At 63.9% G+C, this 113,545-nt stretch carries 107 protein-coding genes, 1 tRNA gene and 6 pseudogenes (2 of these 114 cut by a window edge); 67 read left to right on the top strand and 47 right to left on the bottom strand.

All coding sequences use genetic code 11. The features are described from left to right. Positions 1–683 carry the 3' portion of an IS5 family transposase gene (locus M5C96_RS20310; RefSeq protein WP_272563729.1) on the top strand. It extends 130 nt beyond the left edge of the window, so only the last 683 of its 813 coding nucleotides appear in the window; its start codon lies off the left edge, out of view; it ends in the stop codon at positions 681–683. A gap of 6 nt (positions 684–689) precedes the next feature. Here M5C96_RS20310 and M5C96_RS20305 read toward each other — a convergent pair whose 3' ends face one another. The 4 genes from M5C96_RS20305 to M5C96_RS20290 all read right to left on the bottom strand — a co-directional run bounded on the left by M5C96_RS20305 (position 690) and on the right by M5C96_RS20290 (position 4,118). Then, positions 690–1,778, bottom strand: a complete 1,089-nt coding sequence (locus M5C96_RS20305) for an IS630 family transposase (protein WP_272564207.1) — start codon at positions 1,776–1,778, stop codon at positions 690–692. A 105-nt stretch (positions 1,779–1,883) separates the two neighbouring features. Further along, a complete protein-coding gene (locus tag M5C96_RS20300) occupies positions 1,884–2,366 on the bottom strand; it encodes a hypothetical protein (RefSeq protein ID WP_272564952.1) in 483 nt (160 codons plus the stop codon). 225 nt (positions 2,367–2,591) lie between these two features. Beyond that, positions 2,592–2,885 (bottom strand): hypothetical protein, encoded by a 294-nt coding sequence (locus M5C96_RS20295; RefSeq protein ID WP_272564950.1) that lies wholly within the window; start codon positions 2,883–2,885, stop codon positions 2,592–2,594. A 147-nt stretch (positions 2,886–3,032) separates the two neighbouring features. Next, complete coding sequence (locus M5C96_RS20290; RefSeq protein ID WP_272569564.1) at positions 3,033–4,118, bottom strand: IS5 family transposase; 1,086 nt, start codon at positions 4,116–4,118, stop codon at positions 3,033–3,035. A gap of 79 nt (positions 4,119–4,197) precedes the next feature. On the opposite strand from M5C96_RS20290, the gene M5C96_RS20285 reads away from it, so the two are divergent. Then, positions 4,198–4,338 carry a hypothetical protein gene (locus tag M5C96_RS20285; protein ID WP_272564949.1) on the top strand — a complete coding sequence of 47 codons (141 nt, stop codon included), beginning with the start codon at positions 4,198–4,200 and terminating at the stop codon, positions 4,336–4,338. Positions 4,339–4,441: 103 nt separating this feature from the next. Continuing rightward, on the top strand, positions 4,442–4,879 hold the full coding sequence (locus M5C96_RS20280; RefSeq protein ID WP_272564947.1) for a TIR domain-containing protein: 438 nt from the start codon (positions 4,442–4,444) through the stop codon (positions 4,877–4,879). A 669-nt stretch (positions 4,880–5,548) separates the two neighbouring features. On the opposite strand, the pseudogene M5C96_RS20275 reads toward M5C96_RS20280, so the two are convergent. Further along, positions 5,549–5,659, bottom strand: a pseudogene (locus M5C96_RS20275) (IS5/IS1182 family transposase); the annotation flags it as partial. Between M5C96_RS20275 and M5C96_RS20270 the strand changes: the two are divergent. Further along, on the top strand, positions 5,615–6,328 hold the full coding sequence (locus M5C96_RS20270) for an IS3 family transposase (RefSeq protein WP_272569790.1): 714 nt from the start codon (positions 5,615–5,617) through the stop codon (positions 6,326–6,328). The pseudogene M5C96_RS20275 and the gene M5C96_RS20270 sit on opposite strands and share 45 nt — an antisense overlap. Positions 6,329–6,527: 199 nt before the next feature. On the opposite strand, the gene M5C96_RS20265 is transcribed toward M5C96_RS20270, so the two are convergent. Then, complete coding sequence (locus M5C96_RS20265; RefSeq protein ID WP_272564946.1) at positions 6,528–6,800, bottom strand: helix-turn-helix domain-containing protein; 273 nt, start codon at positions 6,798–6,800, stop codon at positions 6,528–6,530. A gap of 459 nt (positions 6,801–7,259) precedes the next feature. Here M5C96_RS20265 and M5C96_RS20260 point away from each other — a divergent pair, with 459 nt between their 5' ends. Further along, positions 7,260–7,742: a hypothetical protein gene (locus M5C96_RS20260; RefSeq protein ID WP_272564945.1), complete on the top strand. Its 483-nt coding sequence runs from the start codon at positions 7,260–7,262 to the stop codon at positions 7,740–7,742. Positions 7,743–8,259: 517 nt separating this feature from the next. Here M5C96_RS20260 and M5C96_RS20255 read toward each other — a convergent pair. Then, a complete protein-coding gene (locus M5C96_RS20255; protein ID WP_272564944.1) occupies positions 8,260–8,997 on the bottom strand; it encodes a hypothetical protein in 738 nt (245 codons plus the stop codon). Positions 8,998–9,187: 190 nt separating this feature from the next. Here M5C96_RS20255 and M5C96_RS20250 point away from each other — a divergent pair, with 190 nt between their 5' ends. The 7 genes from M5C96_RS20250 to M5C96_RS20220 all read left to right on the top strand — a co-directional run bounded on the left by M5C96_RS20250 (position 9,188) and on the right by M5C96_RS20220 (position 14,319). Beyond that, positions 9,188–9,523, top strand: a complete 336-nt coding sequence (locus tag M5C96_RS20250) for a PepSY domain-containing protein (protein ID WP_272564943.1) — start codon at positions 9,188–9,190, stop codon at positions 9,521–9,523. A gap of 56 nt (positions 9,524–9,579) precedes the next feature. Beyond that, entirely contained in the window at positions 9,580–10,176 is a 597-nt protein-coding gene (locus tag M5C96_RS20245; protein WP_272564942.1) for an undecaprenyl-diphosphatase, read from the top strand. Positions 10,177–10,245: 69 nt separating this feature from the next. Then, positions 10,246–11,028 (top strand): COG4705 family protein, encoded by a 783-nt coding sequence (locus M5C96_RS20240; protein ID WP_272564941.1) that lies wholly within the window; start codon positions 10,246–10,248, stop codon positions 11,026–11,028. Positions 11,029–11,057: 29 nt separating this feature from the next. Continuing rightward, the gene (locus M5C96_RS20235; protein ID WP_272564940.1) at positions 11,058–11,507 is read left to right on the top strand and encodes a hypothetical protein; all 450 of its coding nucleotides are present in this window, start codon (positions 11,058–11,060) and stop codon (positions 11,505–11,507) included. A 7-nt stretch (positions 11,508–11,514) separates the two neighbouring features. Next, positions 11,515–12,273 carry a COG4705 family protein gene (locus M5C96_RS20230; protein WP_272564939.1) on the top strand — a complete coding sequence of 253 codons (759 nt, stop codon included), beginning with the start codon at positions 11,515–11,517 and terminating at the stop codon, positions 12,271–12,273. Positions 12,274–12,295: 22 nt separating this feature from the next. Next, positions 12,296–12,961 carry a response regulator transcription factor gene (locus tag M5C96_RS20225; RefSeq protein WP_272564938.1) on the top strand — a complete coding sequence of 222 codons (666 nt, stop codon included), beginning with the start codon at positions 12,296–12,298 and terminating at the stop codon, positions 12,959–12,961. Beyond that, positions 12,937–14,319, top strand: a complete 1,383-nt coding sequence (locus tag M5C96_RS20220) for a sensor histidine kinase (RefSeq protein ID WP_272564937.1) — start codon at positions 12,937–12,939, stop codon at positions 14,317–14,319. Before M5C96_RS20225 ends, M5C96_RS20220 begins: the two co-directional genes overlap by 25 nt. 18 nt (positions 14,320–14,337) lie before the next feature. On the opposite strand, the gene M5C96_RS20215 is transcribed toward M5C96_RS20220, so the two are convergent. Next, positions 14,338–15,288, bottom strand: a complete 951-nt coding sequence (locus tag M5C96_RS20215; protein ID WP_272563652.1) for an IS5 family transposase — start codon at positions 15,286–15,288, stop codon at positions 14,338–14,340. Between the two features lie 95 nt (positions 15,289–15,383). Here M5C96_RS20215 and M5C96_RS20210 point away from each other — a divergent pair, with 95 nt between their 5' ends. Both M5C96_RS20210 and M5C96_RS20205 read left to right on the top strand, forming a co-directional pair. Further along, positions 15,384–15,989 carry a hypothetical protein gene (locus tag M5C96_RS20210; RefSeq protein ID WP_272564936.1) on the top strand — a complete coding sequence of 202 codons (606 nt, stop codon included), beginning with the start codon at positions 15,384–15,386 and terminating at the stop codon, positions 15,987–15,989. 81 nt (positions 15,990–16,070) lie between these two features. Beyond that, positions 16,071–17,471 (top strand): Tn3 family transposase, encoded by a 1,401-nt coding sequence (locus M5C96_RS20205; RefSeq protein ID WP_272564935.1) that lies wholly within the window; start codon positions 16,071–16,073, stop codon positions 17,469–17,471. 20 nt (positions 17,472–17,491) lie between these two features. Here the strand turns inward: M5C96_RS20205 and M5C96_RS20200 are convergent, their stop codons facing one another. The 4 genes from M5C96_RS20200 to tnpA (M5C96_RS20185) all read right to left on the bottom strand — a co-directional run bounded on the left by M5C96_RS20200 (position 17,492) and on the right by tnpA (M5C96_RS20185) (position 20,464). Beyond that, the gene (locus M5C96_RS20200) at positions 17,492–18,073 is read right to left on the bottom strand and encodes a plasmid pRiA4b ORF-3 family protein (RefSeq protein ID WP_272563684.1); all 582 of its coding nucleotides are present in this window, start codon (positions 18,071–18,073) and stop codon (positions 17,492–17,494) included. 2 nt (positions 18,074–18,075) lie between these two features. After that, positions 18,076–19,641: an IS66 family transposase gene (tnpC, locus tag M5C96_RS20195; protein ID WP_272564826.1), complete on the bottom strand. Its 1,566-nt coding sequence runs from the start codon at positions 19,639–19,641 to the stop codon at positions 18,076–18,078. Between the two features lie 77 nt (positions 19,642–19,718). Beyond that, the gene (gene tnpB / locus M5C96_RS20190) at positions 19,719–20,066 is read right to left on the bottom strand and encodes an IS66 family insertion sequence element accessory protein TnpB (protein ID WP_272563683.1); all 348 of its coding nucleotides are present in this window, start codon (positions 20,064–20,066) and stop codon (positions 19,719–19,721) included. Beyond that, positions 20,063–20,464 (bottom strand): IS66-like element accessory protein TnpA, encoded by a 402-nt coding sequence (gene tnpA / locus M5C96_RS20185; RefSeq protein WP_272563682.1) that lies wholly within the window; start codon positions 20,462–20,464, stop codon positions 20,063–20,065. The genes tnpB (M5C96_RS20190) and tnpA (M5C96_RS20185) overlap by 4 nt, the downstream gene beginning before the upstream one ends. Positions 20,465–20,619: 155 nt before the next feature. On the opposite strand from tnpA (M5C96_RS20185), the gene M5C96_RS20180 reads away from it, so the two are divergent. Next, positions 20,620–21,159 carry a tyrosine-type recombinase/integrase gene (locus tag M5C96_RS20180; RefSeq protein ID WP_272564934.1) on the top strand — a complete coding sequence of 180 codons (540 nt, stop codon included), beginning with the start codon at positions 20,620–20,622 and terminating at the stop codon, positions 21,157–21,159. A 374-nt stretch (positions 21,160–21,533) separates the two neighbouring features. Here M5C96_RS20180 and M5C96_RS20175 read toward each other — a convergent pair whose 3' ends face one another. The 8 genes from M5C96_RS20175 to M5C96_RS20140 form a co-directional block, all read right to left on the bottom strand. After that, a complete protein-coding gene (locus M5C96_RS20175) occupies positions 21,534–22,412 on the bottom strand; it encodes a formylglycine-generating enzyme family protein (protein WP_272564933.1) in 879 nt (292 codons plus the stop codon). Beyond that, on the bottom strand, positions 22,409–23,707 hold the full coding sequence (locus M5C96_RS20170) for an efflux transporter outer membrane subunit (protein ID WP_272569789.1): 1,299 nt from the start codon (positions 23,705–23,707) through the stop codon (positions 22,409–22,411). Before M5C96_RS20170 ends, M5C96_RS20175 begins: the two co-directional genes overlap by 4 nt. 56 nt (positions 23,708–23,763) lie before the next feature. Beyond that, positions 23,764–24,852 (bottom strand): IS630 family transposase, encoded by a 1,089-nt coding sequence (locus M5C96_RS20165; RefSeq protein WP_272564207.1) that lies wholly within the window; start codon positions 24,850–24,852, stop codon positions 23,764–23,766. Positions 24,853–25,012: 160 nt separating this feature from the next. Continuing rightward, positions 25,013–26,164 (bottom strand): efflux RND transporter periplasmic adaptor subunit, encoded by a 1,152-nt coding sequence (locus tag M5C96_RS20160; protein ID WP_272564932.1) that lies wholly within the window; start codon positions 26,162–26,164, stop codon positions 25,013–25,015. Further along, on the bottom strand, positions 26,157–29,348 hold the full coding sequence (locus M5C96_RS20155; RefSeq protein ID WP_272564931.1) for an efflux RND transporter permease subunit: 3,192 nt from the start codon (positions 29,346–29,348) through the stop codon (positions 26,157–26,159). Before M5C96_RS20155 ends, M5C96_RS20160 begins: the two co-directional genes overlap by 8 nt. 46 nt (positions 29,349–29,394) lie before the next feature. Further along, positions 29,395–30,201 carry a (R)-mandelonitrile lyase gene (locus M5C96_RS20150; RefSeq protein WP_272564930.1) on the bottom strand — a complete coding sequence of 269 codons (807 nt, stop codon included), beginning with the start codon at positions 30,199–30,201 and terminating at the stop codon, positions 29,395–29,397. A 68-nt stretch (positions 30,202–30,269) separates the two neighbouring features. Beyond that, entirely contained in the window at positions 30,270–31,058 is a 789-nt protein-coding gene (locus M5C96_RS20145) for an SDR family oxidoreductase (protein WP_272564929.1), read from the bottom strand. After that, the gene (locus M5C96_RS20140) at positions 31,055–32,122 is read right to left on the bottom strand and encodes an NAD(P)-dependent alcohol dehydrogenase (protein WP_272564928.1); all 1,068 of its coding nucleotides are present in this window, start codon (positions 32,120–32,122) and stop codon (positions 31,055–31,057) included. Before M5C96_RS20140 ends, M5C96_RS20145 begins: the two co-directional genes overlap by 4 nt. A gap of 189 nt (positions 32,123–32,311) precedes the next feature. On the opposite strand from M5C96_RS20140, the gene M5C96_RS20135 reads away from it, so the two are divergent. The 7 genes and pseudogenes from M5C96_RS20135 to M5C96_RS20105 all read left to right on the top strand — a co-directional run bounded on the left by M5C96_RS20135 (position 32,312) and on the right by M5C96_RS20105 (position 38,801). Then, a complete protein-coding gene (locus tag M5C96_RS20135) occupies positions 32,312–33,286 on the top strand; it encodes a LysR family transcriptional regulator (RefSeq protein ID WP_272564927.1) in 975 nt (324 codons plus the stop codon). A 266-nt stretch (positions 33,287–33,552) separates the two neighbouring features. Beyond that, the gene (locus M5C96_RS20130) at positions 33,553–34,380 is read left to right on the top strand and encodes an SDR family oxidoreductase (protein ID WP_272564926.1); all 828 of its coding nucleotides are present in this window, start codon (positions 33,553–33,555) and stop codon (positions 34,378–34,380) included. A 367-nt stretch (positions 34,381–34,747) separates the two neighbouring features. Then, positions 34,748–35,149, top strand: coding sequence for an IS66-like element accessory protein TnpA (gene tnpA / locus M5C96_RS20125; RefSeq protein WP_272563682.1), 402 nt, complete (start codon positions 34,748–34,750; stop codon positions 35,147–35,149). Next, positions 35,146–35,493, top strand: coding sequence for an IS66 family insertion sequence element accessory protein TnpB (gene tnpB, locus M5C96_RS20120; protein ID WP_272563683.1), 348 nt, complete (start codon positions 35,146–35,148; stop codon positions 35,491–35,493). Before tnpA (M5C96_RS20125) ends, tnpB (M5C96_RS20120) begins: the two co-directional genes overlap by 4 nt. A 148-nt stretch (positions 35,494–35,641) precedes the next feature. Next, positions 35,642–37,027: pseudogene (tnpC, locus tag M5C96_RS20115) on the top strand (IS66 family transposase); the annotation flags it as partial. A gap of 2 nt (positions 37,028–37,029) precedes the next feature. Further along, a complete protein-coding gene (locus M5C96_RS20110; RefSeq protein ID WP_272564925.1) occupies positions 37,030–37,689 on the top strand; it encodes a plasmid pRiA4b ORF-3 family protein in 660 nt (219 codons plus the stop codon). Continuing rightward, positions 37,686–38,801: a molybdopterin cofactor-binding domain-containing protein gene (locus M5C96_RS20105; RefSeq protein WP_272564924.1), complete on the top strand. Its 1,116-nt coding sequence runs from the start codon at positions 37,686–37,688 to the stop codon at positions 38,799–38,801. The genes M5C96_RS20110 and M5C96_RS20105 overlap by 4 nt, the downstream gene beginning before the upstream one ends. A gap of 104 nt (positions 38,802–38,905) precedes the next feature. Here M5C96_RS20105 and M5C96_RS20100 read toward each other — a convergent pair whose 3' ends face one another. Further along, the gene (locus M5C96_RS20100) at positions 38,906–39,991 is read right to left on the bottom strand and encodes an IS5 family transposase (RefSeq protein ID WP_272569564.1); all 1,086 of its coding nucleotides are present in this window, start codon (positions 39,989–39,991) and stop codon (positions 38,906–38,908) included. Positions 39,992–40,086: 95 nt separating this feature from the next. Between M5C96_RS20100 and M5C96_RS20095 the strand changes: the two genes are divergently transcribed. Together M5C96_RS20095 and M5C96_RS20090 are read left to right on the top strand one after the other, a co-directional pair. Next, a complete protein-coding gene (locus M5C96_RS20095; protein ID WP_272564923.1) occupies positions 40,087–40,329 on the top strand; it encodes a hypothetical protein in 243 nt (80 codons plus the stop codon). Between the two features lie 265 nt (positions 40,330–40,594). Next, positions 40,595–41,689 carry a BMP family ABC transporter substrate-binding protein gene (locus M5C96_RS20090; protein WP_272564922.1) on the top strand — a complete coding sequence of 365 codons (1,095 nt, stop codon included), beginning with the start codon at positions 40,595–40,597 and terminating at the stop codon, positions 41,687–41,689. Between the two features lie 47 nt (positions 41,690–41,736). On the opposite strand, the gene M5C96_RS20085 is transcribed toward M5C96_RS20090, so the two are convergent. After that, positions 41,737–42,492 carry a sulfite exporter TauE/SafE family protein gene (locus M5C96_RS20085; protein WP_272564920.1) on the bottom strand — a complete coding sequence of 252 codons (756 nt, stop codon included), beginning with the start codon at positions 42,490–42,492 and terminating at the stop codon, positions 41,737–41,739. A 153-nt stretch (positions 42,493–42,645) separates the two neighbouring features. Here M5C96_RS20085 and M5C96_RS20080 point away from each other — a divergent pair, with 153 nt between their 5' ends. The 10 genes from M5C96_RS20080 to M5C96_RS20035 all read left to right on the top strand — a co-directional run bounded on the left by M5C96_RS20080 (position 42,646) and on the right by M5C96_RS20035 (position 53,816). Next, a complete protein-coding gene (locus tag M5C96_RS20080) occupies positions 42,646–43,329 on the top strand; it encodes a LysR family transcriptional regulator (RefSeq protein WP_272564919.1) in 684 nt (227 codons plus the stop codon). Between the two features lie 202 nt (positions 43,330–43,531). Then, positions 43,532–44,488 (top strand): 3-keto-5-aminohexanoate cleavage protein, encoded by a 957-nt coding sequence (locus tag M5C96_RS20075; protein WP_272564918.1) that lies wholly within the window; start codon positions 43,532–43,534, stop codon positions 44,486–44,488. A gap of 3 nt (positions 44,489–44,491) precedes the next feature. Next, a complete protein-coding gene (locus M5C96_RS20070; protein ID WP_272564916.1) occupies positions 44,492–46,819 on the top strand; it encodes a 3-keto-5-aminohexanoate cleavage protein in 2,328 nt (775 codons plus the stop codon). A gap of 37 nt (positions 46,820–46,856) precedes the next feature. Further along, positions 46,857–48,317, top strand: coding sequence for an FAD/NAD(P)-binding protein (locus M5C96_RS20065; RefSeq protein ID WP_272564915.1), 1,461 nt, complete (start codon positions 46,857–46,859; stop codon positions 48,315–48,317). Positions 48,318–48,385: 68 nt separating this feature from the next. Then, positions 48,386–49,669, top strand: coding sequence for a guanine deaminase (guaD, locus tag M5C96_RS20060; RefSeq protein WP_272564913.1), 1,284 nt, complete (start codon positions 48,386–48,388; stop codon positions 49,667–49,669). 96 nt (positions 49,670–49,765) lie between these two features. After that, positions 49,766–50,332, top strand: a complete 567-nt coding sequence (gene dcd, locus M5C96_RS20055) for a dCTP deaminase (protein ID WP_272564912.1) — start codon at positions 49,766–49,768, stop codon at positions 50,330–50,332. Positions 50,333–50,489: 157 nt separating this feature from the next. Continuing rightward, positions 50,490–50,813: a hypothetical protein gene (locus M5C96_RS20050; protein ID WP_272564911.1), complete on the top strand. Its 324-nt coding sequence runs from the start codon at positions 50,490–50,492 to the stop codon at positions 50,811–50,813. 156 nt (positions 50,814–50,969) lie between these two features. Beyond that, positions 50,970–51,203: a hypothetical protein gene (locus tag M5C96_RS20045; RefSeq protein ID WP_272564910.1), complete on the top strand. Its 234-nt coding sequence runs from the start codon at positions 50,970–50,972 to the stop codon at positions 51,201–51,203. A 97-nt stretch (positions 51,204–51,300) separates the two neighbouring features. Further along, complete coding sequence (gene ypfJ, locus M5C96_RS20040) at positions 51,301–52,179, top strand: KPN_02809 family neutral zinc metallopeptidase (RefSeq protein ID WP_272564909.1); 879 nt, start codon at positions 51,301–51,303, stop codon at positions 52,177–52,179. Between the two features lie 167 nt (positions 52,180–52,346). Then, on the top strand, positions 52,347–53,816 hold the full coding sequence (locus M5C96_RS20035; RefSeq protein WP_272564908.1) for a DEAD/DEAH box helicase: 1,470 nt from the start codon (positions 52,347–52,349) through the stop codon (positions 53,814–53,816). Between the two features lie 92 nt (positions 53,817–53,908). Here M5C96_RS20035 and M5C96_RS20030 read toward each other — a convergent pair whose 3' ends face one another. Continuing rightward, positions 53,909–54,754, bottom strand: coding sequence for a symmetrical bis(5'-nucleosyl)-tetraphosphatase (locus tag M5C96_RS20030; RefSeq protein WP_272564907.1), 846 nt, complete (start codon positions 54,752–54,754; stop codon positions 53,909–53,911). On the opposite strand from M5C96_RS20030, the gene M5C96_RS20025 reads away from it, so the two are divergent. The 10 genes and pseudogenes from M5C96_RS20025 (at position 54,725) to M5C96_RS19980 (ending at position 68,289) form a co-directional block, all read left to right on the top strand. Next, positions 54,725–55,006, top strand: a complete 282-nt coding sequence (locus M5C96_RS20025; protein ID WP_272564906.1) for a hypothetical protein — start codon at positions 54,725–54,727, stop codon at positions 55,004–55,006. The genes M5C96_RS20030 and M5C96_RS20025 overlap by 30 nt on opposite strands. After that, positions 55,003–55,293: an H-NS histone family protein gene (locus tag M5C96_RS20020; RefSeq protein WP_272548868.1), complete on the top strand. Its 291-nt coding sequence runs from the start codon at positions 55,003–55,005 to the stop codon at positions 55,291–55,293. The genes M5C96_RS20025 and M5C96_RS20020 overlap by 4 nt, the downstream gene beginning before the upstream one ends. Continuing rightward, positions 55,290–55,682: a hypothetical protein gene (locus tag M5C96_RS20015; protein ID WP_272564905.1), complete on the top strand. Its 393-nt coding sequence runs from the start codon at positions 55,290–55,292 to the stop codon at positions 55,680–55,682. Before M5C96_RS20020 ends, M5C96_RS20015 begins: the two co-directional genes overlap by 4 nt. Positions 55,683–55,812: 130 nt before the next feature. Next, positions 55,813–55,914 (top strand): annotated as a pseudogene (locus tag M5C96_RS20010) (IS5/IS1182 family transposase); the annotation flags it as partial. Between the two features lie 67 nt (positions 55,915–55,981). After that, positions 55,982–57,076: an IS630 family transposase gene (locus M5C96_RS20005; protein ID WP_272563777.1), complete on the top strand. Its 1,095-nt coding sequence runs from the start codon at positions 55,982–55,984 to the stop codon at positions 57,074–57,076. Next, positions 57,073–57,924 (top strand): annotated as a pseudogene (locus M5C96_RS20000) (IS5 family transposase); the annotation flags it as partial. The gene M5C96_RS20005 and the pseudogene M5C96_RS20000, both read left to right, overlap by 4 nt. A 122-nt stretch (positions 57,925–58,046) precedes the next feature. After that, a complete protein-coding gene (locus M5C96_RS19995) occupies positions 58,047–60,962 on the top strand; it encodes an aconitate hydratase (RefSeq protein ID WP_272564904.1) in 2,916 nt (971 codons plus the stop codon). 74 nt (positions 60,963–61,036) lie between these two features. Further along, positions 61,037–64,375: an EAL domain-containing protein gene (locus M5C96_RS19990; RefSeq protein WP_272564902.1), complete on the top strand. Its 3,339-nt coding sequence runs from the start codon at positions 61,037–61,039 to the stop codon at positions 64,373–64,375. Positions 64,376–64,452: 77 nt separating this feature from the next. Continuing rightward, the gene (locus M5C96_RS19985; protein WP_442867401.1) at positions 64,453–66,975 is read left to right on the top strand and encodes a putative bifunctional diguanylate cyclase/phosphodiesterase; all 2,523 of its coding nucleotides are present in this window, start codon (positions 64,453–64,455) and stop codon (positions 66,973–66,975) included. 102 nt (positions 66,976–67,077) lie between these two features. After that, positions 67,078–68,289, top strand: coding sequence for an FAD-dependent monooxygenase (locus M5C96_RS19980; RefSeq protein ID WP_272564901.1), 1,212 nt, complete (start codon positions 67,078–67,080; stop codon positions 68,287–68,289). Positions 68,290–68,317: 28 nt separating this feature from the next. On the opposite strand, the gene M5C96_RS19975 is transcribed toward M5C96_RS19980, so the two are convergent. Further along, entirely contained in the window at positions 68,318–69,406 is a 1,089-nt protein-coding gene (locus M5C96_RS19975) for an IS630 family transposase (protein WP_272564207.1), read from the bottom strand. Positions 69,407–69,928: 522 nt separating this feature from the next. Between M5C96_RS19975 and M5C96_RS19970 the strand changes: the two genes are divergently transcribed. Beyond that, positions 69,929–71,581, top strand: a complete 1,653-nt coding sequence (locus tag M5C96_RS19970) for a leucine-rich repeat domain-containing protein (RefSeq protein ID WP_272564900.1) — start codon at positions 69,929–69,931, stop codon at positions 71,579–71,581. 152 nt (positions 71,582–71,733) lie between these two features. Here the strand turns inward: M5C96_RS19970 and M5C96_RS19965 are convergent, their stop codons facing one another. From M5C96_RS19965 to M5C96_RS19930, 8 genes are all read right to left on the bottom strand, one after another. Next, the gene (locus M5C96_RS19965) at positions 71,734–72,975 is read right to left on the bottom strand and encodes an MFS transporter (protein WP_272564898.1); all 1,242 of its coding nucleotides are present in this window, start codon (positions 72,973–72,975) and stop codon (positions 71,734–71,736) included. A 32-nt stretch (positions 72,976–73,007) separates the two neighbouring features. Further along, the gene (locus tag M5C96_RS19960) at positions 73,008–73,613 is read right to left on the bottom strand and encodes a hypothetical protein (protein WP_272564897.1); all 606 of its coding nucleotides are present in this window, start codon (positions 73,611–73,613) and stop codon (positions 73,008–73,010) included. Between the two features lie 99 nt (positions 73,614–73,712). Then, a complete protein-coding gene (locus M5C96_RS19955; protein ID WP_272564896.1) occupies positions 73,713–75,155 on the bottom strand; it encodes an amidase in 1,443 nt (480 codons plus the stop codon). 17 nt (positions 75,156–75,172) lie between these two features. After that, positions 75,173–76,663: an ABC transporter substrate-binding protein gene (locus M5C96_RS19950; protein WP_272564895.1), complete on the bottom strand. Its 1,491-nt coding sequence runs from the start codon at positions 76,661–76,663 to the stop codon at positions 75,173–75,175. A 125-nt stretch (positions 76,664–76,788) separates the two neighbouring features. Then, a complete protein-coding gene (locus tag M5C96_RS19945; RefSeq protein WP_272564894.1) occupies positions 76,789–77,727 on the bottom strand; it encodes an ATP-binding cassette domain-containing protein in 939 nt (312 codons plus the stop codon). Then, the gene (locus M5C96_RS19940) at positions 77,724–78,743 is read right to left on the bottom strand and encodes an ABC transporter ATP-binding protein (RefSeq protein WP_272564893.1); all 1,020 of its coding nucleotides are present in this window, start codon (positions 78,741–78,743) and stop codon (positions 77,724–77,726) included. Before M5C96_RS19940 ends, M5C96_RS19945 begins: the two co-directional genes overlap by 4 nt. 28 nt (positions 78,744–78,771) lie before the next feature. Further along, positions 78,772–79,659, bottom strand: a complete 888-nt coding sequence (locus M5C96_RS19935; RefSeq protein ID WP_272564892.1) for an ABC transporter permease — start codon at positions 79,657–79,659, stop codon at positions 78,772–78,774. Then, on the bottom strand, positions 79,659–80,621 hold the full coding sequence (locus M5C96_RS19930) for an ABC transporter permease (RefSeq protein WP_272564891.1): 963 nt from the start codon (positions 80,619–80,621) through the stop codon (positions 79,659–79,661). The genes M5C96_RS19935 and M5C96_RS19930 overlap by 1 nt, the downstream gene beginning before the upstream one ends. A 312-nt stretch (positions 80,622–80,933) precedes the next feature. Between M5C96_RS19930 and M5C96_RS19925 the strand changes: the two genes are divergently transcribed. Continuing rightward, positions 80,934–81,203, top strand: coding sequence for a YfhL family 4Fe-4S dicluster ferredoxin (locus M5C96_RS19925; protein WP_272564890.1), 270 nt, complete (start codon positions 80,934–80,936; stop codon positions 81,201–81,203). A 60-nt stretch (positions 81,204–81,263) separates the two neighbouring features. On the opposite strand, the gene pth is transcribed toward M5C96_RS19925, so the two are convergent. The 7 genes from pth to M5C96_RS19890 form a co-directional block, all read right to left on the bottom strand. Further along, positions 81,264–81,872, bottom strand: a complete 609-nt coding sequence (pth, locus tag M5C96_RS19920) for an aminoacyl-tRNA hydrolase (RefSeq protein ID WP_272564889.1) — start codon at positions 81,870–81,872, stop codon at positions 81,264–81,266. Between the two features lie 135 nt (positions 81,873–82,007). After that, a complete protein-coding gene (locus M5C96_RS19915; RefSeq protein ID WP_272564888.1) occupies positions 82,008–82,643 on the bottom strand; it encodes a 50S ribosomal protein L25/general stress protein Ctc in 636 nt (211 codons plus the stop codon). A 147-nt stretch (positions 82,644–82,790) separates the two neighbouring features. Beyond that, entirely contained in the window at positions 82,791–83,765 is a 975-nt protein-coding gene (locus M5C96_RS19910; protein ID WP_272548852.1) for a ribose-phosphate pyrophosphokinase, read from the bottom strand. A gap of 44 nt (positions 83,766–83,809) precedes the next feature. Then, a tRNA-Gln gene (locus M5C96_RS19905) sits at positions 83,810–83,886 on the bottom strand. A 24-nt stretch (positions 83,887–83,910) separates the two neighbouring features. Beyond that, positions 83,911–84,774: a 4-(cytidine 5'-diphospho)-2-C-methyl-D-erythritol kinase gene (gene ispE, locus M5C96_RS19900; RefSeq protein ID WP_272564887.1), complete on the bottom strand. Its 864-nt coding sequence runs from the start codon at positions 84,772–84,774 to the stop codon at positions 83,911–83,913. A gap of 5 nt (positions 84,775–84,779) precedes the next feature. Beyond that, entirely contained in the window at positions 84,780–85,319 is a 540-nt protein-coding gene (locus M5C96_RS19895; protein ID WP_272564886.1) for a lipoprotein insertase outer membrane protein LolB, read from the bottom strand. After that, complete coding sequence (locus M5C96_RS19890) at positions 85,319–87,109, bottom strand: tetratricopeptide repeat protein (protein ID WP_272564885.1); 1,791 nt, start codon at positions 87,107–87,109, stop codon at positions 85,319–85,321. Before M5C96_RS19890 ends, M5C96_RS19895 begins: the two co-directional genes overlap by 1 nt. A 29-nt stretch (positions 87,110–87,138) precedes the next feature. Between M5C96_RS19890 and mutM the strand changes: the two genes are divergently transcribed. The 3 genes from mutM to mutY all read left to right on the top strand — a co-directional run bounded on the left by mutM (position 87,139) and on the right by mutY (position 91,061). Continuing rightward, positions 87,139–87,954 carry a bifunctional DNA-formamidopyrimidine glycosylase/DNA-(apurinic or apyrimidinic site) lyase gene (gene mutM / locus M5C96_RS19885; protein ID WP_272564883.1) on the top strand — a complete coding sequence of 272 codons (816 nt, stop codon included), beginning with the start codon at positions 87,139–87,141 and terminating at the stop codon, positions 87,952–87,954. A gap of 108 nt (positions 87,955–88,062) precedes the next feature. Then, positions 88,063–90,024 (top strand): dynamin family protein, encoded by a 1,962-nt coding sequence (locus M5C96_RS19880; protein WP_272564882.1) that lies wholly within the window; start codon positions 88,063–88,065, stop codon positions 90,022–90,024. Beyond that, entirely contained in the window at positions 90,021–91,061 is a 1,041-nt protein-coding gene (mutY, locus tag M5C96_RS19875) for an A/G-specific adenine glycosylase (RefSeq protein WP_272564881.1), read from the top strand. Before M5C96_RS19880 ends, mutY begins: the two co-directional genes overlap by 4 nt. Before the next feature lie 39 nt (positions 91,062–91,100). Here the strand turns inward: mutY and rapZ are convergent, their stop codons facing one another. From rapZ to M5C96_RS19855, 4 genes are read right to left on the bottom strand one after another with little or no spacing between them, the layout of a single operon-like run. After that, entirely contained in the window at positions 91,101–91,964 is an 864-nt protein-coding gene (gene rapZ / locus M5C96_RS19870; RefSeq protein ID WP_272564880.1) for an RNase adapter RapZ, read from the bottom strand. Between the two features lie 4 nt (positions 91,965–91,968). After that, positions 91,969–93,636, bottom strand: coding sequence for a DNA repair protein RecN (gene recN, locus M5C96_RS19865; RefSeq protein ID WP_272564879.1), 1,668 nt, complete (start codon positions 93,634–93,636; stop codon positions 91,969–91,971). Continuing rightward, positions 93,637–94,533, bottom strand: a complete 897-nt coding sequence (locus M5C96_RS19860; protein ID WP_272564878.1) for an NAD kinase — start codon at positions 94,531–94,533, stop codon at positions 93,637–93,639. 15 nt (positions 94,534–94,548) lie between these two features. Next, the gene (locus tag M5C96_RS19855) at positions 94,549–94,938 is read right to left on the bottom strand and encodes a hypothetical protein (RefSeq protein ID WP_272564877.1); all 390 of its coding nucleotides are present in this window, start codon (positions 94,936–94,938) and stop codon (positions 94,549–94,551) included. Between M5C96_RS19855 and M5C96_RS19850 the strand changes: the two genes are divergently transcribed. From M5C96_RS19850 to M5C96_RS19805, 10 genes are all read left to right on the top strand, one after another. Beyond that, positions 94,937–95,329, top strand: coding sequence for a hypothetical protein (locus tag M5C96_RS19850; protein WP_272564876.1), 393 nt, complete (start codon positions 94,937–94,939; stop codon positions 95,327–95,329). The two genes, M5C96_RS19855 and M5C96_RS19850, sit on opposite strands and share 2 nt — an antisense overlap. Positions 95,330–95,537: 208 nt before the next feature. Then, positions 95,538–95,753 carry a hypothetical protein gene (locus M5C96_RS19845; RefSeq protein ID WP_272564875.1) on the top strand — a complete coding sequence of 72 codons (216 nt, stop codon included), beginning with the start codon at positions 95,538–95,540 and terminating at the stop codon, positions 95,751–95,753. Between the two features lie 607 nt (positions 95,754–96,360). Next, positions 96,361–97,470: a replication initiation factor domain-containing protein gene (locus M5C96_RS19840; RefSeq protein ID WP_272564874.1), complete on the top strand. Its 1,110-nt coding sequence runs from the start codon at positions 96,361–96,363 to the stop codon at positions 97,468–97,470. Between the two features lie 30 nt (positions 97,471–97,500). Continuing rightward, a complete protein-coding gene (locus M5C96_RS19835) occupies positions 97,501–97,809 on the top strand; it encodes a hypothetical protein (protein ID WP_272564872.1) in 309 nt (102 codons plus the stop codon). A 419-nt stretch (positions 97,810–98,228) separates the two neighbouring features. Then, entirely contained in the window at positions 98,229–98,522 is a 294-nt protein-coding gene (locus M5C96_RS19830; protein ID WP_272564871.1) for a major capsid protein, read from the top strand. Between the two features lie 121 nt (positions 98,523–98,643). After that, on the top strand, positions 98,644–98,985 hold the full coding sequence (locus M5C96_RS19825; RefSeq protein WP_272564870.1) for a hypothetical protein: 342 nt from the start codon (positions 98,644–98,646) through the stop codon (positions 98,983–98,985). A 243-nt stretch (positions 98,986–99,228) separates the two neighbouring features. Then, positions 99,229–100,407 carry a virulence factor TspB C-terminal domain-related protein gene (locus M5C96_RS19820; protein WP_272564869.1) on the top strand — a complete coding sequence of 393 codons (1,179 nt, stop codon included), beginning with the start codon at positions 99,229–99,231 and terminating at the stop codon, positions 100,405–100,407. A gap of 2 nt (positions 100,408–100,409) precedes the next feature. Beyond that, entirely contained in the window at positions 100,410–100,709 is a 300-nt protein-coding gene (locus tag M5C96_RS19815; protein WP_272564868.1) for a DUF2523 domain-containing protein, read from the top strand. A gap of 56 nt (positions 100,710–100,765) precedes the next feature. Further along, positions 100,766–101,716 (top strand): zonular occludens toxin domain-containing protein, encoded by a 951-nt coding sequence (locus tag M5C96_RS19810; protein ID WP_272564867.1) that lies wholly within the window; start codon positions 100,766–100,768, stop codon positions 101,714–101,716. 325 nt (positions 101,717–102,041) lie between these two features. Then, positions 102,042–102,362, top strand: a complete 321-nt coding sequence (locus M5C96_RS19805; RefSeq protein ID WP_336297905.1) for a recombinase family protein — start codon at positions 102,042–102,044, stop codon at positions 102,360–102,362. Here M5C96_RS19805 and M5C96_RS19800 read toward each other — a convergent pair. The 3 genes and pseudogenes from M5C96_RS19800 to M5C96_RS19790 all read right to left on the bottom strand — a co-directional run. Further along, a pseudogene (locus M5C96_RS19800) lies at positions 102,313–103,164 on the bottom strand (IS5 family transposase); the annotation flags it as partial. The gene M5C96_RS19805 and the pseudogene M5C96_RS19800 sit on opposite strands and share 50 nt — an antisense overlap. Next, positions 103,161–104,255, bottom strand: coding sequence for an IS630 family transposase (locus tag M5C96_RS19795; protein ID WP_272563777.1), 1,095 nt, complete (start codon positions 104,253–104,255; stop codon positions 103,161–103,163). The pseudogene M5C96_RS19800 and the gene M5C96_RS19795, both read right to left, overlap by 4 nt. A 67-nt stretch (positions 104,256–104,322) precedes the next feature. Continuing rightward, positions 104,323–104,424 (bottom strand): annotated as a pseudogene (locus M5C96_RS19790) (IS5/IS1182 family transposase); the annotation flags it as partial. Positions 104,425–104,457: 33 nt separating this feature from the next. On the opposite strand from M5C96_RS19790, the gene M5C96_RS19785 reads away from it, so the two are divergent. From M5C96_RS19785 to M5C96_RS19775, 3 genes are all read left to right on the top strand, one after another. Next, positions 104,458–104,868: a recombinase family protein gene (locus tag M5C96_RS19785; protein ID WP_272564866.1), complete on the top strand. Its 411-nt coding sequence runs from the start codon at positions 104,458–104,460 to the stop codon at positions 104,866–104,868. A gap of 9 nt (positions 104,869–104,877) precedes the next feature. Further along, positions 104,878–105,882, top strand: coding sequence for a heat-inducible transcriptional repressor HrcA (hrcA, locus tag M5C96_RS19780; RefSeq protein ID WP_272564865.1), 1,005 nt, complete (start codon positions 104,878–104,880; stop codon positions 105,880–105,882). A gap of 516 nt (positions 105,883–106,398) precedes the next feature. After that, a complete protein-coding gene (locus tag M5C96_RS19775) occupies positions 106,399–107,187 on the top strand; it encodes a hypothetical protein (RefSeq protein WP_272564864.1) in 789 nt (262 codons plus the stop codon). Positions 107,188–107,205: 18 nt separating this feature from the next. Here the strand turns inward: M5C96_RS19775 and M5C96_RS19770 are convergent, their stop codons facing one another. Next, positions 107,206–107,913 carry an IS5 family transposase gene (locus M5C96_RS19770; RefSeq protein WP_272563731.1) on the bottom strand — a complete coding sequence of 236 codons (708 nt, stop codon included), beginning with the start codon at positions 107,911–107,913 and terminating at the stop codon, positions 107,206–107,208. Between the two features lie 172 nt (positions 107,914–108,085). Here M5C96_RS19770 and M5C96_RS19765 point away from each other — a divergent pair, with 172 nt between their 5' ends. The 5 genes from M5C96_RS19765 to M5C96_RS19745 form a co-directional block, all read left to right on the top strand. Beyond that, positions 108,086–109,174 (top strand): IS630 family transposase, encoded by a 1,089-nt coding sequence (locus tag M5C96_RS19765; protein WP_272564207.1) that lies wholly within the window; start codon positions 108,086–108,088, stop codon positions 109,172–109,174. Between the two features lie 143 nt (positions 109,175–109,317). Then, positions 109,318–109,833 carry a sigma-70 family RNA polymerase sigma factor gene (locus M5C96_RS19760; protein WP_272564863.1) on the top strand — a complete coding sequence of 172 codons (516 nt, stop codon included), beginning with the start codon at positions 109,318–109,320 and terminating at the stop codon, positions 109,831–109,833. 16 nt (positions 109,834–109,849) lie between these two features. Beyond that, positions 109,850–110,905: a FecR domain-containing protein gene (locus M5C96_RS19755; RefSeq protein WP_442867328.1), complete on the top strand. Its 1,056-nt coding sequence runs from the start codon at positions 109,850–109,852 to the stop codon at positions 110,903–110,905. A 91-nt stretch (positions 110,906–110,996) separates the two neighbouring features. Further along, positions 110,997–113,432, top strand: a complete 2,436-nt coding sequence (locus M5C96_RS19750; RefSeq protein ID WP_272564862.1) for a TonB-dependent siderophore receptor — start codon at positions 110,997–110,999, stop codon at positions 113,430–113,432. Positions 113,433–113,443: 11 nt separating this feature from the next. Further along, on the top strand, positions 113,444–113,545 hold the 5' portion of the coding sequence (locus M5C96_RS19745; RefSeq protein WP_272564861.1) for a DUF4198 domain-containing protein. The gene runs 648 nt beyond the window's last position; only the first 102 of its 750 coding nucleotides appear in the window; its start codon is at positions 113,444–113,446; its stop codon lies off the right edge, out of view.

Below are 113,545 nucleotides of genomic sequence, written 5' to 3'. Positions count from 1 at the left end.
GCTGGCTGGTGCGCGCGGGAGCGCCCTGGCGGATGCTGCCCAACGATCTGCCGCCCTGGGAAGCGGTTTACCAGCAGAGCCGGCGGTGGCTGGATGCGGGCTGCTTCGAGGCCATGGTCTCTGATCTGCGCTCCATCATCCGCGTGGCCCAAGGGCGCCAGGGCCAGCCCAGCGCCGTGGTGATGGACGGGCGAACGCTGCAATCGAGTTGCGAGAGTGGCCCACGTGCAGGCTATGACGGCTACAAACGCAAGCGAGGCAGCAAGGTGCACATGGCCGTGGACACGCTGGGCCATCTCCTGGCGGTACATGTCACGCCGGCCGACGAGCAAGAGCGCGCTCAGGTGCACCAGTTGTGCGAGGACGTGCAGCAGGCCACTGGCCATACGGTGCAACGGGCCTGGGCAGACCAAGGCTACACGGGTAAGGCGGCATCCAAGGCGGCGCAGGACAACGGCATCGATCTGCAGATCGTGAAGCTGCCCGAGGCGAAGAAAGGCTTTGTACTGCTGCCGCGGCGCTGGGTGGTGGAGCGAAGCTTTGGTTGGCTGGCGAGGTTCCGCAGGCTCTCCCGGGACTATGAGCGGTTGCCGCAAGTGCTCGGCGGGCTGCATTTTCTGGTGTTTGCAGTGCTCATGTTGCCCGCCGCTGCACGGGGGCTAGCTGCGGCGGGAAGTTCATAACACGCTCTAGTGGTGTGAACCGGAAGTTCGTATGCAGAACTCTGCAACGGACTGAAGGATTTGATCGGCCGTCTTGGTCCAGACGAAGGGCTTGGGATTGACGTTGTTGGTAGCCACGTAGGCGCGGATGGCGTTCTCCAGGGCGCGGGTCGAGGGGAATCTCCCGCGCTTGAGCCGACGCGCCGTGAGGATCGAGAACCAGCATTCCACCAGGTTGATCCAAGAGGCCGAGGTGGGCGTAAAGTGCAGGTGCACACGCGTATGCCTGAGCAGCCAGCGCTGGATGATCGGGCTCTTGTGGGTGCTGGCATTGTCGAGCACGAGATGCAGTTCGAACTCCGCGGGCGTGGCACGTTCGACGGTCTGCAGGAAGTGACGGAACTCCACGCTGCGATGACGTCGGTGGACCTCGGCGATGACCGTGCCGGCCTTGACATCGAGGGCGGCAAAGAGGTCTGTCGTGCCGTGTCTCAGGTAGTCATGCGTGTGGCGCTCCGGCTGGCCCGGTTGCATGGGTATGGCCGGAGCGGTATCACTGTGGGCCTGGATGGAGGGCTTCTCGTCCACGCACAGCACCAGAGCGCGCTCGGGTGGATGCAAGTACAACCCCACGATGTCACGCACCTTGTCGACGAAGTACGGGTCGGTGGAGAGCTTGAAGCCTTCGGTGCGATGCGGCGCCAATGCAAAGGCACGCCAGATGCGCGAGATGGTGGTCTGGCTCAGTCCCAGATGAGCGGCGAGCGTACGGGTGGACCAATGGGTGGCATTCTCTGGCACGGTCTCCAGCGTCGTGGTGATCACGGCCTCGACCTGCTCGTCCAGGATCGTGCGCGGAGCGCCTGAGCGGGGTGCATCGTCGAGGCCGGCAATGCCATGCTGGGCAAAGCGCCGACGCCACTTCGACACCGTCATCAGGCTCAAACCCATGGCTTCGGCAATCGCCGTGTTGGTCGCTGCTGAATCGGCACAGGCCAGCACGATGCGTGCTCGCAGCGCCAAGGCCTGGGCGGTCTTGCGACGGCGTGACCAACCGAGCAACACAGCTCGGTCGGCTTCGCTCAACTCGATAGCAACGGCATGCGGTCGGGCCATGATGTGCTCCCGGGCTGCAAAAAACAGCCGCCAGAAACACATCATAGAAGTTCATGCGAATCTCTGGTGCACACCACTAGGCGGCACCGGGGCGCAAGAGCGTCGTCAACGGGCCGAGCAGGCCTGCTCCTTGACCCATTCGATGGTCTGGCCTTTGACGCACCACTGCGTGTCGAGTACCCAGTCGTTGGACCACTTGTTGGGGTTGCCCCGCAGGATGTTGCAGGGGTGGTAGCCCAGGCTGGGCATGAAGAAATGCTGGGCGATGCCCATGATGGGAACCAGCCACAAGCCAACGAATGCGCCCAGCATCACGATGATCATGGCTTGTTCGACCGGTTTGACGATGCGTTCATTCAAGGGAATGGCGCGCATGCCGCCTAAGACCATCCCCAGAATCAGTAACGCTGCTAAAAACGGGCTCACTATCATGCCCGGTGCGACTTGCACTGCAGGCGCACGGTGTGTGATGTCTACGATGGTCGGCACCATGATTTCTGTCGTCATCCAGAAGCAGCCTGCAATTGCTGCCGAAAAAAGAGGAATGATCCCAAGCAACCCCTTGCGGAGTTTTTGAATGGCGAACATGGTTGGATCGATGGTGCGCGCGTCGCGCGCACGCTTTCGGCGTGGTCGTGTACCGGACATGAATCGTTCTCCAGCGCAATCAGTATGCTGGCATGACGCTATTTAATTAATAGCAAAAAGGCGGGATGTTGCAGCGATCGCCTCTATGGCGTGCCGGGATGACGGGCTATGCGCGCTTGCTCGTTCACCCAGTCCAGGCTCTTGCCTTTGACGCACCAAGCAGGGTCACGCACCCCACATGGTGGGGTGGCCCTCTAATTCCGAACACATCGAGTAACCGATGCCGGGCATGTAAAAGCGTTGGATGACCGAGGTGGCCGGGATTAGGAACATGGCCACGAATCCACCTAAAACTGCTGCCTGGAATGCGCGTTCGAAAGGCTTGATCGCGTGGTCACTCACGGGAACCGCTCGCAGGCATCCCACGATGATTCCCAACAGAGAGAACGCCGCGCAAAACGGCGCAACCCAAACCCCGGGCGTGATTCGAACAGTGGGAGCGCGATTCTCGATATTCACGATGGCAGTCACTAGGGGGAGCCTCTCACAACCCCATGTTTGACGAATCCGAATAGGGAGGAGTGGGCGCCAGTAGCCGTTTGAGCGTGATGAGGCCCAGCAACGGTCTGCGCCTGGGTGCATGAGGGGCCTTGCAGGCCCGGTGGCTCAGGCTTTCACCGTTTGCAGGCGCACTTGTGCCTTGCCAGTGGCGGGCTTGAAGAAAGCATCCACGCCCCGATGCAGGAACCAGGCCAGTCGCTTCATGTTGTAGCAGGCGGCCATCATCGTCATCCCCACCGTGGCGCGCGCCTGTCCGATGGTGCGCACGAACTTGCCCCCCAGGTGGCGGATACCGGCGAACACGTGCTCCACCTTGGCTCGTTTCTTTGCGATGCGCTGGTTGCGCCCCTTCTGGCATTCGCTCTGTGGTCGGCCCGCCTGCGCACGGCGCTGCATCGCATCCACGAATCCCAGCACTTTCAGCATCTGGCACCTTTGGCGGCTCGGGTAGGCTTTGTCCGCATGCACTGCCCGCCCGGTGTTGTGCATGTCCAGCACCTCATCGAAGTGGTGCCCGTCGTGCTCGCTGGCCGTGCCCGTGGCGAGGCGGCGGATGAAGCCGTGCTTGAGGTCCACGCTCACGCTGAGCTTGTAGCCGAAGTGGCTTTTGCCGTGCTTCTTCGTGTGCGTGGCCTCCACATCCTTTTGCCTGCGTCGCGCTTGGCTCCAGTCCGGCTGCCCGCCTTGTGCCAGCGTTCGCCGCTCCTGCTGGCCGATGTGCTGTCGGGGCGCGGGCACCAGCGTGGCATCAATGGCCTGCCCGCCCCGGGCGATGTAGCCGTGGCGCTGCAGTTGGGCATCCACCCCCTGGAACAAGGCCGTTGCCCCGCCCACGCCAAGGCGCTCGCCAAAGCGCCAGATCGTGTTGCGGTCCGGCACGTTCATCGCATCCTGCAACAGGCAAAACCGCTGGTAGCTCCCCCGGTCCAGCAACTGATACTCCATCTGCTCATCGGACAGGTTGTACAGCCGCTTCAACACCAGGATGCGCACCATCACCTCGGTGGGGTAGGCGGGCCGACCGCCCCGGCGGCCACCCCCGCGTTCGATCAAGGCATCCACCAGCCGGGCCAGTTCTGCGAAGTCGATGTGCCGCGCGATCACCTGCAGCGGATCGCCCACCTCATCTCTCTTGTGTTGGCGCGAGGCCTCAGCGAACAGGTCGAACTTCAGGGCGCTACGGGGAGTGATCATGGCAAAGGATGGAGCACGCATTCTCGATCAACAAGGGACCGGATGGGTTTTGAGAGGTTCCCCTACGACTGGGTCAATGACGATGGCCGAAACAACATCGGGTCATGGATCGAAGCCGCAGCAAAGGCCGCAGGCCGATGATCTGATCGCTGATGGCGCGTTGCAAGGGCAAAAACCAGAGAGATCAGCGCTGCTTGCGGCCAGCATCAACTGGTAGCAGCTACTGCGCGTCTCACGCTTCTCAAGGCGTCACAAAGGACGCCTGGACCTACGGCATAGGCGCTGCCTTGGGCCACTTGGCGGTGCCTGGAGTCGGTGGTGTGGTCGCCGGCGCCGCCGCCAGCAAGTTCTTCTCTTGGCTTGCCGAATCGGACGGAACGCGGCCACCACGCGTTTTTGTCAGTTTCGACTTTGACAACGATCAGCAACTCAAGCATCTGTTGATCGGACAGACTAAGCGAAAGAACCTGCAGTTCTCTGTGGTCGATGGTTCCTTGAAAGAGGCTTCTCCTGAGCCGCGCTGGAAAGAAGCGGCGCTAATGGAGATCCGTCGATGCGACGTTGTCGTCGTACTGCTGGGGCGCTACACGCACAGGGCGCCCGGTGTGCTGGCCGAGGTGGCTATGGCTCGGGCGGAAGGGAAGCCTATCGTGCAATTGGTCGGAAGCCGAGTAGGCCGCTACGCTCGCGTGCAGGGGGGCGGTAGGGTCATGGCCTGGACACAGGCCAACCTTACGAGGTTATTCGGCGGCATTTGAACGTGTCGATTGACGTAGCGCTGCCGTTATGAGCTGCAGCTTCTGGCCTGCCACATCATTCCGGCCGACTATCGCTTCATAGCCGATAGCTGCCAATAGACGAATCCGCCTTTTACTGCTGCAACTAGCCTCAAGCGGTAGGCCCATCACTTTTACACTTTTGAATTCCGTAGAACTGGACACAGACGGTTGACGCAAATCTCGGGATGCAGCAGGGTCTCAAGGCGAATGGCGAATGGCGAATGGCGAATGGCGAATGGCGAATGGCGAAGGCTGGCCCATCTAGCTCAGAGCGGCCTCGAGCCTGAAGGCGCGGAATTTCCGCATTGACTATCAACACCATCTCGTCAAGCATCCCAGCCCATGGCAGACGCAATTTTCTTCAGCCATGGGGCGACAGCCTTCTGGCATGGACGAGTGCGCAGGAGTATTTTGCTCGGGAAGAAGAGCGATATGGCTGGACCTCAATGACAGAACTGGCTGAAGTAGACCAGGTATTTCAGGGTGGTCTAGGGATGTTCTGCACGAATCGTTTAGGCCGGTGTTTCAGTCGATCTGAAGTCGCTAGAGGCGCGGCCATCAATCTGTGGTACCCAGCGCATTCTTATCGTGCGGGTTTTGGGCACTGCGGTGTGCCATTTGCAGGCCTCACGCTTGTCACACATGCACCTATCCCATTGCCAGCAGCTTGTGCCTGGCCATCCACAGGTTGCCCAGCGCGAACAGCGTGACGATCTGCAGCGTATTCTTCCTCAGTCCCCGGTAGCGCACCTTCTCATACCGGCGGATCACGCCACGCTGTGCAATTCAATGGCACAACAGGTCAACCACAAGTGCGTGCAGCGTCTGATGCAAAAGATGGGGCTACGTGCGTTGATCCGGGCGAAGAAGCGCTCCTGGCATGTCCCGGAAACGAACGATGCGCACGTACCCAACGTTCTGCATCGCGACTTCTGCGCGACCGCGCCGAACCAGAAATGGGCGACCGATGTCACCGAGTTCAATGTAAGCGACCAAAAGCTCTACCTGTCGGCCTGCATGGACCTGTACAACGGCGAGATCGTCGCGTACCGCATGGCAAGGCGGCCGGTCGTCGAGATGGTTTCCAGCATGCTTGAGGCCGCGCTATCGCGGACCAATTGCGTCGCAGGCCTGATCGTGCATTCCGACCAAGGTTGGCACTACAAGATGCAGCCCTACCGAGCGATGCTCGTGCGACGCGGAGTCGAGCAAAGCATGAGCCGCAAGGGCAACTGCTTCGACAACGCGGCGATTGAAAGCTTCTTGGGCACCCTGAAAGCCGAGTATTTCCATCTCGAAAGGCCCGATAGCATTGATGCGCTCGAAGCGGGCGTGCATGATTACGTCCACTACTACAACCACGAGCGCATCAAGCTCCGGCTGCAGGGGCTCAGTCCGGTGGAATACCGACTGAGAAACACCGCCTGATTGGCGGCAAGGCAAACGTCCAACTTCTGGGGGGCAGTTCAACCCGGGGCGATTCAGCGGGCATGTTTGCATGCTCTCTGATGCATGTTGCTAGTCTTCATTTCTGATACTGCAAGTTATCAGAAGTGAGAATTCTGAGATGTCAGATACATTCGCACAGCCCCTGGGGCAGGGCTCTTAGCCACTGGGGATGCTCGCGTCAAGCCTTCCTCTTTCCATGTCGGGGACGGTCAAGTGCTTTGAAGAGTTCCGAGAAATCTAGTTCTAGTGACTCCACGATTCGGGCGACATTGAGAAGCGCGACATTGCGCTCGCCCCGTTCGACCCCGCCCATATAGCTCCGATCAATTCCGCATTGATCGGCGAATGCCTCCTGAGAGAGCCCTTTTGCTTTTCGCTGCTGCCTAACCGCTTCTCCAAAGGCGACAAGTACGTCGGCCTTCTGCTTCTTCTCATGAGGTGGAGTTGTCATGGCTCAATGCTCCCCTTATGAGGACAAAAGTGCCACGGTCTATGAGAACGCGGTTGAAAAGTACGCGGACTATGGGTATCATTTGTGCCTGGATAGTCGCTTGTAAATTGGCGAGGCTCAAAGGATTTCATAGCATTTCGTGGAGGACAAATATGAATCTCAAAGTCGGAGGACCGCGCATCGCGCTGTTGGCGCTCATGCTTCTAAATTGGGGAAGTTCGAGGGCTGAAGGTGTCACTCAGCCAAGTTCCATGGCCTCCTTACTCCGCGATGCGTCAACTTCGCCAAAGACGGAGAACCCAGAAGTGGTCCTGCATTTGGCCGCTGAAGCTGCTCAACGTGACCTTGATCCGAAGGTAAACGGTTCTGTTCATGACATTCGAGCAACTACTGTGACGACAGAGGGAGGAGGGCCACCTGTGCCCAAATCCGTTTCAGTACGTCGAGATTTCTGACCTCATGAAGCTCAAGAAACGTCGCTCCTTGGCTTGTTCCGTCGCAGCCGCAGCCTTGACCTGGGTCGGTGCCTCACACACGCAACTCCCTCAACAACCCCAGGACAGGACCAACGCCATCGCAACCTACGAGGTGCTCGGCGTGCGTCTGGGCATGCCCGAAGCCGAGGCCATTGCGGCCGTCAGATCACGCTTCCCAGCCGGCACCAAGAATGCCAACGGCCAAGTGGTTACCCTCCGGATCACTGGCTACCAACTGACGAACCCCCGCACGAATGCGAAGGTGCGCGCTGGGGTGCGCATCGACCTGCATCCCGACGTAGCGAGCAATTTCGACTTCGTCAAAATCTTCGTCTACGCCGGAAAAATCTGGGCCGTCTGGCGCGACGACAGCGCCGGGCGCTACAGCATCGTTGTTGGTTGCGAGCAGGCGCGATGCGCCGATATTTTCTACGTAGAAACTTGCCGGACCTTTTGCGTCGGCTGACCATCACATGACCCTCTGGTGCTTGAATTTTGAGCAACATTTCCGCCACCTTTGTCACCCGATTCGGCCCTCGAACCTCTTTCTGCTCGATAGCATTGGACGCATGCGTTGACCCTGGCGTCGTTGTTGGTCCAAGGGGCGGTGGCGGAACCGCAGGGTGTTGTTCAGCACATCTCTGCTGCGGCCCTGACAGCCGCGGCTCCTGGTCAAACCGGAGGGTCGCCGCATGTCTCGATGCCTCCTGTTTGACCGCTCTTGAGCGTTCACAGGGGGGCCATAGCCTCTTGCAATCCAGCAAAAACTTGCCTTCATGCATTGACGTCGTAACACCGCCTATGTCGGATCCGTTATCAGGCCCGCCGTTTTCCCCAGACAACCGAGTTGGATCTCGATCTCTCAGACTGCGCGCTGCCCTCAGCCATCGCCCCAGCGCCGGCGACAGCTGCCGCATCGATTTCGCCAGCACTTCCGCCGCGATCACCATCTCTGTGACCACCGGCGCCCACCCTCGACCTCGTCAACTCCTCGATCGTCTTCCTTGATTCATGGCTGCTGCGTTTCGGTTAGCCACGGCAGTGCCGCTGGAGGCGGTGGCACTTACTAGCGTCACCCCGGCGGGCAATACGTTTGTGAACTCATTGCCAGGGTTGTTAGCCAGCGCGGCAGGCCCGCTGTTTGTGAGCACCAGTGTGTAGGTGGCTGTACTGCCTGGGATGAACGCGCCTGCGACGGTCTGGGTTGCTGTGACATAGGGCGCTGGTGCGAGCGACACCCGCAGAGTGAACGAGTCAGCGTTCAGGCCTGTGCCCCAGGTCCACACATACGTGCCAGGCGTCGCGCCAAGACCTGCCAGGGTGGTCGCGTTCCAAACAGCACCACCGGAAAGGGGAGAGCCCGAAACGTAGCCCTGCGGAACAAACAAGAAGCCTGAAGTGCCGCTGAGAGCCACACGCTGGCCAGACGAGCTGGAGGCAAAAACAAGAGTCCTTGATCCATACGAGGCGGGCCCAGTAAAGCCTGTAAATCTGTCAGCATTGACCGTTGTACCGTAGGCAACAGAACCCACTGCAGGCCGCATCTGCGACGAGAAACCGAAGACAGGCCCAGCAACAGTTAGCGCTGTTGTGTTCACCGGGCCGCTGCCGGTCACCTCCACGTTCGGTCCGTTCTCGTACATGAAGGCAACGTGTGCCGCGTGTGATGCCACCGCACAGGTCACCAGGGCGGCCGCCGCCGCAAGTCGCGTGATTTTCATGGAGCTTTGTCTGCCCTTTTAAGAGGATCGAGAAGGACGCCCTTATTGGGGTCGCCTCAGAATTCGGAAAATAAAGCACGCTAAGCCGTTGCCCGTCATCCAAGGGGCGATGGCCCGGCTCAGTACGAGCTAAGTCTGCCTGCGTACCTTCTCCACTGTGCAAATCCCTGCACTCGTCTGGAGAAGCATCATGTACCGCTACACCAAACTTTCCCTTCTGGCCGTTGCCATCGCTGCAAGCGGCGCGGTCGCCTACGCCGCCAATGGCGGTATGGAAAACGACGCCCTGGCAATCAGCAAGGCAAAGATTCCCCTCACACAGGCGGTCACCGTCGCCGAGCAGCACGCCAATGGCAAGGCGTCACGTGCCGAGTACGAGAACTCGAAGCAAGGCTGGGTCTATGACGTGGAGGTCGTCAGTGGGGCCAAGGTCTTTGATGTCCGGGTCGATGCCGACAAGGGCACGGTCATGTCGTCTGCCGAGGACAAGGCGGATCACGATGACGACCACGACAAGCGGGATTGACTCCCGACAGTATGGCCGGATCGTTTCCATCGGAGGCAATCCGGCCAGGAGACTTCATGGAACATCTCAACCAAACATTCTTCCTATGGCTCAACGCGCCTGAACACCCGAATGCTCTGATGGTGACGCTGGTCACCTTCTTTGCGGAATGGCTCATCTGGGCCATCCCGATCCTGATCGGCATCGGCTGGCTGCGTGGCAGCGGAGGCACCCGCAAGGCCATGCTCATCGCAACCGCATCGGCATTGCTGGGCTTGTTCATCGACCAGGTCATCGGCTTGGCCTGGTTCCATCCCCGGCCATTCATGATTGGCCTGGGCCACACTCTCATCCCTCATGTTGCCGACTTGTCATTCCCGAGCGATCACCTGACGCTGTGGTGGGCAGTTGCCTTCAGCCTCGTGCTGCAACGAGGCCCACGAATTGCAGGCTTGGCTTTGGCTTTTTTGGGCGTCCCCATCGCCTGGGCGCGCATCTACCTTGGAGTGCATTTCCCATTCGACATGCTCGGAGCCATCGCCGTTGCTGCGCTCTGTGCCTGGCTGATGTTGCGTGAAGCGCGCTGCTATCTGAAGCCGAGCTACCAACTCGCCACCGGCATCCATCGCTGGCTCTTCGGCAGGTTGATCGCGCTCGGATGGGTGCGCGAGTGAGCCTATGGGCGGGCTAAGTCAGCCCGTTCAAACTGCTTGCAAACCATTTCACCTCGGCAGGAGAACACCATGAACAAATTGCCCACGATCAGCGCCACAGGTTGGCTCAATAAGGTCCCGGAAGTCGCGCTGTCGTTCTGGATCATCAAGATCATGTCCACCACGGTGGGTGAGACGGGAGCCGATTTCCTGGCGGTCAACGCAGGTTGGGGCCAAGGCGTGACTCGAACCGTCATGGCGGCGCTATTGGCAGCCGCCTTGTTCATGCAGTTGCGTACCCGCCGCTATACCCCTTGGATTTACTGGCTGACGGTGGTACTAGTCAGCGTGGTCGGCACCCAGATCACCGATCTGCTGACCGATGGCCTTGGTGTCAGCCTGTACATCAGCACCTCGGCGTTCGCAGTTGCGCTCGCCACAATCTTCTTCGTCTGGTATCGGGTCGAGCGCACCCTGTCCATCCACGACATCGTAACGCGCAGCCGGGAGCTGTTCTATTGGGCTGCCATCCTATGCACGTTTGCGCTGGGCACGGCTACTGGCGACCTGGCGACCGAGGCATTGGGTCTGGGCTTTACCTGGGGTGCCTTGGCATTTGGCGCACTGATTGGCATCACCTATGCCGCCTGGCGCATGGGCGGCAACGCCGTTCTGACCTTCTGGATCGCCTACATCTTGACCCGCCCCTTTGGGGCGGCGCTTGGCGACTTGCTGACACAGGCCAAGACCTATGGCGGCCTTGGCATGGGTGCCATGTGGACAAGCGTCTTGTTCCTCACGGTGATCGTCATGCTGGTGGCCGTCGCGCAGATCGGCATGAATGGACGCCGTTCGGCCCAGATCGTCGAATAACCCTCTTCGCTCTACACAAGGAGAAAAACATGTTCATACAGCCCTCAATCGCTCGCCCTGTTGCCGCCATTTCGGCCACCGTGCTCTTGGCTCTCGCGGCTGGTTGTTCCAAATCTGCCGACCAGAACAACGTAAGCACAGCATCAACTACACCGGCCCAGACTGTCTCGGCCTCACAAGGCAAAACTGCCTCCCAACTGGGTGACCTGTCGGCCTTCCGCAGCATCGCCACCGATGTCGCCGCCATCGTTGACAAGGGCGACCTGCCCGCAGCCAAGGCACGCATCAAGGACTTGGAAGTCGCATGGGACTCGGCTGAGGCTGGCTTGAAACCACGGGCAGCCGATGACTGGCATGTGCTCGACAAGGCCATCGACAAGTCGCTTGCGGCGCTTCGTGCCGACACGCCAAGCCAAGCTGATAGCAAGGCAGCGATGGATGCCCTTCTAAAAACCTTCAACACGCTCGAAGGAAAGTGAGCGCGCCATGAAAACATCCACTGAACACGCACTGGCCAAGGTGCCCGAAGTCACGCTGGGCTTCTGGCTCATCAAGATTGCCGCCACGACGCTCGGCGAAACCGGCGGCGATGCGGTCTCGATGTCCATGAATCTGGGCTACCTAGTCGGCACGGCCATCTTCGCGGCGATCTTCCTGGCTGCCGTGGTCGCGCAGGTCAAGGCCAAAGGCTTCCATCCCTTGCTGTACTGGACCACCATCATCGCCACGACCACGGTCGGCACGACGCTGGCCGATTTTGCGGATCGCTCGCTCGGTATCGGGTACGCTGGCGGTTCGAGTTTGCTGCTGGTCTTGCTGCTCGGCTCGCTCTTCGTCTGGCATCGCACCCTCGGCTCCGTGTCGGTGAGCACGGTCAGCTCGCCCAAGGCAGAAGCCTTCTACTGGCTGACGATCATGTTCTCCCAGACGCTGGGCACCGCGTTGGGCGACTGGACGGCTGATACGGCGGGTTTGGGATACACGGGTGCAGCCGTCGTGTTCGGCGGCCTGCTCGCGCTGGTCGTGGTGGCCTACTACTGGACGGGCGTGTCCCGCACGCTGCTGTTCTGGGCGGCGTTCATCCTGACTCGCCCGCTAGGTGCCGTGGTCGGGGACTTTCTGGACAAGCCGCTGAGCGCGGGTGGTCTGGCGTTGAGCCGCTATTCAGCATCGGCCGCACTGTTGGCCTTCATGCTGACTGCGATCCTGCTGTTCCGGCAACGGGCCGCCAGAACGGCACATTGAACGACGATTGAACGGAGGGGGAATGCGGGTATTGCTGGTCGAAGACGATCCCATGATCGGTGACGCGATCCAGGGCGCATTGAAGGATGCGTCCTACGCCGCTGACTGGGTGAAGGACGGGCAGACCGCGCTCACCACGCTGGGCTGCCAGCACTACGACCTGGTGCTACTCGACCTCGGTCTGCCCGGCCAAGATGGGCTGGAAGTCCTGGCCAGCATCCGTGCTAGAGACAACCCGATTCCCCTGCTCATCATCACGGCGCGTGACGGCCTGGATGACCGTCTGCGCGGCCTGGATGGCGGGGCCGACGACTATGTGTCTAAGCCCTTTCAGATGGCGGAACTGCTGGCCCGGATGCGCGCTGTTCTGCGCCGCAAAGGTGGCACGGCAGCACCCGTGCTCAGCAACGGCGTGGTGACGCTCGACCCGGCCACCAAAGAGGCTTGTGCCAATGATGGCCCCCAAGTGCAACTGTCCAACCGCGAGTTCTCACTACTGCAAGCCTTGCTGGTTCGGCCCGGTGCCATCCTTTCGCGCAGCGAACTCGAGGATCGCATCTATGGCTGGGGCGAAGAGGTCGAAAGCAATGCCGTCGAATATCTGATCCACGCACTGCGGCGCAAGCTCGGTGGCGAGGTCATCAAGAACGTCAGGGGGTGCGGATGGATGGTCTCAAAAAGCGCTTGAACGAATCGGTTCAGCTCAAACTGTCTTTCACACTCTCGCTAGCCATCCTCGTGGTGGCCATCGTGGCGGGCATCTTCTCGTTTCTGTCCGCCTTCGATGAAGCTCACGAGTTACAAGACGACGTACTGCGCCAGGTGGCGCAGCTCATGGATCATCAGCGCCTGTCGCCTGCCGTGCCGAACACTGATACTCGTCTCAAAGATGCCGATGAAGAATCGCGGGTGATCGTCCAGCGCTTGGGTGAGGTCAGTCCCTATGCGGTAGGCGTGGATGCAGGCGGCGTGCTCCCGCTCCCGGCGACTTTGTCGGATGGATTGCACACGCTGGAAGTTGGTGGCGAGACGTTTCGCGTGCTGGTCAAGACCACGGCGAGCGGCGAACGCGTCGCTGTGGCTCAGGAGTCCGGCTTCCGCAATGAGATTGCCCGCGACGGGGCACTGCGCACGGTGATGCCTTTCCTGATTCTCGTGCCGGTGCTGCTGTTGATCGTTGCTGACCTTGTGCGCAAGATGTTTCAGCCCATCGCGGCGCTGTCCAAAGAAATAGACCAGCGGGCAGAGCAGGAACTGCATCCCGTCGAAGACCGCCACCTTCCGGTCGAGGTACGTCCGTTTGCCGTGGCGATCAATCGCCTGCTCGCTCGTGTCGGCCAGTCGATGGAATCTCAGCGCCGCTTTGTGGCGGATGCCGCGCACGAGCTACGCTCGCCGCTGACCGCCATGTCGCTGCAAGCAGAACGGCTCGCGGAAGCGGAAATGTCCAGCGTGGCACGCGAACGGCTGACGGTTTTGCGCCAAGGGATCGAGCGCGGCCGCAGCCTGCTCGATCAACTTTTGACCTTGGCTAAGGCGCAGTCGGCCACCGACCTGCCGAAGTCGCCGGTATCTGTCCAGAGCATCTACCGCCGCGTGCTGGAAGACCTCATGCCGCTGGCCGAGGCCAAGCACATCGACATCGGTGTCGAAGGCACGCTGGACGCCGAAGTGTGGGCAAGCGAGCTGAACATGATCGCTGTGATCAAGAACCTAGTCGATAACGCCATCCGCTACACGCCGGAGGGAGGGCGTGTTGATCTCTCTGTGGGTGTCTCGGAAGGGATGGCCGTACTACGTATTCAGGACAGTGGGCCTGGCATTCCGTTGGCTGAACGGGAACGGGTGTTTGATCCCTTCTACCGCACGCTGGGGAGCGAGCAGATCGGCTCGGGCCTGGGGCTGTCCATCGTCCAGACGATTGCCCATCGCATTGGTGCTGAAATCAGCCTCGATTTCGTGAATGAAATTCAGCAGACCGGCTTAAACGTTGTCGTTATCGTTCCCATGGGCGCTGTTGCACAAATCGAATTGCAGACGGCATGACCCTAACCCCAGACGGACCTATGCCACAGCAGTCACCGACACGGTGTGAGGACGGCCGATCTGACTGAACCGATTGAGCAAGGCCACGCGGACATGCAGCTCCACAACCTGGCGGTCGAACGTGCGCGCGATCACCCGTTCGCCCAGTCGCTTGAAGCAGTGCATCTTCGTCTCCACAAGGCTGCGCCGGTGGTAGCCGCTCCACTTCTTCCAAATGCCGCGACCCAGGCGCTGGCACGCCCGAATGGCCTCATTACGATGCGCCGAGCCCGGACTCGACTTCTTCCAATGGCTGGCGTTCTTGCGGGGCGGGATCACCGCCATCGCGTGCCGCTCGGCAATGGCGTCCAGGCAGGCGCGCGTGTCGTAGGCGCCATCGGCACTGACGCTTTCGATGGATTCGTCAGTGGGAATCTGAGCCAGCAACCCGGGCAACATCGGCGCATCCCCAATGGCGTTGCTGGTCACCTCGATGGCGCGTATTTCCAGCGTCTGCGCGTCGATGCCCAGATGGACCTTGCGCCATTCGCGCCGGTATTCAGCACCATGCTTCTTGCGTTTCCACTCTCCTTCGCCCAGGAACTTGATGCCGGTGCTGTCCACCAGCAACTGCAGCGGCGAGTTGGTTCGCTGGTAGCTCAGTTCGACCTGCAAGGTCTTTTGGCGCCGGCAAACAGTGCTGAAGTCAGGTACCGGCCAGTCCAGCTTTGCCAGCCGCAGCAGGCTCTGCACCATGCCCAGCGCCTGTCGCAAGGGCTGGCCGAACAGGCACTTGATGCTCAGGCAGAACTGGATTGCTGCGTCCGAGAAGGTTCGGCTGCGTCCACGCCTGCCGGTCGGCGTGCCAAACCACTGCATGCCCTCATCTAGCCACATCGTCAACGAGCCTCGCGCTTTCAGCGCCGCGTTGTACGCCTTCCAGTTCGTCGTGCGGTACTTGCTCCGCTGCCTGTTCTTCGTCTCTGTCACGCAGTCAGTCTACGGGCATCAGCATCGCGATTTGTGCAACAAAGCCGGTCAGACAGGCGCAGCGTGCAATCGAGTACCGCCATTCCATCGAGTCGATGCGGGACATAGCTGCGGACAGCGCGCGCGATGCCCAGGAACGGCTGGCAGCCATCAAGGCGCTGGCCAATGACATGCTGGGCCGTCCGCCCGTCAGCCATGCTGAGGTTGTCAGGGAAACCTTGACCGAGCAGAGCGCACGCGTTCGCACGGTCCTAGACGGCATAGCCTGCCTGGACCTGCGGGGAGATCCTGAGCGCGCCGACGGCAAGCTGGTTTCGGCATTGCAAGCACTTCGCGCTACAGGCGCCAAGGAGCTGCCGGTTGACTTCGACATTTCGCTGGTCGAGCCGAAATGGCGCCCACTGCTCGAGGTGCCAGATCGAAAGGCCGCCCTCAGGGCCTTCGAAGGTTGTGCGTTGATGCGCATCAGCAAAGGGCTGCGAGGCGGAAGTTTGTATGTGAACCACAGCGCAACCTATCAGAGCAAGGCGAGTTTGCTCATACCGCAGGACGAATGGGAACGCGACAAGGCTGCTCTCTGCGAAGCCTATGGCCTGGAACTGGATCCAAGAAAGGCGCTTGGCCTCCAGTACGAGCTGCTGCGTACCGGCCTTGCCGATGTGGAGGTCGGGCTTGAGAAAGGCCTGCTTGAGATCGATTAAGCTGGGTGCGTTCGAATACCGGCGATCCGGGCTGCCGAGGAGGATCCGGAGCTTCGGCACACCAACCAGCGTCTGAGCGACATGATTGGCGCAACGCAGCTGCCGGATGTCATTTTGGAGATCGACAGTCGGACACAGATCAGCACCATGTTGCTGGGCCGACAGCCGGAAGACGATGAAGAACTCATCGCGTTGTATGCAGGCTTGCTCGCGCACGGCACAGAGATAGACGCCAAGGCGGCCGCCGCCATGATTCCTGGCGTGCCTGTCAGCCGGGTTACGGCGGCCATGCGCATGCTCGAGGCGCCCGGCCGGCTGCGCGCAGCCAACGACAGCGTAGTGGCGTTCCAGCAGCGGTTTCCGATCGTCAAGCTGTGGAGTGATGGGAAGAAAGCCTCCTCCGACATGATGGCGCTCGATGCCACGCGCCATCTGTCCATTGCCCGCACTGATCCCCGTCGCAAGACCGCGGCGGCAGGCATATACACCCACGTCCTGGGCAGCTACCCGGTCATCTTTGACCAGCCCATAGTGCTGATGACGCGCCAGGACGCGCCGGCGGTGCATGGAATCGAAGCCTACAACTCGAACAGCGAGGACCGCATCAAGGTCGACCTCTTGGCGGTGGACACCCATGGCTACACCTATTCCGGCATGAGCGTGGCCAAGCTGCTGAAGTTCGACTTGTGTCCCCAGTTGGCGGGGCTGCCCGACTGCAAGATCTGGACGCCCCGCTCGCTCAAGGTGTCGGAGGCCCTCGAAAAAGTCGCCATACCGGCCATTACCGAGAAAGCCATTCGGGAAGGCTGGGACCAGACCATGCGCCTCATTGCCTCGATCAAGTCCGGCCGCGTGAGTGTGGCGTGGGCGCTGGCTCGCCACGGGAGCGCAGCTGCTGGGGATGACGTTCGCCGCTGCCTGGACCAGTACGGCCGACTGCTGCGATCGGTGTTCCTTTGCGACTACTTCACCAACGACGTCTTCCGCCGGGAAATCCACACCTTGCTCAACCGCGGTGAGTCGGTGCACCTTCTTCAGCGGGCCATCTACTACGGTCGAATCACCGCCGAACGAGGCCGCCGGCGTGATGAGCTCAAGTCGATTTCGGGATCGCACGCGCTTTTGAAGAACGTCGTGATCGGCTGGAACACGATGAAACTGCAGGAAACCGTGGATCGCCTGAAGTCCAGCGGGCAGCGCATTGACGACAGCATCCTGCGCCGGATCGGCCCGGTGCACTTCGGGCACATCAACTTTCGGGGCACCATGAGCTTCAGCGTGGCCCGGTATGCCGTAAGCGCCGTCTCAGCCCCCCTCTTGACGCGGGATCGACGGAAGAACTACAGCAGGTCGCTCTCACCGTCGCGACGCACGAGCATGGCCAGGCAGTTGCTGCCATCGGCGGCCGTGGCGACGCACTCGTGCGGTGGCAGCGCACCGATCGTGATGTCGCCGCCGTCCTCGATCAGGGCCTTGATGTAGTTCGTCCGAGACATCGTCGCTCAGACCTTGATCGCGGCGAGCCGGTCGTTGATCTCGATGCTGTCGAAGGCCAACGGGTCCCAGGTATCGGCACCGATCCATTCGACCAGGTTGTCGTGCTCGGGATCGTCAGGGTTCGCCATGGCCCGCACGAACTCCGCATAGCCCGGTGCGCCTCCGCAATCCTCCGGCGGCGTTGCACAGGCACCGCCGGCACAGAACGGGAGCACGAACTGCGGCATCGGTGCGATCTTCTTCTCGACCTTGATGCGGTGGTCCCAGTAGTCCCCGAAGTCGTAGACGTAGCTCAGCGTCGACCGGTTCAGGGCAGTGGTCAGTCGCGTGCTTTCGCTGGTGATCGAGCCAGGCTCGTCGTGCATCGGGTCTGGCGTGCCATAGCGCTCGCCGTCGCCAGCGATGAACTCGTGCAGATGCGAGTGGCCCCAGCCGAAGGCAGCCTGGACCACAAGATGCAGCTTGGCCAGGGTGATCGTCTCTGGCACCAGGACGCGGCGCCAGACCTTGGGCTTGGTGCCGCGCAATTCAATGTGCAGTTGCAGGATCGCCGCTGGTGCCTTGATCCGTTGGACCTTGCTCGCCATGCTCAAGCTGCTTGTCGTTGGTCTTCGGCGTGTCGGCCGATGTTCCACGGCAGCAACTCGTCGATGCGATTGATCGGATGGTCCGCAATGCGCCCGAGCACATCGCGCAGGTAAGCCTCGGGGTCGAGCCCGTTCAGCTTGGCCGTCTCCACCAGGCTGTAGATGGCCGCGGCGCGCTCGCCCCCAGCGTCCGAGCCCATGAACATGAAGTTCTTGCGGCCCAGGCTCACGCCGCGCAGCGCGCGCTCGGCGGCGTTGTTGTCGATCTCGATGCGACCGTCGTCACGGTAGCGCGTCAACGACCGGAGCCGTGTGAGCGTGTAGCCGATGGCGCGTGCGAGTTCCGACTTGGCACACACCTGCCCGAGCATCCCTCGCAACCAGGCGAACAGTTCCTCGAGCAACGGCCCGGCTCGCGCCTGCCGCTCCCGGCAGCGCTCATCCGGTGGGCGGCCGCGGATGTCGGATTCGATCGCATACAGCGCACCGATGCGCCGAAGGGCCTGTTCTGCAACCGAGCCCTGCGCCCGCCCCTGGCTCTCGTGCAGATCCCAGAATGGTCTGCGCGCATGCGCCCAGCACGAAGCCTCGATGACGTTGCCGTTTGCATAGAGCTTGGCGAAGCCGGCATACGCATCGGCCTGCAACACGCCCTTGAAGTTCTTCAGGTGCGCCTGAGGATGTTCACCCTTGCGGTCGGGCGAGTAACGCAACCACGCCGCGGGCGCGTCTGCACTCGCAGATGACCGATCGTCACGCACGTAGACCCAGAGCCGCCCGGTCTTGGTCTTGCCCCGCCCGGGCGAGAGCACCGCCACTGGCGTGTCGTCGGCGTGGAGCTTGGAGCCCGCCAGCACGTAGCGCCCGAGCGCTGCGACCAGTGGGTGCAAGAGCTTCTCGCTCTGGCCGACCCAGCCAGCCATCGTGGAGCGCTCGATCAGGACGCCCTCGCGTGCGTAGATCCGGCTCTGGCGGTACAGCGGTTGGTGGTCGCAATACTTGGCGACCAGCACGTGGGCCAGCAGCCCGGGGCCGGCCACGCCGCGTGCGATGGGCCGGCTGGGCGCTGGCGCCTGGAAGATCGATTCGCACGCCATGCAGGCGAGCTTGGGGCGCACGTGGCGGATCACCTTGAAGCGCGAGGGCACGTACTCCAGTTGTTCCGAGACGTCCTGGCCGATCTGCCGCAGCCGACCACCACATGCGCTGCAGCCGCAGGCCTGGCCGGCGGCATCGCGCCGCGCATCCGATGTCTCGGGCCGGTACACATGGTTCTCCCGCGGCAGGTGTGTGGGCAGGCTGCGGTCGAAGCCTTCGCTGTTGGCCGCTTGCGCCTTCGGTGTCTTGCCGACCGGTGCGAGTTCATGCAGCGGCAGACCTTCGATCAATGCGATCTGCGGATCGTCCAACTGCTCGCTGGAGGCGCCGAAGCGGGCGCGGACCTGGCGCAGCAACTGCACCTTGAGCTTGTCGACGAGCAGTTTGAGCAGGGCGACTTCCGCGTCACGGGCCTGCACGACACGCAGCAGCGAGTCGACGGTGTGGGGTGCGTTGGCGGTGTTCGGCACGCCATCTACTATGCCATCGGACCTACCCGGAATCGACCGCGACCAGCGCGTTCAGAAGACGAATTCTTGAGCCCAGTTCAAGCTGCGAGCGCAGGCTGATCTGTGCGCATCGGCATGCGCCAGTCGATGCCTTCGAGCAGCATCGAGAGCTGTGCCGGCGTGAGCGAGACCTTGCCGCCTTGCGCCTGCGGCCAGACGAATCGGCCGCGCTCCAGGCGCTTGGCCAGCAGAAGCAATCCCTGGCCATCGAACCACAGCACCTTGAGCATGTCGCCGCGCCGGCCGCGGAAGACGAAGACGTGACCGCAGAAGGGGTTGGCCGCCAGCGCCGTCTGCACCATCGCAGACAGGCCGTTGAAGCCCTTCCTCATGTCGGTGTGGCCGGCAACGATCCAGACGCGGGTGCTCGTGGGAAGGCCGATCACGCCAGCGCCTTGAGCGTCTGCAGGACATGGCGCACGCTGGCTTCGTCGACTGCACCGCGCAATCGCACCCTCGCCCCGCCGACATCGATCTCGATGGTCCCGCCAGGCTGACGAGGCGCCGCCGCCGTGGGTGAAGGGCATGGCGCAACCGGAGCAGCTTCGATGGTGACGGGCAGCAACATCGGCGAGGGCTGCGGCGGCGCTGGCGTCTGGGGCTGCTCTTGCGTGCTCAGGTGCATCCGGCGCCATGCGAACAGCAGGTTCGAGTTGATGCCGGCCTGCAGCGCGACGGCGGCCACTGACGCGCCGGGCACCAGGCTTCGTGCGACCAGCTCGCGCTTGAACATCGGGCTGTGCTCGCGCCGACGGCGCTTGCTCGGGGTGTCTTGATCGTTCATTGATGTGCATTAGCGGTTCTTCATGCACACCATCGCAGCGTACATGGACCACCGATCCTGCACATCAGCCCTCAGCAAAAACAGAGGGTACTGAGAAGACGCTTACGCTGCAAGCCGAGCAGCGCGCGGCACGCGAACGAGGCGATGAAACGGCCTTGCTGCAACTGACGCGCAACCGGTCCATCGTGCTGCTGGGGTTCTGGCGCGCGTTTCGATCCGATGAGATCGTCAACATGCGAGTGGAGAACGTGACGGCCGTTGCCGGAACAGGCCTGACATGCAGGCTGGACAGGAGCAAGACGGATCGCGCGATGGAGGGCCGCACGTTCCATTGCCCAGCTCTGTCCCGGCTGTGTCCGGTGGACGACTACCTGGAATGGATCGCCATCAGCGGCCGCCAGGCAGGCGCGGTGTACACCGGCATCGACCAGTGGGGCCACATGTCCAGTCGCCCCATGCACCCCACCAGCCTGATCCCCTTGCTGCGCAAGATGTTCCATGACGCCGGCGTCGAGTCTGCCGAGGGCTACTCGAGCCATTCGCTGAGGCGCGGATTTGCCGGATGGGCCCGCGCCAGTGGATGGGACATCAAGGAGATGATGGCGTACGTTGGATGGCGCGACATGGAGTCGGCGTTGAGGTACCTTGATGCCCCGACCGCCGGACTGCAGGAGCGCTTCGAGAGCGGCCTCTGACGTCGCCTGGACCACTCTAAACGCGAGGCATGCATGCAGCCGATTCTTGCGGCTATGCGCAGCTGCGCATAGCCACTACAACCGGCTGTTCGCTGACTCCCTTCGCACGGGCAAACGTGATGCCGCAACCATTTGCAATAGCTCGAGTGTCTTCGGGAGCACCTCTTCGTGGCTGTTTTCAAACAGCTACGCACTTTGCGCTCGTCTGATCTGCTGGGCAATCACGCGCGTATTCCCCGAACGCGACATGAAGACGACTATGACTGATCCCGACCCCGGCGGAGTAGCATAAGCCGGTTGCGCAGCAACACCAGGTACAGCCAGCGCGAGGGCTGCCCGCAAACCATCGCGGCGATTGATGGCGCTAACCTTCGTCATGGCGCCGGGTCTAGCGCGACCCTGAACCCGATACTGATGCCACGGTAGTCCGGCGCGTAGGGTTTCCTGAAAGCGGATCGCCAGCCATCCGCGGTGACATGCCAGCTCCCGCCCCGCACGACGCGATTCGCGCCGCCAGCGGGGCCACGGGGATCGGCAACCGCCTCGCTGGAGCCGTAGTTTGGTGCATACCAGTCCTGCACCCACTCCCAAACATTTCCGTGCACGTCGAACAGGCCCCAGGGGTTGGGCAGCTTGCGGCCCACGGAGTGGCTGGATCCGGTTTGAAAGTCTTCGCCGTACCAGGCATAGCGACCTAACTGCGCAGCATCGTCCCCAAATGAGTACGCAGTGGTAGTCCCGGCACGCGCCGCGTACTCCCATTCCGCTTCGGTTGGCAGCCTGTAGCGGGTGTGGCCCTCGCGTCGGTTGAGTTGGCTGATGAACGATTGCGCGTCATTCCACGAGACTGTTGCAGGGTTCTGTGGCTGGCGTATGCGCGCTTCCATCCCCGGCAGTCCCAGGAATGGGTTCGATCTTGCCTGGTCGTACGGACTGCGGCCCGTCACTGCTTGCCACAGGGCTTGGGTTACCTCGTGAGTTGCAATGTAGAAAGGCTTGCGGATCGTCACCTGGTGGCGCGGCTTTTCGTTATCTCTCGCGTCTCGTTCGCCCTCTGCGGCACCCATCATGAAGCTGCCGGCGGGAATGAGGACAAAAGCCATACCTAGGTCGTTCGTCGTGGTGGCGGGCGGAGCCGCCCATGCCTGGCCCGATGAGAGCAACGCTCCAGCAATCGCAACCATGCATGCGTATGAGCACAGGTTTACGGATGTGTCCATTTTGCTATGGGCCAGCATCAGGCCATCGTTCATGTTGCTTCAGCCGCAGACCAGCCGCCCCCTAGTGCACGCACAAGCTGAACGGTAGCTCGGCGTTGGCGTGTATCCAGATCCAGTGCACTGCGTCGGGCCTGAAGGTAGACGGTCTGTGCACTCGTCACCTCCAGGTAACTCGCAGCCCCTTCCCGAAAGCGGTTGGTAGCCAGCTCCACTGCACGGGCTGCAGCCTGAGTAGCTGACCGTTCATCGTGGGCGGCCTCGCCGAAGCGCGCCAGCAAGGCCAGTTGGTCCTCCACCTGCTGGAATGCTGCGAGCACCACGGAGCGGTAGCGCTGACCAGATTCATCGAGCTGCGCCTGGGCGCGGGCCACGTCAGCTTTGCGCCGACCGCCATCGAATACGGTGGAGACCAGAGCAGGTCCGATGACCCAGAACAGGTTGGGCGCCTCGACGAAGCGACCCAGGTCGCTGGTTTGCATTCCTCCCTGCGCAGACAAGGTCAGCAATGGAAAGAAGGCGGTACGTGCCACCCCGACGTTGGCATTAGCTGCGATCACACGCTGCTGAGCCGCGGCGATGTCAGCCCTGCGCTGTAGTAGCGTGGACGGCATGCCAGGCGGAATCGATGGCAGTGTGTTCTGGATGTCTGCTGGCTCGATGGAAAAGCGGGACGCGCTCTCACCAACCAGTGCAGCGATCGAGTGCTCCAGCAAGGCGCGTCGAGCCAGGGTCTGCCGCAACTGCGAACGGGTGCTCTCAAGCTGTGCCTGGGCCCGCGACAGGTCCAAGCCTGACGCAACGCCTCCGGCTTGCCGATGGCCGATCAGTTGTGCAGCTCGTTCGTAACTGGCAACTGTTTCGCGCAGCAGTACGGCGTCAGCATCCTGCCCACGCAGCGCAATCAAGGTATCCGCCAATTGAGCCTGTAGAGCCAAGCGCGCGGCAGCCAGATCAGCCTGGGCCGCAGTCGCCTCGGCCACTCCGGCCTCGACCCGCTGGCGTACGCGACCCCATAGATCCAATTCGTAAGAAAGCTCAAGGCCCAATGTCGCGCTGCTGTATTCGTCGGGCGAGGTTGGCCCCAAAACCCGCAGAGGCCGCCGTTCCGACTGCCGGTTGCGCTGCGCACCTGCAGTCGCGTTGACCGTCGGCAACTGGGCGGCACGCAGAACGTCGCTGGCCGCTTGTGCTTGTTGGTAGCGCGCCAGAGCACTGGCGATATCCGGACTATTGGCCAGCAGGAGCTGCTGCAACCTCTCCAGATCGGGATCGTTGTACAGCGTCCACCAGGACTGGCTGTCCACACTCGACTGCGGTTCTGAGGGCACCCAGCCTCCCCCAGCCTCCTTGAAGGCCGCAGCAGTCGGCACCACGGGCAATTGGACTAGTGGTGTGAACCGGAAGTTCGTATGCAGAACTCTGCAACGGACTGAAGGATTTGATCGGCCGTCTTGGTCCAGACGAAGGGCTTGGGATTGACGTTGTTGGTAGCCACGTAGGCGCGGATGGCGTTCTCCAGGGCGCGGGTCGAGGGGAATCTCCCGCGCTTGAGCCGACGCGCCGTGAGGATCGAGAACCAGCATTCCACCAGGTTGATCCAAGAGGCCGAGGTGGGCGTAAAGTGCAGGTGCACACGCGTATGCCTGAGCAGCCAGCGCTGGATGATCGGGCTCTTGTGGGTGCTGGCATTGTCGAGCACGAGATGCAGTTCGAACTCCGCGGGCGTGGCACGTTCGACGGTCTGCAGGAAGTGACGGAACTCCACGCTGCGATGACGTCGGTGGACCTCGGCGATGACCGTGCCGGCCTTGACATCGAGGGCGGCAAAGAGGTCTGTCGTGCCGTGTCTCAGGTAGTCATGCGTGTGGCGCTCCGGCTGGCCCGGTTGCATGGGTATGGCCGGAGCGGTATCACTGTGGGCCTGGATGGAGGGCTTCTCGTCCACGCACAGCACCAGAGCGCGCTCGGGTGGATGCAAGTACAACCCCACGATGTCACGCACCTTGTCGACGAAGTACGGGTCGGTGGAGAGCTTGAAGCCTTCGGTGCGATGCGGCGCCAATGCAAAGGCACGCCAGATGCGCGAGATGGTGGTCTGGCTCAGTCCCAGATGAGCGGCGAGCGTACGGGTGGACCAATGGGTGGCATTCTCTGGCACGGTCTCCAGCGTCGTGGTGATCACGGCCTCGACCTGCTCGTCCAGGATCGTGCGCGGAGCGCCTGAGCGGGGTGCATCGTCGAGGCCGGCAATGCCATGCTGGGCAAAGCGCCGACGCCACTTCGACACCGTCATCAGGCTCAAACCCATGGCTTCGGCAATCGCCGTGTTGGTCGCTGCTGAATCGGCACAGGCCAGCACGATGCGTGCTCGCAGCGCCAAGGCCTGGGCGGTCTTGCGACGGCGTGACCAACCGAGCAACACAGCTCGGTCGGCTTCGCTCAACTCGATAGCAACGGCATGCGGTCGGGCCATGATGTGCTCCCGGGCTGCAAAAAACAGCCGCCAGAAACACATCATAGAAGTTCATGCGAATCTCTGGTGCACACCACTAGGTCGATCTGTGCGCAGCCTGCGCCAGCCAGAACCAAGGCGATCATGACCGCCGCGAGTTTGGCGTGAGGTCCTGCCTGGCTCATGGGGTCGCCTTCGAGGACATGCTGGCAATGCGCACCGCGTCACCACTCACGATCCCGTCCGGTGGCGAATCCACCACCCGCTCGCCCGGCTCCAGCCCGCCCGCCAGTTCGATCAGTTGCCCATGGTCGCGCGCGATGGTGACCGCCTTGAGCACTACGCGGCCATCTGCAGCAACGGTCGCCACCTGGACGCCGCTCTTGCCCATGATCAGTGCGCCGGGAGGCACGCCGATCCGACTTCTGCTGGCGCCGGACTCTAGGCGTACGGTGGCGAAGGCCCCGGGCAGCAGCTCGCCGGATGCATTGTCGACTGACAGCTGAACCACCATGCCACCGGCGCCGGACTGGATGGCCCGCGCCAGAGACTGCACTGTCGCCTCGTAGGTCTGGGTCGGTCGCTCTGGGACGACGAGCGCGGCTTTGCCCCCCACGCGAACGGATGCCAGCTGACGCTGAGGTACGTTCACATAGACACGCAAGCGCCGGATGTCCGATACCACAAACAACTCGGAACCAGGCGCACCTCCTGCGCTTATCAGTGCGCCGACGTCGGTATTGCGCGCAGTCACCACGCCATCGAAGGGCGAGGTCAACCGCGTGTACTGCTTCATCGCCTGGACTCGGTCGAAATTGGCCTGCAGTGCGGTCACGATCGATTGCTTGGCGGAGAGGTCGCCGGCCTTCTCGTCAGCCTCCTGGCGGGACACCGAATCGGTGGCCAGCAGTGACTTCCAGCGTTGCGCCGTGCTGGCGGCCAGCGCCGCGTTGCTCTGGGCAGTGGCCAGCTCCGCACGTGCCTGCATCAACTGCTCGTCAAGCTCCGGTGTCTCAATTTCCCCCAGAAGCTGTCCGGCCTTGACCGTCCCACCAATATCGACGGTCCAGCGCCTGAGGTATCCGTTGGCGCGAGCGTGGATAGGGGCACGTGCCCAGGCCTCCAGCCGTGCGGGCAATTCCAGAACGCTTGCTGAAATGGCCACCGGATCGACCAGCTTCACGACTGGGATGGCTTGCGCTTCAGCCGCCACCTGGAGTTGCCGGGCCTGCGTCTGGCGGCTCACGAGTCCAGCAGCCACAACAGCCACCACCAGGCAGAGAGCAGCAGCAGCGCCAATGCGCCGACGGGTGAAGAAGGAGTTATCAGGCATGGGAGCTCACTGCGTTGGATTGGGGGGCTGAGGCGGGAACTGTGCGGCCATCGCGCCGATGGGCCAGGCTGAACAGAACAGGGACGAAGACCAGGGTCGCGATGGTCGCAGTGATCAGTCCCCCAATGACGGCACGGCCGAGCGGCGCGTTCTGCTCGCCGCCTTCCCCCACGCCCAGAGCCATCGGCAGCATGCCAATCACCATGGCCAATGCCGTCATCAGTACCGGACGAAAGCGTACGAACCCGGCCTCTAGCGCGGCGGCTTGGGCATCGCCTAGTTCTGCCAGGCGTTCGCGGGCGAAGCTGATGACGAGCACGCTGTTGGCGGTTGCCACGCCCATGCACATGATGGCGCCGGTAAGCGCGGGGACCGAGAGCGTGGTCTGCGTCACGAACAGCATCCAGACAATGCCGGCCAGCGCCGCAGGCAGCGCCGAGATGATCACAGCCGGATCACGCCAGGACTGGAAGTTGACGACGATCAGCAGGTAAATGAGCACCACAGCCCCAATCAACCCGACGAACAGGCCGGAGAACGCACGTTCCATGGTCTGCACCTGGCCCATCAGGTGCACCGCAGATCCCTTGGGGACATCCGCAGCCGCATCCGCCAGTACCTTCCGAACGTCCGCGGCCACCGCTCCAAGATCGCGGCCCTGGGCGGCCGCATGGATCTGGACCATGGACTGCACGTCATATTGGCTGACAAGCGCACTGCCGGAGCTGCGTTCGAAACTGGCAATTCCACCCAGCGTTGCCGTCCCCGTAGTCGCGCCATTGCCGACCGGCAGGTTTTCCAGCGAAGCCAGCGAATCGAGTTCATGCTGAGGGGTCTGCATCACGATCGGATAGCTGACACCATTGGCAGGATTGAGCCAGAAGGTGGGCGCCACCTGGCTGCTGCCCGCAAGATTCACGACCAAGCTATTGGTCACGTCCCGTGTGCTCAGGCCCAATTGCTGTGCCTGCATGCGGTCAACGTCGATCTTGAACACCGGAGCCTTGTTCGATTGCTGGATGCGGACATCTACCACCCCAGGTATTCCACGCAGGCGTCCAGTGAGTTGCTGCGCATATGCGAAGTTGGCCTCGGTGTCGCGACCTCGTATCTGGATGTCGATGGGAGCAGGCGCACCGAAGTTGAGGATTTGGCTGACGATGTCTGCAGGGGGGAACCAGAAGGCCGTGTCGGGGAAATCCTGGGGCAGCGTTTCACGCAGCTTCTTCACATAGTCAGCCGTCGGCTGGTGGCCCTTGCGCAGGGCGATCTGAAAATCACCATCGTGCGATCCCGAAACGCCCGTGTTGTTGTAGGTGAGGTTGATGTTGCTTGGAGGCAGACCGATGTTGTCCACCAGAGTTTCGATCTCCTCAGCCGGAATGACACGGCGTATTGCCCGTTCAATGGTGGCAAAGCGACTGGCTGTTTCCTCAACACGCGTTCCCACCGGTACACGCGCATGCATCAGGATCTGCCCTGAATCCACGGAAGGAAAGAAGTTGCTTCCGATAAAAGGCAGCAGCGCGAATGAGGCCAGAACCACCAGCATGAAGCCAATCAAGAAGCGTCCGCTGCTCGCGAGCGCGCCCTGCAGCGCTCCGCGATAGCCCATGCGCAAGCGTTCGAAGCCAGCTTCGAAGCGGCGCTGAAATCGCACCAGCGGATTGCGCGAGGTCGTGGAGGCAGGCGCATGGCTATGTGCCTTCAGAAGGTACTTGGCCATCGTTGGCACCAGCGTTCGCGACAGGATGAAGGAGCACACCATCGCCAGCATGACGGAAAGCGCCATGGGGACGAAGAGGAAGCGAGAGATGCCGTCCAGGAAGAACATGGGCACGAGCACGATACAGATGCACAGCAGCGAGACGAATGCGGGCATGACGATCTGGTGCGCGCCGTCGAGGATGGCCGTCTCCACATCTTTGCCCTGCTCCAGGTGCCAGTTGATGTTCTCGATGGTGACGGTGGCATCGTCCACCAGAATGCCGATGGCCAGTGCGAGGCCACCCAGGGTCATGAGGTTCAAGGTCTGACCCAGAACGGCCAGGCTGATCAGCGCACCCAGGATGGACAGGGGGATGGATACTGCAATGATCAGCGTGGGGCGCCAACTTCCCAGGAACAGCAAGATCATAAGGCTGGTGAGTACTGCTGCGATCACGCCTTCCAGCGCCACGCCTTTCACTGCCGCGCGCACGAAGAGGGACTGATCATTGATCGGGAGTACTTTCAGCTCGGCAGGCAGCGACGCTCTCATCTCGTCGAGCTTGGCACGCACACCGTCGACGATGGCCAGTGTCGAGGCCGAACCGTTTTTGAGCACTGACATCAGCACGGAGCGACCGCCGTCAACGTGCACGATGTTGGTCTGGGGTGCACTGCCGTCACGCACCTGGGCCACGTCGCGCATCAGGATGGTGCTGCCGTTGACAATTTTCACGGGGATGCGCCCCAGTTCTTCGATGGCCGAGGGAGCGCTGTTGAGCTGAAGCGTGTATTCGAGGCTCCCGATTTTCTGTGTGCCAACGGGCACCAGCACATTGTGCGCAGCCAGTGCGAGAGCCACGTCTTGCGCGGACAGCCCTCGCGCTTGCAGAGCGGCAGGATCGAGGTCCAACTGCACTTGGCGTTGCTTGCCGCCGTATGGCAAAGGGATGGCCGCGCCAGGAACAGTGACGAGCGGTGTACGCACCGTGTTCATGCCCAAGTCGAACAACTGTTGCTCAGACAACCCTTCACCGGAAAGCGCCACCTGCAGGATGGGAACCGTCGCAGCGTTGTAGTTCAGGATCACGGGGGGTTGTGTCCCAGGCGGCATTTGGCGCAAGGCCACCTGCGACGCGGCGGTGACCTGCGCATTCGCAGTCGCCACATTCACGCCGGGCTGAAAGAAGATCTTGACGATGCCAACCCCTGCGTAGGTGCTGGCTTCCATGTGCTCGATATCGTTGACCGCTGTCGTCAGGATGCGCTGAAACGGCGACGAGATGCGGCCTGCCATCTGGTCCGGCGGCAGCCCCGTGTACTGCCATGCCACAGCGATCACCGGGATGCGGATCTCTGGAAAAATGTCGGTGGGCGTGCGCATCGCGACCAGCGGGCCCACGATCATCAGCAGCAACGCCATCACGACGAAGGTGTAAGGACGTCGCAGGGCAACGCGGACGGCACCGATCAGCATGAAGTGGCCTCAGGAGCGTGGGTCATATGTGATTTGCCTGCGGGCATCAAGGCTTTGGAATGTCCATGACTTCGCGGGCAACTCCTATCGCCGTCACTGCACTGGGCCAGCCGGCATAAAACGCCAGATGGGTAGTAGCTTCGATCAGCTCCGCATCGGAGACGCCGTTCTGCCGCGCCCGCGCCATGTGCCCGCGCAACTGGTCGGGCCGGTTCATCGCTATCAGGGCACTTACGGTGATCAGGCTGCGGTCCCGTTGGGACAGGCCCGGGCGAGCCCACACGTCGCCGAACAGCACTTCGTCGGTCAACTGAGCAAACTTGGGTGCAATGTCTCCGAACAGTTTCTGGCCCTGCGCAGGTGGCAATACAGCAGCCACGGGCACGGGTGGAACCAGGTACTGTGCATCCGCAACCTGTTCCATCCAATCGGCCGATTTCCCGTTCAGCACTTCGGTGATCGCTGTGTGAGTCATCGCGCTGTCGGGGGCTGCGCCATGCCAGTGCTTTACGTTGGCGGGAATGTGAACCACGTCGCCGACCCGGATCTCTTCCACTGAGCCACCCCAGCGCTGCACGCGCCCCACCCCAGAGGTGACGACAAGAGTCTGTCCCAATGGATGTGAGTGCCAGGCCGTGCGTGCTCCTGGGGAAAAGCTAACGCTGCCTGCCGAGGTTCGCTCTTCGCCTACGGGCGTGTAAAGCATCTCGACCTTCACTGTGCCCGTGAAGTTCTCGGCGGGAGCCGCATTCACTGGACGCGATCCAACGCGCCGAATCTGCAAGTCGTTTTCAGCTGCGGCAATGGGCTCCAGGAGGGAGAGGGCTACGGCAGCGGCGGCGATGAATTTCATAGAAGATCCTTCAGGTTGGGAATAGGTGGGGAAGAGGTCGTTGGCAGTACGCCGCTTTCGCGTACGCGCTATCGGCTGCTGGCGTGAACTAGGTCGTCAAGAACATGTGGTGGTTCCTGCGCCATTGGCATGTTCGGAGCATCTCGCACCCCATCCATAGAGCCGGGCAAATCAGCTTTGAGAGAACGGAACATCGCCTCAAAGTCGACCGTTGCAGACCCTCGCTCAGCTACCAGCTCGAAGGTCTTGTGCAATGCGCTCTCTGATGTCAAGCAATACACCAGGACTTGCGCGATCTGGTAGCGCGAAACAACACCGTCACTGGAGTTGCCCGCTTGGCGGGTGTCGCCCTGTAGCGGGGTGAGCCGCAACTGATCGGCGGCGTTGTAGTCAAACCAGCCTGGCCGCACCACGGTATATGGCAGGCCGCTCGCGCGCACGAGCCGCTCGCTGCGGCGTTTCCAGTCATGGGCTTCGGTCGCCTGGTTGTAGCTTCCCTGCCTATTGGTAACCCCGATGGCTGTCATCAGCGCAACGCGAGCCTGCCGGCGACCCAGCGCTGCCATCACGTTGCGCACCCCTCCGTAGTCGACTTGCCTTGAGCCTGCCTTGCTTCCGCTGGTGGAGCCATGGGTAAAGACAATCGCATCTGTGCCCGCAACAGCGGCTTCGAGAGTTTCAGGCTTCGTGACATCACCGACGACTCGCTCTGCCTCTGCGGGCAGATCGGCGGCTCGCCCTAGGTCGCGAACCAGTGCCCGCACAGCATGCCCCTGCTCCAGAGCCTGTGCGACCACCAGTCGGCCGATGCTGCCGTTGGCACCGATGACCAGAATGTGGAGCGGGGTTCGCCTCATTCGCTTACCTTCGCCTTGAGCGAGGCCATGTCGATGACGAAGCGGTACTTCACGTCGCTTGAGAGCATGCGCTCGTATGCCTCGTTGATGTCTTGGATGGCGATGGTTTCGATGTCAGAAACGATGCCATGCTGGCCGCAGAAGTCCAGCATTTCCTGGGTTTCGGCTATGCCCCCGATCAGCGAACCTGCGACCGCCTTGCGGCTGAGCACCAGTGGGGCCGAGTTCAACGCAGGCTCCAGGGGGCCGAGGTAGCCCACCAGGGTCAGCGTACCACCCGTGGCCAGCGTCGGAACATATGGGTTCACGTCATGCACGTAAGGGACGGTGTCGATGATGAGATCGAAACGTCCCGCTACGGCGGCCATCTGAGCAGCGTCAGTTGACAGCACAACTTGGTTGGCACCGAGACGGCGGGCATCGGACTCCTTGCCGGCAGAACGCGTGAATAAGGTCACCTCTGCGCCCATTGCTTGGGCCAGCTTCAGAGCCATGTGGCCTAGTCCCCCAAGTCCGACTACAGCAACCTTGCTGCCAGAGCCTACGTTCCAATGGCGCAGTGGTGAATAGGTGGTGATGCCTGCACAGAGCAGAGGCGCGGCAGCAGCCAAATCCAGACTGTCTGGCACCTTGAGTACGAAGGCATCGGAGACGACGATCTGTTCGGAGTAGCCGCCCTGTGTAGGCTTGCCATCGTGCCGGTCCACGCTGTTGTAAGTGTCGACTCGACCGTTCTCGCAATACTGCTCCCAGCCTTTGCCGCATGCAGTGCAGTGCCGGCAAGAATCGACCAGACAGCCTACGCCCACGCGGTCACCGACCTTGAATCGGGTGACCTCCGAGCCAAGGGCTACCACGCGGCCGACAATCTCATGGCCGGGCACCATTGGATAGGTTGCACCACCCCAGTCGTTTCGGACGTTGTGCACGTCGGAGTGGCATACACCACAGTACAAGATCTCGATGGTGACGTCGTCAGAGCGGGGACTGCGGCGATCAAAGTTGAACAGTCCAAGGCGGCCGTTAGGGGAATGCGCTGCGAAGGCGCGTACTGAAGTGTTCATGGTCTGGGCTCTGTGAGATTTGCCGCACTTGCGGTAGCAATTTGCGACCACCGCCTGGCCACAAGTGCAATGCAGGCCGGCGCGGGACAAGCGAACTTTAGGTCTCTGCCTATCAATCAGCTAGTGGCCTAACCCTTGCACGAGTAGCAACCAACAATTGATAATCAGTGAAGAAAGGACCGCTATCCCATGCCCATAAACGAGCTACGCGCGATTGAAATGTTTGCCAAGGCCGTGGAATTCGGCAGCCTGAGGCGTGCAGCGAAGGCACAGGGCGTGAGCCCTCAGGCCGCGAGTCAGCAGCTGGCTCAGCTGGAGCAGCATCTGGGCGTGAGGCTCTTGCACCGAACGACACGCGACATCGCTCTTACTGACGAGGGTCGCCAGTTCCTGGAGGCGACGCAGCCCGCGCTGGCCGCACTTGAGAGAGCGACCCAGCGCGTTCGCGCCTCGAAGGATGAAGTTGCGGGTCCGCTGCGCATCATTGCCCCCAAGTCGTCGTTCTTGCCAATCCTCTGGCCAGTCATCGACAATTTCTGCCAGCAGCACCCTGACGTGCAGCCTGATGTTCATCTGGACGATCGCATCGGCAACTGGGTCCAGGACCGGGCTGACGTGGGCTTCAGGATCGGGTCGCCGCCGGAGGATGGGCTCATCGCACGGCGACTCTTCACCGTGCAGCTCATCGTTTGCGCAGCGCCGTCGTACATCGCGGCACACGGTGCTCCCGATTCGCTCGATGAACTGGCGTCGCACCGGTGCAGCATGTTCCGCCACCCAGTAACCGGGCGTGTCTACCCTTGGTTTTTCAAGGTCGACAAGGAGGTCGTGAGCTTGGATCTTCCACCCGCGATCTCTACCAACGATACCGAATTGGAAGCCGAAGCCGTGCTATCCGGGCGCGTGATCGGATCGCTGTCAAACCTATCCGCTGCAGCGCATATCCGCGCCGGTCGACTGGTTCCATTGCTGACCGCTCACGCCACGGACCACATGGGCGTGCATATCTACTACGGCAGCCGCACGTCGCAGCCAGTCCGTGTGCGTTCGTTCATCGACTTGGCCATCGAGCAACTGACTGACACCGCGGTGTACGAGTTGAGCTCCAAAGAGTTGGCTGCCGCCGAGGCAAAGGGTCGACGCAAGGTGATGCGAGCCAAGTGACGCACCCAAAAATGGGAAATCATCCGTAGTCAGAGTCGCTCGTAAGGTCGGGAACCCGGCCCTGAAGGGCCTGTATGCGCGCTGTCGTCATCAAGCTGCAGTTGATGATCCATCAACTGTTGCACGACTAGCCCCGGCTCTCCAAGCGACCTACATTGGACACATCGCCCGGTCCACGCTGGAGCGCCTTGCGCGCTCTCACGTGCTCTGGTTATTGCGCAGGGCATGAGTCTGCCCTTGTCTATATTTTTTTCTGGAGAATTGCAATGAAGGATGTTGTCGTCGTCATCGGTCCGGGATCCATTGGCCAAGCGATTGCGCGCCGTGTTGGCGTAGGTAAGCATGTGCTGGTTGCAGACCTGCGCGAAGAGCATGCCGCAGCTGCAGCTCAGACCCTCACGGATGCAGGGTACCGGGTAAGCGCTACCGTGGTGGACGTAGCCTCTCGCGAGTCAGTGCATGAGTTGGTGGAAATGGCCACAGGATTGGGGGCCGTGACTGGACTGGTTCACGCGGCGGGCGTTTCGCCTTCACAGGCGTCCCCAGCCACCATCTTGAAAGTCGACCTCTACGGCACTGCCGTTGTACTTGAAGAGTTCGGCAGTGTGATCGCCCCAGGTGGCGCAGGCGTGGTGATCGCATCGCAGTCGGGTCATCGTCTGCCCGGACTTTCCGTGGAGGAGAACAAGGCTCTCGCCATGACGCCAACTGAAGAACTGCTTTCTCTGCCCATGCTTCAACCGGACCGCGTGACAGACCCGTTGTTCGCGTATCAAATCTCAAAACGAGCTAACGCGCTCCGGGTAATGGCTCAATCGGTCCTGTGGGGCAAGCATGGCGCGCGAGTCAACACGATCAGCCCTGGCATTGTCATTACACCTCTCGCCAACGATGAGTTGTCCGGACCTCGCGGCGCGGGGTACAAGCGAATGATTGATCTTTGCCCCGTGGGACGCGCTGGAACGCCCGATGAAGTGGCAAATGTCGCGGCATTGCTGATGGGCCCAGATGGCAGCTTCATTACCGGCAGCGACTTCCTCATGGACGGTGGCGTGACGGCGTCACACTGGTATGGAGAGCTGGCGCCTGCTTGACTGGCGTGGGGGCGGCTTTGTAGCGCGAGCAGGCTGGCCAAGTCAGAGCTGCTGCTCAGAGCCGCCGGTGGCGTCAGCGGTAGGTTGTTCAGCGAACCTGGGCTGGCGCCTTTCAGGCCACCCCAAGATCGGTGTTCTGCAGAGGGCGTTTGCGAACCCATTTGCCGGTAAGTCTATGCGGCACGTCAAAGCTGGGCAATTGCGCTTGGCGTTGATCCAGCATCGACCGTAGCTTGATAACAAAGCCATGCAGGTTGGTAGGTAAGCGTCTTCTCAGTACCCTCTGTTTTTGCTGAGGGCTGATGTGCAGGATCGGTGGTCCATGTACGCTGCGATGGTGTGCATGAAGAACCGCTAATGCACATCAATGAACGATCAAGACACCCCGAGCAAGCGCCGTCGGCGCGAGCACAGCCCGATGTTCAAGCGCGAGCTGGTCGCACGAAGCCTGGTGCCCGGCGCGTCAGTGGCCGCCGTCGCGCTGCAGGCCGGCATCAACTCGAACCTGCTGTTCGCATGGCGCCGGATGCACCTGAGCACGCAAGAGCAGCCCCAGACGCCAGCGCCGCCGCAGCCCTCGCCGATGTTGCTGCCCGTCACCATCGAAGCTGCTCCGGTTGCGCCATGCCCTTCACCCACGGCGGCGGCGCCTCGTCAGCCTGGCGGGACCATCGAGATCGATGTCGGCGGGGCGAGGGTGCGATTGCGCGGTGCAGTCGACGAAGCCAGCGTGCGCCATGTCCTGCAGACGCTCAAGGCGCTGGCGTGATCGGCCTTCCCACGAGCACCCGCGTCTGGATCGTTGCCGGCCACACCGACATGAGGAAGGGCTTCAACGGCCTGTCTGCGATGGTGCAGACGGCGCTGGCGGCCAACCCCTTCTGCGGTCACGTCTTCGTCTTCCGCGGCCGGCGCGGCGACATGCTCAAGGTGCTGTGGTTCGATGGCCAGGGATTGCTTCTGCTGGCCAAGCGCCTGGAGCGCGGCCGATTCGTCTGGCCGCAGGCGCAAGGCGGCAAGGTCTCGCTCACGCCGGCACAGCTCTCGATGCTGCTCGAAGGCATCGACTGGCGCATGCCGATGCGCACAGATCAGCCTGCGCTCGCAGCTTGAACTGGGCTCAAGAATTCGTCTTCTGAACGCGCTGGTCGCGGTCGATTCCGGGTAGGTCCGATGGCATAGTAGATGGCGTGCCGAACACCGCCAACGCACCCCACACCGTCGACTCGCTGCTGCGTGTCGTGCAGGCCCGTGACGCGGAAGTCGCCCTGCTCAAACTGCTCATGAACTCGCACCGGTCGGCAAGACACCGAAGGCGCAAGCGGCCAACAGCGAAGGCTTCGACCGCAGCCTGCCCACACACCTGCCGCGGGAGAACCATGTGTACCGGCCCGAGACATCGGATGCGCGGCGCGATGCCGCCGGCCAGGCCTGCGGCTGCAGCGCATGTGGTGGTCGGCTGCGGCAGATCGGCCAGGACGTCTCGGAACAACTGGAGTACGTGCCCTCGCGCTTCAAGGTGATCCGCCACGTGCGCCCCAAGCTCGCCTGCATGGCGTGCGAATCGATCTTCCAGGCGCCAGCGCCCAGCCGGCCCATCGCACGCGGCGTGGCCGGCCCCGGGCTGCTGGCCCACGTGCTGGTCGCCAAGTATTGCGACCACCAACCGCTGTACCGCCAGAGCCGGATCTACGCACGCGAGGGCGTCCTGATCGAGCGCTCCACGATGGCTGGCTGGGTCGGCCAGAGCGAGAAGCTCTTGCACCCACTGGTCGCAGCGCTCGGGCGCTACGTGCTGGCGGGCTCCAAGCTCCACGCCGACGACACGCCAGTGGCGGTGCTCTCGCCCGGGCGGGGCAAGACCAAGACCGGGCGGCTCTGGGTCTACGTGCGTGACGATCGGTCATCTGCGAGTGCAGACGCGCCCGCGGCGTGGTTGCGTTACTCGCCCGACCGCAAGGGTGAACATCCTCAGGCGCACCTGAAGAACTTCAAGGGCGTGTTGCAGGCCGATGCGTATGCCGGCTTCGCCAAGCTCTATGCAAACGGCAACGTCATCGAGGCTTCGTGCTGGGCGCATGCGCGCAGACCATTCTGGGATCTGCACGAGAGCCAGGGGCGGGCGCAGGGCTCGGTTGCAGAACAGGCCCTTCGGCGCATCGGTGCGCTGTATGCGATCGAATCCGACATCCGCGGCCGCCCACCGGATGAGCGCTGCCGGGAGCGGCAGGCGCGAGCCGGGCCGTTGCTCGAGGAACTGTTCGCCTGGTTGCGAGGGATGCTCGGGCAGGTGTGTGCCAAGTCGGAACTCGCACGCGCCATCGGCTACACGCTCACACGGCTCCGGTCGTTGACGCGCTACCGTGACGACGGTCGCATCGAGATCGACAACAACGCCGCCGAGCGCGCGCTGCGCGGCGTGAGCCTGGGCCGCAAGAACTTCATGTTCATGGGCTCGGACGCTGGGGGCGAGCGCGCCGCGGCCATCTACAGCCTGGTGGAGACGGCCAAGCTGAACGGGCTCGACCCCGAGGCTTACCTGCGCGATGTGCTCGGGCGCATTGCGGACCATCCGATCAATCGCATCGACGAGTTGCTGCCGTGGAACATCGGCCGACACGCCGAAGACCAACGACAAGCAGCTTGAGCATGGCGAGCAAGGTCCAACGGATCAAGGCACCAGCGGCGATCCTGCAACTGCACATTGAATTGCGCGGCACCAAGCCCAAGGTCTGGCGCCGCGTCCTGGTGCCAGAGACGATCACCCTGGCCAAGCTGCATCTTGTGGTCCAGGCTGCCTTCGGCTGGGGCCACTCGCATCTGCACGAGTTCATCGCTGGCGACGGCGAGCGCTATGGCACGCCAGACCCGATGCACGACGAGCCTGGCTCGATCACCAGCGAAAGCACGCGACTGACCACTGCCCTGAACCGGTCGACGCTGAGCTACGTCTACGACTTCGGGGACTACTGGGACCACCGCATCAAGGTCGAGAAGAAGATCGCACCGATGCCGCAGTTCGTGCTCCCGTTCTGTGCCGGCGGTGCCTGTGCAACGCCGCCGGAGGATTGCGGAGGCGCACCGGGCTATGCGGAGTTCGTGCGGGCCATGGCGAACCCTGACGATCCCGAGCACGACAACCTGGTCGAATGGATCGGTGCCGATACCTGGGACCCGTTGGCCTTCGACAGCATCGAGATCAACGACTTCATGTCTCGGAACCTTTGCCGTTGCGGTACCTACATCCGCATTCGCCAAGCCATCCACGCGGCAGCCAAGGCCGGCGCTGGCGCCAGGGGCGCATCATGACGAAAGTGGATGCACAAGCTACAGACCTTTTGGCGGATGGCATTGAAGGACCGGAATCTGTGCCCCGTGAGCTGTCGCGGCGGGGTTTCTTGCAGCTGGTTGGAGGCACTGGCGCTGGGCTCGCGATTGGAACGGGGACGACGGAGTCGTCCTTTGCGCAGAATTCTGCGACCCCTTCAGGGCCGCCGTTCGCTCCGGGGGCGTACGTGCGCATTGCGCCCGACGGTAGGATCACCGTGATGGCCCGCAACCCGGAGATGGGGCAAGGCGTCAAGACGGCCTTCGCACTGATCATCGCGGAAGAGCTCGATGCGCGATGGGAGGATGTGCAGGTGGAGCAGGTTCCCGTTGATCCCGCTGTCTACGGCAACCAGTTCTCAGGTGGCTCCTTGTCGGTTGCGACAAGCTGGATGACGCTGCGGCATGCGGGTGCCGGTGCGCGCTCGATGCTTGTGGCAGCGGCAGCAAAGAGGTGGGACGTGCCGTCCTCGGAGATCACTACCGGGGGCAGTCAGTTGAGACACCAGCGCAGCGGGCGGACGGCGAGTTATGGTGACCTCGCCAGCGACGCCGCCGCAATGCCCGTGCCCGAACTGGCGCAAGTCAGGCTGAAGGACCGCAAGGACTTCAAGCTTCTTGGCAAACGCCACAAGGGCGTCGACAGCCACAAGATCGCTACCGGTCAACCCCTTTTGGGTATCGATGTGCAGGTACCGAACATGCTCGTGGCTGTGTTTCAGAAGTGCCCTTCGGTTTACGGCAAGGTGACGTCGGCCAACCTCGAGACGATCCGTTCACTTCCAGGCGTCACGCACGCGTTTGTCGTGGAGGGTACCGGTAAGCCCACAGAGTGCTTGGCTGGGGTGGGCATCGTTGCGCGCAACACTTGGGCGGCACTTTCTGCTAAGCGCAAGCTGGAGGTGGTATGGGACCTCGACAGTGCTTCAAAAGACAGCTGGACGCAGTATGTGCGGCAGGCGGCTGAACTGTCCAAGCAGGCGCAAGGTGCGCAGGTGGTGCAGGCAATCGGAAGCGTGGACGAGTTGCTGGCCAACGAGCGCAAGGTCGAAGGCTCCTACACTTACGGGAGCCTCTCACAACCCCATGTTTGACGAATCCGAATAGGGAGGAGTGGGCGCCAGTAGCCGTTTGAGCGTGATGAGGCCCAGCAACGGTCTGCGCCTGGGTGCATGAGGGGCCTTGCAGGCCCGGTGGCTCAGGCTTTCACCGTTTGCAGGCGCACTTGTGCCTTGCCAGTGGCGGGCTTGAAGAAAGCATCCACGCCCCGATGCAGGAACCAGGCCAGTCGCTTCATGTTGTAGCAGGCGGCCATCATCGTCATCCCCACCGTGGCGCGCGCCTGTCCGATGGTGCGCACGAACTTGCCCCCCAGGTGGCGGATACCGGCGAACACGTGCTCCACCTTGGCTCGTTTCTTTGCGATGCGCTGGTTGCGCCCCTTCTGGCATTCGCTCTGTGGTCGGCCCGCCTGCGCACGGCGCTGCATCGCATCCACGAATCCCAGCACTTTCAGCATCTGGCACCTTTGGCGGCTCGGGTAGGCTTTGTCCGCATGCACTGCCCGCCCGGTGTTGTGCATGTCCAGCACCTCATCGAAGTGGTGCCCGTCGTGCTCGCTGGCCGTGCCCGTGGCGAGGCGGCGGATGAAGCCGTGCTTGAGGTCCACGCTCACGCTGAGCTTGTAGCCGAAGTGGCTTTTGCCGTGCTTCTTCGTGTGCGTGGCCTCCACATCCTTTTGCCTGCGTCGCGCTTGGCTCCAGTCCGGCTGCCCGCCTTGTGCCAGCGTTCGCCGCTCCTGCTGGCCGATGTGCTGTCGGGGCGCGGGCACCAGCGTGGCATCAATGGCCTGCCCGCCCCGGGCGATGTAGCCGTGGCGCTGCAGTTGGGCATCCACCCCCTGGAACAAGGCCGTTGCCCCGCCCACGCCAAGGCGCTCGCCAAAGCGCCAGATCGTGTTGCGGTCCGGCACGTTCATCGCATCCTGCAACAGGCAAAACCGCTGGTAGCTCCCCCGGTCCAGCAACTGATACTCCATCTGCTCATCGGACAGGTTGTACAGCCGCTTCAACACCAGGATGCGCACCATCACCTCGGTGGGGTAGGCGGGCCGACCGCCCCGGCGGCCACCCCCGCGTTCGATCAAGGCATCCACCAGCCGGGCCAGTTCTGCGAAGTCGATGTGCCGCGCGATCACCTGCAGCGGATCGCCCACCTCATCTCTCTTGTGTTGGCGCGAGGCCTCAGCGAACAGGTCGAACTTCAGGGCGCTACGGGGAGTGATCATGGCAAAGGATGGAGCACGCATTCTCGATCAACAAGGGACCGGATGGGTTTTGAGAGGTTCCCTATTGGCGCAAGGGAATCAGCGCCAGACAATTGGACAGCCTCAAGACGAGACTGGAGAACACCAAAAACCAACTGCAAGCCAACCACCTGCAGAACCTGACTGGCGAGCAAATCAGTGGAAACCTGATCACCGCCGTGATCTGGAGCTGGTTTGCAGCGGCGGAGAGCCACAGCCGCCTGAGCCAGAACCAGGCCGGGATGGTTGAACCCCGGGCCTGTCCTACGGCTTGTTCCATGCCGTGGCCCAGCCGGCCTACAGCTGGGGTGTGGTGAGGAAGGTGACGCTCCCTGGGGTGAATATGTGCTATCGAAAATATAGCGGCATGCCCTAGTTCTAATTGCGCTGGAGGCACTTTTCACTCCTGGTCGGTGAATGGCGGCCCTTCTAGCCCTCGGCCGGGTGGCCGCAGGGGCGCCCGCCCGCATGGCCCTGCTGGCACGCGGGCCGGGCCGGCTGACTACAATCGCGCTCCCCGAAAGGCGGCTGTCCCGGCCGCCTTTCGCGTTTCCATCCCCCGGGACCATGTAGAGGACCACCATGTACAAAAACCTCGCAGCCACGCTCGTGGTCGCTTGCTGTTGGCTTTCCCCCGCCTTTTCCCAAACCGGCCAGACCGCCCAGACCGTCCCCTCGGCCGTGGTGAGGGCCGGCTTCGTCTATGTCTCGCCCATCACCGAAGCGGGCTGGACGCGCCAGCACGACGAGGGCCGCAAGGCCGTCGAAGCCGCCATGGGCGACCGCGTGCGCACCACGTTCGTGGAGAACGTGGCCGAGGGCGCGGACGCCGAGCGCGTCATCCGCGACTTGGCCGCCACGGGGCACCAGATCATCTTCACTCCCAGCTTTGGCTACATGGAGCCCACGCTGCGGGTGGCGCGGGACTATCCCGGTGTGAAATTCGAATCCATCACCGGCTACCAGACCGCGCCCAACGTGGCCACGGCCAACGCCCGTTATTACGAGGGCCGCTACTTGGCCGGCGTCGCCGCCGGGCGCATGACGCGCACCAACGTGGCGGGCTACGTGGCCGGCTTTCCCATCCCCGAGGTGCTGCAGGGCATCAATGCGTTCACGCTGGGCCTGCGCTCGGTCAACCCCCAGGCCACGGTCAAGCTGGTGTGGCTGGACGTGTGGTTCGACCCGCCCAAGGAGCGCGATGCGGCCATGGCGCTGTTCAACCAGAACGTGGACGTGGTGGCCTTCCACACCGGCTCCACGGCGGTGATGGCCGCGGCCCAGGAGCGCGGCAAGCTCGCGATCGGCTACCACTCGGACATGCGCCGCATGGGGCCGGACGCGCAGATCCTCGCCGTCACGCACCAGTGGGGCGGCTACTACACCGAACGCGTGCGCGCCGTGGCGCAGGGCATATGGAAAAGCGGCAACCTCTGGGGCGGCGTGCGCGAGGGCATGATCCGCGTCGAGGGCTTCGGCAGCAAGGTGCCGCCGGCCGTGAAGGCCGAGGTGCTGGCCCGCCAGGAAGACATCGCCAAGGGGCGATTCCACCCGTTCCGCGCGGGCGCGACCCCTGTGCGCGACAACACCGGCCGCGAGGTCATCGCCGCGGGCCAGACCCTCGGCGATGCGCAGATCCTGCAGATGAACTGGCTGGTCGAGGGCGTGCAGCGCTGAAGGAGGCGGGGAGGGCCGCGCGGGCCCCGTCCTCTCTCTTTCGGCCGCTACAGGTGGCGCGCCACCAGCTGCGGCAGCGACGAGGCCAGCAAGGCCACGCCCGATGCCGTGAGCAGGCCCAGCACGATCTGCCGGAAGGCCACGTCGCTCAGCCCGATGTACAGCCGCGTGCCGAGCAGCGTGGGCACCAGCATCGCCGGCGCCACGATGGCGAAGAACGGCAGCATGTCCCGCGTGACCATGCCGGTGCCCAGGTAGGTGCCCATGGTGACCAGCAGCATCGACAGGTTGAAGTTCTGGATCACGGCACGCTGCTGGTCCTTCTCGTAGCCGCGCAGGGTGCACCACAGCGTGGGCAGCGTGCCGGTGAATCCGCCGATGCCGCCCATCACGCCGCCGGCCAGCCCCACGACGCCATCGGCCACGCGGCCACCCGAGCGGATGCGCGGCAGGCGCTTGGCCATCAGCATGGTCGGGCACCACAGCACCAGCAGGGCGCCCAGCAGCGTCTTGAACCACACCATGTCCAGGCGCGGCAGCAAGGCCACGCCCAGCGGAATGCCCAGCAGCCCGCCCAGCACGAACGGCGCCAGCGTGCGCACGTCGAAGCCGCGGCGCACCGACACCGCCGCGACGATCTGCCCGGTGAGCGCTCCGAACACCGCCAGCGCCGCCGCCAGGCGCGGCTCCAGCGTCCAGGCCCAGAACGACATGGCCACCATGCCGAACGCGAAGCCTGACAGCCCCTGCACGAACCCGGCCACTACCGCCCCGATGCCCACCACCCAGTAGATCGTTTCCATTGCGCGCTTCTCCCCCCATTTTTTTGATCGGAAGGCGTCTGGCCCCGCAGGGCCGCCGCCGCATGGGCTGCGATTGTGGGGGAGCCACATGAGCCAATCTTTCTCATTTAATATTGCCTCATAAGCCAATCGATATGGCTCTGGGAACGTTCAATGACCCCTGCCGAGATGGAGACCCGGCTCGCGTCGCGGCTCAAGATGCGCCACCTGATGCTGCTGCGCATGATTGCGGAACACGGTTCGCTCACCCGCGTTTCGCACCGCATGGCGACCAGCCAGCCGGCCGTCACCCACGCGCTGGCCGAGCTGGAATCCATGTATGAACTGGACTGCGTGATCGGCCGTGCATCGGCCGTGCTCGACATGCAGGGGCTGGAGCATGAGGTGCTCTACCACCAGGAGCCCCGCCTCATCACCCACCGCCGCCTCGCCGCCCGGCTGGGGCGCCAGCCCCTGGCCTGGCAGGAGCTGGCCCGGCTGGAGTGGATTCTGGGCGCCCGCCAGACGCCCATGCGCGAGCAGATCACCGATTTCTTCCTGCGCGCAGGGGTGGCGCCGCCCGCGCCGTTCGTCGAGAGCCTGTCGTCCAAGCTCATCGGCGAGTTGATCGCGGCCAACGAAAAAGCGGTGTCCATCGTGCCCGCCGACATCGCGGAAGAACTGGCCCGCATCGCGGGCGTAGGCATCGTCGCCCACCGCTTCGGCTGGACCCTGCCGCCGATCACGCTGTTCCAGCGGACCGAGGGCGCGCGCTACGAAGAGCAATCGTTGTTCGTGGCGGCGCTGCGCGCGGTCTGCGCCCGGCAGGCGGCAGCGCAGGCCGGCGACGCCGCATAGCGCCAAGCGCGTCGTTCGCAGGGCTCCGCGCTGACCTGGAATGCATCTGCGCCGGTCTGGCAACTACCCGAAGGGATAGTTTCCGGGCGCCCCGGGCATTGCTGTAATGCCATCGACATGCCCGCCAGGCACGCGATGCGCTGGCCCGCGCGGCCCGCGGCGCGCCCGGCGGGTCCAGAAAAAAACCAAGGGGAGAAGGTCGATGCGAATGTTCATCACGGCGGCGCCTGTGGGCGCCGTTCCACAGCAAGCCCTGGCCCGGGAGCCGAAATTCCTGCCCGCCCGGTCGATCGAGGCCGCGGACGCCCAGGGCATGGGCCTGGCCCATCGGCTGGCCGCCGATGGCTGGGAGGCGGTGCCGGCCGGCGGCCTGGGGATCTGCGACAGCCTGGACGCCCTGCAGGTGGCCAGCGCGGCGGACGGGCCCCAGGCCCCGGGCCGCCGCCTGGGCGACGTGGAGGCGCGCCGGCATCTGCCGGGTGAGGCCCTGCACCGCATCGCATCGGCGAAGACGGCGCGCGAGCTGGTGCTGACGCTCACCTCCCAGGGTTGGGACGTGGCGGGCGCCGGCGATCTGGCATGGCGCGCGGAAACGATCGAGACCTACTTGCCGCCCGCATTGGTGGCCGCGTTGCAGGCCGAGGCGCCGCAGCTGCTGGACACCCTGCGCGAGCGCGGCTGGGTCGACCACGGTGCGGGCCACTGGAACCCGGGCAGGACGGCATCGCCGCACCTGCCCATCGCACCCGAAGCCATCGTCGCTCAGAGCGTGGCGGCGGTGCGCGAAGGGGCCGCCATCGTGCACCTGCACACGCGGGACTGCAGCGGCCAGCACCCGGTCCACGTGCCCGGGGTGGCCGTGCCGGTGCGCCTGGGGCGGCAGGCCAATCACATCGACGAGGCACAGTACGCGGCGATCGTGCCCCGGCTGCACCAGGCGACGCCCGCTGCCATCCTGAACCTGTCCACCAGTGTGCGGGGCGGCGCGGCCGACTTTGAAAGCCCCGTGCGCCGGGTGCATCTGCGGGCCTACGGCGCGCAGCAGCGCGCGCCGGAGATGGGCTCCTTCAGCCCCGGGCCGGTGGTCTTCCAGGCGGGCGGCGGCTATGAAAACCCCCCGGCCTTCCTGGCGGCGCAGATCGCGCACTGCCGGCAATAGGGCGTGCGGCCCGAGGTGGAGGTGTTCAACGGCGCGATCCTGGACGGTGCGCTGGGGCCTTATCAGGCCGGCCTGCGCTCGGTGGGCGGGCCCGTGCTGTTCATGCTGGTGGTGGGGGTGGACCAGCACCGGCGCCTGCCCGATGGCGGAGTGCAGGACGATTCCCTGATGCCGGTGCAAGAGCGCAAGGACATCCTGCGCCTGCTGGCCGAGGGCTCCGCAGAGGCCTTCGAACAGGCCCTGGCCCAGGCGGTGGCGCGGCTGCAGCCGGTGGTGGCGCGCATCCGCGCGGAGTGCCCGGGCGCGAAGGTGTCCGCCCTCGTGCCCGGACCGATGATCGTGCTGCTGCCGCGCCTGGCCGTGGCCCTGGGCCTCGACGGCGTGCGGGTGGGCCTGGAAGATGCCTTGAACGTGCCAGATCCCGAGGTGGCGGGCGGCTGGCGCCGTGGCACCACGGCGGAGCAGGTGCGCTACGTGCGCGAGCAGTTGCAGGCCCTGGGGGCCACGGTGCTGACGGCCGAGGAAACGCGCGTGGCGCTGGACATGCCCCACCCCGATGTGGCGCTGCTGCAGGCCGCGATCGCGCGGCTCCAGCCGCTCGCAGCGACCGTGCCGCTGGACCGCCCCCGGGCCATGGCCAGCGCCGTGCTGGCGGCGCTGGCACCGCTGCAGCCCGCCTACGCGGCCCGGGAATCCCGGTTCCTGGACGCGCTGGAGGCGGCGGCCAACCACCTGCCGCCCGATGCGCAGGCACCGGGTGCGGGCGACCTCGCGCTCGCGGCCCTGCGCGACCACGGGCTCTACGCGCGATTTTTCGTGGAGGAGCGGGACCGCTATCCCCGTGAAGGTGCGGCGGCGTTCCGGCACGTCTATCCACTGCAGGCCCTGAACTTCGTGCGCGAGTTGCTGGCCGAGCGCCAGCGCCCCGGCGGGCGGTGGGACGCGGCGCTGCAGGCCATGGCCGCAGAAGCGGGCCTGCCGCCCCATGCCTACCAGGTGCCGCCTGCGCAGTTCAAGGGGCCAGAGGGGCGGTTCCTCGAATTCCTCAGCGCCATTTCCTGCCACTACACGGACGACCGCACCGACATCGTCCACACCGCCGTGCGCAGCGAGCCCGGCTACAGCGCCGCCATGGCCGTGCTGTTCGAGGCCATCCACGAGCGGGCGGTGGCCCTGCGGGCCAATTCGGAGGCCGAGCCCAAAAGCGCCGGCATCCGGGTGTACCGTGACGCGCCGCGCAGCGGCGGCCTGGCGGTGCCCATCGACATGGACGTGGCGGCCGTGCAGGGCGCCATCGCCCGCGGCGCATGGATCGTGCTGCCGAGCACGCCCACCACCCACTACCCGGAGGGGCTGAAGCTCTCCACCGGGCTCACGGCCACGTTCGCCCGGTTCCTGGAGCGCACGCAGGCTGCCGCCGAGGTGCTCGGCATCGCGCACGCCGGCCTCGATGCCGACGGCACCGTGCTGATCGAATCCAGCATGCTGCACAACCGCTTCACGCTCAACACGACGGCGCATGCGCAGGTGGTCAGCCACTCGTCCCGCCTCATCTACGAGCGCGTGGTGCTGCCCCGGCTGGTCGCGTTGCCGCGGGCGCTGGCCTGGAGGGCCACCGGGCTGGTGGAGCGCGATGCGGCGGGCCGGCCGCTGAACCGCGACGGGCAGCCGGCGGGGCGGCTTTCTTTCCAGGGCATCGAAGACCTGGTGCGGCTGCATTTCCTGGCGCACAGCTCCGGCATCGCGACCATCCAGCAGATCGACAACGCCGCCCGGGCGGACCTGCAGCGGCTGGGCTATTCGGTGCAGGAGCAGGAGGAAATCTTCAACCGCTCCGTCGCCTTGTCGTTCGCGTCGGCCTGCGATGTGAACCTGTCCGTGCTCGGCACCCCCACCGTGGACGTCACGGCGCTGAACGATGTGCGCAGCGTGGCCGGCACGACCACGCCGGACTACCTGTGCGGCAGCAACAACGGGCTCTGGAGCCTGGCGCCGCTCCTGCCGCACCGCGATGACGAGGCGTTCCGCTACGGCAGCGCGCACTGGATCTTGCGCAAGGGCGAGCAAAAGAAGCTGCTGCTCCGCCTGGCGGGCGTGGTGCTGCGGGAAGACCCCGTGCGCCTGCACGACGGGCACTCCATCCGCCGTTACCTGGAAGGCGCGCCCGCTTCGATGGTCGAGCTGGTGGCACTGCTGCAGACCGCTCCCGCCTCGCTGCGCGCCGACATGTTGCTGCGCCAGCATTTCGCACGGCATGGCTCCCCGGCACGCCCCGTGCCCGCGGCCCGGGATCGCGCGGCGGACCTGGCCCTGGCCGGTGGTACCGCCTGATGCGGCGGCGCACCGCACCCGCGAAGGAGACATGACCATGGCCAGGATCGCCATCATCGGGGGCGGCTGCAGCGGCACCCTCGTCACGCAAGCGCTGAGCCGCATGGGCGGCCAAGCCGGGATTTCCGAGGTGCTGCTGTTCGACGAGTCCGGCGGGTTCGGCCCGGGACTGCCCTATGGCCGGGACACCAACGACGGCGAGTTCATCCTCAACATGGCTTCGTCGTTGCTGAGCGCCCGGGCCGGCGAGCCGGACGGGTTCGACCGCTGGCTGCAGCAGCTGTGCGCGGGGCAGGCCGAAGCGCCGGGCGGATACGTGCGGCGCTCGCTCATGGGGGCCTACCTGCAGGATGTCGCCCACCAGGCCGAGAGCGCGTTCGCCGCGCGCGGGGTGAAGCTGGTGCGCGTGGCGCAGGCGGTGACCGACATCGAGCGCGGGGCCAGCGGCTTTCACGTGGCCACGGCCCAGCATGCCTGGCATGTGGACCAGGTCGTGCTGGCGCTGGGTCATCTCAAAAAGCGGTCGCCGTTTCCGGGCGTGGCGCACTACCACGCGAACCCATACCACGACCTGGGCGCCATCAAGGCCGAGCTGCCGCGAAGCGCGCGCATCGGCATCCTCGGCACCAAGCTCACGGCCATCGACATGGCGCTGCTGCTCGGCCGGCTCGGTGTGGAGCGCATCCACATGTTTTCCCATTCCGGCCAGCTGCCCCTGGTGCGCGGCGCCTTGCCCACCACGCCCCTGGTGCGCCCGGAGCACCGCTATGCGGGCGACACGCTGCGCGGCTTTCTGCGCTGGTTCCGCGAAAGCCATCCTTGCGGGCACGAATACCCGGGCCTCATGACGATCCGTGATCCACTCGTCCGCATCGGCCGGGAGATCGAGGCGGCCCAGGCCGTGCGGGACTGGCAGCTGCAGCTGGACGCCACCAAGGAGGACATCGACCGCTACTGGACCGCGCTGCGTCCGAACCAGAAGCGCCGGTTCTTTCGCAAATACCAGGGCCTTTGGATGAGCTACCGGCACCCGATGCCGCTGGACAACGCGCGCAAGATCCAGGCGCTGCTCCAGGCGGGCCGGCTGACCGTGCACCCAGGCTACCGGGCCACCCGGCTGGCGGAGGGCCGGCCGGGATTCCAGGTGGAGCTGGCCGGCGGAACGCTGGCGCTCGACGGCATCCTGGATGCGACCGGCGTGGCTGGCAACCTGGCGCGCATCGATTCGCCGCTCATCGAGAACCTGATCGACCGTGGCCTGGTCCGCCAGCACGAACTGGGCGGCATCGCGATCGATGCGCAAAGCCTTCAGGTGCTGGGCCAGCCCGGCCTGTTCGCCATCGGGGCGCTGACCCAGGGCGCGCTGTTCTACGTGTCTGCCATCGAGCGGCTTTTGCTGCACGCCCAGCGCATCGCGGGGCAACTGGGCCGCTCAGCCGCATCGACGGCGGTCGGAGACCGCGAGGCGTTGCCGCCCCGGGAGCGGGTGGCGGTGTAGCGCCACCGGTATGGGCCCCATGCGCTGCAGCGCATGAAAGGCTCCGTGCCCGGCGTTAAGCTGCCGCCATGCAAATCTACCGCTCCGGCCTGCTGCGTTTCGCCGACGACCATTCGGCCCTGTATGAAGAAGACGGCCTGCTGGCCATCGGCCCCGATGCCCAGGGGCGCCAGCGCGTCCAGGCCGCTGGCGCCTGGAACACCCTGGCGGCCCAATACGCACAGTGGCCGGTGGTGCACTGGCCCGGCCGCATCATCGCGCCGGGGTTCGTCGACATGCACGTGCATTTTCCGCAGACCGATGTGATCGGCTCGCCCGCCGATGGCCTGCTGCCCTGGCTGGAAAACTACACCTTTCCCCACGAATCCCGCTTTGCCGATCCGGCCTATGCGGCTGGCGTGGCCACCGTGTTCCTGGACGAACTGCTGCGCAACGGCGTGACGACTGCGCTCACGTTCGCCACCTCGCACCCGGCGTCGGTGGACGCGCTGATGGGCGAGGCGAAGGCGCGCGGACTGCGCCTGATCGCCGGCAAGGTGCTGCAGGACCGCCACTCGCCCGATGGCGTGCGCGACCAGACCGAGCAGTCCCTGTGCGACACCGAGGCGCTGATCCGCCGCTGGCACGGCCAGGACCGGCTGGGCTATGCCATCACGCCGCGTTTTGCGCCCAGCTGCACCGAGGCCCAGTTGCGCGGCGCGGGCGAACTGGCCGCGCAATACCCCGACGTGTGGATTCAGTCGCACGTGGCCGAGAACCTGGACGAGATCCGATGGGCTCGCGAACTGTTTCCCGCGGCCCGCAGCTACCTGTCGGTGTACGACGATTTCGGGCTGATGCGCGAGCGCGCCGTGTACGCCCACTGCATCCACTTCGACGATGCCGACCGGGCGCTCATGCGCGACACCGGCGCGGTGGCGGCGGTCAGCCCCACCAGCAACCTGTTTCTGGGCAGTGGCTTCTTCGACTACGCCGGGGCCGACCGGGTCGGCTTTCGCTACGGACTGGCGAGCGATGTGGGGGGCGGCACGAGCTTCAGCCCGTTCCACACCATGCTCGCCGCCTACTACGTGGGGCGCGAAGGGCAGACGAAGCCCGGCCTGTCGCTGTCGCCGCAGGCGCTGTGGTGGCAGCACACGGCCGGCGCGGCGCGCGCGCTGGGGCTGGCGGGCGTCATCGGCAACCTGCAGCCCGGGTGCGAGGCCGACTTCGTGGTGCTGGACCCGTGCGCCACGCCGCTGCTGGCGCGCAAGACCGCGCACGCGGCCAACCTGGACGAACTGCTCTTCGCGATGATCGTGCTGGGTGACGACCGGGTGATCGAGCGCACCGTGGTTTCCCAAGCCGAATAGGCCCCTGGCGCAGGTTGCACTAGCGCATGTCGCTATGAAAAATATAGTGCCTGCCCGCGCGTCCTCTCTACAATGGCGGCCCAGCAGGAGTGATCAATGAGCATCAAAAGCGACAAGTGGATTCGCCGCATGGCGGAGCAGACCGGAATGATCGAGCCCTTCGAGCCGGGCCAGGTCCGTGAGGCGGAAGGCCGCAAGATCATCAGCTACGGCACCAGCAGCTATGGCTACGACATCCGCTGCGCGCCGGAATTCAAGGTGTTCACCAACATCCACAGCACCGTGGTGGACCCGAAGAACTTCGATGAAAAGAGCTTCGTCGACTTCGAAGGCGACAGCTGCATCATCCCGCCCAACAGCTTCGCGCTGGCACGCACGGTGGAGTACTTTCGCATTCCCCGCAACGTGCTGACCATCTGCCTGGGCAAGAGCACCTATGCCCGCTGCGGGATCATCGTGAACGTGACGCCGTTCGAGCCCGAGTGGGAGGGCTATGTCACGCTGGAATTCAGCAACACCACCCCGCTGCCGGCCCGCATCTATGCCGGCGAGGGATGCGCCCAGGTGCTGTTCTTCGAAAGCGACGAGGTTTGTGACGTGAGTTACAAAGACCGAGGCGGCAAATACCAGGGGCAAAGCGGCGTCACCCTGCCCAAGGCCTGATACGGGCCTGATTTCTCGGGCGGTGGAGTCCTACACCGCCACGGCTTTTTTGCCGTGAGCGAGGGTGGCTACGGTTTTTTACGATTCAGCCAGGTTCTGTGTTGCATTCGGTTGGATGCTGTAAATCCTACGCAGAACGCTGCCTGAGGAGCCTACCATGCCTGCCACCCACCACGCCGTATCGTCTTTCCAGGCCGAGCGCACGGGCCTTTCGCATGTGCTGCACGAGGCTTCGGGAGGCAGCACCCACCGCTGCTATTGGCCCGCCGAAGCGCTCGATGCCTTCCTGCTGCAGATGGCCGCCCGTGGCCATTGCATCAGCGCCGCCATGATGCTCGGCGACCGCACCTACGCCCTGCAGCAGATCGAACGGGCCCGTGCCCTTCCGGGATGCGCCCTGCAAGCCCTGGTGCAGGAGTTGTCCGGGTATTTCGAAGACGCCGAGCCCGCCGCCGCCAGCGTGCACTGGTGCACGCGTTGATCCAGGCAGGGAGCGCCTGAAGGTCGGCGCGTTGCAGGGGGTGCCTCCGGACCGGCTGCGTCCTACGCCCCCTCACGCTATCGACCGGGTTTCCGGCTCTGGCGCGCTGCCTAGTATCCCATCCATCCATTTCAGACCCATCCGCAAGAGACTGCCATGCACGACGATTTTCATCCCCCTGTGTCCTCCGCCCAGAGGCTGCGCCCGTGGCCCATCGTGATCGGCAGCGTTGTGATCGCGGTGCAACTCGTCGCGCTGGGTTGGGTGGTGCAGGGGCAGGTGCAGCAGGCATCGGAGCGCCAGGCGCACTGGGCCCCCCGGGGCCTGCAGAGTTCACCGGCCACCTATGCAGCGGTGGACGCGCCCTCGTTCAGCGAGCCGCAGCCTTGATGCCTTCTCGAATCGACCCATGGGAACCGCTGCCCGGTGTGCGGCGCGGGCGTAACATCCGGCGCACCGCATCCGCAGGTGCGAGCAGGAGAACCGTATGAAATGGGAAGGCAACCGCGAATCGGACAACGTCGAGGATCGCCGTGACGGCGGCGGCGGTGGGGGCATGCCGGTGTTCGGCGGCCGCAGCATCGGCATCGGCACCATCGTGGTGGCGTTGCTGGGGGGCTGGATTTTCGGGATCAATCCCTTGACCATTCTGGGACTGCTAAGCGGCGGCGGAGGCGCTCCCGCCCAGGTCCAGCAGGCGCCCGCACACCGCCCGCCGGCCGACGACAAGATGGCGCGCTTCGTCTCCACCGTGCTTGCCGACACCGAAGACGTGTGGACCGACATCTTCCGCCAGGGTGGCAACGCCTATCAGGACCCGAAGCTCGTGCTGTTCCGTGGCTCCACACCCACCGCGTGCGGCACCGGCCAGGCGGCGATGGGCCCGTTCTACTGCCCCGGCGACCGCAAGGTGTACATCGACCTGGGCTTCTATGAAACCTTGAAGAACCGGCTGGGCGCGCCGGGGGATTTCGCCCAGGCCTACGTGATCGCCCACGAGGTGGGCCACCACGTCCAGAACCTGCTGGGCATCAGCGCCAAAGTGGACCAGATGCGCGGCCGCGTCAGCCAGGTGCAGTACAACCAGCTGTCCGTGCGCCTGGAACTGCAGGCCGACTGCTTCGCCGGGGTCTGGGCCCACCATGCCCAGAATGCCCGCCAGATCCTGGAGCAGGGCGATGTGGAAGAGGCCATGAACGCCGCGGCCAAGATCGGGGACGACGCCCTGCAGCGCGCGGGCGGCGGCGCCGTCGTGCCGGACAGCTTCACCCACGGCACCAGCGCGCAGCGCCAGCGGTGGTTCCATGCAGGCCTCGAAAACGGCAGCGTGAAGGTCTGCGACACCTTCTCGGCCCGCAGCCTGTAGTGCGAACGCCGCAGTGGCGGCGTTCACCCTGCAATGACTGGGGTGGCGTTTGCACTGGTCCAGTCATCGTATGGTGCTATGAATTAAATAGCATCGTGCCTTTGGGGCACGAATGCCTACCCGAAAAAACACCCCGTTCAGCCCCTGGTGCGACAATAGCGGGCTAAATGACAAGTTCTTTCTCCAATTTATCGCTGGCTGAACCGCTGGCACGCGCCGTGGCCGAAATGGGCTACGAGTCCATGACGCCCATTCAGGAACAGGCCATTCCGGTCGTCTTGACTGGCAAGGACGTGATGGGTGCGGCCCAGACGGGCACCGGCAAGACGGCCGCCTTCTCGCTGCCCTTGCTGCAGCGCCTGCTCAAGCACGAAAACAGCTCCACCTCCCCCGCCCGCCATCCGGTGCGCGCCCTGGTGCTGCTGCCGACGCGGGAGCTGGCCGACCAGGTCGCCCAGCAGGTCGCCCTGTACGCCAAGTACACCAAGCTGCGCAGCACCGTGGTGTTCGGCGGCATGGACATGAAGCCGCAGACGCTGGAGCTGAAAAAAGGCGTGGAAGTGCTCGTGGCCACGCCCGGCCGGCTGCTGGACCACATCGAAGCCAAGAATGCGGTGCTGAACCAGGTCGAATACGTGGTCCTCGACGAAGCCGACCGCATGCTGGACATCGGCTTCCTGCCCGATCTGCAGCGCATCCTCTCGTACCTGCCCAAGCAGCGCACCACGCTGCTGTTCAGCGCCACGTTCTCCCCCGAGATCAAGCGCCTGGCGGGCAGCTACCTGCAAGACCCGATCACGATCGAAGTGGCGCGCCCCAACGAAACGGCTTCCACGGTGGAGCAGCGTTTCTACAGCGCCAACGACGACGACAAGCGCCGCGCCATCCACCAGGTACTGAAGACGCGGGGCCTGAAGCAGGCGTTCATCTTCGTGAACAGCAAGCTCGGCTGTGCCCGGCTGGCCCGGAGCCTGGAGCGCGAAGGCCTCAAGACCGCGGCGTTGCACGGCGACAAGAGCCAGGACGAACGTTTGAAGGCGCTCGATGCCTTCAAGCAGGGCGAAGTCGATCTGCTGGTGTGTACCGACGTGGCGGCACGCGGACTGGACATCAAGGATGTGCCGGCCGTGTTCAACTTCGATGTGCCGTTCAATGCCGAGGATTACGTGCACCGCATCGGCCGCACGGGCCGTGCAGGCGCCTCGGGCCTGGCGGTCACGCTGGTGTCCAGCAGCGACACGCGCCTGGTGGCGGACATCGAAAAGCTCATCAAGAAGAAGATCGATCTCGAGGCCCTCGAGTACGAGGAAGACCGCCCGCGCGGCCGCATCAACGACGGCCAGCGCGCGTGGCGCGAGGATGGCCAGCGTGAAGGTGGCCGGCGTGAGCGGGGCGGCGAGGCGCACGACCCGCGTGGCAGCGCGCCGCGCAGCAGCTACCGCGCCCCTTCGGCACCCCGCGATCCGTTCTTCGACAAGCCCTATGAGGCACCGGCCACCGAGGCGGCGCCCCATTGGGAGTCTGCGGCCAAGGCCCAGCCGGCGCGCAGCGGCATCTCGGCCAACATCAAGCCCAAACGCAAGGTGGCGGCCCTGTTCAAGGCCGTGCAGCCCGAGACCGAAACCTCTTCTCAGTGAGCCCCCAGGGCCGATCCGTCGGCCGGGGCCTGATTCGCTGAGGCCTTGGGTGCGTCCTTATCGCCGTGGGGCGGCGGGTGGCTCGTTCGTGTTCAGGCCCCAGGCTTTTGCGCCTCCTCGCAATCGACATGGCAGTGCTCACGGTCTGCCAGCGTTCGGCCGAACCGGACCGCGCTGAGGCAGCCTCCCCACACGCAACCGGTGTCCAGCGCCAGCAGGTTGGCTCGGTTCATCCAGCCCAGGGTGGACCAGTGCCCGAACGCCACCAGCCCGTTCTGCGTTTTGCGGCCCGGTGCTTCGAACCACGGCACCAGGCCGGCTGGGGCAGCGCTGGCACCCTCGCTGCTCTCGAAATCCATGGCGCCCTCGGGTGTGCAGAAGCGCAATCGGGTGAGGGCGTTGACGATCACGCGCAAGCGGTCCGTCCCGGTCAGCGTGGGGTCCCAGCGGTCTGGCGTGTTGCCGTACATGGCGTGAAGGAATGCGGGCATGTCGGCCCCGCGCAGCACGGCATGCACCTCGTCGGCATGCGCCAGCACGTCCTGGGCCGACCACGAGGGCAATACGCCCGCGTGGACCATCAACAGGGGCTCTCCACCATGCACATGCTGGCGTGCCAGCGGCTGATGGCGCAGCCAGTCCAGCAGGGCCTCGCGGTCGGGTGCCTGCAGCACCTGGTCCAGCGTGTCGCGGCGGGAAGGCTTGCGGGCCCCGTGGGCGGCCGCCAGAAGGTGCAGATCATGGTTGCCCAGCAGGCTGCGCAGGCTGTCGCCCTGCTGCATGGAGCGGCGGAGCACGGCAGCGGAATCAGGGCCCCGATTCACCAGGTCGCCCAGCAAATAAACCGTGTCGCGGCTGGGGGAGAACCCGATGTGGTCCAGCAGGCGCTGCAATGCCGTGTCGCAGCCTTGAATATCCCCGATGCAGTAGAGCGCCATGGCGTTTCCGAAGGTGGTAAACCCGCATTGTCGCGGCTGGATGAGGCCGTGCCAGGTAATCGCCCAGGTCACGATAGCCCGGCCGGTGCAAATCAGTGCGCGCGCTTCGATATGGCTGAGCTGGCAGAGTTCCCCGAAATTCCAGAAATCAGCGGGTTATTCAAAGGGGTGGATTGCGCCCGCTTTCTCTGCACGATATTGAAAGATACTTATAATGCGGCCTTCGTTATTAATCTCCGTACATCACCATGAGCACTAGCTACAAAGACCTGCTGAAACAGCGCGAAGAACTTGAGCAGCAAATCGGCGAAGCACGTCGCCGCGAACTTTCCGATGCCATCAATCAGGTTCGCAATCTGGTGGCGGAGTATGGTTTGACTGCTCAGGACGTATTTCCCACGGGCCGTGCCCGCAGTGCCAGCGCCGGCGTCAAAGTCGCTCCCAAATACCGCGATCCCGCAACGGGCCAGACGTGGACGGGCCGTGGCAAGGCGCCCAAGTGGATCCAGAACCAAGACCGCGAGCAATTCGCCATTTGAGTGCAAGCCTGGAATTCCAGATCGCGCGCAGGCACTGCCCGCGCTGCGGAATGGCAAGAGCAACCCACGCAATAAAAAGCCCGCCTTGGCGGGCTTTTTTCATGGCTGCGAATACCGTGCCGTTCGGTTTGACTGCATGGACAGCCCTGGCGGGTTTCCTGGCTACCCTTTCATCGGTGCGCTGGCCGCTTTCGGGCGCTGCGCTCTGTCTCAAATCCCAGCCATTGGGAGTTGGCTTAACCTTCTTGAGCGGCAATGCTGCCCAGCCGATTAATTTCAAGGGAAGCCATCGGATAAAAATGGAGATTCCGCAGGGCGGTATTTTATTAATCGAATGGCACGCGATATATCGCGCTGCACCTACCCGTGCTGCTGTTCCCATGGCGTAGGACGGCAGGCCTTGCGATCGGGCGTTTCTTCTGGAGTTTGGCGGTGCACTCTCTGAAATGTCCTGCATGCGATTACCCCACGATGGCTTTGTTGCACAAATCGCGATGCTGATGCCCGTAGACTGACTGCGTGACAGAGACGAAGAACAGGCAGCGGAGCAAGTACCGCACGACGAACTGGAAGGCGTACAACGCGGCGCTGAAAGCGCGAGGCTCGTTGACGATGTGGCTAGTGTCCTGTCCCGTTAATTCGCAGGCACGATAGCTGCATGGTTTCGGGCCATCCTTGAGGTGCCGCCATGCCCAATGCAACGACCCGAACAGAAATTGCGCTTAGTGAAGTGGAGCGCGCGGAACTGACGTCCATGGCGCGATCACGTTCGCTGCCAGCGGCGTTGTCGCTCAGGGCGCGCATCGTGCTGACTTGCGAAGGCACAGATAAAGCCAGCACCGCGGTTGCGCAGGCTCTGGGGATCAGTCGTAGCACTGTCACCAAGTGGCGCGGGCGCTATGCGCGCCATCGCATTGCAGGGCTTTACGACGAGTTGCGCCCGGGTCGCCCCCGCACGGTAGATGACGAGCGTGTTGCTGAGTTGATTACCAAGACGTTGCACACCAAGCCTGCTGATGGGGGTACCCACTGGAGCACCCGCACGCTGGCCGCCGATACGGGCATCAGCAAGAGCACGGTGGCGCGCTATCTGCAGACCTTCAACCTCAAGCCGCACCGGGCCGACAGCTTCAAGCTGTCGACCGATCCGCTGTTCATCGAGAAGCTGCGCGACGTTGTGGGGCTGTACCTGAACCCACCTGACAACGCGCTGGTGCTGTGCGTGGACGAGAAGAGCCAATGCCAAGCTTTGGAGCGTACGCAGCCGATGCTGCCAATGGGGTTTGGCTATGTCGAAGGTGTCACGCACGACTACGTGCGCCACGGCACCACCACCTTGTTCGCGGCCCTGAACGTGATGAATGGCCAAGTGATCGCGCAGTGCCGGCCCCGGCATCGTCATCAAGAGTTCCTTGCCTTCCTGCGCGCCATCGACAAGGCAGTGCCCGACGAACTGGATGTGCACTGCATAGCTGATAACTACGCCAGCCACAAGCATCCAAAGGTGCGCGCTTGGTTGGCCGAGCGGCCTCGCTGGCACATGCACTTCGTTCCGACCTATTCAAGCTGGCTCAATCAGGTCGAGCGCTTCTTCTCGATCATCACCACGCGGGCAATCCGCCGTGGCTCGTTCACCAGCGTGAAGGATCTGATCAACAAGATCGACACATTCATCGCGAATTACAACCAGTCCTGCCAGCCGTTTACTTGGACAGCTACAGCAGACTCCATCCTCGAAAAACTCGCCAGACTATGCGGGCGAATTAACGGGACAGGACACTAGATGAGGGCATGCAGTGGTTTGGCACGCCGACCGGCAGGCGTGGACGCAGCCGAACCTTCTCGGACGCAGCAATCCAGTTCTGCCTGAGCATCAAGTGCCTGTTCGGCCAGCCCTTGCGACAGGCGCTGGGCATGGTGCAGAGCCTGCTGCGGCTGGCAAAGCTGGACTGGCCGGTACCTGACTTCAGCACTGTTTGCCGGCGCCAAAAGACCTTGCAGGTCGAACTGAGCTACCAGCGAACCAACTCGCCGCTGCAGTTGCTGGTGGACAGCACCGGCATCAAGTTCCTGGGCGAAGGAGAGTGGAAACGCAAGAAGCATGGTGCTGAATACCGGCGCGAATGGCGCAAGGTCCATCTGGGCATCGACGCGCAGACGCTGGAAATACGCGCCATCGAGGTGACCAGCAACGCCATTGGGGATGCGCCGATGTTGCCCGGGTTGCTGGCTCAGATTCCCACTGACGAATCCATCGAAAGCGTCAGTGCCGATGGCGCCTACGACACGCGCGCCTGCCTGGACGCCATTGCCGAGCGGCACGCGATGGCGGTGATCCCGCCCCGCAAGAACGCCAGCCATTGGAAGAAGTCGAGTCCGGGCTCGGCGCATCGTAATGAGGCCATTCGGGCGTGCCAGCGCCTGGGTCGCGGCATTTGGAAGAAGTGGAGCGGCTACCACCGGCGCAGCCTTGTGGAGACGAAGATGCACTGCTTCAAGCGACTGGGCGAACGGGTGATCGCGCGCACGTTCGACCGCCAGGTTGTGGAGCTGCATGTCCGCGTGGCCTTGCTCAATCGGTTCAGTCAGATCGGCCGTCCTCACACCGTGTCGGTGACTGCTGTGGCATAGGTCCGTCTGGGGTTGGGGTCATGCCGTCTGCAATTCGATTTGTGCAACAGCGCCCCCCACGATTGCATCGATATGTAGGACTGCCAGAATAGGTGCTCTCGTCCCCACAGGAGTAGCACTACATGGCCTCGATGTCACCCCCGGTTTCCCGCCACGCGTTCGCATCCACCCTGAAGAATTTCACGACGGGGTCCGGCAAAAGCGGCAAGTTCTATTCGCTTCCGGCACTGGCCAAGCAATACCCGTCGATCAAACGGCTCCCGGTTTCGATTCGGATCGTTCTGGAATCGGTGCTGCGCAACTGCGATGGCCGCAAGGTCACGGCGGAACACGTGGAGCAGTTGTCGCGCTGGCAGCCGGTCGCCGACCGCAAGGACGAGATTCCCTTCGTCGTGTCGCGCGTGGTGCTGCAGGATTTCACCGGCGTGCCCTTGCTGGCCGATCTGGCCGCCATGCGCAGCGTGGCCCAGCGCCTGGGCAAGAAGCCCAAGAAGATCGAGCCGCTGGTGCCCGTGGACCTGGTGGTGGACCACTCCATCATGGTGGACCACTACGGAACGAAAAAGGCGCTGGACTTGAACATGAAGCTGGAATTCCAGCGCAACCGCGAGCGCTACGAATTCATGAAGTGGGGCATGCAAGCATTCGATACCTTCGGCGTGGTGCCGCCCGGGTTCGGCATCGTCCACCAGGTCAATCTGGAGTATCTGGCGCGGGGGGTGCACAAGAGGGCCGATGGCGTGTACTACCCCGACACGCTGGTGGGCACGGACAGCCACACGACCATGATCAACGGCATCGGCGTGGTGGGCTGGGGCGTGGGGGGCATCGAAGCCGAGGCGGCGATGCTGGGCCAGCCGGTGTATTTCCTGACCCCGGACGTGGTGGGCTTCGAGCTGACCGGCCAGTTGCGCGAAGGCGTGACCGCCACCGACCTGGTGCTGACGGTGACCGAGATCCTGCGCCAGCACAAGGTGGTGGGCAAGTTCGTGGAATTCTTCGGCGAGGGCACGCGCACGCTGTCGCTGCCCGACCGCGCCACCATCGGCAACATGGCACCCGAGTACGGCGCGACGATGGGTTTTTTCCCGGTGGATGAAAAGACCATCGATTACTTCAAGGGCACTGGCCGCACCGACAGCGAGATCGAAGCGTTCGAGGCGTATTTCCGCGCCCAGGGCCTGTTCGGCGTGCCGCTCGCCGGCGAAATCGACTACTCCAAGATCGTGCGCCTGCACCTGGGCGATGTGACTCCCAGCCTCGCCGGACCGAAACGACCCCAGGACCGCATCGAGCTGGGCAACGTGAGCAGCGACTTCGTGTCGCTGTTCAGCAAGCCCGCGGCGGAAAACGGCTTCAACCGCCCGGCCGAACTGCTGCACACGCGGCACCACATCCACCGGGGCGACGAGGGCGTGAGCGAGGCGGTTCCCGCCGAGAAGCCGGCCCCTGCGGGTGGCCCGCGTTTCCTGGTCGAGATGGAGCACAACAAGCCGCCGCTGGCGGTCACGCATGCCGATGCCGCCGTGCGCCTGCCGACCAAGGGGGTGGACCCCACCATCGGCAACGGCGACGTGCTGATCGCCGCCATCACGAGCTGCACCAACACCTCCAATCCGAGCGTGCTGCTGGCCGCCGGCCTGCTGGCCAAGAAGGCCGTGGAGGCCGGCCTGAAAGTGCGGCCGCACATCAAGACCTCGCTCGCGCCCGGCTCCCGCATCGTCACGGAATACCTCACCGAAACCGGTCTGATGCCCTACCTGGAAAAGCTCGGGTTCGCGCTGGCGGGGTATGGCTGCACGACCTGCATCGGCAACGCCGGCGACCTGGCGCCCGAGCTGAACGAGGCCATCACCGGCAACGATCTGGTCTGCGCGGCGGTGCTGTCGGGCAACCGCAATTTCGAGGCCCGCATCCACCCCAACATCAAGGCCAACTTCCTGGCCAGCCCGCCTCTGGTGGTGGCGTACGCGATCGCCGGCACGGTGCTGCGCGACCTCATGACGGAGCCGGTGGGCAAGGGCAAGGGCGGGCGCGACGTGTACCTGGGCGACATCTGGCCCACCAGCGATGAAATCCACGCGCTGATGCGCTACGCCATGAACGGCAAGGCTTTCCGCGACAACTACGGCAAGGTCAAGACCGATCCGGGCGCGCTCTGGAACAACATCAAGGGCGTGAAGGGCGACACCTACGACTGGCCCGCCAGCACCTACATCGCGGAGCCACCCTTCTTCGCGCGGTTCACGCTGGAGGCCAAGGAGCGGGCGGTGGGCGCGGACGGCTCCAAGGCATCGGAGTCGGTCGTGGGCGCACGCATCATGGCGCTGTTCGGCGACTCGATCACCACCGACCACATTTCGCCGGCGGGCTCCATCAAGGAGACCTCGCCCGCCGGGCAGTGGCTGCTGCATAACGGCGTGATGAAGCAGGACTTCAACAGCTACGGCGCGCGCCGCGGCAACCACGATGTGATGATGCGCGGCACCTTCGCCAACGTGCGCATCAAGAACCTGATGATTCCCCCCACCGCCGACGGCTCGCGCGAGGAAGGCGGCGTCACGCTGTTCCAGAACGAGGGGGAGCTGCAGGGCACGAAGATGTTCATCTTCGATGCGGCCATGAAGTACATCGCCCAAGACACCCCCACCGTGATCTTCGCGGGCGAGGAATACGGCACCGGCTCCAGCCGCGACTGGGCGGCCAAGGGTACGCAGCTGTTGGGCATCAAGGCGGTGGTGGCCAAGAGCTTCGAGCGCATCCACCGTTCCAACCTCGTGGGCATGGGCGTGCTGCCCCTGCAGTTCAAGGCGGGCGATTCCTGGGAGTCGCTGGGCCTGACCGGCAACGAGACGATCGACGTGGCTCCGGATTCGGAACTCACCCCGCAAAGCGACGCGCTGCTGACGATTCGCCGGGCCGACGGGTCGCGCCAGGAGGTCACGGTCACGCTGCGCATCGACACGCCGATCGAGGTGGACTACTACCGCGCCGGCGGCATCCTGCCCTATGTGCTCCGGCAGTTGTTGACCGCTTGATTGGGGGACATCCACCCGGGGGGCGAGCGGCCCGATACACTTGTGACGATATGTTCAGGTAACCCGCCGCCGCCATGACCCCCCCTCCCCACCGTCCGGTCACTGCAGCCATCGCGCGGACGCTTCTGTCGGAGGCGCCCGCGGTCACGCTGATGCTGGTGGTGGCGGTGCTGGCGCTGCTGCTGGTGCCGGTGGTGCAACTGCTGGGCTCGGGCCTGCAGGGGCTGCACGGCCTCGAGCCTTTCCTCGACATGGTGGTGGTGCTCATCGGCCTGCTGGCCGTGGCGGTGTCCCTGCACATGCTCGACGATACGCAGCAAGGCCGCGCCAACGTGCTCGTGGCTGGGCTGGCGACCGCTGCGGTCTGCAATTTCCTTCACGCCGTCCTGCTGCACCAGATGGAAAGCATGGCGTCCGTCACGCGGGCGAATGTCTCTTCCTACTTCGGATTGCTGGCCCATGGGGTCGAGGCGCTGACCCTGCTGCTGTTCGCTTTGCGGGTGTCGTTCCACGGGCCCGGTCGGGCCTGGGCCGTGGCCTCGGCCGGTGTGTCGCTGGTGCTCGTGTGGTCCGCCTCCAGCGGATTGCCCGAGCAGTTCGGGCTGGCGCACGGCGAGCGCTTCGCCATGGGGGCGGACGCGCTGCTCGGAGGCGTCATGGCCGTTGCAGCCTGGGTGATGTACCGGGTGCACGACACCGCCGGCAGGGAGCGCGGCCGGGGGCGCCGGCGCATCATGGCCTGCGCGGCGGCCGCCCTGGCGCTGGCGGAATTCGCCATGCTGCTGTACCCGCTGCATCCGGTTTTCGTCGACACGTTCGCGCACGCCTTGCGCGTGCTGGGGTATGCGCTGATGTTCCAGGCGGTGTTCATCGCCGGCATCCGCATGCCCTTCGCCCGGGCGCGCGAGGCCGAGGCCCGGCTGCTGGAAAGCGAACGCCGCCTGCAGCTGCTGGGCCGCAACCTGCCCGACAGCGTGCTGTACCAGCGCGTGCGCGAGGCGGACGGCCGCTGGCATTTCGTGCACATGGGCGATGCGATCGAGCGCCTGAACGGCATTTCGGCCCAGGCGGTGGTGAACGATGCCACCCTGTTCTTCGAGCAGATGGAGCCGCAGGACCGCCTGGCCTGCGCCGCGTCGGACGAGGCGTCCTACCGCACCATGGGCGTCGGCGACTCGGTGGTGCGCATGCGCGTGGCCAACGGCCAGTTGCGCTGGATGCGGATGAGCTCCACCCCCCGGCCGCTGGACAAGGGCCGCGTGATCTGGGACGGCGTGCTGACCGACGTCACCGAGCAGCGGGAGGCCCAGGACCTGAGCCGCGCGCACGAGGTGCAACTGGCGAGCCTGCTCAGCCACCTGCCGGGCGGCGTCTCGCGGCTGGACCGCGATCTGCGCATCGTGTACGTGAACCCCTCGCAGGCGCACTGGCTGCGCCGCCCGGTCGATGAGCTCGAAGGCCAGTTCCTCGTGGACGTGCTGCCCGCCGACCTGATGGCCCCGATCCAGCCGCATTTCGACCGGGCGCTGCAGGGCGAGACAGTGGTGTTCGAGCACCGCATTCCCAAAACCCATGGTGCCCAGTTCTGGCACACCACGCTGGTGCCGGAAGTCGCCGCCGATGGCCGCACGGTGGCCGTGGTGGTGTTCGCGTTCGACCTGACCGAGCAAAAGCGCATGGCGCTGGAGCTCACGCAGCAGCGCACCCGCCTGGCCAGCCTTGTGAGCGCGATTCCCGACGTGGTGTTCCTCAAGGATGCGAACGGCTGCTACCTGTCGTGCAACCCCGTTTTCGAGCGTTTCATCGGGCGGCGCGAGCGCGACATCATCGGCCTGTCGGACGACGATCTACTACCCGCCGTCGAGGCCCAGCGGGTGCGCCAGCTCGACCAGCGCGCCATGGCTGCCTGGCAGCCACTGGTGTACGAAGAGACCCTCACGTTCCAGGAAGACGGCTACGAGGGCTACTTCGAAACCATCAAGACCCCCATCCGGGACCTGCACGGCCATGTCACCGGGCTGCTGGGCGTGTGCCGTGACATCACCGACCGCAAGAAGGCCGAGCAGCAGATCGAATTGCTGGCCTTCTTCGATGCGCTCACCGGCCTGCCCAACCGCCGCCTGTTGCTGGACCGCCTGCAGCGCGCCAGCGCCGTCTGCCAGCGCAACGGCCAGCTGGGCGCGCTGCTGTTCATCGACCTGGACAACTTCAAGGACCTGAACGACACGCTCGGCCACGACATGGGCGACCAACTGCTGGCGCAGGTGGCCACGCGCCTGGTGTCGTGCGTGCGGGCCACCGACACGGTGGCGCGCTTCGGTGGCGACGAGTTCGTGGTGATGCTGGAAAACCTCGACGCCGGCCTGACCGAGGCGGCCACGCAGGCCGAGCACGTGGCCGACAAGCTCTTGCTGCAGCTCAACCAGCCCTTCATGCTGGGCACGCAGCAGCACTACAGCACGCCGAGCATCGGCATCACGCTGTTCGGCGACCAGCCGCGCAGCGTGGACGAGCTGCTCAAGCGCGCCGACCTGGCCATGTACCAGGCCAAGGCCGAAGGCCGCAACACGCAGCGCTTTTTCGACCCGGAGATGCAGGCCCAGGTGCACGCCCGTTCGCACCTGGAAGCCGACCTGCGCCAGGGGCTGGCCCGCCAGGAACTCGCGGTGCACTACCAGCCCATCGTGGACCACCGCGCGCAGCTGTGCGGCGCCGAAGCCCTGGTGCGCTGGCACCACCCCGGGCGCGGCATGATCAGCCCCGGCGACTTCATCCCGCTGGCCGAGCAGACCGGGCTCATCCTGCCGCTGGGGCGCTTCGTGCTCGAATCGGCGTGCGAGCAACTGGTGCGCTGGGCCGAGCACCCCGACACCGCGCGGCTGACCATCGCCGTCAACGTGAGTGCCCGGCAGTTCCGGCAGCCGGCCTTCGCGGCCGAGGTGCTGGAGACCCTGCAGCGCACGGGCGCCAACCCCCAGCGGCTCAAGCTGGAGCTCACCGAGAGCCTGCTGCTGGGCGACATCGAGGACGCGATCCAGCGCATGGCCCAGCTCAAAAAGCAGGGCGTGGGCTTCTCGCTCGACGACTTCGGCACGGGCTATTCGTCGCTCAGCTACCTGAAGCGCCTGCCGCTGGACCAGGTCAAGATCGACCAGGGCTTCGTGCGCGACGTGCTCACCGATCCCAACGACGCCGCCATCGTGCGCACCATCCTCGCCCTGGCCAAGAGCCTGGACCTGCAGGTGGTCGCCGAAGGGGTGGAAACCACCGGGCAGCTGGCGTTTCTCAAGCTGCACGGCTGTGAAGGCTTCCAGGGCTACCTGTTCGGCCGGCCGAGCCCGGTGGCCCAGTTCGAACGCGACCAGCAATTGCCGGGCGCCCTGCCCACGGCCGCAGAAGCCGGCATGGCATGAGCGCGCTGCCCACCGTTTCCCCTGCCGCTGCCGCCCCGTGCCCTCTGGGAACGGGCGGCGCGCCGGTCTCCACCGCCATGGCGGCGCGGCCGCGCATCGGATGGGTGGGCGCCGGCGCGGCACCGGCCCGCGCGGCGATGCGATGGCTGTCCAGCCACCGCCCCGACTGGGAGGTGTCCCCCTCGGATTTCGCGGCCGGCCGCGATGGCGTGTCGCGATCCCCCATGTTCGCCGTGCCGGGAACCTGCCAGGCGCTGGTGCTGGACCTGGAACGCAGTGCCACCGCCTTGCCGGACTGGGCGGCCCAGGCGCGCACCCAGCCGCTGGTGCTCTGCCTGGACCCGGCGCAGGAGGCGCTCGCCGCGCGTGCCCTGCGCCTGGGCCCCGGGGATTACGTGCTGCGCGCCGAAGGCGGCGCGCACCTGCCGCAACTGGCCCAGCGGCTGGCGGCGCTGCTGCAGGCGCATGCGCCGCACGGTCCGATGCCCGCCGCCGCGCCCGCGCTGCCGTGGCCGGACGAACCCCCTTCGCAGCGCTCGCTGCTGCAGACCACGCTGGCCAGCATGAGCCAGGGCCTGTACACCGTGGGACCCGATGGCCGCATCACCGTCTACAACGACCGGGTGCTGGAGTTGCTGGAGCTGCCGCGCGCACTGCTCGATGCCCGGCCCACGCTGATGGAGCTCAAGCAGCTGCAGCGAGCGCGCGGCGATTTCGGCGAAAGCGCGGAGCTGGTCGATGCGCAGGCGCGTGCCTATGTGCAAAGTGCTGGCGGCATTCCGTCGCCCGCGGTTTACTGGCGCCGCACGCGCCACGGGCGCACGCTGGAGGTGCACACCACGCAACTGCCCGATGGCGGCATGGTGCGCACCTTCACCGACGTGACCGACCACGTGCGTACTCAGGCCGAACTGCGGGTGAGCGAGGCGCGCTTTCGCAGCCTGAGCGACCTTTCCTCCGACTGGTACTGGGAGCAGGACGCATCCTTCCGGTTCATCCACTTCGTGGGCGGGCGCAACCCCGTGGGCATGGAGCCCGGCGAAGTCGTGGGGCGCACCCGCTGGGAGCTGGGCGCCCTCAACATGACCGAGGAGGACTGGGCGGCCCACCGCCGGCTGCTCGATGCGCGCGAGCCCTTCCGGGAGCTCGAACTGCAGCGGCTGGCATCGGACGGCACGGCCTACTGGGTGTCGATCAGCGGCGTGCCCGTGTTCGACGAGGCCGGTGCGTTCCAGGGCTACCGGGGCGTCGGCCGCAGCATCACCGACCGCAAGCAGGTCGAGGCCGAGATCGAGCGGCTGGCGTTCTTCGACGTGCTCACCGGCCTGCCCAACCGGCGGCTGCTGATCGACCGGCTCTACCGCGCCACGCTGTCCGTCGGCCGCACGGGGCGGCACGGCGTGCTGCTGTTCATCGACCTGGACAACTTCAAGGACCTGAACGACACGCTCGGCCACGACATGGGCGACCGCCTGCTGGTGCAGGTCGCCCAGCGCCTGCAAGGCTGCGTGCGCCAGAGCGACACCGTGGCCCGTTTCGGCGGCGACGAGTTCGTGGTGCTGGCCGAAGGCCTGCCCGCCGAGGCCTGGGCCGCCAGCGCCGATGCCTCGCTGCTGGCGCGCAAGATCGGCAACGCCCTGAGCCTGCCGTACCTGCTGGACGGCATCAGCCACCACAGCACGCCGAGCATCGGGCTCACGCTCTTCGGCGAATCCGCCGGCAGCGTTGACGACCTGCTCAAGCACGCCGACATGGCCATGTACCAGGCCAAGGCGGCCGGCCGCAACGCCGTGCGCTTCTTCGACCCCGGCATGCAGGCCGCCGTCAGCGCGCGGGCCGCGCTGGAAGCCGAGCTGCGCCGCGCGCTGCAGGTGGGCGAGCTGATGCTGCACTACCAGCCCATCGTGGACCGGCGCGGCCAGATGCTCGGCGCCGAGGCGCTGGTGCGCTGGCAGCATCCGCAGCGCGGCATGGTGTCGCCGGGCGAGTTCATCCCGGTGGCCGAGCAGAGCGGCCTCATCGTGCCGCTGGGGCAGTGGGTGCTGGAGCACGGCTGCCGGCAGCTCGTGGCCTGGTCCCGCAGCGCGGCCACGGCGCATCTGGTGCTGTCGGTGAACGTGAGCGTGCGCCAGTTCCGCCAGCCCGACTTCGTCGACCAGGTGCTGCAGGCGCTGCGCGAGAGCGGGGCGCAGCCGCGGCTGTTCAAGATCGAACTGACGGAAAGCCTGCTGCTCACCGACGTGGAGGACGTGATCGCCCGCATGGAAAAGCTGCGCTCGCACGGCGTGGGCTTTTCGCTGGACGACTTCGGCACCGGCTACTCGTCGCTCAGCTACTTGAAGCGCCTGCCGATCGACCAGCTCAAGATCGACCAGGGCTTCGTGCGCGACGTGCTCACCGATCCCAACGACGCTGCCATCGTGCGCACCATCCTCGCCCTGGCGCACAGCCTGGACCTGGACGTGGTGGCCGAGGGCGTCGAAACCACGGGCCAGCTGCAGTTCCTGCAGCGCCACGGCTGCCATGCGTTCCAGGGCTACCTGTTCGGGCGCCCGGCGCCGGCCACGGTGCTGGAGCGGGCGGTGCGGCCCGCGCTCTGAGCTCCGGCGGAGCCGGCACCCGGCCCTTGCGAAGGGCGGGATCGCTTCTTCCTTGATCTGTGCTCTGCGGGTGCCAGCCCTGCCGCGGGCACAATCGTCCGCATGCAGAAACAACAGGTGTTGGTCGCCGGCGGCGGCATCGGCGGGCTTGCGGCGGCGCTGGGCGCCTCCCGGGCGGGATGGGACGTGCGGCTGTACGAGCGCGCCGAGGCCTTCAGCGAAGTGGGCGCGGGCGTGCAGCTCGGCCCCAACGTCGTGCGCCGGCTGCAGGCCTGGGGCCTGCAGCACCGGCTGCAGTCGGTGGCCGCGTTCCCGGAGCGTCTGCAGGTGCGCAGCGCGCTGAGCGGTGCCGAACTGGCCGTCTTGCCCCTCGGGCCCACGGCCGTGGCGCGCTACGGCGCGGCCTACGCCACCATCCACCGCGCCGACCTGCACGGGCTGCTGCTCGCCGCCGTCACCAAGTACACCGACACTCAGATCTCGCTGGCCCACGCCATCGACCATTTCTCCGATGCCGAGGGCGTCGTCACCGTGCGCACCAGCCGCGGCAAGGAGGTGGAGGGCGATGCGCTGGTGGGTGCCGATGGCCTGTGGAGCCGCACGCGCGCCGCGCTGCTGGGGGACGCGCGCCCGCGCGTGACGGGGCACCTGGCCTACCGCGCGCTGGTGCCGCAGCACGCCCTGCCCGACGTGCTGCGCACCCGCCAGGTCACCGCGTGGCTGGGGCCGCGCCTACATGCCGTGCAGTACCCGGTGCGCCGGGGCGAGCTGCAGAACCTGGTGGTGATCGTGCAAGGGCCGGCGCCGGACGACCTGGAGGGCTGGGACCACGCCGCCAACGCCGCCGGGCTGGCGTCGGCGCTGCGCGGTGCCTGCCCCGCGCTGCAGCAGGCGGTGAGCGGCGTGGCCGACGCCGGCGGCGGCTGGCGCCTGTGGCCGCTGTGCGATCGCCCGCCCGTGCGCGGCGCCGACGGCATGGCGCGCGGTCGGGTCGCCCTGCTGGGCGATGCCGCGCACCCCATGCGGCCTTACCTCGCGCAGGGCGCCGGCATGGCCATCGAAGATGCCGCCGAACTGCAGCGCGCCCTGTCCATGCACGACCTGGACGTGCCGCTGCGCCTGCGCCGCTACGCCCTGAACCGCTGGCAGCGCAACGCCCGGGTGCAGGCACGCTCCACGCGCAACGGGCGGATATTCCACGCCACCGGCCCGGTGCGCTGGGCACGCGACGCCGCGCTGCGGCTGCTGGGCGAGCGTCTGCTGGACGTGCCCTGGCTTTACCGGGGCGATGGCTCCAGCGCCAGTTCACTTTAGTTTGCAATTAAATTGATAGCTATACGCCCTAGTGGTGTGAACCGGAAGTTCGTATGCAGAACTCTGCAACGGACTGAAGGATTTGATCGGCCGTCTTGGTCCAGACGAAGGGCTTGGGATTGACGTTGTTGGTAGCCACGTAGGCGCGGATGGCGTTCTCCAGGGCGCGGGTCGAGGGGAATCTCCCGCGCTTGAGCCGACGCGCCGTGAGGATCGAGAACCAGCATTCCACCAGGTTGATCCAAGAGGCCGAGGTGGGCGTAAAGTGCAGGTGCACACGCGTATGCCTGAGCAGCCAGCGCTGGATGATCGGGCTCTTGTGGGTGCTGGCATTGTCGAGCACGAGATGCAGTTCGAACTCCGCGGGCGTGGCACGTTCGACGGTCTGCAGGAAGTGACGGAACTCCACGCTGCGATGACGTCGGTGGACCTCGGCGATGACCGTGCCGGCCTTGACATCGAGGGCGGCAAAGAGGTCTGTCGTGCCGTGTCTCAGGTAGTCATGCGTGTGGCGCTCCGGCTGGCCCGGTTGCATGGGTATGGCCGGAGCGGTATCACTGTGGGCCTGGATGGAGGGCTTCTCGTCCACGCACAGCACCAGAGCGCGCTCGGGTGGATGCAAGTACAACCCCACGATGTCACGCACCTTGTCGACGAAGTACGGGTCGGTGGAGAGCTTGAAGCCTTCGGTGCGATGCGGCGCCAATGCAAAGGCACGCCAGATGCGCGAGATGGTGGTCTGGCTCAGTCCCAGATGAGCGGCGAGCGTACGGGTGGACCAATGGGTGGCATTCTCTGGCACGGTCTCCAGCGTCGTGGTGATCACGGCCTCGACCTGCTCGTCCAGGATCGTGCGCGGAGCGCCTGAGCGGGGTGCATCGTCGAGGCCGGCAATGCCATGCTGGGCAAAGCGCCGACGCCACTTCGACACCGTCATCAGGCTCAAACCCATGGCTTCGGCAATCGCCGTGTTGGTCGCTGCTGAATCGGCACAGGCCAGCACGATGCGTGCTCGCAGCGCCAAGGCCTGGGCGGTCTTGCGACGGCGTGACCAACCGAGCAACACAGCTCGGTCGGCTTCGCTCAACTCGATAGCAACGGCATGCGGTCGGGCCATGATGTGCTCCCGGGCTGCAAAAAACAGCCGCCAGAAACACATCATAGAAGTTCATGCGAATCTCTGGTGCACACCACTAGTGCTGATTGCGGTGGAGGCCGGTTGGGCTTGAAGCAAGCGGATGCTGGGTGAGGAGAGCAGGCGCTTTCGGTATGCGAAGAGCGGCTGGCTTTCTCCGGGGTGCCGATCCTGGCGACAGGACTTCGGCGACCCATGAACGCCCCTGTGGAGCGCGAGCCGGGAAGTTGGTTCGCGCGGCATGGCAACCTTTTCGGTTCCGTTAAGCGGTTGCCGTCAACGGGAAGTAGCCTGGGGTTCCTGCGAACTCCAAAGCCGTGACGCCTTCGGCGTACCTCCATGCGCAACCATATCCATCGCCTTTTCCATTCTCGTCCCCGAACCGCTCCAACGGAGAGTGCACCTGCCGAGAACACACCGCCACGCAGTTCTCCGCGTGCAGCGGAAAGCGCCAGCAGTCCACTGGCTGGGCGGCGTCGCGAAAACGCCCCGACGGCAAACACCATGGCGCCCAGAAGCTCCGTGGTCGGGCGCGCTTCCAACTCACCGCTGCGTTCGCCGCCGCACCCGGCCCCGGCGGCGGGTGCCTCGTCGGTTCCGCTGGACAGGAGCGTTGCGCGCGACATCGACGAGTGGCTCGAGCGCAGCCTGCCGTTGGCAGGGCAATCGAACAGGTACGTCAACTTCTACGACGACGTCGAAGATCGAGACACGTCGCAGGATGTCTTGCGCCGGGTGGCCGACGCGATCCGCCGTGTGGCCACCGGAGAAAGCGCCAGGCTCGTGGTGGAATGGGGCCTTCCTGCCAAGACGTTGCCCGATGCGATCGGCCAGTTGCAAGGCCTGCAAGAGCTGTCGTTGACCAATACCGGGCTGACCTCGCTGCCTGAAAGCCTGGGACAACTCGGCCAGTTGCGCCATCTGAAACTGGCCACCAACCAGGAGATGAAGAGGCTGCCAGCGTCGCTGACGTCTCTCCCCAACCTGCACACCCTGCAACTGCCCGCGAATTCGTTGAAGGAACTGCCCGCCGACTTGGGCCGAATGCAAAGCCTGCGCACGCTCGAATTGGGCAACGGGAAATATGCGAGCCTGCCAGCCAGCATCACCGACCTGCGCCACCTGACGCATTTGAGCGTGTCGCACTCATCGCACATCCGGGAGTTGCCCGAAAACATCGGAGACATGCAGGGGCTCCAGACACTGGTCTTGAAAGGGAACACCAAGCTGGAGCGCTTGCCCGACAGCGTGGGAGACCTTGCCAACCTGCAGTCCCTGGACTTGGAAGGCACGAAGCTGCAGACCCTGCCCCAGTCCCTTGCCCGGTTGCCCGCCCACTGCGAAATCAAGGTGCCAGATCATTTGCGCCGCCAACTGCAGCAAATCCGCAACCCGCAGGCCGCGCAGCAAGCGGCGCAGGCCTCCGCAAGCAGGACGCGGCCACCGACGACGCCCGTGGCCGGGCAGGCTGGGCCGTCAAGGAGCCGCGGGTCTGAACTCAGGCGTGCGCTGCGGCGCCTCGACCCCGATCTGAGCGCACGCTTTGACAAGTGGAGGCAAGGGTTGTCCCACGACGCGATGATGTTCGGACAGCCGCTGACACCGGCGGACACGGGCCTTCTGGATCAAATCGTGACGGAGGCCATCGCGTCTCCCGAGTTCCGAAGCAGCTTCAGCCAGTTTTTGGGCGAACACACCCTCAAGGCAGTGGATGCCGATGGCATGACGCAAGTGCATGGCGGCCCGGCGTTGGCAGGCGACGTCATTACGGGATTTTCAATAATGCTGGAGCACAAGATCATGCATGTGCAGCACCCAGGCGTGGCGCTTGACCTGATGCGGGCCGCTCTTCGCGATCCCGGCCTGCGCATGTCGCGCCATGAACTCCTCAATGACCTCGACCCGCTCGCGCCCGATCCTGACCATCCGCGCATCTGGCCACCTCTGCGAGCTTATGTCACCATGCACGATGAGCTGGGCAAGGCCGCGCAGGATGCGGCCGCCACCTGGGTCTCTGCCCAGTTATACGAAGCGGGTCTGGAAGATGGAATGCCAGAGGCTGAAGCCCTGGAGGAGTCCCGCCTGGCGCGAGAAAGTGCAGACAGCTACATCAAGGCGAGGGCCGAGGAGCTCCTCAAGGAGTGGGATATCCGTTAGAGAGACCGCATGCCGTGACTTTGCAGATGCGATGGTTCCAGTGCCCACTTTTGTGATTTGCTATTTAATCGATAGCAATCCTCCCTAGTGTTTATTGCGCTGGAGGCCGATTCTGTTTGTATGTCCCATCGCCGCCGCTCCGCGGCAGGGGCTCAGACGCGGGCCGGCGCGGGGAGCCGCAGGAAGGCCAGCACGCCGGCCATCAACAGCGCTGCGATCGTGAGCATCACCGCCGTGTAGGGATCGGCCCCTTGCGCCAGGGCCAGCGCGGCCGCCACGCCGGTCAGCCACTGCATCAGCGCCACGCCGAGGAACATCGCCATGGTGAACACGGCCATGGCTCGGCCCGTCATCGCGGCGGGATAGGCCGAGCGCACGTCGGCGTACTGCAGCACCATGTAGCCCGACAGCAGCCCCACGCCGATGGCGCCGCCCACGTCCAGCCAGGCCTGGTGCACGAGGCCGATGGCGAGGAACACCATGGCCAGCACGCCGGTGAACCCGGCGATCCAGCGCCGGCGCCGCGCGGGGCCCGGGTCTAGCCGCCCGAACAGCGCGGGGCTGAAGAGCGACACGAGCGACACCACCACGGCCACGTTGCCGCTTTGCACCAGCGAAAAGCCGTGCCGCTCGATCAGCAGCGGCCCCAGCCACAGCCCGCGCAGTGCGAGGAACGATGCATAGGTGTTGAGCGCCAGCAGCACGATGCCTGCCGTGTGCGGCAGCAGGAACAGCGCCGCGAAGCTGCGCACGGCGGCGCCCACCGATTCGCGTGGGGCGCCGTCAGCGTGCGGCCGCGCGGGCTCGTGCACCTTCCAGAAGATCAGCAGCCACGCCAGCGCGGCCAGGCCCGCCAGTACGCCGAACCCCCAGCGCCACGACGCGTGCTGCACCAGCCAGGCCAGCGGCGTGCCCGTGAACAGCATGCCCAGGCCACCGACGCCCATGGCCACGCCCGACACCACCGCGAACCGCTGGGCCGGAAAATGCCGAGCGATGAACACGGTGCACACCAAAAAGGCCGGGGCGCAGCCCACGCCGATCAGCGCCTGCCCGAGCAGCACCAGTCCGTAGCCCGGCGCCAGCGCCGAGAGCAGCGCGCCCGCGATGGCCAGCGGAAACGCCGCCAGCAGCGTGCGCCGCACGCCGTACAGGTCGATCCCGATGCCCATGAACAGCTGCATGGTGCCGAAGGCGAACGCAAACGCCCTGGCGAAGGCACCCAGCGCCGCGGCCGACAGCCCGAACTCCGCCCGCAGGCCCGTGGCGATGATCGCCGTGATGGTGCGGAACGCCTGGCTCAGCGCGAAGCCCGACACCAGCGCCAGCAGCATGCCCCAGGCTGCGCGCGGCGCCAGGGCGGCGGGTGGCGGTGCGGCGGGCGCGGTCGGCATGGGCGATGGCGGGGTGGGGACGATGAGGGTGGTCAGCCGTTGACCAGCGCCAGATAGGCCTTGCGCGTCTCCGGCGAAACGGAGGCCACGAGCTGGTCGTAAGGCGTCTGGTGCAGCGCCATCATGCGGGCCGAGGCGACGGTCTTCGATTTGCAGAACCAGTGGCAGGTGTGCTGCATCAGGAACAGCTCGGCCGACAGGGTGAAGGCCTTGTCGCGCGCATCGCGGCCGGCTTCGTTGCGCACCGCGCGGTCGATGCCCTGGGCGTGTACCAGCAAGGCCTTGCGCATGTCGAACGCGGCCGATGGAAACAGCTGGTGGGCGAACGGCAGGCCGACCGCGATGCGGCTCACACGGGTCAGCGACGGGTCCAGGCGCGAGAACTCGGCCGTGAAGCGGTTGAACTGGTCGGTCAGCTGCGATTCGGTGGTGGTCAGCAGGCTCCAGATCTGGTCGCGCCGCTGTGGCTCGCTCTCGCCCAGGGCGCGCAGGTAGCCCTCGGTGAGGTTTTCCATCAGCTTCTCGATCTGGTAGTTGGCCAGGTGGCGCGCCAGCAGCGCGATGCGCCGGCGCTGCTGGCGGGCGTTGAGGGCGTAGGTGCCGGTGGCGATCAGGATCGCCAGAAGAAAGGTGTCCATGTGCGGGGTCGGGCCGTGGTGTCGGGAAAACGAGTGAAGGAAAGCGGGGCAGGGTTGAGAGGAATCTGGGTCTGAAAGGCGCGCTCGCGGGCGCACCCGTCAGGCCCCGGGGGGCTGGGGCCAGGGGCGTTGCGGCCCGCGGATCTTCTCGAAGGCATGGGCGACCTGCAGCACGCCCAGGTCGTCGAAGCGCGGCCCGGCGATCTGCAGCCCGATCGGCAGGCCCGCCGCCGTGTACCCGCAGTTCACCGAGGCGGCGGGCTGCTCGGACATGTTGAACGGCACGGTGAAGCCGATGTGCTCCAGCGGGCGCAGCGGGTCGTCGGTGGGCGAGGGCAGCTCGGCCGCAAAGGCGGGCAGGGGCGCGACGGGCGAGAGCACGTAGTCGAACGCGCTGCAGGCCTGCACCGTGGCCACGCGCGTCGCGTGGAACTGCTGGCTGGCGTGGAACACTGCGGTGCCCGACAGGCCCGCGGCGCTGTCGGCCCAGGCACGGATGTAGGGCAGCACGCGGGCGCGCCGCTCCTCGGGCAGGGTCTGCAGGTCGGTGTAGGAGCGCATGCGCCAGAAATGGTCCATGCCGTCGAGCATGTCTGGCGTCATAAAGGGCGCCATGGGCTGCACGCGGGCGCCCGCCGCCTCGAACCAGCGCGCGGCCTGCTCGATGGCGGCGCGCACCTCGGGGTCCACCGGCAGGCCGCAGCCGGCATCCAGCAGCAGCCCCAGGCGCAGCCCGCGCAGCCGCTCGGGCCCGCGCGCAGCATCGCCCCAGGCGATGGGCTGGAACGGCAGTCCCATGCTGTCGCGCGCGTCCGGCTGGCTCAGCACCTGCATCATCAGCGCGGCGTCGGCCACGGTGCGCGTCATCGGGCCGGCGGCGCGGCCGGTGTAGGGCGGATCGATAGGGATTCGGCCCAGACTGGGCTTCAAACTGAAGATGCCGCACCAGCTGGCCGGCAGGCGCAGCGAGCCGCCGATGTCGGTGCCGATGTGCAGCGGCCCGTAGCCCGCCGCCGCGGCCGCGCCCCCGCCGGCGCTGGAGCCGCCCGGGCCCTTGGAGCGGTCCCAGGGGTTGCGCGCCAGCGCATGGAAGCTCGACAGCCCGGACGACAGCATGCCGTAGTCGGGCATGGTGGTCTTGGCCACGATCACCGCGCCGGCCTCGCGCATCCGCGCCGCCGGCGGGGCATCGGCCGGGGCCGGCACCAGCACCGTGGCGGCCGTGCCCAGCGGCGTGGGGTCGCCCGCGGTGGCGATGTTTTCCTTGATGGTGGCAGGCACGCCGTCCAGCAGGCCCTGCGGGGCGCCGCGCAGCCAGCGCGCCTCGCTCGCGCGGGCCTGCTCCAGGGCCGCTTCGGGGCGCAGCAGGTAGGTGGCGCACAGGTGGGGCTCCCACCGGGCGATGTGGTCCAGCACCGACTGCGTGACCTCCACCGGGGACAGTCGGCGGCTGCGGTAGGCGTCGTGCAGGGCGTGGGCGGGCAGGTCGTGCAGTGCGGATGAGGCGGACGATGCGGGCACTGTGGAGGCGGCCTGGGGCATGGCGGGCTCGTTCACGCTCAGGCCCAGGACATCGCCGACAGGTCGTTCACGAAGATCGGCATGTCCTTCCACAGCCCGCGCAGGTTCTTGTTGGCCACCGTGACCCATTGCGGCTGGTAGAGGAAGGCATGCACGGCATCCTCGGCCAGCAGGCGCTGCGCATCGCCCAGCAGGCGCGCCCGGTCGGCGGGGCGGGCGGCGTTCTTGATCTGCTCGTACAGCGCGTTGAATTTGGGTGAGTTGTAGCCCCAGTAGTAGTCGGGCTTGGCGAAGTTGCCCAGGTCGAACGGCTCCACGTGCGAGATGAGGGTGAGGTCGTAGTTCTTGTTGCCGTAGGTGCCGCTCAGCCACTGCGCCCACTCCACGTTCTGCAGCTTGGCGACGATGCCCACCTTGGCCAGCTGCGCCGCGATGACCTCGCCGCCCTGGCGCGCGTAGGGCGTGGGCGGCAGCGTCATGGTCAGCTCCAGCGGGGTCTTCACGCCGGCCTCGGCCAGCAGCTTCTTCGCCTTTTCGGGGTCGAAGGGGTTGATGCCGGTGGTGTCCAGGTAGCCGAAGGCGCCCGGCACGTAGTGGCTGCCGATCGGCACGCCCAGGCCGTCCCCGGCGCCCTGGATCACGGCCTTGCGGTCGATGGCGGCCGCGATGGCGCGGCGCACCCGCACGTCGTCCAGCGGCTTCTTCTGCTGGTTGATGGCCAGGATGGTCTTGGCGCGCGAGCCGCTCACGATCACCTGAAAACGCGGGTTGGCCTTGAACTGCGCCACGCTGCGCGGCGTGACGCGCGGGAACGCGTCCACGTCGCCCGCCATCAGCGCCGCCACCTGCGCGGCCGGGTCCGAGATGAAGCGGAAGGTCGCGCGGCGGATGTGCATCGCGTTCGCCGTGCGGTAGCCGTCCCAGCGCGCCAGCGTGACCGAGGCGCCCTTGCTCCACGATTCGAGCCGGTACGGCCCCGTGCCGACGGGCTTGGTGGCGTTGGTGTCGGCGCTGCCCGGCTCCACGATGACGGCGGTGGCCTGGCCCAGCAGGAAGAGCAGGTCGGGGTCGATGTCCTTGTTGATCACCACCACCGTGAGGTCGTCCACCACCTGCGTGGTCAGGTTGGCGAAGGTGCGCTTGTCCTTGTTGGTGCTCTTGTCGCCCGCCGCGCGCTCGAACGAGAACTTGACGGCTGCCGCGTTGAACGGCGCGCCGTTGTGGAACTTGACGTTCCCGCACAGCTTGAAGGTGTAGGTCTTGAGGTCGGGCGAGACCTCCCAGCTTTCGGCCAGCAGTGGCGAGACGCTGCCGTCCGCGTTGATCTTGGTGAGCGGCTCGAACACGTTGTACAGCGTGATCTCGCCGATGGACGAGGCCGCGCCGGCCGTCGGGTCCAGCCCCGGGGGCTCCAGCGTCATGGCGAGGGTGACGGCGTCCTTCTTGCCCTGGGCCAGCGCCTGCAGGGGCGCGGCGAGCGGCACGGTGGCCAGGGCGCCGGTGGCGAGGACGGTGCGACGGTTCAGCATGGGCGGATTCTCCGGATAGGAACAGACCAGGGGCGGGACGGAAGGCGAGGGGGCGGGCGGCGGCATCGGATCGGCGGGGTGGATCGGCCGGCGGCACGCGCCCTCGGCGGCCAACAGGCTTTTTACTACACCCCGGGCCCGGCCGGGGCGCGCCGCGCCGCCGCCGCACGCGCCCGCCCGGGTTCGATGGATGGCACGGCGGCCACCAGCGCGCGGGTGTAAGGGTGCTCGGCCTGGGTGAACAGCGCCTGGGGCGTGCCGCGCTCCACGATGCGGCCCTGGTAGAGCACCACCACCTCGTCGCACAGGTGGTGGACCACGGCCAGGTCGTGGCTGATGAGCAGGTAGGTGATGCCGAAGCGCTCCTTCAGGTCCTGCAGCAGGTTCAGCACCTGGGCCTGCACCGAGACATCGAGCGCGCTCACCGGCTCGTCGGCCACCACCAGCCGCGGCCGCGTGACGATCGCGCGCGCGATGGCGATGCGCTGGCGCTGCCCGCCCGAGAACTCATGCGGGTACTTGTCCAGGTCGCTCGTGCGCAGGCCCACCTGGGCGAGCGCCTCGCCGGCCCGCTCGCGCTGCTCGGCACGCGACACCTTCGCCGTGCCCGGCGTGGCGGGCAGTGCCTGCAGCGGCTCGGCCACGATGCGCGCCACCGTCTGGCGCGGGTCGAGCGAGCCGTAGGGGTCCTGGAACACCATCTGGAAATCGCGCCGCGCGGCCCGCAGTTCGGCCGCCGGCAGCGCGTGCAGGTCGCGGCCCAGCAGGTGCACGCTGCCGGCGGTGGGCGCATCGAGCGCCATCACCAGCCGCGCCAGCGTCGATTTGCCCGAGCCGGATTCGCCCACCACGCCCAGGCTGCGGCCGGGGGCGATGGACAGGCTCACCCCGTCTAGCGCCCGCACCGTGGGTGGTGGCGACCACAGGCGCTCGCGCGGCAGGGCGTATTCGCGCACCAGGCCGGTGGCCTGCAGCAGCGGGGGCTCTTCGGGGTCGAATCGGCCCTGTGCCCTAGTACTGATTGTCGTGGTTGCTATGTTTTTGATAGTGTCATCCAAGGTCATGCCCGGCCCTCCTGCGCCGCCGCTGCCGCCACCGCGTCCAGGCGAATGCAGCGGGCCGAATGGCCGTCGCCTAGCGGCACGGGCGCCGGCAGGGCCGGGTAGCACGCGGGCACCGTGAAGCCGCAGCGGCCTGCGAACGGGCAGCCGGGCGGCAGGTCCACCAGTTCCGGCACCGTGCCGGCGATGGTGGGCAGGCGCACGCGCGCACCGTGGGCGTCCCTTCCCGACGCAGCCGCGTCGAGCCGCGGGCGGGCCGCGAACAGCCCCCGCGTGTAGGGGTGGGCCATGGCCGAGAACACTGCCGCCGTGGGGCCGCGCTCGACCACCGTGCCGCCGTACATCACCAGCATGCGGTCCACGTTCTGCGCGATCACGCCCAGGTCGTGCGAGATGAGGATCAGCGCCATGCCGCGCTCGGCCACCAGTTCACCGATCAGCCCCAGGATCTGCTGCTGCACCGTCACGTCCAGCGCGGTGGTGGGTTCGTCGGCGATCAGCAGGTCCGGCCCGCAGGCCAGCGCCATCGCGATGGTGATGCGCTGGCGCTGCCCGCCCGAGAACTGGTGCGGGAACGCATCGAAGCGCTGCGCCGCCCGGGCAATGCCCACGCGGTCCAGCAGCGCCACGGCCTGTGCGCGCGCGGCGGCGGCGGGCAGTCCCAGGTGCCGCCGAAGCGGCTCGGCGACCTGCCGGCCGATGGTGTGCACCGGGTTGAGCGCCGTCATGGGCTCCTGGAAGACCATGCCGATGCGGCGCCCGCGGATGCGGCACAGCGCCGCCTCGTCCTGGCCCAGCAGCTCGGTGCCGTCGAAGCGGAGGCTGCCCCGCGTGGTGGCGCGGTCCGGCAGCAGGCCCATCAGCGCCATGGCGGTGAGCGACTTGCCGCAGCCCGACTCGCCGATCAGGCCCAGCGTCTCGCCACGTTCGAGCGTGAAGCCCACGCCCCGCACGGCATCGGCCGGGCCGCGGTGGGTTTGCAGCCGCACGTGCAGGTCGGAGACTTCGAGCAGGGGCATGGTGGGTGGGGCGTGGGCGTTGATGGCGTCAGCGCTGGCGCGACAGCCGTGGGTCGAGCAGGTCGCGCAGGCCGTCGCCCAGCAGGTTCAGCCCCAGCACCGCCAGCGCGATCGCCACGCCGGGCCACACGGCCAGCAGCGGCGCCTGGAACATCAGCGTCTGCGCCTCGCTCAGCATGCGGCCCCAGGACGGTTGCGGCGGCTGCGTGCCCAGGCCCAGGTACGACAGCGCGGCCTCGGCCAGGATGGCCAGCGCGAACTGGATCGTGGCCTGCACGATCAGCGCCGCCGCGATGTTGGGCAGCACGTGCTCCCGCGTGATGCGCCACGGGCCCTTGCCGCAGGCGCGCGCCGCCAGGATGAATTCGCGTGACCACACGGCATTGGCGGAGGCGCGCGTGACCCGGGCGAAAGTGGGGATGTTGAAGATGCCGATGGCGATGATCGAATTGACCACGCCCGCCCCGAACACGGCGGTGAGCATGATGGCCGAGAGAATCGCCGGGAACGCGAAGGTGAAGTCCGCCATCCGCATGATGAGTTCTTCCACCCAGCCGCGCCGCGCCGCCGCCAGCAGCCCGAGCGCTGTGCCGATGGACAGGCCGATGCCCACCGCGATCACCCCCACCAGGATGGAATTGCGCGCCCCCACCAGCAGCAGCGAGGCCACGTCGCGCCCGAACGCATCGGTGCCCAGCCAGTGCGCGGCCGAGGGGGGCAACAGCTTGGCCTCCATGTCCATGTCGTAGGGCGAGCCGGGCATCCACACGAAGGACACCAGCGCCGCCAGCACCAGCAGCAGCGACAGCACCGCGCCGATGGCGAAGCTGCGGTGGCGCAGCGCGCGGCGCAGGCCGGACGGCGCGGCCCCCGCTGCCGGGACGGGCTGGGAGGGCGTGGCGGGGGACGGGGGCATCACAGGTCGCTCGCTTTCACGCGCGGGTCGATGGCGGCATAGAGAAGGTCCACCACGAAGTTCACCACGATCACCATGGCCGCCAGCAGCATCACGCAGTTGCGCACCACGATCAGGTCGCGGTTGGCGATCGACTGGAAGATCAGCCGCCCCAGGCCCGGCAGGTAGAACACGTTCTCCACCACGATGGTGCCGGCCAGCAGGTTGGCGAACTGCAGGCCCATCACCGTCACCACGGGAATCATCGCGTTGCGCAGCACGTGGCCCCAGAGCGCCGCGCGGCGTGACAGGCCCTTGGCACGGGCCGTGCGCACGAAGTCCTCGTGCAGCACCTCCAGCACCGACGAGCGGGTGATGCGCGCCAGGATCGCCGCCTGCACCACGGCCAGCGAGATCGCGGGCAGCAGCAGTGCCTTCAGCGCCTCAAGCGGGCTACCGCCGCTGTCCTCGGTCCAGCCCGGAAAGCCGCCCGCCGAGAACCACTGCAGCTTCACCGAGAACAGCAGGATCAGCAGGATGGCGAACCAGAAATTCGGAATGGCGATGCCGATCTGCGCCAGCCCCATCACGCCCACGTCGCCCCAGCGGTTGTGGCGCGATGCCGCGTACACGCCCGCCAGCAGCGCCAGCACGGTGGTGATCGCCATGGCCATCAGCGCCAGCGGCACGGTGAGCGCCAGCCGCTCCAGCACCAGATCCCGCACCGGAGTGCCGTAGGCGTAGCTGTCGCCCAGCTGGCCCGTGAGCAGCCCGCCCACCCAGTGGCCGTAGCGCTGCAGCGCGGGCTGGTCCAGCCCCAGCTTCGTCGCCAGGGCGGCCACGGCCTCGGGCGAGGCATCCGGCCCCATCAGCATCTGCGCCGCATTGCCGGGCATGATCTCCAGCACCACGAACACGACCACCGACGCCCCGGCCAGCGTGGCGATGAGCGTGAGCAACCGTTTGAGGAGGAAGGGTCCCATGGGATGGATCGGAAGGGCGCCGCGAGTCGTCCGGGCTGCCGAAAGGGGGCAGGGCGGTGTGGGTGCAGCATAGCGGCAAACACCGCACGGCGGTCGGAGGCGGGGCGCGTGCGGTGCACCGGTGCCCGTTGCGGCGCGGGTCCGGGTGGGCCGGCGCAGTGCGCGCGGGGACGGGGCAGGGATGGGGCATGGGGGGCAGACCGCCCCGCCTGCGCCAGGGACTTGCCGGGGCGGGGATAATCCCGGCATGACGTCCGCCCTCCGTGCCCTTCCGGCCTTTCGCGCGCCCCAGGCCTGTGCCAGGAGATCGCCATGGCTTTGATGATCACCGACGAGTGCATCAACTGCGACGTGTGCGAGCCCGAGTGCCCCAACCAGGCCATCTACCTGGGCGAAGCCATCTATGAAATCGACCCGGCCAAATGCACCGAGTGCGTGGGCCATTTCGATGAGCCGCAGTGCGTGCAGATCTGCCCTGTGGCCTGCATTCCGGTCAGCCCGCAGCATGTGGAAAGCCGCGAAACCCTGTTCCAGAAGTACGAGCGCCTGCAAGCCGCGGCGGCCCAGGGCGCGGCGTCCTGATCCAAGCGGTTCCGTCTCCCACGCAAGAAGGTATTGCGCGGGCAGCTCTCAAAATAGCAGTTAAACGCCGTCCGGCCGCGGCGGCTTGGGGCGCGGGGGCTTGGTCGTGTGCACCAGCAGCGTGGCCTTTTCCATATCTCCCGCCAGCATCGCCGGGTGCGCCTTCAACGAATGGGCAATGCTGTCTTCGATCAGGGTGTGCTGGTCGGGCGATGGCTTCTTGAGCACCCAGTTCGCCACTTCCGCCTTGATGCCCGGGTGCCCGATCCCGATGCGCAGGCGCCAGTAATCCGCCGATCCCAATTGCGCATGGATGTCGCGCAGTCCGTTGTGGCCGGCATGGCTGCCGCCGCGCTTGAGCTTCACATGGCCCGGGGCGATGTCGAGTTCATCGTGCGCCACCAGGATTTCGTCGGGCTGGATCTTGAAGAACCGCGCCAGCGCCGCCACCGACTTGCCCGAGAGATTCATGAAGGTCTGGGGCTCCAGCAGCCAGACGCTTTGCCCATGCACATTCGTGCGGGCGACAAGGCCGTAGTAGTTGCGGTCCGGCACCAGCGTGGTTTTCAGTTCGCGGGCCAGTGCATCGATCCACCAGAATCCGGCGTTGTGGCGGGTGGCGTCGTAGTCGGGCCCTGGGTTGCCCAGGCCCACAAACAGTTTGATCATGGTGTCCGCGATTATCCGTGTGTGCCCAAGAAAAACGGCCCACGCAGGTGGGCCGTTCGGAGCGGTGCCGCCGGAGCGGCCCGCCAGGAGGTTGCCCTCCGCCTGCCGCCGGGACGGCGACAGTTGGGGAGAAGATTACTTCTTCTTGCCCTTGCCGCCCTTGGCGTCGGCGGCAGGTGCTGCGTCGGCAGCAGGTGCTTCCACTTCGACCACGGGGTTGGTCACGGACACCAGAACGGGGTTGTTCTGGCCGCCACGGATCACGGCGCTCACGCCGCGGGGCAGCTTGATGTCCTTCAGGTGCAGCGATGCACCCTTCTTCAGCTTGGTCAGGTCCACGGCGATGAATTCGGGCAGGTCCGAAGGCATGCACGACACGTCGAGTTCGTTCACGACGGGGTTGACCAGGCACTTGTCCACCTTCACGGCGTCGGATTCTTCAGCGCCGCTGTAGTGCAGTGGCACCTTCATGTGCAGCTTGGTCTTGGCATCCACGCGCTGGAAGTCGATGTGCAGCACGAGTTGCTTGTAGGGGTGGTATTGCACGTCACGCAGCAGCACCTTGGAGGTGGTGCCGGCCACTTCCATGTCCAGCACGCTGGAGTGGAAGGCTTCCTTCTTGAGGGCGTGCCACAGCGCGTTGTGGTCGATCTCGATCAGTTGGGGCTCGGCGGCACCGCCGTAGACGATGCCGGGCGTCTTGCCCGTGTTGCGCAGACGGCGGCTCGCACCCGTACCTTGCTTGGCGCGCTCAAAAGCGACGAAGTTCATGGTTAGCTCCTGTGAGGGCCGGCCGCGACCAGCTCGGCCCTGTTGAAAAAGACCCGTGCCACCTGGCAGCGGACCTGCTTGTGTTCCCGAACGAACAAACCTCCCGCAGGAGGTTTGCCATCCCTTCCGCCCCGAGGGCGGACGTCATCAGAAGAGGTTGTCCTGGTCCGAGAACAGACTCATCACCGACTCTCCCTTGGCGATGCGCTGGATCGTTTCTGCGATCAGCGGTGCCACGGAGAGTTGGCGAATCTTGGTGCATCCCTTGGCGGCTTCGCTCAAGGGGATGGTGTTGGTCACGACCACTTCGTCGAGTGCGGAGCCCTTGGCGATGCGCTCGATGGCCGGGCCCGAGAAAATGGGGTGCGTGCAGTAGGCGTACACCTTCTTGGCGCCACGCTCCTTGAGCACTTCGGCGGCCTTCACGAGTGTGCCGGCGGTGTCGATCATGTCGTCCATGATCACGCAGTTGCGGCCGTCGATCTCGCCGATCACATGCATCACTTCCGATACGTTGGCCTTCGGGCGGCGCTTGTCGATGATGGCCAGATCGCAGTTCAACTGCTTGGCCAGGGCCCGTGCGCGCACCACGCCGCCCACATCGGGCGACACGACGATCAGGTCGTCGTATTGTTTCTGGCGCAGGTCGCCCAGCAGCACGGGCGATGCGTAGATGTTGTCCACGGGGATGTCGAAGAAGCCCTGGATCTGGTCTGCATGCAGGTCCATCGTCAGCACGCGGGCCACGCCCACGGCCTGCAGCATGTTGGCCACCACCTTGGCGGAGATCGGCACGCGGCTGGAGCGCGGACGGCGGTCCTGGCGGGCATAGCCGAAGTAGGGAATCACCGCGCTGATGCGTTCGGCCGAAGCGCGCTTGAGCGCATCGACCATGATCAGCAGTTCCATGAGGTTTTCGTTGGTCGGCGCGCAGGTCGACTGCACGACGAACACATCGCGAGCACGGACGTTCTGCTTGATTTCGACAGTGACTTCGCCGTCGGAGAAACGGCCCACGTCCACTGCACCCAGCGTGGTGCCGAGGTGCCGGGCAATGTCCGCCGCCATCCCAGGATTGGCGTTGCCGGTGAAAACCATGAAGTCGGGGTGATTGGCTTGCATGAGCGACCCAGCAGTCTAAAAAAAAGCCCGTGTGCGAAAGTATTTGGCAGGGGAAGAAGGATTCGAACCTTCGCATGCCGGAATCAAAATCCGGTGCCTTAACCAGCTTGGCGACTCCCCTACACAGGTCGATCACTGAAAGTAATCAACCGAAATCCTGATCCGAGGCCCATCCTGCCAGAGGATGAATCATCAGATTTTCACATGCCTTCACTTGCCACGCGCCGGGCGCGTCTTGCAAGTTCACTGCCTGTGGCATTTGCGCAAACACTGCACTTCCCGAGCCAGTCATTCGGCCTTGCAACCCTTTCGACTCCAGCCACTGAAGGGCTTGACCGATCTCGGGGCACAGTGCCTGAGCAACCGGCTGCAGATCATTACTTCCAAATTGGTAGTGTGCTGCAGCAAAGCCTAAGATTGTAGCACAGCCAGAATCGCGTTTTAAGGAAGGGTGCGAAAAAATCGATTTCGTATCCAATCCCGCTTCTGGTTTGACCACCAGGAATTGTGTTCTTGGCAGTGCATGCGCTTTCTCAAGCGGGCGTATTGTCTCACCAATTCCTTCCACCCAAGCGTTATGGCCGCGTAAAAAAAATGGCACGTCGGCGCCCAGCGACAGCCCGATGCGCTCCAGTTCCCCACGCGTCAGTTGCAGGTTCCACAATCGGTTGAGGGCCAGCAGGGTCGAGGCCGCATCGGACGAACCACCCCCCATCCCCGCCTGCGCTGGAACTCGCTTTTCAATGCCGATGTGTGCTCCCAGCGTGCATCCGGTGGCAAGCTGCAAGGCCGAGGCTGCGCGCACGCAAAGGTCTTGTGGGGGCAGCGCCTCCGACAGGTCCTCCCTGGTGATCCCGCCGTCCTCGCGCAGTTCGAAATGGAGCGTGTCGCACCAATCGATCAGCATGAACACCGATTGCAGCAGGTGGTAGCCGTCGGCGCGTCGCCCGTTAATGTGCAGAAAGAGATTGAGCTTGGCCGGCGCCGGCACATCGTGCAAAGACCGCATGGGTGTCAGCGGTCCAGGGCAATGCGCAGTGTGGCGTGGGGCAAGGGGCTGCGACGGTGAGCGACGAGCCTGCCACGGTCCATGCCGTCGAGTTCTGCCTCCCAGCCATCGACCGCGATGGGTTCGCGTTTGAGCCAGCCGAACAAGGCGGAAACTGGCACCGTGCTGCCTGTCAGTTGCAGGACCAGCGCGTCCAGCGAGTCGGATCGTCGCGTTTCCGATCCGTTGGTCAGTGTGGCCAGTCCGGGCGACCAAGCCAGCTTGGCAATCACATTGCCGAAGGGGTTGAGAAGCGTCAGTTCCCCTTGTTCGGGGGCGCCTCGCAATTCGAATGCAGCGTTCAACGGTTGTGCGGCGGGATCGTCCACTTGCAGCGAGAGCCGGCCGCTCCATGCATCGCTGGGCGCTGCATCCTGCGTGGCCAAACGAGCGTGCTGCGCACAACCCGTGAGGAGCAAGAAGGCCACCGTTGCCAGCCAGGTGCTCCAGGCAGGCCAGGCGCTTTTGGCATCTGCGCGGCGAACACCGATTGCGGCATGCCGCATCAAGGGTTGGCCCCCAGGCGCTTCAAAGTCTGGCGCAGGGTATCGTTGTCCTTGTTCAGCCGCAGGCCTTCTTTCCAGACAGATGTCGCGCGATCGCGCTCTCCGAGCGACCACAATACCTCTCCGAGATGGGCTGCGATTTCCGGATCGGGCTGCGCCTTGAATGCATCGCCGAGCAAGCGCGCGGCTTCTTTTCGATTGCCGAGCCGAAACTCGACCCAGCCGAGACTGTCCATGATGAACGGGTCGCCGGGCGCGTATTCCAGCGCCTTGGCAATCAGCTGTTTGGCTTCCGGCAGCCGGATGTCGCGCTCTGCGAATGAGTATCCCAGCGCGTTGTGGGCATGGTGGTAGTCGGGCTGGCGGGCAATGATCTGCCGCAGCAGCTTTTCCATCTCGTCCAGCAAGCCCGCTTTTTCGGCCAGCATGGCTTGGTCATAGACGAGTTCGTTGTCTTGCGGAGCCAAGGCAACGGCCTTGGCTTGGGCTTCATAGGCTTCCCGGTATTTCTGTGCATCGCGCAGCAGCTGGACCTCGGCGAGCAATTTCATTCGCTCTTCCTGGGGCGTCTTCGCGGGCAGCGCGCGAATGAGCGCAAGGGCTTCGGGCAACTTGCCCTGGCGAGCCAATAGGGATGCCCTGCGGCTTTGCACCGTCAGCAGTTCTGCGGAGTTCTCGACCCGGCCCAGCCAAGCCTCCGCTTCCGCCAGGTTGCCCCGCTTTTCTGCGATCTGGGCTTGCAGCAGGAATGCCTGCGTCATCGCGCTGCGGCGCGGATCGCTCGCAGGCAGTGCCTCGAGGAGTTTCTGAAACTGCGTCAGGGACGCATACGCCTCATCGAGGCGGTTGGCCTGCAAATGCAGGCTGGCTTTGACCAGCCAGGCTTCTGCCATGTCCGGCGTGCTCTGGGTCAGCAGATCCGCCTGCTTGGAGGCTTCCGCATAGCGTTGTGAGTCCAGCAGGGTGCGAACGTACACCATGCGGATTTCCGGCTTGGGTGTCCCGGCCAGATAGCGGGCAACCAATGGCTCGGCCTCTGTCTCGCCGGCTTCCAGCAGTTGCAGCGCCAGCAAGGCGACGCCTTCGGCGGGCGCATCCATGGTCTGGGCCTGGCGTGCGGCTTCCAGCCCACCCTTCTTGTCGCCCGCGGCCAGGCGCATTCGGCCGATGGTGATCCATGCGGACGGGCCGGATGCCGGGTTGCTGAGCTGATCTGCCAGCGCCTGCTCGACGACCTTGGCGGCCATGGCCTTGTCGCTGGCCCGTCCGTACAACTGAGGAATGGCCTGGAGCGTCATCGCCCTGTCATTCGCACGCGATTGATCCAATTCCTGTTTGAGCAGGTCGGACGTCTCCTCGATGCGATTGAGCGCAATGAGGATCTGCAACACGTACCGGTTGGCCTCGCGCGAATGAGGCTGTGCGCTTTTCCACGCCTTCGCTGCCGCCAGCGCATATTCGGCCGAGCGCGATTGCAGGGCAATCTCGACGGCCCGTCGATAAAGCTGGCCATCGCCACTGCGGCGGGCCGCTTCGAGCATGAGCGAATAACCGGTGCCGGGATCCCCCCCCGTGGTGCTGATCTCCCCGAGCAGGATTTCATAGAACAATTCTGCATCGAGCGCTGCGGCTGCATCGCTGGAAGACTCCTGAGACGCTCGAAGCCCGGCTTGCGATGTCGGTGCCGGCGAATTTTGCGCCTGTGCAGAAAGAGTTCCCGTCACCATGGCGCATGCCAGGGTGATGGTCCAGAGTCGATGTGATTGCGCCATCAACCCATAATAATCCATGGTTCAACGTCTTTGTGGAGCGTGCAGGCATGCCTGAGTTGCCGGAAGTGGAAGTAACGCGACTCAGCATCGCGAAGGGGATTTTCGGCGCGGTAATCCAGTCGGTCACGGTGGGCAAACCATTGAGATGGCCACTCGGTTGCCCGCCCGAGGGGTTGATTGGCCGCACCATCACGGCAGTGCGGCGCCGGGGCAAGTATTTGCTCCTGGACCTGGACGGAGGGCTTCTCCTGATCCATCTCGGCATGTCAGGGAGCCTTCGTCTGGGGCAATCGCTGGAAGCGCGTGGTCCACACGACCATTTTGAAATGGAAACGACTTTGGGGACCCTGCGCCTGCGGGATCCTCGAAGATTCGGCGCAGTGGTTTGGGCGCAAGACGAGGGCGCCGAAGAAGCGAAGAAGCTGTTGGGCTCACTGGGGGTGGAACCCCTTTCCGAGCTGTTCACCGTCGACGGTCTCTTTGCTGGTTTGCGTGCGAGCCGGGCGCCTGTGAAGCAGGTCTTGCTCAGTGGCAAAGTGGTGGTGGGTGTCGGAAACATCTACGCATCGGAAGTGCTGTTCCTGGCGGGTATCCGCCCGACCGTGAAGTCATCGACCATCGGCTTGGAGCGGGTTCGCCGCCTGCACGCAGCCATTCGCGAGGTGCTGGCGCGCGCGGTGGAGCGCGGCGGCAGCACGCTGCGGGACTTTGCCAGCGCGGACGGCAGTGAGGGCCATTTCCAGCTGGAGGCGCATGTCTATGGACGGCACAACGAGGCGTGCCGGGCCTGTGGGTCTCCGGTGCGAATGATCCGGCAAGGCCAGCGCAGCACCTACTATTGCATCCGTTGCCAGAAGGCATAGGGTTAAGAGGGGTGGCACCACGCCGTTTCGAGCTTTCAAGAAGTTCGTGGGGTGCTATATTTTGCGAAGGCTCCTGCACGTGCGGGCGCAGCGACACTCGGGAGCAAAGTGGGACCCTCTTTTAACGAACAGTTCGACCAGCACGGCGCGTGGCGTCGGGCATTCGCACTTCAACTGAAGCAGTTGGCCGACTGGATGGCGTCGCATTCCCTCATGGATGCGGCCGTTGGCGAGAAGCTCCAGCGACTGGAGGGTCAAGTGCGCAGCGACAAAGTCATGGTGGCTTTCGTCGCGGAGTTTTCCCGGGGCAAGTCCGAACTGATCAACGCCATCTTCTTTGCCGACTATGGCCGCCGGATCATGCCCGCCAGCGCGGGACGAACGACGATGTGCCCGACGGAATTGGGCTACGACCCCGGCGTGCCTGTGAGCCTGCGCCTGCTTCCCATCGACACCCGGCTGCAGGTGCAGGGACTGGCCGAGTGGCGCCTGAAACTCGAACGCTGGGTGCAGATTCCCTTGGATGTCAATGATGCGGGACAGATGGCCCGCTCGCTCGAAAAGGTGGCCGAGGTCCGGCGCGTCACCTTGGATGAGGCGCGAGCGCTGGGCTTCTGGCACGACGACCTGCCGGAAGAAAACCCGGTGCCGGACGCCAGCGGCTTGGTGGAAGTTCCGATGTGGCGCCATGCCCTCATCAATATTCCCCATCCGCTGCTCAAGCAGGGCCTGGTCATTCTGGATACGCCCGGGCTGAATGCGGTGGGTGCGGAGCCCGAGCTCACCATCAATCTCATTCCGCAGGCACATGCGGTGGTCTTCATCCTGGGCGCGGACACCGGGGTCACGCGGTCCGACCTGTCGATCTGGCGGGAACATCTGGCAGCCCCATCTGAAAATGCGGATGCCCGCTTGGTGGTCCTCAACAAGATCGACACACTGTGGGACACCCTGAACTCGCCTGAGCAGGTTCAAGAACAACTGGAGCGCCAGCGCCTGACCTCTGCCGAGATGCTGGGTATCTCGCAAGAGCACGTCATGCTGGTGTCAGCCCAGAAAGGGTTGATCGCCAAAATCCAGTGCGATGACCTGTTGCTGGAGCGCAGCGGCTTGCCTCTTTTGGAAGAAGCGCTGGCACAAGGGGTGATGGGCAAGCGCCAGTCCATTCTCCGCTCTGCCGTGGCAGCGGGCATTGCCGGCCTGCGTTCGGAAACCTCCCGCGTGATCAACATCCGCCGGCGCGATCTCGATGACCAGATGCTGGAATTGCGGAGTTTGCGCGGAAAGAATGCTTCCGTCATCGATTCCATGCGCACTCGGATCGAGCAGGAGCAGCGGGAGTTCGAGATGAGCACCGCGAAGATTCAGGCGGTGCGCGCGGTCCATCTCAAATTGCTGCGCGATATCTTCCATGAGCTCGGAGCCCGCTCGCTGAAGGCCGAACTGGCGCTGCTCACAGACGCATTGCAGCAAAAGGGACTGAAGCTGGGCGTGCGCAAAATCTACGCAGAGACCTTCCAGCGGCTGCAGGCCATCGTGGACAAGGCGCAATCTTCGGGCACTGAAATCCATGCCATGTTGGGCGGTACATTCCGACAGCTCAACACGGACTTCGGCTTTTCACTCCAAGTGCCTCCGACTCCGCAACTGGAGCCCTTCCTGCAGGAAATCGCGCAAATTGAGCAGCGGCATTTGCAGTACCTGGGCGTGGGCAATGCCCTCAAACTGGCGCAGCCTGAGTTCGCGCAGCGATTGGTCCGTGCGCTCGGCATGCGGCTTCGTACGGTGTTTGAGTCGGTCGCCAACGATCTGGAGCTCTGGAGCAAATCCGCAACAGCGCAACTGGATGCCCAATTGAGAGAGCGCAAACGGAGCTTTGCACGTCGCATCGAAGCGGTAGACCGCATTCAGCACGCAGCAAGCGGTTTGGTGGAGCGCATTGCAGAGATTGAAATGGCCGAGCAGGAGTTGGGGCAAATGGAAACGCGCTTGAATGAGATGACGGAGCAACTCGCAGCCGTCCCACGCGCCGAGCCGCCCCAGGTCAGCCCGCAAACTGCTCTGGCATGAGCGACACCCCGGAAATCGCCACCGATGTGGTTCGGTGGCAGGCGGTGCATGGCCGCAACCATTTGCCTTGGCAACAAACACGCGATCCTTATCGGGTGTGGCTGTCTGAAATCATGCTGCAGCAAACCCAGGTCGTCACCGTCTTGGGCTATTACGAACGCTTTCTGGCGCGATTTCCAGATGTGCAGTCGCTGGCTGCGGCAACGGAGGGCGAGGTGCTCGCCTTGTGGAGCGGTTTGGGCTACTACAGTCGCGCCCGCAATCTGCACCGTTGTGCTCAGCAAGTCGTGGATTTGCACGGAGGCGAGTTTCCCCGGACCGCCGAGGTATTGGCACAGTTGCCGGGAATCGGCCGATCGACGGCTGGTGCGGTCACGGCCTTCTGTTTTTCCGAGCGTGTTCCCATATTGGATGCAAATGTTCGCCGGGTGCTGACGCGAGTGCTTGGCTTCACGGCCGATTTGGCAATCGCCAAGAATGAACGTCTTCTTTGGGATCAGGCCTGTGCCTTGCTGCCAGTCAGTGATCTGCAGCATGCGATGCCGCGCTATACCCAGGGTCTGATGGATCTCGGGGCGACGGTGTGCACGCCAAAGAAACCGACCTGCATGGTCTGCCCTTTGAACCGGCAGTGCAAAGCCCGCCGCGACGGAGACCCCGAACGCTATCCCGTGCGGACCCGCAAATTGTCGCGTCGTGCGGAGTCGTGGTGGCTGATGCTTCTGCAGGACGGAAATGGGCGTGTCTTGCTCCAGCAGCGTCCCTCCAGCGGCATTTGGGCGGGTCTGCACTGCCTGCCGGTGTTTGAGGAACGCGCAGCACTGCAAGCAGCATTGGCATCACGGCCTGCGCCGCTTCAGGATTTGGAGGGCTTTGTTCATGTCCTGACCCATCGGGATCTGCACCTGCATCCCGTGCGAATCCCGTGGCAAGCGGAATGGGGCCTTCCAGTGGACGGTGCCTGGTTCGGTGCTTCCGATTGGGACCGCTTGGGTATGCCAACGCCCATCCGGAAATTGCTGCTGGATCTGTCCTGATTTTTCCACGTCTCGCCACTTTGTGGCGAGACGTGAAAGTCACAGGCCGTCCAGCTCACGATGCCGCCGCAGGGTGGTCCAACGCTGGCTGAAGTGCGCCGCCAGGCGCTCTACCAAATAAACCGAGCGGTGTTGTCCGCCCGTGCAGCCAATGGCCACCGTCACGTAGCTTCGGTGATTCTGCGCCAAAGGCTCCAGCCAGTGCGAAAGGAACTGCGCGATGTGCTCCTGCATCAGTTTCACATCAGCTTGGTGCTGCAAATAGTCGATGACAGGCTGGTCTTTGCCTGTCAATGCCTTTAACGCGGGCTCATAGTGGGGATTGGGCAGCATGCGCACGTCGAAGACGTAATCCGCATCGACAGGCACACCGCGTTTGAACGCAAACGATTGGAAGACCAGCGTCAGTTGCCCGGGCAAGGCGGGCATCAGGCTTTTGACGTAGCCCTGCAATTGCGCTGCTCGAATGGCGCTTGTATCGATGACATGAGACTGCTCACGCAGCTCGGCCAGCAGTTCACGTTCCAGTTCGATGGTTTGCAGCAACGCGCGTTGGCCTTCCGTCCATTCGTCTCTGGAGAGGGGATGGCGCCGGCGCGTTTCCGAAAATCGCCGGATCAATGTGTCGGTGGTGGCATCCAGAAACAGCGAATGGACAACCACGCCCTCGCCGCGCAGGCGTTTCAATTCCTGCGGAACCAGCGGTAATGCGGTGGCGCTGCGAACATCCATTGCGATGGCAATCCGGTTGCCATGGTGCTGATGCTCCAGCGCGACGAAGGCGGCCAACAGCTCGGGTGGCAGGTTGTCTACGCAGTAGTAGCCTGCGTCTTCCAAGGCATGCAAGGCAACGGATTTGCCGGAACCCGCCATGCCTGTGATCAATACGACCTCTAGCGTCATTTCGTCATGCCTTGATCTGTGCGGGTTGGTTGCTGCTGAGCATTTCGCGTGCGTGCGCCATGGTCGCCTTCGACTGGCGTTCCCCTCCTAACATCCGAGCCATTTCGATCACGCGTTTTTCTCCCTTCGCCACGGCCACCTGGCTGGTGGTATGCTGATCCTGACTGGTTTTTGCCACGATCAGATGGTGATCCGCACAGGCCGCCACCTGCGGAAGATGGGTAACGGCCAGCACCTGGCGATCGCGGCCCAACTGCTGCATCAGCCGTCCCACCGTCTCGGCGACGGAGCCTCCAACGCCTGAGTCCACCTCGTCAAAAATCAGGGTAGGGGCCTCGCCCAACTGGCTTGTAGTCACGGAAATGGCTAACGAGATGCGAGACAGCTCTCCTCCCGAAGCGACTTTGCCAACGGGTCGGGGCGTGGCACCGGGATGCCCTGCGACCAGAAAAGAAACACTGTCGAGGCCTTGAATGCCCGGTTCCGGTGTCAGTTCCAAAAGCACCTCAAACCGCCCGCCCACCATGCCCAGGCCCTGCATGGCTTGAGTGATCGATTGGGCAAGCCGTGGCGCTGCGGTCGTCCGCTGCCGGGACACAGCCTGCGCCGCCTTGCGATAGGCTTTGCCACTGGCCTGTTCGGCCGCATTGAGTGCTTCCAGGTCTGCTGCCGTCTTCAGTTTGGAGAGCTCCGCTTTCCATCCCTCCAGCAGTGTCGGCAGTTCCGATGGCGTCCGCTTGTATTTGCGTGACAGCGAAATCCACAGCGACAGGCGTGAATCCAACTGTTCAAGGCGCTCGGGATCGAGTTCCGTGTGCCGGAGATAGCTTTGCAAGGAGTGGGCCACATCGGCCGCCTGGTCCATGCACGATTGAAGAACCTCTCCCATCGCCTTGAATTCGGTATCGAGGGTTTGCTGCTCCTGCAGCAGATGGCAGGCGCGGCTCAATTGAGTCTGTGCACCGGATTCTTCATCCTCCAGCGCGGACAAGGCCGTTTGCGCGCTGTCCAGCAAGGCTTGGGCGTGAGAAAGGCGGCTGTGCTGGGTGTTGAGTTCTTCCCACTCGCTGGATGCCGGGCCCAGCTTTTCGACTTCACTGATCTGCCACTGCAGTCGTTCCCGCTCCTGTTGCAGGGTATGTCTGGCCGCTTCTGCTTGTGCTACCGCTTTGCGGTCGTCACGCCAGCGAGTCCAAAGCGGTTCCAGCGCCGCGGTGCTGATGCCGCCATAGGCATCCAACAGACTGCGAACGGCCTCCTGGCGCGTCAAGCTCTGCCATGCGTGCTGGCCATGGATATCGAGGAGATGCGCCCCCAGGGTCCGCATTTGGGTGGCGGTTGCTGGAACGCCGTTCATCCACGCACGGCTTTTTCCTTGCCGATCAATGGTTCGGCGAAGCAGCAGGCTTTCCTCCTGCGGGATGCCTGCTTCATCAAGCCATGCAGACAAACTGGGTGGGCAATCGAATTCAGCGCAGATGTCCGTGCGCTCGGTTCCCTCGCGAATCACCCCGGCGTCGGCGCGGCCGCCGAGCAGCATTTGCAAGGCATCGATCAGGATGGATTTGCCTGCACCCGTTTCTCCGGTCAGAACCGTAAATCCTTTGTGAAGATCCAGGTCCAGGACATCCACGATGACGAAATCGCGCAATGCGATCCGTTTGAGCGCCATCTATGAGCCCCCTTCATTCCAGCGCAATTTTTTGCGCAAAGTAGCAAAGTAGTTCCAGCCTCGAGGGTGCAAGAAGCGCACGCAGTGCTCCGACCGCCGAACCACGATCCGATCGCCATGCTGTAGCGATGCCAGCGACTGCATGTCGAAATTGGCGCTGACGTCTCGGCCCCCTACGACTTCCACTGCAATGTCCGTCGAATCCGGCAGCACGATGGGTCGATTGGACAGCGTATGGGGTGCGATGGGGACCATCACCCAACCAGGAATTGCAGGGTGCAGCATCGGGCCTCCCGCGGAGAGCGCATAGGCTGTGGACCCAGTGGGCGAAGCGATGATCAGCCCGTCTGCCCTTTGGTTCGAGACGAAATGCCCGCCCACTTCCACCCGCAATTCGACCATGCCGGAAGTGGAGCCACGATTGACGACGACGTCGTTGAGTGCCAGTGCTTCAAATACGCATTCGTCCTGACGCATCACGCAGGCATGCATGAGGGGTCTGGCGTCTTCTTCGTACTCGCCATGGAGCATCGGCCTCAGTGCTGAAGCATGCTCGCCCAAAGGGATATCGGTAATGAAGCCCAGTCGTCCCTGATTGATGCCGATCAGCGGGATTTTGTAGGGGGCCAATTGCCTGCCGATGCCCAGCATCGTGCCGTCTCCACCAATCACCATCCCCAGATCGCACTCCTTGCCGATCTGTTCCACCTGCATCGCAGGGTAGTCAGAAATGCCGGTGTTGTTCGCCGTTTCCTGATCCAGAATGGGTTCACAGCCTTCATTTCTGAGGAACTGGGCAACCTCTTGTACGGCATTGCGCGAACTGTCAGAAATAACGCTGGAAGTGAGCGGCTGGTACTTGCCGAAGAGTGCGACCCGTGTGAACCTGAGCTTCATTGGGAAATTAGATCATTAAAGCAATGTGTGCTTTCGAAGCCTGTCTATTAGCTCTCGCATCGTGGGCTTCGTTGCTGCTTCTTTTTCTGCTTCGATGAGCACTAGCTCTTTTTCCAGTTCCATTGGGTCAATATTTGTAACCTCTGCGAGGGCTAGCGCTTGAGGTCTTGTCGGCAGGCGTAATCCTGTCCTCCATTCAGACACTCTCGCGTTGGGTACCCCTCTGTCGGCTAGCGCCTTTCTGTCGGCAGTCGTGAGATTGCTGATTAAGTCGGCATACATGGTTACTCCTTGATACAAAATTACCAATACGGAATTGGTTATTTGTGTTACATTACAGATACGGAATGCGTATTCGGATACTGTTTCCGGTATCTGTAATTTAACACCCATGGAGCTACCCATGCCAGCCTTGCAGTTGAATTTCCCGGAATTGGCCGTGTGCGATGCGGCGAACGATTGCCACCCTCTGGTCTGTGCGGATGCATCCGCAGCCCTGGTAGCTCAGGTTGGCCGCGAGGGTGGCACCCAATGTTCCACCGGGAACGAAAAGCGCAAGGGTCGCCCAGCAAAGCACGCTGACGCAGCGGCCCGTAAGGCCGCATATCGCGCCGAAAAGGCCCGTATCGATTTCACGGACAAGCCCGAAATTGTCTCCAAGCTCCGCGAAACCGCTGAATACCTCGATTGCTCTGTCAATGAGTTGCTGCAGTCCATGGTGCGTTTCGCAGAAACGAATCGCAATTGGAAGCAGGTCGGTCTGTACGGCTCACGCAAAAACGGAGCGCTGCAATGACTACCGTGGCATTTGATGAGGCTTGTGAGGCTATTGCGCAAGGTCGGGCTGAGGCCCATCCGTTGTGGTGCATTTTGAGCGATGGTCATCAGCGTGATGATTTTTGGTTGCGTCCTTTGCTTTGGGAAGGGGCTGGGGAGTATCAGCGAGTCGAGTTTGCCGATGGTCGGGATGTTTTGGTGCGGCTTCCATGTGGGCGGGTCTTGCCATGAGTCCCGAAGCCAAGCGCGACCTTGAATACCGTTGCCGGCGTGCCATTACGGCCCCGGTCCCGAAATCCATCTGCGAGGGCAGTCCCCGAAGGGCTGCTGACTACAAGCAATGTGCGGCCGTGGTCGGCGCGTACTTGCGCAGTGGTGCGCAGGCTGAAAAAGCCCGCTTGCATGTCCTGCGGTTGGAAGCCATGCAGGGGCTGCTGCCATGAGGCCCGGTATTGATCCTCAGCGCATCGCGGAAATCCGCGCAGCGTGGGCTGCTGACCGCCTGGAGCGGCGTGAGGCGTTCCGCCGCGACTGGCCCCAGTACCTGCTGGATATCGCTGCATCGTGTGGCCTGGGCATCGTCCTGGGCCTGTCCGGTGTGCTGTGGGCGCTCGATCGGTACGCCGAGTACCTTGAGTCCCCCTCCGCCCTGGCCGCCCCCCTTGCTGGAGACAAACCGGGGCCCCGCCGAAGCGCGGATAGCGCGTCCCCCGAAGGGGGCTCGGTGGGGGTGGGGTATGGGGTGCCAAACCCCATGTCAACCTGCGTGCCACCCGTGCCCGATGCCATCGTCCCGGACCTGCGCGCTCCCGCGAAGGGGATCGTTACCCGAATGGGCCAAGACCCGCAGGGGCTTGGTGGCGCAGCCATAGAGCCCGGTCTCGCAGGGATTCGCCCTGCTTCTGAAGCTGCGGTGTCCTGCTGTGGTCTTCATGGCGTTTCCGGCGTTGCGGCGCCCGCAGCACGCAGGCGCAGCGCGGGCAAGGGCGCCGCACGCATTGATACCCCCCCGAGTAACACGGGAGTAAACAAAGTTTCGGGAGAGTGGGCATGACGGTATCTGATGAAAAGTTGGTTTTGGAAGGTGGTCGTTTGAAGGTGCTTTGCCAGCGTCGCCAGCTGGATGCCAAGGCTCAAAGCGGCATCGTGTTGGACTACCTGCGGTTCACGCTCAAACGCGAATTGATCCCGGACACGAAACGGATTCCGAAGGATTCCGATGACCAGAATTTGGCCCGTTGGTACGCCCACGTTTTTGCTCAGTTGCTCGGCTACACCGTTGGCCTGGATCGCCCTGGCCGGGACTACTACGAATTCACGACGACTATCGACAATGAGAATGGCCACGAAGTGGCAAGCGTCAGTGCAGGCGGCGAAAGCCAGCGTGGAACTATCTGCTTCACCCTCAAGGGTGAGGGTTGCACCATGGCTCGTCCTGGCTGGGAAAAGCGGGTGCATGACTACTTCGCAGAGATTCATCCCACGATCACGCGGGTGGATTTGGCCAAGGATTTCTTCGAAGGCGAGCTGGTGATTGATGAGGTCGTGCACCTCTATAAGCACCATGAATTCAGCTACCGCAATCGCAAGCCGAAGTACACCACCCACGGGTGCTGGAGTCTCGGTGTCGATGCTGACGGCATGCCCATGCATGGGCATTCGCGCACCTTCCAGGTGGGCAAACGCGAAAGCGGCAAGCTCGCTCGGTTCTACGAAAAGGGCCACCAGTACGCAATGATGGAAAGCCGTTGGCTGCGTGCCGAAGCCGAGTTGCGGAACGTCAATCGTGTCATCCCCTGGGAGACCCTGGTCAACGCTGCTGAGTATTTCGCCGGTGCCTACCCCGCGATGCAAATGCTCTGCAACCGCGAGACCGCCACGAAGATTTCAACGGCTACGAAGGTGGCTGAGGCCAGTGCGCAGCGCGTCGTGAACTGGGTGCAACGCGTCGTTGCTCCCACGCTCGTGCAGATTTCCAAGGTCATGCCAAACGAAGATTGGCTGGTGGCCATGGTGGTCGATCAGCAGCACCGCCGGGTGCCTCGTGGCCTGCGTGGCTTGGATTCCACCACGATGGCTCACGGTATCGAGCAAGCCCTCAAAAAGTTCACGAATGCATTCAATACGAATCCCTGCGAACCGGCCGCAGCGGGTCTTTGACAACGCCGGAAGTATCCAAGGAAACACAAAATGAAGTTCACCCAAAACCTGCACGTCGTCGGCATGAAGGCCAGCAAAGGCACGCTGGAAAACGGCAACGGCTACGACTCCACGAAGGTCTATGCCTTGATCGATCTGGATGCCAGCAAGGGCACTGCCAAGGGCATGAGCGCTGCTGAATTCACCCTCGGCACTGCTGCTGAATTCGATGCGTTCAAGCATCTGCCGTTTCCTTTTTCGGCCGAAGCCGATATGGAAATGGTCACCAATGGCAAGACCATGAAAACTGTCATGCACAAGCTCACGCCGAAGGCTGTTGCCACCGGCAAGGGCCAGTAAAACCCCATTTCGTTCCCGGTGACGTATGCAAATAGTCCCACGGTACTACGTGCAGTCAACGGATGACTACACCTTTTTGCGTGCTGACGGTGAGGGTGGTGTCGATAGCACTCCGCTCATTGTCAACGCCACGCCGTTTTCGACCCCTGAGGCTGCGGTCGATGCGGTGCAGGACCACTGTGCAGGTGAGGCGGTGGTGTTTCGAACCTATGAGATTGACCGGGCATAGCCGTGTATGACTACTTGTTCATGGTGTGCTTGCTCGCGGTGTCTGGATGCATGGCCGGCATTGTGGGCGGCTTGATCCTGTTGCAGTGGCGGGAGTACCGCCGAATGTAAATCTCGATTCGTTCCCGGTCTCTTTTTTTGTCCCGACTGTTTAGTAAAACTAAACACAAGGGTCAGAAATTGATAGCTCGATGCGCAGCGTGCTGCGTATCCGGCTGCAATTTCGCAGCGTTGGAAATCAAGGAAATCACATGTACGAAAACACTCTGGGCGTTGCCCGCAAGTTCGGCGCCAAGGTTGGCGCGAAGGCTGCTGCTGCTGGTGCGGCCCTGGTCCTGTCTGCTGGTTCTGCCCTGGCGGAAATCCCCGCCGACAGCAAAACGGCGTTGACCGGCATGAAGCTGGACGGCATCGAAATCGCCGGCATTGTGCTGGTCGCAATCATCGCCGTCTTCGCCGTCAAGTTCCTGCGCAAGGGGCTGTAATGCTCGCGCTGATTACGCCAGTGCTGGCGGGCATGGGCTACAACGCGATGGCCGTGTCAGCGCTGGTGTTGTCGGCGCGCGTTTGGCTTTTTTGCCATCGGTTCATGCGCAGGGGGCTGTGATGGCTTTTCAAGTCGGCACTGCTTGCTATCCGACCTCCAAGCAGGCGGCGGAAGCCTCTGCGTCTGCGCAGGTTGGCGCTGTGGTCTCGCACGGTGGCACTGCCTATGTCATGGACATAGGTGGTGTCGCTGATGCGTCGATCACTTATCGGCTGCAGCCCGTGGCGGGTGGCACGCCTATCCAAATTGTCTCAACGTACACCGCTCAGCCTTGCGGCTTCTTGCAGTTGCAGGATGGTTTGGTCATGGGCTGGATGGTCGCTGCTGCCTGGATCGCAACCTATTCGGTCATGTTCTTGGCGCGGGCTCTAAGGGGGGAGGAAACAAATGACAACGCCTGATTTTTGGGCTGCTTTTGCCGCAGTGCTCGGCATGGCTTGGATCGTATGCGTGCGCTGGTAGCCGCTGTCTTTCTGTGCTGCGGTGCTGGTGCTAATGCCGCTTATTCACAGTTGACTCCTCCCCCTGGGTGGACTGCAGGCACTGGTGCTGGTGCTACGTACTCGGCCAAGACAATGACGGATTTTGAGCGGCTCACCGCTCGTCCTGCTGCTACCTTGACTACTGCAGGTAGGACTGCATCCGTGCCGACTGCATTGAGGCTGTCTGCCTCTGCGCCTCGTGTCATCGCTGCTGCGATTTTTTTCAACCCATATGTGCGGCTCGGGGTCGGTATCGCCTCTTTGCTGTACACGGCCAAGATGTTTTGGGATGACTCTGACCAGAAGTGGAAGCAGCGCGTCGATGAGGATCAGGTCATTGTGCGCTGGGAATATCGGTTGGCCGGTGTTGAGAAAAGTTTTGATAGTCCTGAGGCTGCGTGCACTTGGTTCCTCAATGGGCAGGCGCCTCGTGGCGCCACTGTCGTGTTTTATGGGGCCAGCGTGCCAGCGTGTCGTGGCGGCTTTTCGTTCCCGTATGAGTATCTAGGCAATCCGCCTGGTTATGTGTTTGGTGGCGCCTCGGTATACAACATCATTGAGCGTGTCCAGAAGCCATGCCCTGCAGGGTCTGAGGCTACTGACGAAGGCTGTGTCGTGAAGGGGTCTCGCACTGAGACGGTTGAGACCTCTGAGGAGTTCGCTCGCAGGGTGCTCAATCCCGCCAATCAAGTTGGATGGCCGAACGTCCCCGCTGATTGGCCCTTGCCTTCTAGCGTCCCTGGCGAGTTGCCAGCCAATACCCCGTTGCCCGTTGAAAAGCCGGTCATTAATCCTGGCCAGGACGGCAAGCCAAGCCCGTTGTTTATCCCTACCGGTAGCCCTATTCCAAACCCAAAGTATGACCCGTCGGCCGCTCCTGGTCCTGGTAACCAGCCTTGGATTCAGCCGGGTTTTCGGGTTGTCCCTGCGCCCACTCCTGACGATCCATGGAGGGTGGATATACAACCTGTAGACCGGCCTTTGGCGTCTCCTGACGACGATCCAAATGCTGAGCCCAATCCCGGCGATCAGCCCAAGCCAGAGGATCAGCAGAGCCTGTGTGAAAAGCATCCGGACATTGTGGCTTGCCAAAAGCTCGGAGAGATTGAGGCCAAGCCTCTGCCGGCCAATGTCGTCCCGCTCAAGTTGGAAAGGGAGGAGGGTTTTGGCCCGTCCAATGGGTCGTGTCCAGCGCCTCGGCATCTGTCCGCGATGGGGATGGACCTTGAATTCCGATGGGACTTGTTCTGCGATTTCGCTAGCGGGGTGCGCCCGCTCATTGTCGGCTTTGCTTACTTGGCGGCAGTGCTGTCGTTTTTGGGCTTGTCCCGGAAGGATTGACCATGGAAGGCATTGCTGAATGGCTTGCGAAAATATCCTGGCCCATCGTCTCGCGCGTCATGGTCGCGCTCGGTTTTGGCTATACCACCTATGAGGGTGCCAGCACGGCGGTCTCGACGGCCATGAATGCCGCCAAAGCGGCCATGGCTGGATTCGGCGGAGAGGTGCTTCAGCTCATTGCCATGTGCGGCTTTTTCGATGCCATGGCTATCACCAGTGGTGGCATTGTGTCTGGCCTCGCCTGGATGGCGATGAAGCGCTTTGCTCTGCAGACGACTGGCGGCAACGCCGGGGGTGGCTGATGCTCACTCTTATCACTGGTGCCCCTGGGACTGGAAAGTCCGCTGCTCTGGTTTCCATGCTCGCTGACGTTGCCAAGGGGCGGCAGCTTTTTGTGAACGGCATCCCTGACCTCAAGATTGAGCATGAGGAGCTTGCTGAGCCTGAGCGGTGGCATGAGCTGGTGCCTGATGGCGCTGTCATCGTCATTGATGAGGTCCAGCGGGTGTGGCGTCCTCGGGGTCCTGGTGTCAAGGTGCCCGAACACGTTGCCAAGCTGGAAACCCATCGGCACCGTGGGCTCGATTTCTACATCATCACGCAAGGCCCGAATCTAATTGATGCCAACGTGCGTGCCCTGGTAGGGCGTCATGTCCACCTCCGTGAGTTGGGCATCCTTGGCCGCTGGTGGTATGAATGGCCTGAGTGTGCGGACAATTGCCGTACCGCTTGGAAAAACGCCCCAATCAAAAAGCGCTACCGATTGCCCAAGCATGTTTTCGGGCAGTACAAAAGCGCGTCCGTGCACATCAAGCCGATTCGTTCTGTCCCTTGGATGCTGGCTGTGGCGGTGCTTGCGCTTGTCGGCGTAGTCGTCATGACTTGGCGCGTATATGGCTCCATTTCGGCCAAGGTAAATCCGCCTGCGCTTGCTCCTGTGGTCGCCGCTGCTGGTCCGGCTGCAGTGGTGCCTCAGGCGCAGTCAGTTGGTGTGGCTGTTGCTCAGGTGCAGCCGGTACCTGATGAGCGCGTCGACTTTATGCCGCGCCTGTCTGACAGGCCTTGGACTGCCCCTGCATATGACCACTTGCGAAAGGTCGTGGTGATGCCGGTCATAACTGGCGCCATGTGCATCGATGGCGTGTGCAAGTGCTATTCGGGCGCTGCTCGATTGCTTGATGTTAGTAGTGACGCGTGTAACCAGTGGCGTATAGACAGGCCGTTCAACCCATACGTGTTGGCTGATGGCGTCGACAAGCCGCGTCAGGACCGTGACCCCAAAGAGGTGCAGCCGGCGTCGCCGTCTTGATATCCTTTTGGCTTTCAAAAGGGAGGTATCTATGGGTTTTCAGGACAGGGACTATTACCGCGATCACCTCAAGCGTATTGAGTCTCATAAGGAGGCTAATCGCTTGGCTAGGCGCGTCGTGTCTGTGCCTTGGTGGCGTCGGCATTTTGTCCCTCTTGTGGCGGCTGTGGCCGTCGTGGTCGGTTATGGCTTGCGATGGTGGATTGGTCGCTGAGTCGAAGAGTTTGTGGCGGCCCTTTTGGGGCCGTTTTTCTTTGGACCGCATCCCAGCTATTGCCGCAAAGATAAATCGTTTCGTTCCCGGATACGCAAAAAAGGAGGATTGATGCAGCAGCAGCGGGGTAGGTTGGTTGGGTATGCGCGCGTGTCAACAAAGGATCAGGAGACTAGGCTGCAGCTTGATGCGCTCGCCGCTGCTGGTGTTCAGGTGCTCTTTGAAGAACAGGCGAGTGCTGTGAAAGTGCGGCCTGTGTGGGACAGGTGTTTGCAGTCTCTCGCTAGCGGTGATGTGCTTGTGGTGTACAAGCTGGATCGGTTGGCTAGGCGCTGTTGCACAAATCGAATTGCAGACGGCATGACCCCAACCCCAGACGGACCTATGCCACAGCAGTCACCGACACGGTGTGAGGACGGCCGATCTGACTGAACCGATTGAGCAAGGCCACGCGGACATGCAGCTCCACAACCTGGCGGTCGAACGTGCGCGCGATCACCCGTTCGCCCAGTCGCTTGAAGCAGTGCATCTTCGTCTCCACAAGGCTGCGCCGGTGGTAGCCGCTCCACTTCTTCCAAATGCCGCGACCCAGGCGCTGGCACGCCCGAATGGCCTCATTACGATGCGCCGAGCCCGGACTCGACTTCTTCCAATGGCTGGCGTTCTTGCGGGGCGGGATCACCGCCATCGCGTGCCGCTCGGCAATGGCGTCCAGGCAGGCGCGCGTGTCGTAGGCGCCATCGGCACTGACGCTTTCGATGGATTCGTCAGTGGGAATCTGAGCCAGCAACCCGGGCAACATCGGCGCATCCCCAATGGCGTTGCTGGTCACCTCGATGGCGCGTATTTCCAGCGTCTGCGCGTCGATGCCCAGATGGACCTTGCGCCATTCGCGCCGGTATTCAGCACCATGCTTCTTGCGTTTCCACTCTCCTTCGCCCAGGAACTTGATGCCGGTGCTGTCCACCAGCAACTGCAGCGGCGAGTTGGTTCGCTGGTAGCTCAGTTCGACCTGCAAGGTCTTTTGGCGCCGGCAAACAGTGCTGAAGTCAGGTACCGGCCAGTCCAGCTTTGCCAGCCGCAGCAGGCTCTGCACCATGCCCAGCGCCTGTCGCAAGGGCTGGCCGAACAGGCACTTGATGCTCAGGCAGAACTGGATTGCTGCGTCCGAGAAGGTTCGGCTGCGTCCACGCCTGCCGGTCGGCGTGCCAAACCACTGCATGCCCTCATCTAGTGTCCTGTCCCGTTAATTCGCCCGCATAGTCTGGCGAGTTTTTCGAGGATGGAGTCTGCTGTAGCTGTCCAAGTAAACGGCTGGCAGGACTGGTTGTAATTCGCGATGAATGTGTCGATCTTGTTGATCAGATCCTTCACGCTGGTGAACGAGCCACGGCGGATTGCCCGCGTGGTGATGATCGAGAAGAAGCGCTCGACCTGATTGAGCCAGCTTGAATAGGTCGGAACGAAGTGCATGTGCCAGCGAGGCCGCTCGGCCAACCAAGCGCGCACCTTTGGATGCTTGTGGCTGGCGTAGTTATCAGCTATGCAGTGCACATCCAGTTCGTCGGGCACTGCCTTGTCGATGGCGCGCAGGAAGGCAAGGAACTCTTGATGACGATGCCGGGGCCGGCACTGCGCGATCACTTGGCCATTCATCACGTTCAGGGCCGCGAACAAGGTGGTGGTGCCGTGGCGCACGTAGTCGTGCGTGACACCTTCGACATAGCCAAACCCCATTGGCAGCATCGGCTGCGTACGCTCCAAAGCTTGGCATTGGCTCTTCTCGTCCACGCACAGCACCAGCGCGTTGTCAGGTGGGTTCAGGTACAGCCCCACAACGTCGCGCAGCTTCTCGATGAACAGCGGATCGGTCGACAGCTTGAAGCTGTCGGCCCGGTGCGGCTTGAGGTTGAAGGTCTGCAGATAGCGCGCCACCGTGCTCTTGCTGATGCCCGTATCGGCGGCCAGCGTGCGGGTGCTCCAGTGGGTACCCCCATCAGCAGGCTTGGTGTGCAACGTCTTGGTAATCAACTCAGCAACACGCTCGTCATCTACCGTGCGGGGGCGACCCGGGCGCAACTCGTCGTAAAGCCCTGCAATGCGATGGCGCGCATAGCGCCCGCGCCACTTGGTGACAGTGCTACGACTGATCCCCAGAGCCTGCGCAACCGCGGTGCTGGCTTTATCTGTGCCTTCGCAAGTCAGCACGATGCGCGCCCTGAGCGACAACGCCGCTGGCAGCGAACGTGATCGCGCCATGGACGTCAGTTCCGCGCGCTCCACTTCACTAAGCGCAATTTCTGTTCGGGTCGTTGCATTGGGCATGGCGGCACCTCAAGGATGGCCCGAAACCATGCAGCTATCGTGCCTGCGAATTAACGGGACAGGACACTAGCCACATCGTCAACGAGCCTCGCGCTTTCAGCGCCGCGTTGTACGCCTTCCAGTTCGTCGTGCGGTACTTGCTCCGCTGCCTGTTCTTCGTCTCTGTCACGCAGTCAGTCTACGGGCATCAGCATCGCGATTTGTGCAACAAAGCCGGTTGGCTAGATCCATTTCACATTTCGTCAATGTCTTTGACGTCCTGAGGGCTCGCGGCGTGGGTTTTAGGTCGCTCACTGAGGCTATTGAAACTGTGACCCCTCAGGGTCGTATGTATCTCAATTTGCTTGCCGTGTTCGCTGAGTTTGAGCGCGAGCTGATTCGTGAAAGGTGCGTGGCTGGGCAGCGTGCTGCGCGTGCTGCTGGCAGGACCTGGGGGCGTCTGCCTAAGTTATCTCGAGATGATGTTGCTCAGGCTGTTCAAGCGTGGCGCAGTGGGTGGTATACGCAAGATGTGCTGGCGTCGATGTTGGGTGTGCCTGTCGGTACTTTGCGGTACCACATCCACCGATATGAAGGACGTGGCCAGAACGGTCCTTGGCCCTTACATAAGTAAAATGATTCAATGCTTGATGACCGTGCCAAGTTGTTGCTGAAGGCGCTCGTAGAGCGCTACATAGCCGATGGCCAACCCGTGGGTTCGCGTACGCTGTCGCGCGCGTCCGGTCTCGACCTTTCTCCCGCCACCATCCGTAACGTGATGGCCGATCTCGAAGAGATCGGACTGATTGCAAGCCCGCACACGTCTGCTGGCCGAATTCCGACGGCCAAAGGGTATCGCCTGTTCGTTGACACCATGTTGACAGTGCAGCGCGAACAGCTGTATTCGCCGCAACTGGCTGCAGAGCAGCCGCAAAAGGTGATTGCCAACGCGGCGCATTTGCTGTCCAGCCTGTCCCAGTTCGTGGGCGTTGTCATGGCGCCCCGACGTGCCTCGGTGTTCAGGCACATCGAATTCTTGAGATTGTCCGAAAAGCGGCTTCTGGTCATCATCGTCTCCCCTGAAGGAGACGTGCAGAACCGCGTGATCTTCACCGATGTGGACTACTCGCAATCGCATCTCGTGGAGGCGGCCAATTTCCTGAACAGCCACTATTCCGGAATGGACATGGACCAGGTGCGCGAGCGCTTGAAGACGGAGGTGGATCAGCTGCGGGAAGAAATCGGCTCGCTGATGCAGGCGGCTGTCAACGTCGGGTCCGAAGCGATGGCGGAGTCTCAGGACAATGTGGTGATTTCCGGCGAGCGCAACCTGCTGGCAGTCAGTGACTTTTCCAACGACATGGGCAACCTGCGCCGCGCGTTCGACCTGTTCGAGCAGAAGACGCAAATCCTACGTTTGCTCGATGTTTCCAACCGTGCAGATGGTGTGCGCATCTTCATTGGCGGGGAGAGCCAGATTGTCCCGTTCAAGGAGCTTTCGGTGGTCACTGCTCCCTATGAAGTGGACGGTCAAGTCGTCGGCACCCTGGGTGTCATCGGGCCAACCCGGATGCCGTACGACAGGATGATCCAGATCGTGGACATCACATCCAAGCTGGTTTCCAACGCGCTGAGTTACCGCAAGTAAGCACATACAATTGACGCGGGGGGCGTTAGCTCAGTTGGTTAGAGCAGAGGACTCATAATCAAGTGGTCTGTGGCATTAATGACACATGCTGCCGAGTGAGCGCCCAAGATTGCCGTTCATAGAGTTCGGCGATTTGCTACCGCGTTGCTACCGGCGCGGTGGCGCAAGTTGTGAAAGGAAGTGGGCCGTTAGCTCAGTTGGTTAGAGCAGAGGACTCATCAAATGGTGACCATGGGGAGTAATCCTCGTTGGAAAAACTGGGTGAATTCAAGGAAACCTGTCGGCGTAGGCCGTGGCAACCTTGAGCCAAGCCCGCCGAAGACAGGTCGAAAGATCGGTAGGCGGGAAGGTGCAGAGACTAGGGTGTGAGGAAGTCGTCCAATAACCACCCAATAGCGCCCGGCGCCCCACCAGTTCGGCTGGGGGCGGTGAGATAGTCCAGGGAGCGGGGAAACTCGCGCAAACCTGAATCCTTTGGTCGTTGGTTCAAGTCCAACACGGCCTACCACTCCTTTAATGTTGGCAACGTCCACCCCCGCTATCGATGCCCTCGAATTCGACGGGAAGAGTGGCCCGGGTGCGAATTGGCAGAGCGCCAATGAATATCCCGCACTTAAGCCTGAGTCCCTTTGGAGCGGTCAGGATTACCTCCGTTTGGCATGGGAGATCATTCGCCGCTCACCGAGATACCGGCTTTATCAAACCCGCCTCGCCCACTACGGCTTACTTGACCAGCGCGGATTCGTTGGAGGCCGTCCGGTACTCACAGATGAAGATTTCCAAATTCCGGCATGGCGAACGTTTCCCGTCCATCAGCACTATTGTGAGCCGCGGCAGCTCGACGGCGAACTGCTGGGCGACTACGTGGACAGACAAGCTGATGGATGCTGGAAGGTCGTACACGGCACATGGTTTGCCACAAAGGCCTGGGGCCTTGCATCACTGCCTGACCCTGATACGCGCGCACATGATCTCAGCTTGACGCTGTTATTTCAACCGAGCCAGGCTCACGCGTCGGCGGTCGTTGATAGCCTGGAAGACCTATCATCCGTCGGCATGAATGCGCCCAAGGTTATCCGACGTTACCAAGCGGCGCAGGAGATGTATGTTCGTGTACGGCTGGATTTGCCTGAAAGCGATCAGATGTTGCTGATTCAACAGGCGATTACGCGAATGCGAACAAGTCTCGGAATTGACCCCCGCAAGAGCGAAGTGATACGCCAACGCAGCACTGCGTCGATGTCGCCGTTTTGGCTTCGTGTTTGGGATGGCTTTGTTGCACAAACCGAATCGAGCGCGTTATGACCCCAGCCCCAGGCGCACTCATGCCACAGCCGCCACCGCGACGGTTTCAGGCCGTCCAAGCTGGCTGAACCGGTTCAGCAGCGCAACTCGGACATGCAGCTCAACCACCTGACGCTCAAACGTTCGTGCCATGACCCGCTCGCCCAAGCGCTTGAAGCAGTGCATCTTGGTCATTTGCGCCAGCAACTGCGGCAGCATGGGCGCATCTCCAATGGCGTTGCTGGTGACCTCGATGGCCCGGATCTCCAGTGTCTGAGCATCGATGCCCAAATGAACCTTACGCCATTCGCGCCGGTATTCGGCCCCGTGCCTTTTGCGCTTGCATTCACCTTCTCCCAGGAACTTAATGCCTGTGCTGTCCACCAGCAGGTGCAGCGGTGAGCTCCTCGGCTGGTAGTTCAGTTGGACTTGCAGATCCTTTTGGCGCCGACAGACCGTGCTGAAGTCAGGGACCGGCCAGTTCACCCCAGCCAGCTTGAGCAGGCTTTGGACCATGCCAAGCGCTTGGCGAAGGGGCTGACCAAACAGGCACTTGATGCTCAGACAGAACTGGATCGCGGCATCCGAGAACGTTTGGTTGCGACCGCGTTTGCCTTTGGGCTCAGCCAGCCACTGCATCCCCCTATCCAGCCACATCGTCAGCGATCCACGGGCCTTCAATGCCGCGTTGTACTGTGCCCAGTTTGTCGTGCGGTAGCGGGTCCGCATCTTCTTGCCTTCACTCATCTGGTCAGACTACCAGCGAGCTGCATCGCTTTGTGCAACAAAGCCGCCGCTAAGCATGTGCAAGCATTCCTCACTGCGGCAGAGCGAGTGTTCTAGTGGTGTGCACCAGAGATTCGCATGAACTTCTATGATGTGTTTCTGGCGGCTGTTTTTTGCAGCCCGGGAGCACATCATGGCCCGACCGCATGCCGTTGCTATCGAGTTGAGCGAAGCCGACCGAGCTGTGTTGCTCGGTTGGTCACGCCGTCGCAAGACCGCCCAGGCCTTGGCGCTGCGAGCACGCATCGTGCTGGCCTGTGCCGATTCAGCAGCGACCAACACGGCGATTGCCGAAGCCATGGGTTTGAGCCTGATGACGGTGTCGAAGTGGCGTCGGCGCTTTGCCCAGCATGGCATTGCCGGCCTCGACGATGCACCCCGCTCAGGCGCTCCGCGCACGATCCTGGACGAGCAGGTCGAGGCCGTGATCACCACGACGCTGGAGACCGTGCCAGAGAATGCCACCCATTGGTCCACCCGTACGCTCGCCGCTCATCTGGGACTGAGCCAGACCACCATCTCGCGCATCTGGCGTGCCTTTGCATTGGCGCCGCATCGCACCGAAGGCTTCAAGCTCTCCACCGACCCGTACTTCGTCGACAAGGTGCGTGACATCGTGGGGTTGTACTTGCATCCACCCGAGCGCGCTCTGGTGCTGTGCGTGGACGAGAAGCCCTCCATCCAGGCCCACAGTGATACCGCTCCGGCCATACCCATGCAACCGGGCCAGCCGGAGCGCCACACGCATGACTACCTGAGACACGGCACGACAGACCTCTTTGCCGCCCTCGATGTCAAGGCCGGCACGGTCATCGCCGAGGTCCACCGACGTCATCGCAGCGTGGAGTTCCGTCACTTCCTGCAGACCGTCGAACGTGCCACGCCCGCGGAGTTCGAACTGCATCTCGTGCTCGACAATGCCAGCACCCACAAGAGCCCGATCATCCAGCGCTGGCTGCTCAGGCATACGCGTGTGCACCTGCACTTTACGCCCACCTCGGCCTCTTGGATCAACCTGGTGGAATGCTGGTTCTCGATCCTCACGGCGCGTCGGCTCAAGCGCGGGAGATTCCCCTCGACCCGCGCCCTGGAGAACGCCATCCGCGCCTACGTGGCTACCAACAACGTCAATCCCAAGCCCTTCGTCTGGACCAAGACGGCCGATCAAATCCTTCAGTCCGTTGCAGAGTTCTGCATACGAACTTCCGGTTCACACCACTAGCGCCCAGCTTTAGCTAACCCATCGTGGTTCGACGACCAAGGGGTCACAACACCATTTTGAATGAGTAGCACTACAATAAGAATACTTCGCATTTGCATTTAGCCGCCGGGGTTTCTGGCGTTTTGCTTCAAAGGAACAATGCCATGACGGCCGCTCAGACGGTTCTACTGGAGGATGTGCGCGCGCTCTACGCCGGCCACCATGGTTGGCTGTACGCGTGGCTGTGCCGCAAGCTCAGTTGCTCGCACCGGGCGGCCGATCTCGCACAGGACACCTTTGTGCGTCTGCTGGCGCGCGATGAGCCACTGGCCGCACTGCGTGAGCCGCGTGCCTTTCTGACCACCGTGGCCCAGCGGGTGCTGGCCAACCACTGGCGGCGTGAGCAGATCGAGCGTGCGTACCTTGATGCGCTGGCCCAAGCTCCTCAGGCGCTGGTGCCTTCCCCTGAAGAGCGTGCCATCTTGCTCGAAACCCTGGTGGAAATCGACCGCCGGCTGGACGGTTTGCCAACCCTTGCCAAGAGAGCCTTTCTGCACTCCCAGCTCGATGGCATGGCCCATGCCGAGATCGCGGCCGAACTGGGTATCTCTGTCACTACCGTCAAGCGCCATCTCGTACGCGCGGCAACCCAGTGCTACTTCGCGCTGGGTACAGACTGAGCGATCTGTTCCAGCGATGGGTCTGGACGCACACCAGGAACGAGATATCGAGCTGCCGAGTACGGCAGTCGATGCGGCCGTGCGCCTGCCATTCCGGCCCGAAGGAATTTCGCCGCAAGTCGCTCGCCAAGCTGTGGAATGGCTGGTGGACTTGCAGTCAGGGAGCGCCACCAATGCGACCCGCAGAGGCCTGAATGATTGGCGGCAGCAGCACCCTGATCATGACCGAGCTTGGCGTCATATCGAAGCCGTCAACGGTCGGTTGGAGTCTGTTTCGGCTGCCTCAGTCCTTGCGCACGCAGCGCTGGCATCTCCGCGTTCTCTTCGCCGTCGCACAGGCGTGAAGGCCCTGGCCGTGCTGCTGTTCGCAGGAAGCGGTACCTGGTTGGTACACCGCGAAGCGACACCCTGGCAACAGTGGCTGGCTGATGAACGCACCGGCGTGGGCGAGCGGCGGACAGTGCGCTTGGCCGATGGCAGCATGGTGGCACTTAACACTGGCACGGCCCTGAGTGTGCAGATGGGCTCCACCGAACGGCGGCTGCGCCTGGTCAGCGGCGAGGTTGCAGTCACCACCGGTCACGAAGGCGCTTTCGCCGGGCTGCCCTTTGTGGTGGAGACGGCGCATGGCGAGTTGCGACCGCTAGGCACAAAGTTCTCCGTACATTTGCAGGATGGCAGCAGCCGGGTGGCTGTCTACGAAGGTGCGGTGGCAATACAGCCGCACGATGCCGATGGCCAAGCCCTTACGCTGCGCGCGGGCGAGCAGACACGGCTGACCCGTGATTCGATCAGGCGGCCTGTTGCCGCGCAGGAGTCCGACATTGCCTGGATGGACGGCATGCTGTTGGCAGGGGGGATGCGCCTTGCTGATTTCCTGACCGAACTGGCCCGTCACCGCCCCGGTCGCATTGACTGCGACCCAGCGGTGGCGGAGCAGCGTGTCTCGGGCAGTTATCCGTTGGTCGACACGGACCGGATCCTGGAAGTACTGCAAAGCACGCTGCCCGTGCGGGTTCTTTACTTCACGCGCTACTGGGTGCGCGTGATCCCTCGCTCAACAGGCGCCTGAAGTAATTTTCGGAACAGGTGGTCTCTTTCGCGTTCTCGCGGGACATGGGAGGTGAGCGAATCACTTTTCCAACATTCCTTGGGACGACAACATGGGACCATATCACCCGGCCAGCAGGCCATCCGTTCGTCGGTACGCACGCAGTGTGCTGGTCTGTGCCATTGGGCAGGCCTTTGCGGCTACCGCATTGCTGCCAGGCCTGGCCCTGGCGGCCGACAAGACAGCGACCGCGGCCCCTGCTGCACGCAGGGCCTACGACATTCCCGCCGGACCGCTGGAGGCCGCGCTCAACCGTCTTGGCCGAGAGGCAGGCATCCTGCTGTCTTTTCCAACGGACATGACTGCCGGCCTGCAAACCCTTGGGGTGCGCGGCAACCACGCGGTTCCCGAGGCTCTGGCTGTGCTCTTGCAGGGCACGGGGCTGGTTGCGGTGGAGCAGGGCGGTGGCTATGTGTTGACACGGCGCGGCAGCACTTCAGCGCCCCAGTCGGCAACACCGGTGGCAGAGGCCGCTACCGTGTTGCCACCGGTCATCGTTACGGCCAGCGCGCCTCGACTGTATGAAACCCCCGATGTCAACGCCGGTGCGCTAGGCGTGCGCGATACACAGGACGTTCCTTTCTCCATCGGCTCCTACAGCACCGACACTGTGCAAAGCCAGCGCGCGCGCACGGCGCTCGACGTGCTCAAGAACGACCCGTCGGTCAGCGCCGTGACCTATGCAGCCTCGTTCGATGGCGTGGCCGTGCGCGGGTTTTCCGCCAACACCTTCAACAACGTGCGCCGCGACGGCTTGCTGGCCAACGTCTATGCCGATGTGCCGCTGGAGAACAAGGAGCGCATCGACGTGCTCAAGGGCGTCTCGGGCTTTCTCTATGGCGTGGGCGATCCCAGCGGCCTCGTGAACTACGTGACAAAGCGGCCCACGCGCGATCACCTGCTCAGCGTGACCGGCGAGTTGCGCACGCAAAAGGGCTACTACACCAGCCTGGACGCCGGTGGCCCCATCGGCGACGGCAGCATGGGTTACCGCCTCAATGTCGCCAAGGAAAAGGTCGGCAACTTCACCCACCCTGGCGATCTGCAGCGCGAATTTATCAGCGGTGCCATGGATTTCAAGCTTGGCCGCGACACCATGCTGCAATTGGACTTCGACTACCAGGAGAAGGCACAGTCGGCCAGCGCCAGCCTGGGCCCGCGGCCTGATGGATCACTGGTACCTGCCGCCAGCATCGATCCGCGCACGCTGATCGGTCAGCCCTGGGGCCGCTACCGCTCTCGCAGCTGGAACGTCGGCTCGCGACTGGACTACGCACTCAACACCGACTGGACACTCACCGGGCAGTTCGGCTATGGCTCCACCAAGCGCAACGCGCTGTTCAACAACGCCTATTCGGTGGCGGCCAACAGCAACGTACTTGACGGCGGCATTTCGTACGAGGGCGAGGAGTACCGCGTGATATCGGGCCAGTTCTTCGCTACCGGCCGCTTCGAGACCGCAGGGCTGCGGCACGAGGTGGTCTCGGGATACAGCTACTCCAAGATGGACTATCCCGAAGGGCCTTACACACGCCTGCCCGACGCCATCGGCAACATCTACCGCCCACGCGGCGTGCCCGACCCAGGCCTGCCGCTGGATACCGGCCTGCCCACGGCACACTCGATCCAGCACAGCCTGTTCGTGAGCGACACGGTGGCGCTGTCGGACCGCTGGTCCGTGCTGCTGGGTGCGCGCTACATCGACTACGTGAACGACAAGCCACGCGACTATCCCGACAGCGGTGTGCGTCTGCACTATGCCACCACCACCACGGTGCCCACGGCCAGCGTGCTATTCAAGCCGGCATCGCACACCACCGTGTACGCCACCTACACCAAGGGCTTCGAGCAGGGCGCCTATGCGCCCGGCTGGTCCAGCAACCCTTATCAGCGCCTGGATCCGATCACGAGTACCCAGTACGAGGTGGGTGTGAAGTCGAGCGTGGTGCCTGGCCTCATGCTGACGGCCGCGGTCTTTGATATCGATAAGCAATTGCAGGCCGTAAGCGCCATCGACAACCTGTTCAAGACCCAGGGCCGCCAGCGCCACCGCGGTGTGGAGTTCGCCGCCAATGGCGGCATCACGCGCCAACTGAGCGGCATCCTCGGCGTCGCCTGGATCGATGCCGCCCAGCACGGGACGGGGGATGCCAATGTGGACGGCAAGCGTCCTGACAATGTGGCACGTTTCCAGGCAAGCGCCTTCCTTGACTACCGCGTCGCGGCCGTGCCCGGCCTTTCGGTGAATGCAGGCTACTACCACATGGGCAACCGTCCGCTGGATGGTGCCAACTCGGTCATGGTGGGCAGCTTCGGCCGCTGGGACCTGGGTGCTGCCTACAGCACCCGCATCATGGGCAAATCCTCTGTCGTGCGCCTGGCCGTGCAGAACGCGACCAACAAGCGCTATTGGGAGTCGGTGGTGTACGGCACGGTGGGAATGGCCCAGCCGCGCACCGTGCGTCTGTCCCTGACCAGCAACTTCTGAGGAGAATCGACATGATGAAAGCTGCTGGCGCAATGCGCTACCTGCTACGTTTAGCGCTGCTCGCAGCGGGCGCGCTTGGACCTCTCGCTGCTCAGGCGCACGGTGTCTGGGTG

The organism is Acidovorax sp. GBBC 1281 (genome assembly GCF_028473645.1).
GTDB lineage: Bacteria > Pseudomonadota > Gammaproteobacteria > Burkholderiales > Burkholderiaceae_C > Paracidovorax.
This window is presented reverse-complemented; position numbering and strand designations above follow the sequence as displayed.

Coding starts and splice junctions, on each gene's coding strand:
- M5C96_RS20305 (WP_272564207.1), bottom strand. CDS start 1,778: ATGGCCCGACCGCATGCCGTTGCTATCGAGTTGAGCGAAGCCGACCGA.
- M5C96_RS20300 (WP_272564952.1), bottom strand. CDS start 2,366: ATGTTCGCCATTCAAAAACTCCGCAAGGGGTTGCTTGGGATCATTCCT.
- M5C96_RS20285 (WP_272564949.1), top strand. CDS start 4,198: ATGACGATGGCCGAAACAACATCGGGTCATGGATCGAAGCCGCAGCAA.
- M5C96_RS20265 (WP_272564946.1), bottom strand. CDS start 6,800: ATGACAACTCCACCTCATGAGAAGAAGCAGAAGGCCGACGTACTTGTC.
- M5C96_RS20260 (WP_272564945.1), top strand. CDS start 7,260: ATGAAGCTCAAGAAACGTCGCTCCTTGGCTTGTTCCGTCGCAGCCGCA.
- M5C96_RS20255 (WP_272564944.1), bottom strand. CDS start 8,997: ATGAAAATCACGCGACTTGCGGCGGCGGCCGCCCTGGTGACCTGTGCG.
- M5C96_RS20250 (WP_272564943.1), top strand. CDS start 9,188: ATGTACCGCTACACCAAACTTTCCCTTCTGGCCGTTGCCATCGCTGCA.
- M5C96_RS20245 (WP_272564942.1), top strand. CDS start 9,580: ATGGAACATCTCAACCAAACATTCTTCCTATGGCTCAACGCGCCTGAA.
- M5C96_RS20240 (WP_272564941.1), top strand. CDS start 10,246: ATGAACAAATTGCCCACGATCAGCGCCACAGGTTGGCTCAATAAGGTC.
- M5C96_RS20235 (WP_272564940.1), top strand. CDS start 11,058: ATGTTCATACAGCCCTCAATCGCTCGCCCTGTTGCCGCCATTTCGGCC.
- M5C96_RS20230 (WP_272564939.1), top strand. CDS start 11,515: ATGAAAACATCCACTGAACACGCACTGGCCAAGGTGCCCGAAGTCACG.
- M5C96_RS20225 (WP_272564938.1), top strand. CDS start 12,296: ATGCGGGTATTGCTGGTCGAAGACGATCCCATGATCGGTGACGCGATC.
- M5C96_RS20220 (WP_272564937.1), top strand. CDS start 12,937: ATGGATGGTCTCAAAAAGCGCTTGAACGAATCGGTTCAGCTCAAACTG.
- M5C96_RS20210 (WP_272564936.1), top strand. CDS start 15,384: ATGCGGGACATAGCTGCGGACAGCGCGCGCGATGCCCAGGAACGGCTG.
- M5C96_RS20205 (WP_272564935.1), top strand. CDS start 16,071: ATGATTGGCGCAACGCAGCTGCCGGATGTCATTTTGGAGATCGACAGT.
- M5C96_RS20200 (WP_272563684.1), bottom strand. CDS start 18,073: ATGGCGAGCAAGGTCCAACGGATCAAGGCACCAGCGGCGATCCTGCAA.
- tnpA (WP_272563682.1), bottom strand. CDS start 20,464: ATGAACGATCAAGACACCCCGAGCAAGCGCCGTCGGCGCGAGCACAGC.
- M5C96_RS20175 (WP_272564933.1), bottom strand. CDS start 22,412: ATGAACGATGGCCTGATGCTGGCCCATAGCAAAATGGACACATCCGTA.
- M5C96_RS20165 (WP_272564207.1), bottom strand. CDS start 24,852: ATGGCCCGACCGCATGCCGTTGCTATCGAGTTGAGCGAAGCCGACCGA.
- M5C96_RS20160 (WP_272564932.1), bottom strand. CDS start 26,164: ATGCCTGATAACTCCTTCTTCACCCGTCGGCGCATTGGCGCTGCTGCT.
- M5C96_RS20155 (WP_272564931.1), bottom strand. CDS start 29,348: ATGCTGATCGGTGCCGTCCGCGTTGCCCTGCGACGTCCTTACACCTTC.
- M5C96_RS20150 (WP_272564930.1), bottom strand. CDS start 30,201: ATGAAATTCATCGCCGCCGCTGCCGTAGCCCTCTCCCTCCTGGAGCCC.
- M5C96_RS20145 (WP_272564929.1), bottom strand. CDS start 31,058: ATGAGGCGAACCCCGCTCCACATTCTGGTCATCGGTGCCAACGGCAGC.
- M5C96_RS20140 (WP_272564928.1), bottom strand. CDS start 32,122: ATGAACACTTCAGTACGCGCCTTCGCAGCGCATTCCCCTAACGGCCGC.
- M5C96_RS20135 (WP_272564927.1), top strand. CDS start 32,312: ATGCCCATAAACGAGCTACGCGCGATTGAAATGTTTGCCAAGGCCGTG.
- M5C96_RS20130 (WP_272564926.1), top strand. CDS start 33,553: ATGAAGGATGTTGTCGTCGTCATCGGTCCGGGATCCATTGGCCAAGCG.
- tnpA (WP_272563682.1), top strand. CDS start 34,748: ATGAACGATCAAGACACCCCGAGCAAGCGCCGTCGGCGCGAGCACAGC.
- M5C96_RS20110 (WP_272564925.1), top strand. CDS start 37,030: ATGGCGAGCAAGGTCCAACGGATCAAGGCACCAGCGGCGATCCTGCAA.
- M5C96_RS20105 (WP_272564924.1), top strand. CDS start 37,686: ATGACGAAAGTGGATGCACAAGCTACAGACCTTTTGGCGGATGGCATT.
- M5C96_RS20090 (WP_272564922.1), top strand. CDS start 40,595: ATGTACAAAAACCTCGCAGCCACGCTCGTGGTCGCTTGCTGTTGGCTT.
- M5C96_RS20085 (WP_272564920.1), bottom strand. CDS start 42,492: ATGGAAACGATCTACTGGGTGGTGGGCATCGGGGCGGTAGTGGCCGGG.
- M5C96_RS20080 (WP_272564919.1), top strand. CDS start 42,646: ATGACCCCTGCCGAGATGGAGACCCGGCTCGCGTCGCGGCTCAAGATG.
- M5C96_RS20075 (WP_272564918.1), top strand. CDS start 43,532: ATGCGAATGTTCATCACGGCGGCGCCTGTGGGCGCCGTTCCACAGCAA.
- M5C96_RS20065 (WP_272564915.1), top strand. CDS start 46,857: ATGGCCAGGATCGCCATCATCGGGGGCGGCTGCAGCGGCACCCTCGTC.
- guaD (WP_272564913.1), top strand. CDS start 48,386: ATGCAAATCTACCGCTCCGGCCTGCTGCGTTTCGCCGACGACCATTCG.
- dcd (WP_272564912.1), top strand. CDS start 49,766: ATGAGCATCAAAAGCGACAAGTGGATTCGCCGCATGGCGGAGCAGACC.
- M5C96_RS20050 (WP_272564911.1), top strand. CDS start 50,490: ATGCCTGCCACCCACCACGCCGTATCGTCTTTCCAGGCCGAGCGCACG.
- M5C96_RS20045 (WP_272564910.1), top strand. CDS start 50,970: ATGCACGACGATTTTCATCCCCCTGTGTCCTCCGCCCAGAGGCTGCGC.
- ypfJ (WP_272564909.1), top strand. CDS start 51,301: ATGAAATGGGAAGGCAACCGCGAATCGGACAACGTCGAGGATCGCCGT.
- M5C96_RS20035 (WP_272564908.1), top strand. CDS start 52,347: ATGACAAGTTCTTTCTCCAATTTATCGCTGGCTGAACCGCTGGCACGC.
- M5C96_RS20030 (WP_272564907.1), bottom strand. CDS start 54,754: ATGGCGCTCTACTGCATCGGGGATATTCAAGGCTGCGACACGGCATTG.
- M5C96_RS20020 (WP_272548868.1), top strand. CDS start 55,003: ATGAGCACTAGCTACAAAGACCTGCTGAAACAGCGCGAAGAACTTGAG.
- M5C96_RS20005 (WP_272563777.1), top strand. CDS start 55,982: ATGCCCAATGCAACGACCCGAACAGAAATTGCGCTTAGTGAAGTGGAG.
- M5C96_RS19995 (WP_272564904.1), top strand. CDS start 58,047: ATGGCCTCGATGTCACCCCCGGTTTCCCGCCACGCGTTCGCATCCACC.
- M5C96_RS19990 (WP_272564902.1), top strand. CDS start 61,037: ATGACCCCCCCTCCCCACCGTCCGGTCACTGCAGCCATCGCGCGGACG.
- M5C96_RS19985 (WP_442867401.1), top strand. CDS start 64,453: ATGGCGGCGCGGCCGCGCATCGGATGGGTGGGCGCCGGCGCGGCACCG.
- M5C96_RS19980 (WP_272564901.1), top strand. CDS start 67,078: ATGCAGAAACAACAGGTGTTGGTCGCCGGCGGCGGCATCGGCGGGCTT.
- M5C96_RS19975 (WP_272564207.1), bottom strand. CDS start 69,406: ATGGCCCGACCGCATGCCGTTGCTATCGAGTTGAGCGAAGCCGACCGA.
- M5C96_RS19970 (WP_272564900.1), top strand. CDS start 69,929: ATGGCGCCCAGAAGCTCCGTGGTCGGGCGCGCTTCCAACTCACCGCTG.
- M5C96_RS19965 (WP_272564898.1), bottom strand. CDS start 72,975: ATGCCGACCGCGCCCGCCGCACCGCCACCCGCCGCCCTGGCGCCGCGC.
- M5C96_RS19960 (WP_272564897.1), bottom strand. CDS start 73,613: ATGGACACCTTTCTTCTGGCGATCCTGATCGCCACCGGCACCTACGCC.
- M5C96_RS19955 (WP_272564896.1), bottom strand. CDS start 75,155: ATGCCCCAGGCCGCCTCCACAGTGCCCGCATCGTCCGCCTCATCCGCA.
- M5C96_RS19950 (WP_272564895.1), bottom strand. CDS start 76,663: ATGCTGAACCGTCGCACCGTCCTCGCCACCGGCGCCCTGGCCACCGTG.
- M5C96_RS19945 (WP_272564894.1), bottom strand. CDS start 77,727: ATGACCTTGGATGACACTATCAAAAACATAGCAACCACGACAATCAGT.
- M5C96_RS19940 (WP_272564893.1), bottom strand. CDS start 78,743: ATGCCCCTGCTCGAAGTCTCCGACCTGCACGTGCGGCTGCAAACCCAC.
- M5C96_RS19935 (WP_272564892.1), bottom strand. CDS start 79,659: ATGCCCCCGTCCCCCGCCACGCCCTCCCAGCCCGTCCCGGCAGCGGGG.
- M5C96_RS19930 (WP_272564891.1), bottom strand. CDS start 80,621: ATGGGACCCTTCCTCCTCAAACGGTTGCTCACGCTCATCGCCACGCTG.
- M5C96_RS19925 (WP_272564890.1), top strand. CDS start 80,934: ATGGCTTTGATGATCACCGACGAGTGCATCAACTGCGACGTGTGCGAG.
- pth (WP_272564889.1), bottom strand. CDS start 81,872: ATGATCAAACTGTTTGTGGGCCTGGGCAACCCAGGGCCCGACTACGAC.
- M5C96_RS19915 (WP_272564888.1), bottom strand. CDS start 82,643: ATGAACTTCGTCGCTTTTGAGCGCGCCAAGCAAGGTACGGGTGCGAGC.
- M5C96_RS19910 (WP_272548852.1), bottom strand. CDS start 83,765: ATGCAAGCCAATCACCCCGACTTCATGGTTTTCACCGGCAACGCCAAT.
- ispE (WP_272564887.1), bottom strand. CDS start 84,774: ATGCGGTCTTTGCACGATGTGCCGGCGCCGGCCAAGCTCAATCTCTTT.
- M5C96_RS19895 (WP_272564886.1), bottom strand. CDS start 85,319: ATGCGGCATGCCGCAATCGGTGTTCGCCGCGCAGATGCCAAAAGCGCC.
- M5C96_RS19890 (WP_272564885.1), bottom strand. CDS start 87,109: ATGGATTATTATGGGTTGATGGCGCAATCACATCGACTCTGGACCATC.
- mutM (WP_272564883.1), top strand. CDS start 87,139: ATGCCTGAGTTGCCGGAAGTGGAAGTAACGCGACTCAGCATCGCGAAG.
- mutY (WP_272564881.1), top strand. CDS start 90,021: ATGAGCGACACCCCGGAAATCGCCACCGATGTGGTTCGGTGGCAGGCG.
- rapZ (WP_272564880.1), bottom strand. CDS start 91,964: ATGACGCTAGAGGTCGTATTGATCACAGGCATGGCGGGTTCCGGCAAA.
- recN (WP_272564879.1), bottom strand. CDS start 93,636: ATGGCGCTCAAACGGATCGCATTGCGCGATTTCGTCATCGTGGATGTC.
- M5C96_RS19860 (WP_272564878.1), bottom strand. CDS start 94,533: ATGAAGCTCAGGTTCACACGGGTCGCACTCTTCGGCAAGTACCAGCCG.
- M5C96_RS19850 (WP_272564876.1), top strand. CDS start 94,937: ATGCCAGCCTTGCAGTTGAATTTCCCGGAATTGGCCGTGTGCGATGCG.
- M5C96_RS19855 (WP_272564877.1), bottom strand. CDS start 94,938: ATGGGTAGCTCCATGGGTGTTAAATTACAGATACCGGAAACAGTATCC.
- M5C96_RS19845 (WP_272564875.1), top strand. CDS start 95,538: ATGAGTCCCGAAGCCAAGCGCGACCTTGAATACCGTTGCCGGCGTGCC.
- M5C96_RS19840 (WP_272564874.1), top strand. CDS start 96,361: ATGACGGTATCTGATGAAAAGTTGGTTTTGGAAGGTGGTCGTTTGAAG.
- M5C96_RS19835 (WP_272564872.1), top strand. CDS start 97,501: ATGAAGTTCACCCAAAACCTGCACGTCGTCGGCATGAAGGCCAGCAAA.
- M5C96_RS19830 (WP_272564871.1), top strand. CDS start 98,229: ATGCGCAGCGTGCTGCGTATCCGGCTGCAATTTCGCAGCGTTGGAAAT.
- M5C96_RS19825 (WP_272564870.1), top strand. CDS start 98,644: ATGGCTTTTCAAGTCGGCACTGCTTGCTATCCGACCTCCAAGCAGGCG.
- M5C96_RS19815 (WP_272564868.1), top strand. CDS start 100,410: ATGGAAGGCATTGCTGAATGGCTTGCGAAAATATCCTGGCCCATCGTC.
- M5C96_RS19810 (WP_272564867.1), top strand. CDS start 100,766: ATGCTCGCTGACGTTGCCAAGGGGCGGCAGCTTTTTGTGAACGGCATC.
- M5C96_RS19805 (WP_336297905.1), top strand. CDS start 102,042: ATGCAGCAGCAGCGGGGTAGGTTGGTTGGGTATGCGCGCGTGTCAACA.
- M5C96_RS19795 (WP_272563777.1), bottom strand. CDS start 104,255: ATGCCCAATGCAACGACCCGAACAGAAATTGCGCTTAGTGAAGTGGAG.
- hrcA (WP_272564865.1), top strand. CDS start 104,878: ATGCTTGATGACCGTGCCAAGTTGTTGCTGAAGGCGCTCGTAGAGCGC.
- M5C96_RS19775 (WP_272564864.1), top strand. CDS start 106,399: ATGTTGGCAACGTCCACCCCCGCTATCGATGCCCTCGAATTCGACGGG.
- M5C96_RS19770 (WP_272563731.1), bottom strand. CDS start 107,913: ATGAGTGAAGGCAAGAAGATGCGGACCCGCTACCGCACGACAAACTGG.
- M5C96_RS19765 (WP_272564207.1), top strand. CDS start 108,086: ATGGCCCGACCGCATGCCGTTGCTATCGAGTTGAGCGAAGCCGACCGA.
- M5C96_RS19760 (WP_272564863.1), top strand. CDS start 109,318: ATGACGGCCGCTCAGACGGTTCTACTGGAGGATGTGCGCGCGCTCTAC.
- M5C96_RS19755 (WP_442867328.1), top strand. CDS start 109,850: ATGGGTCTGGACGCACACCAGGAACGAGATATCGAGCTGCCGAGTACG.
- M5C96_RS19750 (WP_272564862.1), top strand. CDS start 110,997: ATGGGACCATATCACCCGGCCAGCAGGCCATCCGTTCGTCGGTACGCA.